Source organism: Vibrio sp. KUL78, from assembly GCF_059725505.1.
Window position 1 is genome coordinate 115,343 of record NZ_AP045838.1, and the last position, 115,343, is coordinate 230,685.

At 44.7% G+C, this 115,343-nt stretch carries 95 protein-coding genes and 10 pseudogenes (2 of these 105 running past the window's edge); 68 read left to right on the forward strand and 37 right to left on the reverse strand.

Annotated features, from left to right (window positions below; all coding sequences use genetic code 11):
• The 5 genes from AC6I8Y_RS17125 to AC6I8Y_RS17145 all read left to right on the forward strand — a co-directional run.
• Nucleotides 1-1,000 carry the 3' portion of a linear amide C-N hydrolase gene (locus AC6I8Y_RS17125; protein ID WP_394150515.1) on the forward strand. Its footprint begins 62 nt before the window's first position, so 1,000 of the gene's 1,062 nt are visible here — the last part of the coding sequence; its start codon lies off the left edge, out of view; the stop codon is at nucleotides 998-1,000.
• A gap of 156 nt (nucleotides 1,001-1,156) precedes the next feature.
• On the forward strand, nucleotides 1,157-1,933 hold the full coding sequence (locus AC6I8Y_RS17130) for a hypothetical protein (RefSeq protein ID WP_394150418.1): 777 nt from the start codon (nucleotides 1,157-1,159) through the stop codon (nucleotides 1,931-1,933).
• A gap of 411 nt (nucleotides 1,934-2,344) precedes the next feature.
• Entirely contained in the window at nucleotides 2,345-2,695 is a 351-nt protein-coding gene (locus tag AC6I8Y_RS17135) for a MaoP family protein (RefSeq protein ID WP_498022351.1), read from the forward strand.
• Nucleotides 2,695-3,735, forward strand: coding sequence for a glutathione synthase (gshB, locus tag AC6I8Y_RS17140; RefSeq protein WP_394150420.1), 1,041 nt, complete (start codon nucleotides 2,695-2,697; stop codon nucleotides 3,733-3,735). Before AC6I8Y_RS17135 ends, gshB begins: the two co-directional genes overlap by 1 nt.
• 2 nt (nucleotides 3,736-3,737) lie before the next feature.
• On the forward strand, nucleotides 3,738-5,723 hold the full coding sequence (locus AC6I8Y_RS17145) for a flavohemoglobin expression-modulating QEGLA motif protein (RefSeq protein WP_498022353.1): 1,986 nt from the start codon (nucleotides 3,738-3,740) through the stop codon (nucleotides 5,721-5,723).
• 98 nt (nucleotides 5,724-5,821) lie between these two features.
• Here the strand turns inward: AC6I8Y_RS17145 and AC6I8Y_RS17150 are convergent, their stop codons facing one another.
• Nucleotides 5,822-7,099, reverse strand: a complete 1,278-nt coding sequence (locus AC6I8Y_RS17150) for an NAD(P)/FAD-dependent oxidoreductase (RefSeq protein WP_042471283.1) — start codon at nucleotides 7,097-7,099, stop codon at nucleotides 5,822-5,824.
• 14 nt (nucleotides 7,100-7,113) lie between these two features.
• Nucleotides 7,114-8,463, reverse strand: coding sequence for a glutamine synthetase family protein (locus tag AC6I8Y_RS17155; protein ID WP_498023042.1), 1,350 nt, complete (start codon nucleotides 8,461-8,463; stop codon nucleotides 7,114-7,116).
• Between the two features lie 298 nt (nucleotides 8,464-8,761).
• On the opposite strand from AC6I8Y_RS17155, the gene AC6I8Y_RS17160 reads away from it, so the two are divergent.
• The 12 genes and pseudogenes from AC6I8Y_RS17160 (at nucleotide 8,762) to AC6I8Y_RS17215 (ending at nucleotide 20,586) form a co-directional block, all read left to right on the forward strand.
• On the forward strand, nucleotides 8,762-10,093 hold the full coding sequence (locus tag AC6I8Y_RS17160; protein ID WP_112462557.1) for a type I glutamate--ammonia ligase: 1,332 nt from the start codon (nucleotides 8,762-8,764) through the stop codon (nucleotides 10,091-10,093).
• A 58-nt stretch (nucleotides 10,094-10,151) separates the two neighbouring features.
• Nucleotides 10,152-11,517, forward strand: a pseudogene (locus AC6I8Y_RS17165) (aspartate aminotransferase family protein).
• Nucleotides 11,518-11,585: 68 nt separating this feature from the next.
• Nucleotides 11,586-12,700 (forward strand): annotated as a pseudogene (locus AC6I8Y_RS17170) (extracellular solute-binding protein).
• Nucleotides 12,701-12,753: 53 nt separating this feature from the next.
• Nucleotides 12,754-13,896, forward strand: a complete 1,143-nt coding sequence (gene potG / locus AC6I8Y_RS17175; RefSeq protein ID WP_042471286.1) for a putrescine ABC transporter ATP-binding subunit PotG — start codon at nucleotides 12,754-12,756, stop codon at nucleotides 13,894-13,896.
• On the forward strand, nucleotides 13,893-14,810 hold the full coding sequence (gene potH / locus AC6I8Y_RS17180; RefSeq protein ID WP_498023043.1) for a putrescine ABC transporter permease PotH: 918 nt from the start codon (nucleotides 13,893-13,895) through the stop codon (nucleotides 14,808-14,810). The genes potG and potH overlap by 4 nt, the downstream gene beginning before the upstream one ends.
• A pseudogene (locus AC6I8Y_RS17185) lies at nucleotides 14,807-15,650 on the forward strand (ABC transporter permease subunit). The gene potH and the pseudogene AC6I8Y_RS17185 overlap by 4 nt, the downstream one beginning before the upstream one ends.
• A gap of 46 nt (nucleotides 15,651-15,696) precedes the next feature.
• The gene (locus AC6I8Y_RS17190; RefSeq protein ID WP_042471294.1) at nucleotides 15,697-16,239 is read left to right on the forward strand and encodes a cupin domain-containing protein; all 543 of its coding nucleotides are present in this window, start codon (nucleotides 15,697-15,699) and stop codon (nucleotides 16,237-16,239) included.
• A gap of 302 nt (nucleotides 16,240-16,541) precedes the next feature.
• The gene (locus AC6I8Y_RS17195) at nucleotides 16,542-17,357 is read left to right on the forward strand and encodes a hypothetical protein (RefSeq protein ID WP_498022356.1); all 816 of its coding nucleotides are present in this window, start codon (nucleotides 16,542-16,544) and stop codon (nucleotides 17,355-17,357) included.
• A 153-nt stretch (nucleotides 17,358-17,510) separates the two neighbouring features.
• The gene (locus AC6I8Y_RS17200) at nucleotides 17,511-18,410 is read left to right on the forward strand and encodes a hypothetical protein (protein WP_498022357.1); all 900 of its coding nucleotides are present in this window, start codon (nucleotides 17,511-17,513) and stop codon (nucleotides 18,408-18,410) included.
• Nucleotides 18,411-18,535: 125 nt separating this feature from the next.
• Entirely contained in the window at nucleotides 18,536-18,910 is a 375-nt protein-coding gene (locus AC6I8Y_RS17205) for a hypothetical protein (protein WP_498022359.1), read from the forward strand.
• A gap of 333 nt (nucleotides 18,911-19,243) precedes the next feature.
• A complete protein-coding gene (locus tag AC6I8Y_RS17210; protein WP_498022360.1) occupies nucleotides 19,244-19,954 on the forward strand; it encodes an HAD family hydrolase in 711 nt (236 codons plus the stop codon).
• A 212-nt stretch (nucleotides 19,955-20,166) separates the two neighbouring features.
• Nucleotides 20,167-20,586, forward strand: a complete 420-nt coding sequence (locus AC6I8Y_RS17215) for a hypothetical protein (RefSeq protein WP_498022361.1) — start codon at nucleotides 20,167-20,169, stop codon at nucleotides 20,584-20,586.
• A 52-nt stretch (nucleotides 20,587-20,638) separates the two neighbouring features.
• Here the strand turns inward: AC6I8Y_RS17215 and AC6I8Y_RS17220 are convergent, their stop codons facing one another.
• On the reverse strand, nucleotides 20,639-20,830 hold the full coding sequence (locus tag AC6I8Y_RS17220) for a hypothetical protein (RefSeq protein ID WP_498022363.1): 192 nt from the start codon (nucleotides 20,828-20,830) through the stop codon (nucleotides 20,639-20,641).
• Entirely contained in the window at nucleotides 20,797-21,081 is a 285-nt protein-coding gene (locus tag AC6I8Y_RS17225; protein WP_498022365.1) for a hypothetical protein, read from the reverse strand. Before AC6I8Y_RS17225 ends, AC6I8Y_RS17220 begins: the two co-directional genes overlap by 34 nt.
• A gap of 219 nt (nucleotides 21,082-21,300) precedes the next feature.
• Here AC6I8Y_RS17225 and AC6I8Y_RS17230 point away from each other — a divergent pair, with 219 nt between their 5' ends.
• Entirely contained in the window at nucleotides 21,301-21,726 is a 426-nt protein-coding gene (locus AC6I8Y_RS17230; protein WP_394150943.1) for a bifunctional diaminohydroxyphosphoribosylaminopyrimidine deaminase/5-amino-6-(5-phosphoribosylamino)uracil reductase RibD, read from the forward strand.
• 350 nt (nucleotides 21,727-22,076) lie between these two features.
• Here AC6I8Y_RS17230 and AC6I8Y_RS17235 read toward each other — a convergent pair whose 3' ends face one another.
• The gene (locus AC6I8Y_RS17235) at nucleotides 22,077-23,150 is read right to left on the reverse strand and encodes a beta/alpha barrel domain-containing protein (protein ID WP_498022367.1); all 1,074 of its coding nucleotides are present in this window, start codon (nucleotides 23,148-23,150) and stop codon (nucleotides 22,077-22,079) included.
• Between the two features lie 314 nt (nucleotides 23,151-23,464).
• Between AC6I8Y_RS17235 and AC6I8Y_RS17240 the strand changes: the two genes are divergently transcribed.
• Nucleotides 23,465-24,676, forward strand: a complete 1,212-nt coding sequence (locus tag AC6I8Y_RS17240; RefSeq protein WP_042471307.1) for a phosphoribosyltransferase family protein — start codon at nucleotides 23,465-23,467, stop codon at nucleotides 24,674-24,676.
• 85 nt (nucleotides 24,677-24,761) lie between these two features.
• On the opposite strand, the gene phnD is transcribed toward AC6I8Y_RS17240, so the two are convergent.
• The 3 genes and pseudogenes from phnD to AC6I8Y_RS17255 all read right to left on the reverse strand — a co-directional run bounded on the left by phnD (nucleotide 24,762) and on the right by AC6I8Y_RS17255 (nucleotide 29,124).
• Entirely contained in the window at nucleotides 24,762-25,685 is a 924-nt protein-coding gene (gene phnD, locus AC6I8Y_RS17245; protein WP_498022369.1) for a phosphonate ABC transporter substrate-binding protein, read from the reverse strand.
• 143 nt (nucleotides 25,686-25,828) lie between these two features.
• Nucleotides 25,829-26,762, reverse strand: a pseudogene (locus AC6I8Y_RS17250) (DUF808 domain-containing protein).
• Between the two features lie 307 nt (nucleotides 26,763-27,069).
• On the reverse strand, nucleotides 27,070-29,124 hold the full coding sequence (locus AC6I8Y_RS17255) for an alpha-amylase (protein WP_498022371.1): 2,055 nt from the start codon (nucleotides 29,122-29,124) through the stop codon (nucleotides 27,070-27,072).
• 206 nt (nucleotides 29,125-29,330) lie between these two features.
• Between AC6I8Y_RS17255 and AC6I8Y_RS17260 the strand changes: the two genes are divergently transcribed.
• The 3 genes from AC6I8Y_RS17260 to AC6I8Y_RS17270 all read left to right on the forward strand — a co-directional run bounded on the left by AC6I8Y_RS17260 (nucleotide 29,331) and on the right by AC6I8Y_RS17270 (nucleotide 31,848).
• A complete protein-coding gene (locus tag AC6I8Y_RS17260) occupies nucleotides 29,331-29,897 on the forward strand; it encodes a hypothetical protein (protein WP_252016989.1) in 567 nt (188 codons plus the stop codon).
• Nucleotides 29,898-30,419: 522 nt separating this feature from the next.
• On the forward strand, nucleotides 30,420-31,373 hold the full coding sequence (locus AC6I8Y_RS17265; protein ID WP_394150953.1) for a TerC/Alx family metal homeostasis membrane protein: 954 nt from the start codon (nucleotides 30,420-30,422) through the stop codon (nucleotides 31,371-31,373).
• 283 nt (nucleotides 31,374-31,656) lie between these two features.
• Complete coding sequence (locus tag AC6I8Y_RS17270; protein ID WP_042471324.1) at nucleotides 31,657-31,848, forward strand: hypothetical protein; 192 nt, start codon at nucleotides 31,657-31,659, stop codon at nucleotides 31,846-31,848.
• 48 nt (nucleotides 31,849-31,896) lie between these two features.
• Here AC6I8Y_RS17270 and AC6I8Y_RS17275 read toward each other — a convergent pair whose 3' ends face one another.
• Nucleotides 31,897-32,070 carry a hypothetical protein gene (locus tag AC6I8Y_RS17275; protein WP_394150954.1) on the reverse strand — a complete coding sequence of 58 codons (174 nt, stop codon included), beginning with the start codon at nucleotides 32,068-32,070 and terminating at the stop codon, nucleotides 31,897-31,899.
• A 220-nt stretch (nucleotides 32,071-32,290) separates the two neighbouring features.
• On the opposite strand from AC6I8Y_RS17275, the gene pepT reads away from it, so the two are divergent.
• From pepT to AC6I8Y_RS17335, 12 genes and pseudogenes are all read left to right on the forward strand, one after another.
• Nucleotides 32,291-33,514 carry a peptidase T gene (pepT, locus tag AC6I8Y_RS17280; protein WP_498022372.1) on the forward strand — a complete coding sequence of 408 codons (1,224 nt, stop codon included), beginning with the start codon at nucleotides 32,291-32,293 and terminating at the stop codon, nucleotides 33,512-33,514.
• Between the two features lie 30 nt (nucleotides 33,515-33,544).
• Nucleotides 33,545-34,399: a mechanosensitive ion channel family protein gene (locus tag AC6I8Y_RS17285; RefSeq protein ID WP_498022374.1), complete on the forward strand. Its 855-nt coding sequence runs from the start codon at nucleotides 33,545-33,547 to the stop codon at nucleotides 34,397-34,399.
• A gap of 127 nt (nucleotides 34,400-34,526) precedes the next feature.
• Nucleotides 34,527-35,660: an efflux RND transporter periplasmic adaptor subunit gene (locus AC6I8Y_RS17290; RefSeq protein WP_498022376.1), complete on the forward strand. Its 1,134-nt coding sequence runs from the start codon at nucleotides 34,527-34,529 to the stop codon at nucleotides 35,658-35,660.
• A 3-nt stretch (nucleotides 35,661-35,663) separates the two neighbouring features.
• Complete coding sequence (locus AC6I8Y_RS17295; RefSeq protein ID WP_234496903.1) at nucleotides 35,664-38,819, forward strand: efflux RND transporter permease subunit; 3,156 nt, start codon at nucleotides 35,664-35,666, stop codon at nucleotides 38,817-38,819.
• Nucleotides 38,820-39,135: 316 nt separating this feature from the next.
• The gene (locus tag AC6I8Y_RS17300; RefSeq protein WP_234496902.1) at nucleotides 39,136-39,840 is read left to right on the forward strand and encodes a response regulator; all 705 of its coding nucleotides are present in this window, start codon (nucleotides 39,136-39,138) and stop codon (nucleotides 39,838-39,840) included.
• Nucleotides 39,841-39,851: 11 nt separating this feature from the next.
• Nucleotides 39,852-41,144: an ATP-binding protein gene (locus tag AC6I8Y_RS17305; protein WP_498022379.1), complete on the forward strand. Its 1,293-nt coding sequence runs from the start codon at nucleotides 39,852-39,854 to the stop codon at nucleotides 41,142-41,144.
• Nucleotides 41,145-41,265: 121 nt separating this feature from the next.
• A complete protein-coding gene (locus tag AC6I8Y_RS17310) occupies nucleotides 41,266-42,414 on the forward strand; it encodes an exonuclease SbcCD subunit D (RefSeq protein WP_498022381.1) in 1,149 nt (382 codons plus the stop codon).
• Nucleotides 42,415-42,419: 5 nt separating this feature from the next.
• Nucleotides 42,420-43,238: pseudogene (locus AC6I8Y_RS17315) on the forward strand (AAA family ATPase); the annotation flags it as partial.
• Between the two features lie 415 nt (nucleotides 43,239-43,653).
• Nucleotides 43,654-44,553 (forward strand): hypothetical protein, encoded by a 900-nt coding sequence (locus AC6I8Y_RS17320; protein WP_498022383.1) that lies wholly within the window; start codon nucleotides 43,654-43,656, stop codon nucleotides 44,551-44,553.
• Nucleotides 44,554-44,893: 340 nt separating this feature from the next.
• Nucleotides 44,894-45,466 (forward strand): annotated as a pseudogene (locus AC6I8Y_RS17325) (SbcC/MukB-like Walker B domain-containing protein); the annotation flags it as partial.
• A gap of 13 nt (nucleotides 45,467-45,479) precedes the next feature.
• On the forward strand, nucleotides 45,480-45,791 hold the full coding sequence (gene yqfB, locus AC6I8Y_RS17330; RefSeq protein WP_498022385.1) for a N(4)-acetylcytidine aminohydrolase: 312 nt from the start codon (nucleotides 45,480-45,482) through the stop codon (nucleotides 45,789-45,791).
• Between the two features lie 4 nt (nucleotides 45,792-45,795).
• Nucleotides 45,796-46,278: a 2-thiouracil desulfurase family protein gene (locus AC6I8Y_RS17335; protein ID WP_394150963.1), complete on the forward strand. Its 483-nt coding sequence runs from the start codon at nucleotides 45,796-45,798 to the stop codon at nucleotides 46,276-46,278.
• Between the two features lie 51 nt (nucleotides 46,279-46,329).
• On the opposite strand, the gene AC6I8Y_RS17340 is transcribed toward AC6I8Y_RS17335, so the two are convergent.
• Nucleotides 46,330-47,280 (reverse strand): ADP-ribosylglycohydrolase family protein, encoded by a 951-nt coding sequence (locus tag AC6I8Y_RS17340; RefSeq protein WP_498022387.1) that lies wholly within the window; start codon nucleotides 47,278-47,280, stop codon nucleotides 46,330-46,332.
• A gap of 149 nt (nucleotides 47,281-47,429) precedes the next feature.
• Between AC6I8Y_RS17340 and AC6I8Y_RS17345 the strand changes: the two genes are divergently transcribed.
• On the forward strand, nucleotides 47,430-48,698 hold the full coding sequence (locus AC6I8Y_RS17345; RefSeq protein WP_252017007.1) for an O-acetylhomoserine aminocarboxypropyltransferase/cysteine synthase family protein: 1,269 nt from the start codon (nucleotides 47,430-47,432) through the stop codon (nucleotides 48,696-48,698).
• A gap of 57 nt (nucleotides 48,699-48,755) precedes the next feature.
• Here the strand turns inward: AC6I8Y_RS17345 and AC6I8Y_RS17350 are convergent, their stop codons facing one another.
• The 3 genes from AC6I8Y_RS17350 to AC6I8Y_RS17360 all read right to left on the reverse strand — a co-directional run bounded on the left by AC6I8Y_RS17350 (nucleotide 48,756) and on the right by AC6I8Y_RS17360 (nucleotide 51,249).
• Nucleotides 48,756-49,775, reverse strand: coding sequence for an OmpA family protein (locus AC6I8Y_RS17350; RefSeq protein ID WP_498022389.1), 1,020 nt, complete (start codon nucleotides 49,773-49,775; stop codon nucleotides 48,756-48,758).
• 144 nt (nucleotides 49,776-49,919) lie between these two features.
• Nucleotides 49,920-50,750, reverse strand: coding sequence for a LysR family transcriptional regulator (locus AC6I8Y_RS17355; protein WP_394150966.1), 831 nt, complete (start codon nucleotides 50,748-50,750; stop codon nucleotides 49,920-49,922).
• A 106-nt stretch (nucleotides 50,751-50,856) separates the two neighbouring features.
• Nucleotides 50,857-51,249, reverse strand: coding sequence for a glycine zipper family protein (locus AC6I8Y_RS17360; protein ID WP_234496892.1), 393 nt, complete (start codon nucleotides 51,247-51,249; stop codon nucleotides 50,857-50,859).
• 505 nt (nucleotides 51,250-51,754) lie between these two features.
• On the opposite strand from AC6I8Y_RS17360, the gene AC6I8Y_RS17365 reads away from it, so the two are divergent.
• The 6 genes from AC6I8Y_RS17365 (at nucleotide 51,755) to AC6I8Y_RS17390 (ending at nucleotide 58,259) form a co-directional block, all read left to right on the forward strand.
• Complete coding sequence (locus AC6I8Y_RS17365) at nucleotides 51,755-52,741, forward strand: cytochrome-c peroxidase (protein WP_498022392.1); 987 nt, start codon at nucleotides 51,755-51,757, stop codon at nucleotides 52,739-52,741.
• A 202-nt stretch (nucleotides 52,742-52,943) separates the two neighbouring features.
• On the forward strand, nucleotides 52,944-53,825 hold the full coding sequence (locus AC6I8Y_RS17370) for a 6-pyruvoyl trahydropterin synthase family protein (protein ID WP_498022394.1): 882 nt from the start codon (nucleotides 52,944-52,946) through the stop codon (nucleotides 53,823-53,825).
• 137 nt (nucleotides 53,826-53,962) lie between these two features.
• Nucleotides 53,963-54,871: a DUF6279 family lipoprotein gene (locus tag AC6I8Y_RS17375; RefSeq protein WP_394150969.1), complete on the forward strand. Its 909-nt coding sequence runs from the start codon at nucleotides 53,963-53,965 to the stop codon at nucleotides 54,869-54,871.
• Nucleotides 54,872-54,889: 18 nt separating this feature from the next.
• Nucleotides 54,890-55,135, forward strand: a complete 246-nt coding sequence (locus AC6I8Y_RS17380; RefSeq protein WP_042471859.1) for a hypothetical protein — start codon at nucleotides 54,890-54,892, stop codon at nucleotides 55,133-55,135.
• A 104-nt stretch (nucleotides 55,136-55,239) separates the two neighbouring features.
• Nucleotides 55,240-56,757, forward strand: coding sequence for an NAD(P)H-hydrate dehydratase (locus AC6I8Y_RS17385; RefSeq protein ID WP_498022395.1), 1,518 nt, complete (start codon nucleotides 55,240-55,242; stop codon nucleotides 56,755-56,757).
• 458 nt (nucleotides 56,758-57,215) lie between these two features.
• On the forward strand, nucleotides 57,216-58,259 hold the full coding sequence (locus AC6I8Y_RS17390; RefSeq protein WP_042471368.1) for a GMP reductase: 1,044 nt from the start codon (nucleotides 57,216-57,218) through the stop codon (nucleotides 58,257-58,259).
• 81 nt (nucleotides 58,260-58,340) lie between these two features.
• Here the strand turns inward: AC6I8Y_RS17390 and AC6I8Y_RS17395 are convergent.
• Nucleotides 58,341-58,741, reverse strand: a pseudogene (locus tag AC6I8Y_RS17395) (hypothetical protein).
• 393 nt (nucleotides 58,742-59,134) lie between these two features.
• Here AC6I8Y_RS17395 and AC6I8Y_RS17400 point away from each other — a divergent pair.
• Nucleotides 59,135-59,782, forward strand: a complete 648-nt coding sequence (locus AC6I8Y_RS17400; RefSeq protein ID WP_498022397.1) for a glutathione S-transferase family protein — start codon at nucleotides 59,135-59,137, stop codon at nucleotides 59,780-59,782.
• Between the two features lie 54 nt (nucleotides 59,783-59,836).
• Here AC6I8Y_RS17400 and AC6I8Y_RS17405 read toward each other — a convergent pair whose 3' ends face one another.
• Nucleotides 59,837-60,067: a PAS factor family protein gene (locus AC6I8Y_RS17405; RefSeq protein WP_042471375.1), complete on the reverse strand. Its 231-nt coding sequence runs from the start codon at nucleotides 60,065-60,067 to the stop codon at nucleotides 59,837-59,839.
• 235 nt (nucleotides 60,068-60,302) lie between these two features.
• On the opposite strand from AC6I8Y_RS17405, the gene AC6I8Y_RS17410 reads away from it, so the two are divergent.
• Nucleotides 60,303-60,683, forward strand: coding sequence for a SpoIIAA family protein (locus AC6I8Y_RS17410; protein WP_498022399.1), 381 nt, complete (start codon nucleotides 60,303-60,305; stop codon nucleotides 60,681-60,683).
• Between the two features lie 43 nt (nucleotides 60,684-60,726).
• Here the strand turns inward: AC6I8Y_RS17410 and AC6I8Y_RS17415 are convergent, their stop codons facing one another.
• Nucleotides 60,727-61,287, reverse strand: coding sequence for a phosphohydrolase (locus AC6I8Y_RS17415; RefSeq protein WP_498022401.1), 561 nt, complete (start codon nucleotides 61,285-61,287; stop codon nucleotides 60,727-60,729).
• A gap of 114 nt (nucleotides 61,288-61,401) precedes the next feature.
• Nucleotides 61,402-61,848 (reverse strand): exoribonuclease R, encoded by a 447-nt coding sequence (locus AC6I8Y_RS17420; RefSeq protein WP_498022403.1) that lies wholly within the window; start codon nucleotides 61,846-61,848, stop codon nucleotides 61,402-61,404.
• 189 nt (nucleotides 61,849-62,037) lie between these two features.
• On the opposite strand from AC6I8Y_RS17420, the gene AC6I8Y_RS17425 reads away from it, so the two are divergent.
• Entirely contained in the window at nucleotides 62,038-62,478 is a 441-nt protein-coding gene (locus AC6I8Y_RS17425; RefSeq protein WP_498022404.1) for an HIT family protein, read from the forward strand.
• Nucleotides 62,479-62,772: 294 nt separating this feature from the next.
• Here the strand turns inward: AC6I8Y_RS17425 and AC6I8Y_RS17430 are convergent, their stop codons facing one another.
• On the reverse strand, nucleotides 62,773-63,984 hold the full coding sequence (locus AC6I8Y_RS17430) for a porin (RefSeq protein ID WP_498022406.1): 1,212 nt from the start codon (nucleotides 63,982-63,984) through the stop codon (nucleotides 62,773-62,775).
• A 348-nt stretch (nucleotides 63,985-64,332) separates the two neighbouring features.
• Nucleotides 64,333-64,728 (reverse strand): helix-turn-helix domain-containing protein, encoded by a 396-nt coding sequence (locus tag AC6I8Y_RS17435; protein WP_394150979.1) that lies wholly within the window; start codon nucleotides 64,726-64,728, stop codon nucleotides 64,333-64,335.
• Between the two features lie 96 nt (nucleotides 64,729-64,824).
• Between AC6I8Y_RS17435 and AC6I8Y_RS17440 the strand changes: the two genes are divergently transcribed.
• The 5 genes from AC6I8Y_RS17440 to AC6I8Y_RS17460 all read left to right on the forward strand — a co-directional run bounded on the left by AC6I8Y_RS17440 (nucleotide 64,825) and on the right by AC6I8Y_RS17460 (nucleotide 68,965).
• Nucleotides 64,825-65,733, forward strand: coding sequence for an aldo/keto reductase (locus tag AC6I8Y_RS17440; protein WP_394150980.1), 909 nt, complete (start codon nucleotides 64,825-64,827; stop codon nucleotides 65,731-65,733).
• 197 nt (nucleotides 65,734-65,930) lie between these two features.
• Nucleotides 65,931-67,214, forward strand: a complete 1,284-nt coding sequence (locus AC6I8Y_RS17445) for a peptidoglycan DD-metalloendopeptidase family protein (protein WP_498022409.1) — start codon at nucleotides 65,931-65,933, stop codon at nucleotides 67,212-67,214.
• Nucleotides 67,215-67,352: 138 nt separating this feature from the next.
• Complete coding sequence (locus AC6I8Y_RS17450; protein WP_394150982.1) at nucleotides 67,353-68,192, forward strand: histidinol-phosphatase; 840 nt, start codon at nucleotides 67,353-67,355, stop codon at nucleotides 68,190-68,192.
• Nucleotides 68,193-68,335: 143 nt separating this feature from the next.
• Nucleotides 68,336-68,575, forward strand: a complete 240-nt coding sequence (locus AC6I8Y_RS17455; RefSeq protein ID WP_498022411.1) for a hypothetical protein — start codon at nucleotides 68,336-68,338, stop codon at nucleotides 68,573-68,575.
• Nucleotides 68,576-68,719: 144 nt separating this feature from the next.
• Nucleotides 68,720-68,965: a DUF3297 family protein gene (locus AC6I8Y_RS17460; RefSeq protein ID WP_234496870.1), complete on the forward strand. Its 246-nt coding sequence runs from the start codon at nucleotides 68,720-68,722 to the stop codon at nucleotides 68,963-68,965.
• 64 nt (nucleotides 68,966-69,029) lie between these two features.
• Here the strand turns inward: AC6I8Y_RS17460 and AC6I8Y_RS17465 are convergent, their stop codons facing one another.
• Nucleotides 69,030-70,595, reverse strand: coding sequence for an arylsulfatase (locus tag AC6I8Y_RS17465; protein ID WP_394150984.1), 1,566 nt, complete (start codon nucleotides 70,593-70,595; stop codon nucleotides 69,030-69,032).
• Nucleotides 70,596-70,927: 332 nt separating this feature from the next.
• Here AC6I8Y_RS17465 and AC6I8Y_RS17470 point away from each other — a divergent pair, with 332 nt between their 5' ends.
• The 3 genes from AC6I8Y_RS17470 to AC6I8Y_RS17480 all read left to right on the forward strand — a co-directional run bounded on the left by AC6I8Y_RS17470 (nucleotide 70,928) and on the right by AC6I8Y_RS17480 (nucleotide 75,540).
• Nucleotides 70,928-72,475, forward strand: a complete 1,548-nt coding sequence (locus AC6I8Y_RS17470; RefSeq protein ID WP_394150985.1) for an arylsulfatase — start codon at nucleotides 70,928-70,930, stop codon at nucleotides 72,473-72,475.
• 143 nt (nucleotides 72,476-72,618) lie between these two features.
• The gene (helD, locus tag AC6I8Y_RS17475; protein WP_498022413.1) at nucleotides 72,619-74,679 is read left to right on the forward strand and encodes a DNA helicase IV; all 2,061 of its coding nucleotides are present in this window, start codon (nucleotides 72,619-72,621) and stop codon (nucleotides 74,677-74,679) included.
• Between the two features lie 306 nt (nucleotides 74,680-74,985).
• Nucleotides 74,986-75,540: an HAD-IA family hydrolase gene (locus AC6I8Y_RS17480; RefSeq protein WP_498023045.1), complete on the forward strand. Its 555-nt coding sequence runs from the start codon at nucleotides 74,986-74,988 to the stop codon at nucleotides 75,538-75,540.
• 42 nt (nucleotides 75,541-75,582) lie between these two features.
• Here AC6I8Y_RS17480 and bamJ read toward each other — a convergent pair whose 3' ends face one another.
• A complete protein-coding gene (bamJ, locus tag AC6I8Y_RS17485) occupies nucleotides 75,583-76,056 on the reverse strand; it encodes a BamJ family beta-barrel-assembly machinery protein (protein ID WP_042471405.1) in 474 nt (157 codons plus the stop codon).
• Between the two features lie 10 nt (nucleotides 76,057-76,066).
• On the reverse strand, nucleotides 76,067-76,690 hold the full coding sequence (locus AC6I8Y_RS17490; RefSeq protein ID WP_394151332.1) for a thiol:disulfide interchange protein DsbA/DsbL: 624 nt from the start codon (nucleotides 76,688-76,690) through the stop codon (nucleotides 76,067-76,069).
• 145 nt (nucleotides 76,691-76,835) lie between these two features.
• Between AC6I8Y_RS17490 and AC6I8Y_RS17495 the strand changes: the two genes are divergently transcribed.
• Nucleotides 76,836-77,462 (forward strand): OmpA family protein, encoded by a 627-nt coding sequence (locus tag AC6I8Y_RS17495; protein ID WP_156110942.1) that lies wholly within the window; start codon nucleotides 76,836-76,838, stop codon nucleotides 77,460-77,462.
• Between the two features lie 69 nt (nucleotides 77,463-77,531).
• Here AC6I8Y_RS17495 and AC6I8Y_RS17500 read toward each other — a convergent pair.
• Nucleotides 77,532-79,281 (reverse strand): annotated as a pseudogene (locus AC6I8Y_RS17500) (formate--tetrahydrofolate ligase).
• A gap of 168 nt (nucleotides 79,282-79,449) precedes the next feature.
• Complete coding sequence (locus AC6I8Y_RS17505) at nucleotides 79,450-80,757, reverse strand: inosine/guanosine kinase (protein WP_394151333.1); 1,308 nt, start codon at nucleotides 80,755-80,757, stop codon at nucleotides 79,450-79,452.
• 210 nt (nucleotides 80,758-80,967) lie between these two features.
• Between AC6I8Y_RS17505 and AC6I8Y_RS17510 the strand changes: the two genes are divergently transcribed.
• Nucleotides 80,968-81,924 carry a sensor domain-containing diguanylate cyclase gene (locus AC6I8Y_RS17510; RefSeq protein WP_498022415.1) on the forward strand — a complete coding sequence of 319 codons (957 nt, stop codon included), beginning with the start codon at nucleotides 80,968-80,970 and terminating at the stop codon, nucleotides 81,922-81,924.
• 32 nt (nucleotides 81,925-81,956) lie between these two features.
• Here AC6I8Y_RS17510 and AC6I8Y_RS17515 read toward each other — a convergent pair whose 3' ends face one another.
• Nucleotides 81,957-82,436 carry a CreA family protein gene (locus AC6I8Y_RS17515; protein WP_234496862.1) on the reverse strand — a complete coding sequence of 160 codons (480 nt, stop codon included), beginning with the start codon at nucleotides 82,434-82,436 and terminating at the stop codon, nucleotides 81,957-81,959.
• 72 nt (nucleotides 82,437-82,508) lie between these two features.
• On the opposite strand from AC6I8Y_RS17515, the gene AC6I8Y_RS17520 reads away from it, so the two are divergent.
• Together AC6I8Y_RS17520 and AC6I8Y_RS17525 are read left to right on the forward strand one after the other, a co-directional pair.
• A complete protein-coding gene (locus AC6I8Y_RS17520; protein WP_498022418.1) occupies nucleotides 82,509-82,880 on the forward strand; it encodes a hypothetical protein in 372 nt (123 codons plus the stop codon).
• Between the two features lie 254 nt (nucleotides 82,881-83,134).
• A complete protein-coding gene (locus tag AC6I8Y_RS17525; RefSeq protein WP_042471422.1) occupies nucleotides 83,135-83,785 on the forward strand; it encodes an HAD-IA family hydrolase in 651 nt (216 codons plus the stop codon).
• A gap of 553 nt (nucleotides 83,786-84,338) precedes the next feature.
• On the opposite strand, the gene AC6I8Y_RS17530 is transcribed toward AC6I8Y_RS17525, so the two are convergent.
• The gene (locus tag AC6I8Y_RS17530; protein ID WP_394150991.1) at nucleotides 84,339-85,775 is read right to left on the reverse strand and encodes a methyl-accepting chemotaxis protein; all 1,437 of its coding nucleotides are present in this window, start codon (nucleotides 85,773-85,775) and stop codon (nucleotides 84,339-84,341) included.
• A 138-nt stretch (nucleotides 85,776-85,913) separates the two neighbouring features.
• Nucleotides 85,914-87,170 (reverse strand): aromatic amino acid transport family protein, encoded by a 1,257-nt coding sequence (locus AC6I8Y_RS17535; protein ID WP_498022420.1) that lies wholly within the window; start codon nucleotides 87,168-87,170, stop codon nucleotides 85,914-85,916.
• Nucleotides 87,171-87,674: 504 nt separating this feature from the next.
• Between AC6I8Y_RS17535 and AC6I8Y_RS17540 the strand changes: the two genes are divergently transcribed.
• On the forward strand, nucleotides 87,675-88,616 hold the full coding sequence (locus AC6I8Y_RS17540; RefSeq protein WP_498022422.1) for an endonuclease/exonuclease/phosphatase family protein: 942 nt from the start codon (nucleotides 87,675-87,677) through the stop codon (nucleotides 88,614-88,616).
• 84 nt (nucleotides 88,617-88,700) lie between these two features.
• Here AC6I8Y_RS17540 and AC6I8Y_RS17545 read toward each other — a convergent pair whose 3' ends face one another.
• From AC6I8Y_RS17545 to AC6I8Y_RS17560, 4 genes are all read right to left on the reverse strand, one after another.
• On the reverse strand, nucleotides 88,701-89,267 hold the full coding sequence (locus tag AC6I8Y_RS17545; protein WP_234496856.1) for a PhnA domain-containing protein: 567 nt from the start codon (nucleotides 89,265-89,267) through the stop codon (nucleotides 88,701-88,703).
• A gap of 175 nt (nucleotides 89,268-89,442) precedes the next feature.
• Nucleotides 89,443-91,863 carry a VolA/Pla-1 family phospholipase gene (locus tag AC6I8Y_RS17550; protein WP_498022423.1) on the reverse strand — a complete coding sequence of 807 codons (2,421 nt, stop codon included), beginning with the start codon at nucleotides 91,861-91,863 and terminating at the stop codon, nucleotides 89,443-89,445.
• Between the two features lie 22 nt (nucleotides 91,864-91,885).
• On the reverse strand, nucleotides 91,886-93,136 hold the full coding sequence (locus AC6I8Y_RS17555) for an outer membrane protein transport protein (protein ID WP_498022424.1): 1,251 nt from the start codon (nucleotides 93,134-93,136) through the stop codon (nucleotides 91,886-91,888).
• Between the two features lie 239 nt (nucleotides 93,137-93,375).
• A complete protein-coding gene (locus AC6I8Y_RS17560) occupies nucleotides 93,376-94,164 on the reverse strand; it encodes a M48 family metallopeptidase (RefSeq protein ID WP_234496853.1) in 789 nt (262 codons plus the stop codon).
• A 97-nt stretch (nucleotides 94,165-94,261) separates the two neighbouring features.
• On the opposite strand from AC6I8Y_RS17560, the pseudogene AC6I8Y_RS17565 reads away from it, so the two are divergent.
• The 5 genes and pseudogenes from AC6I8Y_RS17565 to cutA form a co-directional block, all read left to right on the forward strand.
• A pseudogene (locus AC6I8Y_RS17565) lies at nucleotides 94,262-94,684 on the forward strand (hotdog fold thioesterase); the annotation flags it as partial.
• A 9-nt stretch (nucleotides 94,685-94,693) separates the two neighbouring features.
• Entirely contained in the window at nucleotides 94,694-94,927 is a 234-nt protein-coding gene (locus AC6I8Y_RS17570; RefSeq protein ID WP_498023046.1) for a DUF3389 domain-containing protein, read from the forward strand.
• 63 nt (nucleotides 94,928-94,990) lie between these two features.
• Entirely contained in the window at nucleotides 94,991-96,709 is a 1,719-nt protein-coding gene (locus tag AC6I8Y_RS17575; RefSeq protein ID WP_498022425.1) for an SgrR family transcriptional regulator, read from the forward strand.
• A 2-nt stretch (nucleotides 96,710-96,711) separates the two neighbouring features.
• On the forward strand, nucleotides 96,712-96,963 hold the full coding sequence (locus tag AC6I8Y_RS17580) for a hypothetical protein (protein WP_042471442.1): 252 nt from the start codon (nucleotides 96,712-96,714) through the stop codon (nucleotides 96,961-96,963).
• Nucleotides 96,964-96,985: 22 nt separating this feature from the next.
• Nucleotides 96,986-97,309 carry a divalent-cation tolerance protein CutA gene (gene cutA / locus AC6I8Y_RS17585; protein WP_042471445.1) on the forward strand — a complete coding sequence of 108 codons (324 nt, stop codon included), beginning with the start codon at nucleotides 96,986-96,988 and terminating at the stop codon, nucleotides 97,307-97,309.
• On the opposite strand, the gene AC6I8Y_RS17590 is transcribed toward cutA, so the two are convergent.
• Nucleotides 97,296-97,904, reverse strand: coding sequence for a DUF2238 domain-containing protein (locus AC6I8Y_RS17590; protein ID WP_498022426.1), 609 nt, complete (start codon nucleotides 97,902-97,904; stop codon nucleotides 97,296-97,298). The two genes, cutA and AC6I8Y_RS17590, sit on opposite strands and share 14 nt — an antisense overlap.
• A 200-nt stretch (nucleotides 97,905-98,104) precedes the next feature.
• Between AC6I8Y_RS17590 and AC6I8Y_RS17595 the strand changes: the two genes are divergently transcribed.
• Nucleotides 98,105-98,944 (forward strand): isopenicillin N synthase family dioxygenase, encoded by an 840-nt coding sequence (locus AC6I8Y_RS17595; RefSeq protein WP_498022427.1) that lies wholly within the window; start codon nucleotides 98,105-98,107, stop codon nucleotides 98,942-98,944.
• 103 nt (nucleotides 98,945-99,047) lie between these two features.
• On the opposite strand, the gene AC6I8Y_RS17600 is transcribed toward AC6I8Y_RS17595, so the two are convergent.
• The 4 genes from AC6I8Y_RS17600 to AC6I8Y_RS17615 all read right to left on the reverse strand — a co-directional run bounded on the left by AC6I8Y_RS17600 (nucleotide 99,048) and on the right by AC6I8Y_RS17615 (nucleotide 107,222).
• On the reverse strand, nucleotides 99,048-100,652 hold the full coding sequence (locus AC6I8Y_RS17600) for a response regulator (RefSeq protein WP_498022428.1): 1,605 nt from the start codon (nucleotides 100,650-100,652) through the stop codon (nucleotides 99,048-99,050).
• A 4-nt stretch (nucleotides 100,653-100,656) separates the two neighbouring features.
• Nucleotides 100,657-101,835, reverse strand: coding sequence for an EAL domain-containing response regulator (locus AC6I8Y_RS17605; RefSeq protein ID WP_498022429.1), 1,179 nt, complete (start codon nucleotides 101,833-101,835; stop codon nucleotides 100,657-100,659).
• Nucleotides 101,822-105,400 (reverse strand): ATP-binding protein, encoded by a 3,579-nt coding sequence (locus tag AC6I8Y_RS17610; protein ID WP_498022430.1) that lies wholly within the window; start codon nucleotides 105,398-105,400, stop codon nucleotides 101,822-101,824. The genes AC6I8Y_RS17605 and AC6I8Y_RS17610 overlap by 14 nt, the downstream gene beginning before the upstream one ends.
• Before the next feature lie 712 nt (nucleotides 105,401-106,112).
• Entirely contained in the window at nucleotides 106,113-107,222 is a 1,110-nt protein-coding gene (locus AC6I8Y_RS17615) for a mechanosensitive ion channel family protein (RefSeq protein WP_498022431.1), read from the reverse strand.
• A gap of 188 nt (nucleotides 107,223-107,410) precedes the next feature.
• On the opposite strand from AC6I8Y_RS17615, the pseudogene AC6I8Y_RS17620 reads away from it, so the two are divergent.
• A pseudogene (locus AC6I8Y_RS17620) lies at nucleotides 107,411-108,072 on the forward strand (potassium channel family protein).
• A 56-nt stretch (nucleotides 108,073-108,128) separates the two neighbouring features.
• A complete protein-coding gene (locus tag AC6I8Y_RS17625; RefSeq protein ID WP_498023047.1) occupies nucleotides 108,129-109,436 on the forward strand; it encodes a TrkH family potassium uptake protein in 1,308 nt (435 codons plus the stop codon).
• 122 nt (nucleotides 109,437-109,558) lie between these two features.
• On the opposite strand, the gene msrB is transcribed toward AC6I8Y_RS17625, so the two are convergent.
• Nucleotides 109,559-110,686 carry a peptide-methionine (R)-S-oxide reductase MsrB gene (gene msrB, locus AC6I8Y_RS17630; RefSeq protein WP_498022432.1) on the reverse strand — a complete coding sequence of 376 codons (1,128 nt, stop codon included), beginning with the start codon at nucleotides 110,684-110,686 and terminating at the stop codon, nucleotides 109,559-109,561.
• A 127-nt stretch (nucleotides 110,687-110,813) separates the two neighbouring features.
• Between msrB and AC6I8Y_RS17635 the strand changes: the two genes are divergently transcribed.
• The 3 genes from AC6I8Y_RS17635 to AC6I8Y_RS17645 form a co-directional block, all read left to right on the forward strand.
• A complete protein-coding gene (locus AC6I8Y_RS17635) occupies nucleotides 110,814-111,212 on the forward strand; it encodes an OsmC family protein (RefSeq protein ID WP_252017139.1) in 399 nt (132 codons plus the stop codon).
• Nucleotides 111,213-111,221: 9 nt separating this feature from the next.
• A complete protein-coding gene (locus AC6I8Y_RS17640) occupies nucleotides 111,222-112,097 on the forward strand; it encodes a YdcF family protein (protein ID WP_498022433.1) in 876 nt (291 codons plus the stop codon).
• Nucleotides 112,098-112,218: 121 nt separating this feature from the next.
• On the forward strand, nucleotides 112,219-115,343 hold the 5' portion of the coding sequence (locus AC6I8Y_RS17645) for a response regulator (RefSeq protein ID WP_498022434.1). 55 nt of this gene lie beyond the right edge of the window; 3,125 of the gene's 3,180 nt are visible here — the first part of the coding sequence; the start codon lies at nucleotides 112,219-112,221; its stop codon lies off the right edge, out of view.

Consider the following 115,343-nt stretch of genomic DNA (forward strand, 5'->3'; position numbering starts at 1 on the left):
CAGTGCAACGGCGGAAGCATGCTCTCGCATCCTATGGGAAACGGAAGATCACGGTGTATTTGTTAGTCGCACCATGGATTGGATGGAAGAGAACCAGCCAACAATCGAAGTTCGTCATGCAGGTCAAAGCTACAAAGGTCATAACTCGGAAAATGGTAAAACGTGGACATCTAAATACGCATCTATCGGAATGACGTTATATGGCATTGGTCTTGTAGATGGTTTTAATGAGGCTGGCTTCTCGGCCAATGGTCTGTTCTTAGATGAAGAATCAACTGGCAACATAGAAAGCGGTGCTGACCAGATCTCTAATGCCATATTTGTAGCTTATTTACTCGATAACTACTCGACAGTAGAGGAAGCGCTGCAAAACATTCACGATATAGAGATCCAACGTTTTGAGCACAACGGCCATTCAATGCGTGGGCACTATTCAGTTCAGGATCAAAGCGGCGATTCTGCCGTGCTCGAGTTTCTTGATGGCGGTTGGAAAATCTATCGCGGTAAACAATATGACGTGATGACGAATAGCCCAACATTTAAAGAGCACCTTGCCAACTGGGAACAAGCCAAGCCGACAACGACAGATGTGATTGATGGTGAATACCCAATCCCTGGAAACATCAACTCAGCTCAGCGATTTATCTGGAACAAGTACATGAAATCGCAACTAAAAGAGCCGACAAGTTATGTAAATGGCCTAGCAAAACTTGATAGTGTTACTTACAAAATTCCGTTGGATGCGGCAAATCGTCCAGATGCCGAAGGTGTGATGCGCGGCTACGCCACCATCTATTCGGTGGGTTACAACCTAGACCAGAAAGTAATGCAGGTTCGCTATCAATATGGCGACGCATACACCCATTTCATGGTTGACTTCGACAAGCTGAACAATGGCAAAAACTACAGCATCAAGGCGGACAGGGCTGACCTATTTGGTGATGTCACAGGCCAAGTTTCAGAACGTATTGGTGTCATGTCTCACTACCTGATCAACTAATCCCATCGAGTTCGGTTTCAAGCCGGATTCATCATTAAGCACCAAGCGATCGCAACGTTCGCATGCCGATGGTGAACAAGCAAACTCTGACATCGGCCTTCTGACAAGCAAGCAAAACTCTAGGAGGCGTTTTCGCCTCCTAATCCGGATATTTCAATGATTAAAAAACTCTTTATTCTATTAGCAGTCACTCCCTTTATCTCATTTAACACTTTTGCCGAAACCAGCGGTGAAGACATTGACCCTTCTGATCTGACCAACGTATATACTCAAGCCGCGATTATGGTGAGCGGCAACAGCAACGTAATGCCTGTTGCTATGGCCTCTGGGGGCTATGACAATGGTCATCAGTTCGCGTTTATGGCCGAAGCTAAATTCGGAAACACTGGCGATAACGGTGACAATGAATTTGGGCTTGAATATGGCTCTTCACGATTTCAGTATTTCCAAGTAGCGGATACTGGCGTCAACTTTATGCCAAGGGCTGGTCTTTCCGTAGATTACATCAACATCCGCGCTTCAGGGCTTAAATCTGATCTACTAGCCCTTGGCGGCGTTGGTGCGATCAACCACGAGTACACGCCAGGCTTTATGCTATTTCCAATCGCGAGCTATGTTTATGGCCAATTTGATGTAGGTGGCTTAAAAGATGACGTCGATGGTGTCAATGTATCTCTTGCTGCATCTATTCCATTGGGTAGCAGCGGTGCATTTATGATGATCTGGCCTGAGTACCGAAAGCTAGGTGGTAGCAGTGTTGAGACTGAGAACCTTTCGACAAAACTCATCGTCAACGCGCCGCTGACTAGTGACCGTAAATGGTGGATAAATACTAGGTTGGAGCTTGATCATTCTGACTTAAGTGTTTCAGGTATTGAGCTACAGAATCAGTGGAACTCTGATGTTTATATGGGTATTCGATACTTTTTCTAAATTGGTCGTTGGGTCGCTCTGCTGGTGTAGAGCGACCAGATTCAAGGTTGAGTATCTCTTAGTCTGTTCTACGAACCTTAAATAAAGTCATGCTAATTGTTCAATAGGTTGCTTATGAAATGGTTCTGTCACTAATAAATAACATACCCCTCATCCCTTTCTGCGGTAATTGCTCTCTGTTATCTCCATCAAATAAATGATCGAAACTTGGTCATTCAATATCCGTGCTAAATAGAGTATTTGTTTAATCGAACGCCAAAATGCAGGCATATTGGGCGGAAACGCAAGTTCAACCACTTCTATAAAAATTATTTATCTTCACGACAAAGAAAATTTCCTTTTAATTTTTCTGTAAAGAATTACCTTTCGATTCATCAAGTTTTCTCACCCATTGGTAAATTCGAGGTATCTATGACACCAACTTCAATACGCCAAGGCGCAACAAGATTCTATGACAATCTCAAATTCCCTCGCGGCTTCGCTAAATCTGGTGATTTCACTCTAGCTGAAGAAGAAATTTTGACGTTTTATGGAAAGACACTATTGAGTCTAGAAAATGGCGAACTTCAAGCAACAAATGAAGAAGAAAAACGTCTTGTGAAAGTCGCTCACTTTGAGGTGGAACCAGAATCGAAGATAGAAAAAACATGGTTTAAATATATTAACTTAGCTCGTGGTAGAAAGAAGTTTCACACCCTCAACGGGCGCAATAAGCCCGAAGCATCAGAAGACGACATAGTTGAAACACTTGAGGACGATTAATGAACATTTGCTTTCTAATGTACCCTTGGGAACGAGTATGCCCCGAGACAGATACCACTCTGCGTTTAGTTCACGAGTGCGCGTTGCGCGGCCATACGGTCGCGATTACAACAACGAGTGGTCTGACGATAAGAGATAGTACGGTATTTGGTTTCTGTCAGGTTTTAAAGAAAGGTAAAGTATCCGATAAAATTCCTACTTTCTATCGTAATGCGGACTTTCGCAAAGCTCGCCTGCCTATGGCTGGTTTCGACGTCATCTTTATGCGAGCTAACCCTCCACTGGATAACCTAGCACTAAACTTTTTAGACTCAATAAAAGATGACACGTTAATCATCAATGATCTCGAAGGTCTGCGCCTAGCGAATAACAAGCTTTACACTGCGAGTATGGGTGGCACTGCGAGCGAGTTTATCCCTGCGACACACGTCTCGAAGAACCGCGACTATTTGCAACGCGTATTGGAAGAAAGTACCAGCGAGAAAATGATACTTAAACCGCTCAATGGATATGGTGGTCATGGTGTCATCGTCATAGAGAAAAATGCCCAGCAGAACTTTAGATCTTTGCTCGACTTTTACATTGGTGAAGGTGAGACGAGTAACTACGTGATCCTGCAAGACTACATCGAAGGCGCCGAAGACGGCGACAAGCGTATCTTGATGTTAAACGGAGAGCCTATTGGCGCGATGAGGAGAGTACCTGCTTCAGGTGAAATTCGCTCAAATATTCATGCTGGTGGTACGGTAGTGAAACACACGCTCACTAAAGAAGAAAAGCGTCTATGTGCGGCGATCGGCCCCAAGTTGGTTCGCGATGGACTCTACTTCACAGGGCTCGATGTAATTGGAAGCAAGCTTGTCGAAGTTAACGTGCTGAGTCCCGGCGGCATTATGCGCATCAATAAGCTAAATCGAGTGCGTTTGCAGAGGCAAGTTATTGACTTTGTTGAGAACATTGTACATTCCAAAGATCTTCTTCAGCAGAGAAAGAGTGCATTTAGGCTTGCGGTTCAAAACGCGCACCAAATCGAGTCTTAACTATGGAAAAACTCTCTGTATCTGACGTTCTTCAGCGTATTCAAAATACCACGACTTTTCATGCTGAGGTGGAAGAGACCGGTTGTGTTTTGAAAATAGACGAGTACTTACCAGTGGTGTGTACCGCCATTCACGCAGGCGAACGTCTGCGTGAAGATTTGATAAAACATTGCCTACTGACTAAAGAGCAACGGTATTTTGAAGAAGACCCATTTACCGATGAGATGATTTCCTCTCAGCCCATTACTCTAGCTGGATTAGACTCGAGATTTGAGTACGACTTAAATCGTGCGATGTCATTGAGTACGTATTACCGCAGTGCCTGGGAGCAAAAGGTTTGGGATAAGCCTTTACCTCCAAAGCAGCGTATGAATAGCCAAGCCAAACACGCGGCGTTTTATCAGATATATTCTGCACTGATACAGAAGCTTGAGTCGATGTTTGGTCTCGTCATTGTTTTCGACATGCATTCATACAATTACAAACGCATAGAGAAGAATACTCCTGTTTTTAACGTCGGAACGTCTCAGGTTGATGGTGAGAGATGGGGTAAGACAGTCACTCGTTTCTTGCAAGAGCTGCGTAAAATCGAACTGCCAAACATACAAGTAACGGCTGAGGAAAACTCAGTGTTTGAAGGTCGTGGCTACCTTATTGCGCACACCAACGCAAATTTTGACCGTACTTTGGTACTTCCTACAGAAGTTAAAAAAGTATTCATGGAAGAAGAGAGTGGCACTCCATACCCACTCGTACTAGAAGCGTTACAATCTGGGCTTAAAGAAGCGTTTAGCCAGACCAGTGCTTACTTTCAGCGCATTTACAATAGAAAGCCCAAAGTGAGCAAGACAGACATGTTAAGCTCAGTCATCGATCCAGCGGTTTTGTCTGTTGATCGTGCTCTATACAGATTGGCTCACAAAGTAGAGACGCTAAAATATGTGACACCAACCAATATCCCAAGTGAGAAGAAGCGGTTTTTTGCCAACGTGGCTCGCTATCAACCTAACTACCGCTATCGACAGCTTCCAATCAATGCGAATGAGTTTAAGTTTCAGCTCTATAGACTTCCAATAGAGAATATTGCTGATCCTGACATGCGTCAGCTTTATGGCGACATGATTGACAAACTGAGCGAGAAAGTTGATCTACTCACGAGTGTTGGTCAAGAAAATTTTCTGTACAACAGCTTGGCTTATCATGGACGTCCCGATGAGGTCGCAGTAGCCAATGCGAAGTTTTTGATGTATGCAAAGGATATTTCATCGGCGCCGAGTGAAATGTATTCAGCATCAGAAGCGGCAGAGCAAATGAAAGTTGCGGCTACAAACTGGGGGATGAAGTGCAAAATAACGCTAACCAGCTCACTTGCAGCACGAGCGATGGTGAGTTCCGTGCCTCCGACGTTGTTTGTGAACAAGGGCGCTACGTTTACCCATGAGGAAGTACAGCGACTCATACAGCATGAGTTAGGTGTACACATGGCGACGACATACAACGCTAAGCAACAGGCCTTGAAGATCTTTCAGTTGGGCTTACCAGGCTCTACCTTTACCCAAGAGGGTATGGCTATTATGGCGGAGTATAAGGCAGGGTACATGTCTTTGGACAGGCTAAAAGACCTTTCGACTCGCGTGTTGGCTGTCGATTCGATGCTGAAGGAGCATAACTTCTACAATACTTATGCTTACCTAGTCGAGGAGCTTGGCATTCAAAAAGACGCTGCATTTATGACCACGACACGCGTTTATCGAGGAGGGGGCTTTACCAAAGATTACCTTTATCTCACAGGCTTCTTAAGTATGTTGAGGGCAGAGGAGGATAGTAACTTAAATAATCTACTGATTGGTAAATGCAGTATTAAGTATCTTGACTTGATAAGTGAAATGGTGGAAAGAGACTGGTTGACCCCTCCAAAGTATCGATTCGATGATAAAGGTGGGACGCTAGAACCGACACTAAAGTATCTTATTAACTCATTGCGCTAGAGTCAGTTTGCGCTGGAATTCAGCAGAGCTAATAACGGAAAAGTGAAAAGGGGTAAAGGTACTAGGCACCTTTGCCCCTTATTGCCTTAGGATGTTCTTTACAGAATATCTCTCACGCGATAGTAAGACATCGCCAACACCAATGCTGGTGTCTTAAATAGCCTTCCCCCAGGGAACGGCATATGCGGGATCTTATCAAAAATCGCAAAGCGTTCTGCGGTGGTTGCGACGCACTCAGCCATGAGCGTGCCTGCCATCCCCGTCGCAGCAATGCCGTGGCCGGAAAAGCCTTGGGCAAAGTAGACATTGGGTTTGAGTCGGCCAAAGTGTGGCGCGCGGTTCATGGTAATAGCGACATTACCACCCCATGCATAATCGATTTTTGCATCGGATAGTTGAGGGAATATATCTACCATGCGTCCACGCATCGCTTTTTCGAGATTAAACGGCGCCACGCCAGAATAGCTGACTCGTCCGCCAAATAGCATTCTGTGATCGCCAGAGCAGCGGAAGTAATCTAACACAAAGTTGATGTCACAAGCGGCGATGTGATCTTTCATTAGAGCACCGGTAACGTCTTCACCCAGAGGCTCGGTAGCACAAATATAGGTGCCGACGGGCATCACTTTGTTCTCTAACTTGGTCTCTAAACCGTCCATATAGGCATTACAGGCGAGGATAACGTGGTTAGCTTTTACGGTGCCGTTTTTAGTGAACAGAGTAGCCGGATCACCATGCTCGATTTTGGTCACTGCGCTGTCTTCATAAAACTCTGCGCCAGCCTGTTTGGCAGCGTTTACCAATCCAAGCGTGTAATTGAGTGGATGAAGATGGCCGCTGTTGCTATCGAACATACCAGATGTGTATTTTTGGCTTGCGATGTGGTGACGCGTCTTTTCTTGATCCCACATTTCTAGCGACTCATAGCCGTAGTTTTCGGTGAGGTCGTCATACCAAGCTTTAAGCTCTTTGTCGTGGCGAGGCTTTACGCCGACATGCACCATGCCATCTCGCCAATCACAATCAATGTTGTACTTGTTGATGTTGGATTTTGTCAGCGCTAACGCTTCAACTGAAATATCCCAGAGCTTTCTTGCATCGGATTTTCCAACTAACTTTTCCAGCGTGTCTTGCTCAGATGCCCAGCCAAAGATCGCTTGACCACCGCTTCTTCCGGATGCGCCCCAGCCAACACGATTAGCTTCTAAGACAATTACTTTAAAGCCTTTGTTGGCAAGTTCGAGTGCGGCGGTGGCTCCGGTGATGCCGGAGCCAATAACACAGACGTCGGCAATTTGATCTCCCATTAGTTTAGGAAAATCGAATTGCTGATTTCGCGATGCCGCGTAATAAGAGTCTGTGTGCTTCACTTTCATTTTGTATCCTTACTTTACTTGTACCACTGATATTCTAATGGCGAGACTTGCGCCGAGAAGCGAGCTTGCTCATGTTTTTTGTTTGCAAGATAAACCTTACAGAACTCCTCACCAAAGCTGTGTTTCATAAACTGACTGTTGGCAAACTCATGCAGTGACATATCCCAAGAGATAGGCAGCATAGGAAGCTCGAGCAATGTTGCATCGCCTTCAATTGGCTCTGGTGGAGTGAGTTTGTTCTCAATACCATCGAGTATCGATGCGAGTAATACTGCGACGGTGAGGTAGGGGTTAACATCGGCGCCAGAGAGGCGGTGCTCGATGCGTTTGTCTGATTGACCACTTGCAGGTACTCGCACTGCAACGGTTCGATTATCCCAGCCCCAAGTCGCGTGCAGCGGCACGAACATATTAGGCTGTAGCCTTCGATAAGAGTTAGCGTTAGGCGCGAAGATCGCCATGCTATCTTCAAGGTGTGCAAGTACGCCCGCAATCGCATTGAGAAGAACGCTCTCATCTTCACCAAAGACATTGGTTCCGGTTTCATCTCGCAGGCTGATATGCACGTGACAGCCGTTGCCTGCGTATTCGGTGTAGGGTTTGGCCATAAAGTTGGCGTAGAAGCCGTGTTTTTTGGCGACCGCTCGAACCACGCGCTTTAACAGCATGGCTTGGTCACAAGCGAGTAGGACATCATCAGTATGTTTTAGGTTGACCTCAAACTGCCCAGGGGCGTACTCGGCTGTGATGTTTTCAGCTGGGATATTCTGCTCTTCACAGGCGCTGATGATCTCATCGAGGAAGGCTTTGAACTCGTCGAGCTCTTCTAGGGAATAGACTTGAGTTTGTGTCATGCGTTCACCACTGATTGGCATCAGGGGTGGTTGTGGGTTGCCTGCTTCGTCGGGTTCAAGATCTTGGAGATAGAACTCAAGCTCAACTGCGATGCAAGGTTTGAGTCCTTTGTCAGCGAATTTTTCTAGCTGAACTTCGAGTACGTGTCTTGGGTCGGCAAAGAACGGTTGGTTTGAGGTTGGCTCAAACATGGTCACAATCGCTTGCGCACTGTTCTCTTGCCACGGCGTGGTTGTGAGTGAGCTTGCCACCATTCGGCAGATCCTATCACCGTCGCCTTTTTCAAAACCAAGCCCAGTCTCTTCTACCGTCTCTCCACAAATATCCAGAGCGAATACCGAAGCGGGTAGACAAATACCTTGTTCCAAAACTTTGTTGAGTTGGGTGATGGGGACACGCTTGCCACGAACGACACCGTTCATATCAAACAGGATCAAATCCAGGCTGGTGACGTCTGGGTGCTGTTCAATAAATCGTTCAATTGTAAGCTTTTCGTGACCAAGTTGAATTGGTTCGATGTTGTCTGCGCTACTCGCAAGTTGACTCGTTCCCACTGTGGCTCCTCCACTTTTCCCAACGATTCCTTATATATCAAGCCCTAAATTGGGCTCAACCGTGTTGGTTGCTTTTTTAACCATAGACACAATGTTCAGTAAAACACAACACTATTGTATCTAAAATGTTAATCATCATCTCAAAAGTTGCAAAATAATTAACATCTTTGTTTGACATTTATACAGGTCGGTGCCAATGCTAAATGGGAGCTTATTGATAAATTCGTTGAGCGAGTAACGAAAAGAAGGATTTATGGAAACGATTAGGAAATGGATAGAAGAGAACCGTATTACTGAAGTTGAGTGTTTGATCCCGGATATCACGGGCAACGCTCGAGGCAAAATCATGCCAGCGAAAAAATTCCTTCGAGAAGGGGGCATGCGTCTTCCCGAAGTGGTTTTTTTCCAGACCGTGACCGGTGATTGGCCAGACGATGAAAGTATGATCGACCTGACCGAGAAGGACATGACTCTGGAGCCCGACCAAAACACAATTCGTTTTGTACCTTGGACCAAAGAGCCCACGGCGCAAGTGATCCACGACTGCTACACCGTAGAGGGTAACCCAGTCGATATCTCACCACGTGCTGTGTTACGCCGTGTGTTGAGTCTCTACGAAAAAGAAGGCTGGCACCCAGTTGTCGCGCCAGAGCTGGAGTTTTTCCTAGTTCAGAAAAACCTTGATTGGGACTACCCACTTGAGCCACCAATTGGTCGCAATGGTCGCCCAGAAACAGCAAGACAGTCATTCAGTATCGATGCGGTTAACGAGTTCGATCCTATTTTCGAAGACATGTACGACTACTGCGAAGCGCAGGGTTTGGATGTAGATACCTTGGTCCATGAGTCTGGCGCAGCGCAGATGGAGCTTAACTTTGACCACGGCGAGCCACTAGACCGAGCAGACCAAGTTTTCCTATTCAAACGCACGGTACGCGAGGCGGCGCTCAGACACGATGTGTACGCCACCTTTATGGCAAAACCGATGGAAGATGAGCCCGGCAGTGCCATGCACATTCACCAAAGCCTAGTTGATGACAAAGGTAAAAACCTATTCGCTAACGAAGATGGTTCAAACAGCGAACTGTTCATGAACTACATCGGTGGCATGCAGAAATACACGCCAGCAGCGATTGCGTTCTTTGCTCCAAACGTAAACTCGTACCGCCGTTTAGTATTTGGTGATTCAGCGCCAACCAATGTGGCGTGGGGGGAAGACAACCGTACTGTTGGTCTTCGTGTCCCAGTATCAGATCGAGATTCAAGACGTTTAGAAAACCGCTATGCGGGGGCAGATGCTAACCCATATCTGGCGATGGCGCTTACCTTAGCGTGTGGTTACCTTGGCATGAAAGAGAAACTCACGCCAACGGCGAAAAGCACTGGTGACATGACAACCGAACCATACTCGCTTCCTCACAACCTAGAGGATGCACTGGTTCTGCTAGAGAACAGCGATGAATTACGAGAAATCCTAGGCGATCGATTTGTATCGGCTTATGTGGCAATCAAACGCAAGGAGTACAAAACCTTCTTCCAAGTGATCAGTTCTTGGGAGAGAGAATTCTTACTTTTAAACGTGTAACTAAGGCAACGCTATCGAAAAGAGCATCAATTAAACAGCAGGAAATGGAAATTAATTTATGTCAGTACAAAACGGATCAAAATGGACAGAGCAAGACAGCGCACACTGTCTCCATCCATTTACTAACTTCAAAGCACTAAACGATAAAGGTTCACGAGTGATTACTCGTGCAGAAGGCATCTACATCTATGATGAGCATGACAACAAAATCCTAGATGGCATGGCGGGTCTTTGGTGCGTAAATATGGGCTACAACTGTGAGCCCCTTATTGAAGCGGCGACTAACCAGCTAAAGGAGTTGCCTTACTACAATCTGTTTTTCCAGACTACTCATCCACCTGCTGTTGAGCTTTCGACGCTGCTTGCTGAAGTCGCGCCAGAGGGCATGAATCATGTGTTCTTTACTGGGTCGGGCTCTGAGTGTAACGACACTGTGGTTCGCATGGTTCGTCATTACTGGACAAGCCTTGGCAAACCAAACAAACAAACCATCATCAGCCGTAAGAATGCCTACCACGGCAGTACTATGGCGGGCGCAAGCCTTGGCGGTATGGCATTTATGCATGCGCAAGGCGGTTTGCCATTGCCAAACATTACTCATATCGACCAACCATATCACTTCGGTGAAGGGCAGGGTATGGATGCGAATGAGTTTGGCTTGGAACGCGCACGTCAGCTTGAAGCGAAGATCCTTGAACTTGGTGAAGAGAATGTCGCTGCGTTTATCGCTGAGCCTATCCAAGGTGCTGGTGGCGTAATTATCCCGCCAGACAGTTACTGGCCAGAAATTCAACGCATCTGTGATAAGTATGAAATCCTTTTGATTGCTGATGAAGTGATCTGTGGTTTCGGACGAACAGGTGAATGGTTTGCTAGCCAAACTTACAACATCAAACCAGACCTGATGTGTATGGCAAAAGGCATTACCTCGGGCTATTTGCCACTTGGTGGTGTGATGGTTCGCGACCACGTTGCTAAGGTGCTGACAGATGCAGACACTGAGTTCGCGCACGGGTTTACCTACTCAGGTCACCCAGCGGCCTGTGCAGTTGCCATCGCCAATATCAAGGAGATGCAGAACCGCAATATCATCAACCAAGTTCGAGAAGATACTGCCCCTTACTTTGCTTCACGTTGGAGTGAGCTTTTAGAGCATCCAATGGTCGGTGAAGCAAGAACCAAAGGTCTAGTTGGTGCGATTGAACTGGTCAAAGACAAACAGACTAATGAGCGATACCACAAAGACCTCGATGTAGGTACGCGTTGTCGCGAGCATTGCTTTAACTCCAGGTGTCGTTCTTCGAGCGGTAGGGGACACCATGATTTGTTCGCCACCGCTCATCATCACCCGAGACGAGATCGATGAGTTCATCGAAAAAGCAAAACTCGCACTCGATAAAACACTCGCCGACGTTTCGCAGTAGCCGACGAGACACCCAATACCAGAAAAACACAACAAAGGTATTAACCAAAGAGCAAACAGGAAACGGAGATCCAAATGGAGAAAGCAAAAGCATACTTTGGTGTAGCGTTAGGGATGACAATGGGGCTTACCTCAATGACATCTTTTGCTGCTGAGGAAAAAGTGCTCAACATTTACAATTGGTCAGACTACATCGCGGAAGACACCATTGCGAAGTTTGAAGCGGAAACCGGCATCAAAGTCGTGTATGACGTATTCGATTCAAACGAAGTGTTAGAGGCGAAGATCTTATCGGGCAATACAGGCTTTGACCTAGTTGTACCGAGTAACGACTTCTTAGGTCGTCAGGCGAAAGCGGGGCTTTCCAAAAGCTCGATAAGTCTAAGCTAACCAACTACAAGAACCTTGACCCAAAATTGATGGGTATTCTTGCTGACACTGTCGATCCCGGTAACGACTACTCAGTCCCTTACCTATGGGGTACGACGGGGATTGGTTACAACGTTGAGAAAGTGAAAGCAGTACTTGGTGAAGATGCACCTGTCGACAGCTGGGATCTCGTGTTCAAACCAGAGAACATGGAAAAACTTAACAAGTGTGGCGTGGGCTTCTTGAATGCACCAACCGAAATCATGGCGGCTGCGCTCAACTATATCGGTAAAGATCCAAACAGTACCAATCCAAACGACTACAAGAAAGATGCACTAGCGCTACTAAAAGAAGTCCGCCCATACGTGACTTACTTCCATTCATCGCAGTACATCAATGACCTAGCAAACGGTGATATCTGTGTTGCGATCGGTTGGTCTGGTGATGTCCTTCAAGCGGCTGATCGCGCTGCTGAAGCAGACAATGGTGTTGAAGTGGCGTACTCAATTCCGAAAGAGGGTGCGCTGGCTTGGTTCGACCTAATGGCGATTCCAAAAGAAGCGAAGCACCCAGAAAATGCTCACTTGTTTATCAACTATCTACTTCGTCCAGAAGTGATTGCTGAGATCAGTAACTATGTTTGGTATGCGAACCCGAACCCACCATCACGTGAGTTTATCGACGCAGAGATTCTAGAAGATCCAGGGATCTACCCAACAGAAGAAGCGCAAGCGAAGCTATACAGCTCGAAGATGTTGCCACACAAAACATCTCGTGCCATGACTCGCGCTTGGACCGACTTCCTTAAAAACTGATTAGTACTATTTGGCGACCCAACTTGGGTCGCCGCGTTTGCTTGGAGACTACCATGACAGTGATGTCACTCGATACAGAGCTCAACCATCAACACGTTGCCCCAGTGCCACCGAAACCACTTCTAGAAATTCGAGGTCTGACTAAGGATTTCGATGGTCACGTAGCGGTGGACAACATTGATCTCACCATCAATCAAGGCGAGCTATTCGCGCTGCTAGGCGCTTCTGGCTGCGGTAAATCAACACTACTGCGCATGCTTGCAGGTTTCGAACAACCAACTGCAGGTCAAATCATTCTTGATGGCGAAGATTTGGCAGACATTCCGCCTTACAAACGACCTGTGAACATGATGTTCCAGTCGTACGCGTTGTTCCCACACATGACGGTGGAGAAGAACATCGCCTTTGGTTTGAAACAAGACGGTATGCCAAGCAAAGAGATCGACGCAACGGTTAAGCACATGCTCGAGCTGGTACGAATGACCGATTTCGCCAAGCGTAAACCGCATCAACTATCTGGCGGACAAAGACAGCGTGTCGCGCTGGCGAGAAGCTTAGCTAAAAAACCAAAACTGCTGCTGCTTGATGAGCCAATGGGTGCGCTAGATAAAAACCTTAGAGAAAAGATGCAACTCGAGGTGGTCGATATTTTAGAAAGCGTCGGCGTGACTTGTGTGATGGTTACCCACGACCAAGAAGAAGCCATGACCATGGCTACTCGCATCGCCATTATGAATAAAGGGCAGTTTGTACAGATTGGCTCGCCAGAGTCGATTTATGAGCACCCGAACTCCAAATTTGCGGCCAAGTTTATTGGCTCGGTCAACATCTTTGAAGGTGTGCTTGAAACCAATGAGGCCGACCATTCAACCGTTCGCACTCCAGATATGAGCAATCCTATCTCTATCAGCCACGGTATCTCTGGTGCGCCAGGTATTCCGGTGTCGATTGCTGTGAGACCGGAGAAAATTACGCTGTGCGATCATATGAATCCGTCGCCGAATCATTGTAGTGGACTCGTCGAAGACATCGCCTACATGGGTAATCAGTCGATCTATCACGTAAGACTCGACTCAGGAAAACTGGTGACCGCAACGCTGCAAAACACCAGTCGTGTTAGGAAAGGAATGCCTACATGGGAGCAAAGAGTCAATCTTTGCTGGGACAAGGAAAGTTGTGTGGTACTCAAGATATGAAGAAACTAGCCAAACTTAATATTTGGAGCGTTGTACCGACACCTAAGTGTCTGCTACTCGCCGTGCCGTACGGTTGGCTCCTACTGTTCTTCTTACTGCCTTTTCTTATCGTATTTAAGATCAGTTTTGCAGAAGCTCAGATTTCGATTCCACCGTATTCAGAGCTGTTGAGTTACGCTGAGCAACAGTTGCAACTGCTGCTCAATGTCGGCAACTACCAGTACCTGATTGAAGATGACCTTTACGCCTCGTCTTACATTCAATCGATTCGTATCGCCTTTATCTCGACGGTACTTTGCCTGATTATCGGTTTCCCGATTGCATGGGCGATTGTTCACTCTTCGCCAAGTACTCGAAACGTCCTTTTGATGTTGATTATCCTGCCATCGTGGACCAGTTTCTTGATTCGAGTCTATGCGTGGATCGGTATCTTAAAAAATAACGGACTGCTCAATAACGTTTTGATGATGTCTGGCATCATTGACGAGCCATTACAAATCCTGCACACAGATACTGCAGTCTATATTGGCATTATCTACACCTACTTGCCGTTTATGGTGCTACCGCTATATACCGCTCTTATGCGAGTGGATTATTCATTGCTTGAAGCCGCGAGCGACCTAGGTGCTAAGCCAATGACGACACTGTTTACGGTTCTAGTACCGCTTACACGAGCAGGTATCATTGCAGGCTCAATGTTAGTGTTCATACCGGCCGTGGGTGAGTTTGTTATCCCAGAACTATTGGGCGGCCCCGATACGGTTCTAATCGGTAAGGTGTTGTGGCAGGAGTTCTTCAACAACCGAGACTGGCCTGTGGCATCCGCCGTTGCCATAGTGATGCTGCTGATTCTGATGCTGCCAATTCTATGGTTCCACCGCTATCAAAAACGTGAATTGGAGGCTCAAGGATGAACGACATCCCAGTTTACAACAGCAAACTTAAATGGGTGATATTGGGCGCGGGCTTTGCGTTCCTTTATCTGCCGATTCTCATTCTGATCATCTACTCGTTTAACGAAAATCGCTTGGTAACGGTTTGGTCAGGTTTCTCATTCAAGTGGTACTCTGAGCTACTACAAGATGACTTGCTAATGGGCGGCGTAAAACTCAGCTTAATTATCGGGTTCTTATCAGCAAGTGCCGCAGTGGTTCTTGGCATTATCGCCGCCTTCGTCCTTAACCGATTCGGTAAGTTCAAAGGCGAGACGGGCTTTGCCTTTATGATTACTGCGCCATTGGTTATGCCAGAAGTGATTACCGGCTTGTCACTGTTACTGCTGTTTATTGCGATGGGGCAGGTATTCGATATCTTCAGCCAACGTGGCATGATGACCATCTGGATAGCCCACGTGACGTTTTGTACGGCTTATGTCACTGTGGTGGTTAGTTCTAGGCTTCAAGAAGTCGACCGCTCAATCGAAGAAGCAGCAATGGATTTAGGTGCGCCGCCTTGGAAGGTGTTCTTCCAAATCACGCTGCCATCTATTGCACCAGCGATTCTAGCGGGTTGGCTACTGGCGTTTACCCTGTCGCTCGATGACTTGGTGATTGCGAGCTTTGTGTCAGGGCCTAGTGCGACAACCTTACCAATGGTGGTGTTCTCCAGTGTAAGGCTAGGGGGTGAGTCCGAAGATAAACGCACTGGCGACACTCACGATACTCGCCGTCTCCTGTGCCACATTTATCGCGTGGTGGTTGATGGCAAAGGCAGAAAAGCGTAGGCTTCTAGAGATGAAGATGAGTCAGCAGTAAATGGAAATAACTTGCTGAGATCACAGCTTAATTTAGGGAGAAAGACATGGATGTAGGGAAACAACTAAAAACGATTCGCACAATGCGCGGCTTGTCGCAACGAGAGCTCGCCAAGCGAAGCGGCGTCACCAACTCCATGATCTCTCAAATAGAGCAAAACTTGGTGAACCCATCCGTGGGTTCACTCAAGAAAATCCTTGATGCTATTCCAATCTCAATGGGCGAGTTTTTCACCCTAGACGTCGAACCTAAAGACGACATCTTCTTCACTGCTGAACAGATGGCAGATTTAGGCGACGGTAAAATCAAAATGCTCCTCGTCGGCGCAAAACGCGAAGGCCGACAACTCGCCATCCTCCGCGAAATCTACCCACCAGGCTCCGACACAGGTACAGACTTCATCGAACACGACGGTGAAGAGGGCGGTGTCGTCATCCGTGGCGAAATAGAAATCACCGTAGGCAGCCAAACTCGCGTGCTCAAAGCAGGCGATTCATACTACTTCGAAACCAGAAAGCCTCACCGCTTCCGCAACAAGGGTAAAGTAGAATGTGAACTAATCAGCGCCGCCACCCCACCAACTTTCTAGCTGATAAAGTACTTCTACGAGTCCAAAACTCCCAGTTCACGTCATTCCTGCGCAGGCAGGAATCTACTCACCACGGGCTCCAAACTTATGCTCGCCACTCCGCATAACCCTGATTTTCAGGAAAATCACGGAATTTATCCGTATTTTCTTCCCTCAACTAAGGGATAGTCACATAACTGTTTGATAGTATTTGAGTTTCATATAGACTCAGTGCAAAATGTAAGGACTTATACGGAAATAGTCCGTCTAATAAGCGTTAGGGCTCAATGCGTAAACTTATATAATTAATAGGAGTATAAAAATTGTTGCAAAGTGTTTTCGATTTTTTCAATCAAGGTTGGGTTGGTTCGCTAATCGGTGTTGTAGGAATCGTATTAGGTATTATCGGTATATTTTCTTTCAAGGTAGCTAAGAGCTGTGCGAAGCCTGTATATCAGAAGTCTTCTCTAAAATTACTGGGACGTGAAGAAGACAACCTTCCTCCTGAAGTTTGCGTTACCTATAAAGGCCGGGAAGTTGAGAGATTAACCAAAGTTAGTATTGTTATTTGGAATAAAGGGACTGAAGTTCTAGATGGGGATTGTATTGTGGATACAGACCCAATAACGTTAAACTTCCCTAAAGAAGACCGAATTTTAAGCTATAAACTGATAAAGTACTCAAAGGACACTAATGGTTTTGAAGTAGAGCAGAGCGACAATAACTGTTTGAAAATTAACTTCAAATACTTAGACCCCAACGATGGGGCAACGATTGAAATTTTACATGATAGTGAACAGCGTTACCCTGAATTTTTGGGAACTATGAAAGGAATACCCAAAGGAATTGAAGATCTTGGTCGGGTTTACACAGCACGAAAATCCAATTACAAATTCCCTCTTAACATTTTGCTAAACAGCCCCAAGCTAATATTTAGCACTGCTGCAGCAGTTGGCTTAGCGATGGTTGCTGGGAGCTTTGTCCCTTCTTTAGCGATGTTTTCAAAAGATGAAACTCAAACAGTCGATTGGGTAATGCTCATATTGGGAATAATATATGCGACGATGCCGATTTTAATGTTGTTACATGGCCGGAGTAAATATCCTAAAGCCCTAGAATTTCATGAAATAGAGCCCTAACAAACTGCTCAAGAGGGATTCGCAACACGTGGCATTTTTACTGTGCGTTGAATTTAGTGATTAAGGTGGTTTGCGGCGGCTTCGGTATTGCGTTGCTCACCCCTTAGCAGGGCGTTATATGCCTATTTCATTGATGTTATTAAGGATATTGTATTGAGTAGCAACTATATCGAACCTGATTGTGAAAAGTTTATTCACGATAGTAAGCAAGTAGAAGAAGCGTATACTGAAGCATGTGAATGGATTAGCAGCTTTGGAGTACCCTACCAAAAGACTCGATTTGGTACGTATGAAAAAGACCTTGAAGAATTTTTAAAGGGGGCTGGACCAAAGGATGCAAAAGAAAGCGTTACTGTTTTCATGAATGCACACAAAGAAGCCAATGAGCTTGTTCGTATTATGAATGTTTACAAGTCCTTTGATGCCGAAGAAATCTTAGAACCAATCAAAAAAATGACTTCAGGGCAGAGATTCAGAAATGCTACCACTAAAGACCAATCTAGAGATTTTGCATTTGAGCTTGGAGTTGCTTCTCGCTTTATTAAGGCAGGGTACGCTGTCGACTTGAGGGGTATATCTGATCTTGTCGTAGACATAGACGGCACTCGACTTTATGTAGAATGCAAACGCATGAAGTCATTTAAGCAACTAGGTAAGCGAGTACAAGAAGCTAATAAGCAAATTAAAACACGCTTATCGACTGATCGCTCTTCGAAAAGTCGGGGGATGATAGCTCTCAATGTGACAGATATTGTAATGGAAGATGACACTCCTATCATTGTTCCAAAAATCGAAGATTACCAACAAGCTTCAGCTCAAACCTTAAAAAGTTTTGTTATGGCAAACAAGGAAACCTTGGCAAACAAACGAGTGAATAAGTGTCTTGGAGTTTTAACCGAATTTACTACCCAGGGAATCATCTTTGAATCAGATACTAAGGAAATGACGTTTGCGAATATTCGCGAGGGAAATGTATACCAATATCCTTTGTCTAAAACGGAACATGAGTTCTTGAACTCATTTTGGAAAAAGCTCGGTAACCAGAATATTTAGATGTCTTGAGGCGGCATATAACAAAGCAATTAAGTCGGATTCATGAACGCGTGCCGACTCGCTTACGCTCAAACATAGCACGCGTTCATTCACCGCTTATTGCGGCGTTAAGTTACAGGACTTATATGACACCAGATATATTCAGCTTATTCGAAGCTGACTCGAAAAAAGAAATTAAGCAGATATGTTCCAAGTTAACTGTTACCGGTAAGGATCTCGAGTATCTTGTTAGCCTTTCTGCGGCTAACGTAATTGAATTCCCGTACCTACATGCTTGCAAGTTCATTGAAGAAGTACCTGAAAATGTGCATCTTTCAGCTAAGAATTTGCATGCGATACAAAGTAATGGAATTGGCCCTTTGAGTACTGATGCGCAGAAAGCAATAAAAAAGTTGTTTCAAGCGCCATTGCAAGTGAAAAGAACTACAGCTCACTTGTTTTATCGGCATGATCATAGATACTGGCATCTATTTTCTTTGACCTCAATGACAGGGCTGTAGTTGATAATCATTGGGACTGCGGTAGTCACATACACTACATAAGTTGGTTGTGGCCTAACTTACAATGTCAAAGCCTGTGGCGAGAGTTTTGTAAAAATGGCAAAAAAGCAATCGGTGGGCACGAGCATATCCGTTTTAAAAAGTAACTTAACAAATCGCTTAACAGGGACTCCTAACGCTTGGCCACTTCCATGCAAATCGGCTTCAGTGTTTAGGGCACAAAACTTAAGTTGGGTGGTATAGCGTTATCGCCCGTTAGCTAGGCGTTATGCGAATTCGCCATTTTGAAGTAAATTGTACGTTCAGATTTGGTGTTTCAGTGTAGAGGTAAAAATGAAACTAGATGCAGTATTGTGGGACTATGATGGGACTCTTGTAAACTCAGTCCCTAAGAATATTGATATTACAAAAGCTATCTTATCCGTTGTCGCACCACATTTAACTGGAGAGTTTTTACCTAAGTATTTACGCGACGAAGAGTCGTATCATGAAGCCAACCATAGTGCTAAAAATTGGCAAGAACTTTACGTTGACTATTACGGGTTAACACATGAGGAAATGTTGATTGCTGGAGGTATGTGGGCGGAACATCAAGAAAAAAACACAACGGAAGTAGTGTTGTTTGAAGGCATCAAAGACGTAGTCACTAAGTTCTCTCATCTTCCTCACGGTATTTGCTCTCAGAACTCGCAAAACAATATTCGCCGCTTACTGGAGAACAATTCGATAGCCGCACCTTTCAAGGCAATAGTAGGTTATAACGATGTTTCCAATGGGAACCAAAAGCCTGACGCACTTGGTGGTCTCAAATGCATTGATTCAATTTTCGGTCATACGAACACTCAGTGTTTTATGTATATAGGAGACCATGAAGCAGACGTAAAATTTGCGCGTAACCTACAAACTGCAATTGGCGGAGAATCTCGTGTGATTGCAGTGGCGGCAGCGTACAGTCGCTCAGTACCAGAGTCTTGGGGGTGTAAACCTGATTACATAGCACGTACAGTCGATGATCTTTTTGAGATCATCGGAAAATACGCATAGCAATGCGTTATGGACGAATTAGCATCGTAGCACCAAACAAATTGCTTAAGAGTGACAGCTAAACCTTTGGCATTTTTAGCTCAATTGGCTTCAGTGTTTACGTGGCCTTGCTTGGGTTCAGTAGTCGGTTCGCTGCACCTAGCTTAGCGTTAGGCAGTTTCACAATCATCTAGCGTGCTAAGCTTAAAATTATTGAGCTTAGGTCCATGCGAATGAACAAGCAAAAGCTACTTAAAGAAAACGGTCTAAACGTTGCGTTTGCAGCTTTAGTTGTGGCGATTGCGCTAAAAACAGCCAGCTATGGTTGGGGGACAGTGTTGCTCTTCTATCGATTTTTCCCAGTTTGGCTAGCTCTTGCAATATTCCACCTTGTCACTCATTACTGGATTGACTATCGAGAAAGGGAATTAAATTCTTATATTGGGGGGCTTTCGAACGCTTTATTGATACTGTTCCCAATATTTTTCACAGACTCAGGCGAGCTTGGTCCAACGTATTCTTTGATTTCAATTCCTGGTCTAACACACCAAAGTCACAACATGCTGGCTCTTACAGGTCTAGTTTTAGTTGTTGTTTTGGACATTTTCTTGTGGCTGAGAACCAGAGAGAAACGAAGAAATTGGAAAGGGTAAACAATTTGCATTGAATTACCCTGAAATCGTAATTGACACTTACTGGCTAAGTTTACTCCCAAAACTTCCACCATTTCTTACTGTTCTCTTCTCGCTTTTCTTGCCCTTGCTCTGAGCCTTTGTCTACTTCATTTTGAGCTTGGTCCGCTTTCTTTTCTTTCTGCTTTTCGAATCCAGACTTTTTGTCTTTAACTTTTTCTTTTAGCTCTTCTACTTCTTCTTGCTCATCTTCAAGTTCTTCCAACTCGCGTTCCAAAGCTTTCTTGTCTTTTTTACTTTTAGCTTTCTTTGCCTTTTCTTTTTTTCTTCGATTAGTTTTTCAAGTTCATCTTCACGTTCTTCAATTTGAGTTTCAGCTTTATTCAAATCGGAAAGCGATTTTACGTCTTCTAGGTTTGGTTTCCCTTTTCCCGCCCATTCCGGTTTTTCCGCCAAAGCTGATGGTGCCATAAACGTAACAAGGCTTGCCAACGCAATAACATTTGTCCTTTTCATGATAATACTCCTTTAAATCATGCCATTAACATATACACTACAACGAATGGTATCAAACGGCTTAACAACATTAGCGAGGGGTGTGAAGCTAACAAACGACTATAGCGATAATAGCTTTGTATTTGTGTCTCAGCCAATCTTCTGTTCTAAGCTTCTATCGTTTGCCTTGTAGCAATTATGTCAGCGACTGCACAACAACTTTTTTATACGGATACCCCAATGCCCAAATCCCACATGCTCAAAGCCCTAACACTCTCAAAATCCGCCCTCCCAAACTGTAAACCCAACCCACCAGTCGGTTGCGTCCTCGTCGACGACAATCAAATCGTCTCCGAAGGCTTCACACAACCCATCGGCTACAATCACGCTGAAGTAGAAGCTCTAAACAAATACTCAGGTCCGATGGACAACATCACAGCCTACGTGACGCTTGAGCCATGCTCATTCGTAGGCCGAACACCAGCTTGCGCAGAGACACTCGTTAAGTCCGGGATCAAGAAGGTGGTCGTAGCCATGTTAGACCCCGATCCCCGCAATAGCGGTAAAGGCATAGCAATTCTAAGGGAAGCAGGAGTAGAGGTGGAGGTTGGTTTGTGCAGTGAGCAAGTTAGCGAGTTTCTGACACCCTACCTGGGTAAATCGTAAAGGCATTTTATGTTTAGCTGTATAACCAACACAGAACTCGTTAATTCTATTCTCTTTATTGCTATTGTTATCTACGTCGGCAAAAGTCTTGTTCCAGCGTTTTACACTCGGACCCTCAACAATATTTACTATGAGAACAAGTGGCTTCTGTTTTTCTTCTTAATTCTTTCCGAGTTAGTGCTCGGTGGGGCAGCTATCTATATTGGCTGGCGCATGATTGAAAAATGTGTGATTTCATAAGGAACGCACGGATTTAGAATACGCGTGCTGATAGGGGGACAAAAGCTATTGGCACCATTTCTAGCACCAATAGCCTTCTTTACTCAACTAGCTAAACCTAGCCCAGTCGCTTACTTGTACTCATGGAATTTCTGAGCCAAGTAAGGGTCCCACATTGCAGCAGTCGCACTCATCACCATGTCTGCGCCCATATCTAGACGGCGGTGTAGGTCTTCAGCATTCATCATGCCGCCTACAGAACAGATAACGAAATCATCTTTCCATTTAGTGCGAAGATCGATCAGGTTTTGTGTGACTTCTTCTGCCAAGTTACCAATCGCGTAACCACACGTACCGCTTTGCAGACGACCTTCACCTGGCAGTGCAGCAACGCCTTCTGGAGTGACTACTTGGCGAGGGATGGTGTTGATTGCAGCGAAACCATCAACGAATGGGCGGTTTGCTTCGATAACTTTTTCTAGCTGTTCTGCTGGCATCCAACCTAGTTTGATAAGAAGTGGTGTGTCACCGATAGATTCACGGATTTTCTTAGACACTAGAGCAGAGTTTTCTGGATCAGAGAACAGCGCGCCTTCTTTACTTCCGCCTAGGTTAGGGCAAGAGTAGTTCACTTCGACAACTTTAGCGCCAGCTTCTTTCGCCATTGATGAAACGTAGCCGTAGTCTTCAACAAGGTCGCGCTCTGCAAGACCTGGAGTGCCGTTTACCGAAACAATCATGAGTTGGTTTTTGCCCATCTTACGGTTGCCTTCTTCGATGTCTTTCATCCACACCGATGGCGCTAGAGAAGGTACGCCGAACGAGTTAGTGATAGTGATTTTTTCATCGAGTGATGGGCGAGCACCTGGGTGGATCTCTGTGTTGATGTCGCGGTTGTTGAACTGTTCGTTGGTATCGAGGAAGACACAGTTTGGTGCTGGGTGACAGGTGCGCTCAACACTTCTTACTGTTTTGTATACCGGAATATCGAAACCTAGCTTCGCATAAACATCACACCAGTGGCTGTTTAGTAGAGGACCCGCAGGAACACCAAGCCGAGAGTTAACCTCAAAGTCGAAGATTTTATGAGTCTGTGTTACCGCTGGACGAGTCGGGTATTTGGCATCAAAGAATGGACCATTTTGGTAGTTGTCCTCATAGGTTTTGAGGATGTCATAAAGTTCAAACTGAGTTGGAGTAGTCATCAGAAGCTGTTTCCTGTTTTGCCAAATAAAATTTGGAGGGGATTCTAGCGTTTGCTTTGCTGGCTGAATATAGGGGAGGGGCGATAGATGACGGTATCGCTGCGTAAGATCAATTACTTGACGAAAAAATGACGAAATTAGCGCCTTCGACTAAATGAAATGGTGAAAATAGACGCAATTTTCAGTTGGAAAACGTTTGCTTGATGCTGTTCTCCACCTAATTACGCATAAACTTGCTATTTCCGATGCCATTTTGTGTGGTTTACCACTAGAATACCCGCAACCCACTTCGCTTCTTCTTGATAAGGAATACCATGAGCACTCTGAACGAACAATCTAGTGACGTAGTGATTGTTAGCAACTCATCTGATAACCCATTTGCAATCGATGTCGCCTATGCGATGGGGCAGCATGAAGATATCTCCGATGTCATCAGCATGAAGCACTTTATGAATACCGAGTTTTGCCCACGTTTTATCTCTGATGAGAACGACATGGACAACATTGGTAATAGCCTAGCTGGCAAAACCGTAGTGATTGTCAGCACGGGCAATCTGGTCACTAGCCGTCAAGAGCTTGCAATGCACAACTTGATCATTGCACGTGCGGCGAAAGAAAATGGCGCTAGCCGTGTGACTTTAGTTGAACCTGACCTGTTTTTCTCTGCTCAAGACCGTGGTGCTCGTCCTGAGTTGGGTGATAAGTCGGCGGAGCGTGACGTTGCTGATATCAAGAAGTTTGATGGTCAACCATTCACGGCGATGCTTTATGCACAAATGCTTAAGCTTGCTGGTGTCGATGACGTTATTACAGTACATAACCACTCGGTTTCCGTGCAGAAGATGTTTACTGAAGTGTTCAAAGGGCGTTTCTACAACCTGATTCCTTATGAGATTTACGCGCACTACCTATTGAACTCAAACATTCTAAGCTACGGTCCAGAAGGCGAAGGTCTGGTTCTATGTGCTCCAGACAAAGGCGCTCGTGATTTCGTTAAAGAGATCTACAAGAAGCTGGGCTTAAACAAAGCGAAGTTCATCATGCTGGACAAAGAGCGTACGGCCGAGCGCAAAGTTGAAATCACGCTGCATAAAGAGAGCGAAGATACATTTGAGGGTCTAGAGAACCCAAGTATCGTTCTGTTTGATGATATGGTCCGCACTGGCTCGACAGTAGTTCAATCTTGTCAGTTCCTCCAGCAGCTAAAGCCTGAGCGTATGGTATTTACTGTGTCGCACTTCTACGCGAGCACAGAAGGGCGTGAGCGTATGTCTCACCCTGCACTTGGTGAGATTCTGACGCTGAACACCATGCCAACGATCCTAAACCGTGATGAGCAGGGTCGCCTGCGTAAGAAGATGGTTGTGTTGAAGATTGAGAAGTTCTTGGCGCAAGAGCTTTGTAAAATCCTAAACGTGCCTCAGCGTGCGCTTGAGAAGAACCCATATAAAATCGATATGTCATCTAAGAACCCACGTTTTCAACGCAAAATCTGGTTCTCAGACCAATTGTCAGAGCTGTCATAGACACTCTTAGCAATTCAGATTGAAAAGTAGGCTCAGTAATGAGCCTACTTTTTTTGTGCTTTAGTTAGCTCTGTGCAAGCTTGGTTTAGCGCTGCACAAACTTCGTCGCATACACCAAATCGATGATCGACTGATACTCTTCTATGCTCGTATCGGCAAGGTGTCTTAATCCGCCAGCGGCTTTCGAGAAGCACTCGTTATCTTCTTTATCCAACTTTTTCACGGCAGCAACCAGCTTTTCTTTAAACGCTGGGTCTAAATCATTGCTAACAATCGTAGAACCATTAGCGATAAGTGGAGATTGCCAAATGACGCGGATCTTATCCATGACCTCTGGGTCGTGTTTTGCGTAGCGATGGAGAGCGCCTGCTGAATACCCTATCGATTCATCACCAACCATGCTTGACGCAGAGACTGCTGCATCAAACTGACCATTGATCACGCCAACGATGTTTTGCTCGTGCCCGCCCGAAAAACTGATTGTGTCGAAGAAACCGTTAAAACGGTTGTCCATCGTGCCGCCAATCTGCTGCTGAAGTTGGTTGTTTGGTATCAAGTAGCCGGAGGTAGAGTTTGGGTCTGCAAAAGAGAATACCTTGCCACGTAAATCGTCGATGCTTTGATAAGGGCTGTCAGCTTTTACGATAACAACCGAGTGGTAGCCTCGAGAGTTATCCGTGTTATCGGCAATCAAACCGATGATGTCCACTGCTTCTGGATCATTAAGATGGACTTCGGCAAACGCTTTAGGCGACATGTTGATGACCAAATCGATTTTCTTACCCAGTAAACCTTGTATGACTGAGTTGTAGTCACTTGAGTTTCGGATGTTGGTTTTCACACCAAGTTCCGCTTGCATAAACTCAACCACACATTGGTTGTTGCCAATCTGGGCTTCAGAGTTCTCACCACCTAAAATACCTAGATTGATTGACGCTGGCGCAGATGCGTTTGCACCAAATGCGACCAAACTCGAGATCATCAACCCACCGACCCATTCACTTTTCATTTCAACTTCCTTAATGCCTATCTAGGCTTATTGTTGTTTGAATTGGTATTAAATCAGTTGTGGCTTGTGGTTATCTTACGGGGTCGTGAATAGGTCATTAAGTTTGTATCTAGACGAGTTATACGCCAGTGACATTACGTTGGTCAGGCTGAACCTTTTATCTTGGTGTAAACGTGGTGCAACCCAAAGCAAACAGCACCGAGAACAGCACCGCTAAACAGGTGAATCATGCTAGCACCAATGCTTTCCCAGAATAGGTCAAGGCTTGGAATATGATTGAAGGTATCTGCCTGCGCAGCACTTAAGTGCTCAAGCCAAGGAATCGCGTGGCTAATAATACCGCCACCAACCAAGAACATAGCGATCGTGCCAACGACTGCAAGAGCTTTCATTAACCAAGGTGCAAAGCTTAGAAGGCCGAGCCCTAGTTTCTGCTTTAAGACGCTTTTAGAAGTATTGTTATTGATAAGCCAGAGTCCAGCGTCATCGAGCTTTACGATGATAGCGACTAAGCCGTATACGCCAGCGGTGACTAGTACAGCAACGATACTTAAACTGACAGCCTGCATGGTCAGTGATTGAGCCATCATAGTGCCGAGAGCAATCACCACAATTTCAGCAGAAAGAATAAAATCGGTGCGGATTGCGCCTTTGATTTTTTGTTGTTCGAGTTCGGCAAACTCTTCAGCCGTCATTGATACCGCAGCTTCATTTTTTTACATCAGATGCTTTTTGCCCTCGATGGGTCCACCAATGGTGGATTTTTTCAAACCCTTCAAAGCAAAGAAAAGCACCACCAAGGGTAAGTAGCGGTGTGATGAGCCATGGAATGAATAAACTTATGAGCAAGGCGGCGGGGACCAATATTACCTTGTTGAGGAGAGAGCCTTTAGCGACTGCCCAGACCACGGGAAGCTCTCTTTCGGTTGAAACACCGCTGACTTGCTCAGCATTTACGGCAAGATCATCACCAAGTACACCGGCCGTTTTTTTAACCGCAACCTTCGACATAACGGCGACATCGTCCATGAGTACCGAGATGTCATCAATGAGGGTGAGTAAGCTTGCACCTGCCATAATCATGTTCCTTTTTTGATCGTTACCTATTTAACTAGAACAAATTTGTAAATATCACCACGCTTTACCGCCTGAATATTTTCCTTAGAAGAAAAGGTTTTGCTAGGTTTAGGGACTTAAAACGGAGTACATGTTGTAGTTTGGGATTATGGGGAATAGGTTGCTGTTGAAATCAGTTATAAGTTGACGTGCTCTACGTCGAGAAAGAACGACAAAGTAGGGTACTCATTGAGTGTTTTAGCAAACAAAAAGGCTCCAAGGATGTACCCCGAGGAGCCTTTTTTAATGCTTCTACGTTTCTTTTTCTCTACTTACCAAAGTAAGCAACGATGACTTTATCTTGGTCTAGCTCTCTAGAGAAAACATAGGCGTTATCGTTATCGATGACCTTGTGCTCACCCGCCCCAACTGCTGGGTGACGGTCACGGAACTGACCAAGAGTCTGCCAGTGTTTTAACAGTGCTTGCTTGTCTTTGTTAAGCTCCCAGACCATATCTGAGCGAGTGCCTTGGTGGAAGTCATCGGCGTAGGGTCCTATGTTTCGACCCACTTCATCACCATAGTAGACTTGAACGGCACCAGGACTAAGCAGTAGCGCGTTCGCGGCGTTTTGCTGCATGGTGTAATCTTTGAATCGACTGAAGAACAGCTCGGTATCGTGCGATGACATGTAGCTTACTGGGTTGAAGTCTTTTGATTCTTGAATCGAGTTGGCATAGTTCTGATATGTCTCTGCCATTTGGCTAAAACACGCGGCGCCTTTATCTAGTTTCTTCTGCATATCAAAGTTGATCAATGCGTCAAAACCATCATCAAAATAAGGCGTGCGGTGAGCACTATGTCCCCATACTTCGCCCATCATCCAAAATGGTTGGCCTTGCTTGCCGTTTTCTTCGCGCCACTGTTCAAGGCTGGTCGTCGCTTCTGCTTTTAAGCGTTGCCAAACATCACCTTCAACGTGTTTAACGGTATCAACGCGATAGCCATCGATACCAAAGCGCTTGACCCAATCGGTCTGCCATTCAATAAGATAATCAGCAACGGTCTGATTCTCTCTCGCTTTTACGCGCGTACCAGGGTTTTCTAGAAGCCATTTAGGCGGCGTCACCGCCTTGGTGGATTCGGTTCTAAAATCAGGTAGCCCAGCAAGTGAAAGCGTAATAGCACTTGAACCCGGTTGTTCATAGCCAGGTAAGCCTGTGCGCACCCAATCTGGTCCCCACCAGTGCGTCCATTCATCACTTTGATAGTCGATATTAGAATGGTAGCTATGCCAGTTTTCTGATGATTTGGGTTGCCAAGCGGCGATGTTTTCTGGCAGCTGGTGCTCTGGCTTAAGTACGTTTAGTTCATCAAATTTAATGTCTGCAAGCGTGGAGTAGCCAGGGTGGTTAACCACGGCATCTAGCAGGACCTTAATGCCGCGCTTGTGTGCCTCATCCACTAAACGCTTTAGATCCTCATCGTTACCGAAGCTTTCATCAATTTTGGTAAAGTCGCGTGTCCAGTAGCCGTGGTAGCCGTAAAATGGGAAAGAGCCGCTATCACCGCCGCCAACAAAACCATGAACCTGTTCAACAATTGGCGAGAGCCAGATGACATTGGTCCCTAGTGCTTTAATGTAATCGAGCTTCTCAGTGATACCATTGAGATCCCCACCATGGAACGTACCGATGTTATCCTTGCCATCAGATTGGCGACCATACGGTTGCGGCGCACCAGGATTCGAGTTGTTGAACCTATCAACCATGACAAAATAGATGTTGGCATTGCGATAGTTAAGCGCATTTGATTTTGGAGTGGCTTCAACGGGTTCTAGCAAAGTTAAGCCACCAGATGCTTGGTTAGGTTTCACCGTAACCTTGCCTGACTTAACGGTCACAATGTCATTGGTAAATACATCGCGCAATTGCGTGCCATCAGGGTAACTGTCTCCAACCGCAATAACTTGAGGCTCGCTTGGAAGAGTTTCACACTGAACATTTGGAATTGGTCGCTTGAACTCTTTTTTAGCGACTTTTTTAGGTTGTCGTTTAAAAACTAAAGAATGATCTTCTGCACTGTAGGTAAACGAGTAATCTCCGGTAAAACGTATATTTAGTGGCAACACAGAGTCGCTACCACAGAGCAGCGGAATAGGGGTGTTAAACTTCACTTTGTTCGGTAACTCATTAGTACAGTCACCGTCAATGCCAGAGATTTTAAGCTGGTATTTGTCTTTAGTCAGAGGAATAACTAGTGGTTCGTCGGCAACAATAGGATAGTCACGGCTTGTCGTCGACGTTGAAACCGTAAGATACGGTGATGCGAATAGTGCTGGCGAAGCAAATAGCATGCAGGCAAGTAGGGTCTTTTGTCTCATGTTCATTCCATTTATTTTAGTTTTCCAACGCTAATATAAATTGAGTGAATCATCGCCACATCCTTCCGAATGACTACGCCTCATAATTTGCAGTTGCTCACAAAATCGCCTCAGGGGATGAGAGTGAGGGGAGGAGGGGAGTTGTTAGATAAATTGATAGGCTGTCTTTGACCGTTTTTCTTCGTCATGTTATTTGAGAGAGTGCAATGAATAGAACGCTGCTTCTTTTGCTTTTGTTGTATGGCAATGCCTCGCTTGCGAGCGAGCAATGGGTGACCCAGTTTGTCTCCGGTGTTCTCGATATCAGCACAAAACAGCAAGTACAAGCCCTGTCGGAGACCTACGACTGTGGTGAAACCGAGGGCGTCGAATACTGCAGCTTCGAACAGGTTTACCGTGGTATCCAACTTGATGTGGTTATTTACGTAGAGCCCGACGACTTAGTGAGCAAAATTACCTACACATTTCCATTCAATGTACATAACTACACGCATGTACAAACGTCGCTTCGCAAAGACAGTTATCATCTCATTAAAGCCAGTGTTGGCGGGGAAAGCGTGACTGTTGAAGAATTGCTCAATCAGGGCACAGCTCAAACTGCGGATAAGAAACTGATTGAATTTTTGAACTTATATCCCATTTCCACGTCCAAATTATTTACCTGGGTCAGGAAAAATGAGATTCAGAATACGTTAGCAACAGAAACGCTATTGATGACCAGCGACACAGAGAGCATTCAACTTATTTGGAATCGTGAGTCGAACGCCAACTAGAGGCAAACAACGACTTCCTTCACTGTGTCACACAATGGTCTTACGGTTGTCATTTCACTGTTACATTCGATGAGTAACGTGGATTGCGTAAAGTTTAGAAGGAGTTAACCATGAAAAAAATGAGACGTGCCCAACTTCATCGTTGTCGTATTCAGTACTGGAAAGAAACAAACCAGAAAACAACGACTAAAGTTAAAGCATAATCAATACTTTACATACCAAGACGTGAAGCCAGCATCCTACATTATGCTGGTTTTTTCGTTTTTGGGATCTTTTTAATAGACACCACTAATTTATAGTCATAGAATTCACCCGTTTTGGGGAGTAGTCACCCGTTTATTTGTCGTCATCTCGTTAAGTTATTGCTCTATATAGCAAGCAACTTATCCGGCAAATAAGAGCGCTCTAACGTGCTTTGACGAGACCAACGCAATCATAGAATCAGTGTATCTAGTGCACTGGTATTTTATTGGTTTGCGGAAGGTCGACCCAAGATCCCTCGTCCTTCCGTCTGGAGGACTTATGAGCCCATCAATCTATCTTGGTTTCCTGTTATTGACGCTTACGTTGGTGGCACTGGATATTTATCAAACTCGCGGCGGACAAATCACGATTCGAAAAGCAGCTATTTGGAGCGGTTTTTGGTTTGTGTTGGCATTTGTTTTTGCAGCGACTATCTATTTCTTTTGGGACTTTTATGCGCCGGACAGTGATTACACGGCTAAAAAGGCGACCGTATCCTTCTTAACTGGTTACCTATTAGAAAAGTCGCTGAGTGTCGACAATCTATTTGTGTTTGCAATTATCTTCCATCAGTACACAGTACCTCAGCATTTGCGCCCACGTGCGTTGCTTTGGGGTGTAATTGGCGCGCTAGTGTTAAGAGCAATCATGATCAGTGTAGGGGCTCAGCTGTTGTCTCAGTTCCACTGGGTGATGTATCTGTTTGCGGCGTTTTTGATTTGGACCGGTATTCAATTAGCTCGTGATCATGGTGAGGATGAAATTAATCCATTGCCAGAGCGTTTAATTAGACGTTTATTGCCAGTGACGGAGTCATACCATGGCAACAAACTATCGATTATTGAAAACGGCAAGCGCGTGTTTACGCCGATGTTGGTCGTCATTGGTGTCATCGCGTTTATGGATATCTTGTTTGCGTTAGACTCAATTCCGGCGATATTTGCGGTGACCAGAGAGCCTTTCTTAGTATTGGCAGCTAACGTATTCGCGTTATTGGGGCTAAGGTCGCTCTACTTTGTGTTAGAGGGAATGATGAATCGCTTCGTGTACCTTAAGCCAGCTCTGTCGTTCATCATGATATTCATTGGTATCAAGATGGCGTTGGTTGGATCGGCTTGGGAAATCCCAACTTGGATCTCTCTGTGCGTCATTATGACGACGATGACAGTAGCGACACTCGCTTCTATCTATAAAGAAAAACAGCTTCCTGAAGTCGTCAATAAGAATAGCTAACGCTAATTGCGAAAAACCTCTCATTTAACGGGAGGTTTTTCTTTATCATTCTGGTAACAATTTGTGCGACTTAATAAGGCCAATGCGTAATAATTCGGCAGTATTGATTTTTTATGAATAAATAGTCGCCATGTTCGCATATGTCATACAAGTGTTTGTTAATAATCTGTTTTATTAGAATAACTAATCCGAATATCCAAAATTTGTCATTTTTTAAACAACGTTTTTTTGCCTAATATTGCCATCAACAACAACGAGTTACCCAGTTTTAAGAGAGGCAATCATGGCACAAGCAATGAACATCGAAACCATCGCTATCGCACCCTCTATGGATAAGAAAACCTACGCGGTTAACTTCAAAGGATTGATTGCACACTTCCTAGATATTTTGTTCGGTAAAGGTGATGTAGAACCAACTTACCACGCAAATGAGCTATCTAGCCATATGCAGCGTGATATCGGTCTTTATCGATAATATCGCGAGAGAAAAAGCACCGTAGGGTGCTTTTTTTGTATCTGTAGCCTAACGACAAGGCGTATGAGCGCCTAAGCCGCCTTGCTTTTGCATCTGTTTAACCAGTGCGATTCGCTCTAGCTCTTTTGGACAAGCTTTACTCTGACGTTTTGTTTGCGTTTGTCGCGCAATTGGTGTCGATAGAAAATGTGGATGGTTCATCGTATCTGCTCTCATCGTCATAGAACTGTCACTTATTATTCCAGTTAGATATATAACTCACATCCCCCCTCTAACGCTGAACCTAGGGCGTAGGTCGTTAGGCGTATATTTGTTTGTAAATGAGTATATTAAGTTAAGAAAATTACCTTCAAATCAGATAAACCTGATTCATCGCAATTTCCCTCGGGGCTTAATCCGTATGATGAGTTTAGAGATTCCCCCCAAAGCTATAGGTGAAAATATGACAAGTCTTCTCGACAGGTTTCTTCAATATGTCACGTTTGACACGCAATCCAACCCGTCGCAAGAGTGCTGCCCGAGTACTCCAGGACAGATAGATTTTGCTCGTTTTCTTGAGCAAGAGTTGAACTCACTGGGATTATCAAACGTTTCTTTAGATGCTAATGGCTATCTGATGGCAACCCTTCCATCGAATATCCAAGAGCAAGTGCCTGCGATCGGCTTTATTGCCCACATGGACACGGCACCTGATGCGTCAGGCAAAAACGTGAAACCACAGCTGGTTGAAAACTACCAAGGTGGTGACATTGCGCTTGGCAAAGGTGATGAAGTCTTATCACCTATTCAATACCCAGACCTTCACGATTTGCACGGTCACGACATCATTACGACAGACGGTACAACTCTACTTGGTGCTGACAACAAAGCTGGTATTGCAGAGATCATCTCAGCGGTCGAGTATCTGCTTCAGCATCCTGAGATCCCTCACGGAGACATTAAAATTGGCTTTACACCCGACGAAGAAATTGGTCGCGGTGCCGATCTATTTGACGTAGCGAAATTCGGCGCAGAGTGGGCGTATACGGTAGACGGTGGTCCTGTAGGCGAGCTTGAATATGAAAACTTTAATGCCGCAGCCGCTGTGGTTGAGTTTCTTGGCGTGAGCGTTCATCCAGGCACCGCAAAGGGTAAAATGGTTAATGCGATGACGGCAGCGTCAAGATTCCATGCTGATATGCCGGCAGCAGAAACGCCAGAGTGCACATCTGGTTATGAAGGCTTCTATCATTTAAGCAATGCAGAGATGTCTGTCACTAAGTCGACGTTGAATTACATTATTCGTGATATTGATAGTGAAGAGCTAGAAAGACGTAAAGCCTACCTAGAAGATAAGGTAGCAGCGTTTAATGCTCATGGTGACAAAGTGTCGCTAACGATCACTGACAACTACTCGAACATGCGTGAGAAGGTGGAGCCTCACCCACATATTATCGAGATTGCTAAGTCTGCAATGGAAGCGTGTGAGGTTAAACCAAACATCAAACCAATTCGCGGTGGCACGGACGGGGCTCGACTTTCGTTTATGGGTTTACCATGTCCAAATGTGTTCACTGGTGGCTACAATTTCCATGGCATTCATGAGTTTATTACTGTTCAAGGGATGGAATTGGCTGTGAATGTGATAGTGCAAATTGCGAAAGACACAGCGATTCGTTATCGTTAGGAGACATTCATAATGCAGTAGTAGGCGACCATGGAAGACGTTCAGAAAATCATTACATTTTTGGCAGAAAACAAACTGCTGTTGAGCGTCTTGGTTGTCACTCTCATACTCGTCATACGCCGCATAACCCTGTCAGGAATACGGGGAGATGTGGCGTTTTTGTCTGAGGACCAACGTAAATGGATGTCGCGCACTAAAAATGGCTCGTTTGCCATTATCGTAGTGACCTTGTTCTTGGTCTGGAAGTCAGAAATTAGTGAGTTTGCGCTCTCAGTGACGGCGATTGCTGTGGCTATTGTGGTGGCTTCCAAAGAAATTATCCTGTGTTTCACGGGATCGATTCAACGTGCCAGTTCTCGGTCATTTCGTATCGGCGACTGGATTGAAGTTGGCAAGACGAGTGGGGAAGTCATCGAACACAATCTGATGGCAACCGTGATTCAAGAGATCGATCTTTATCATGGTCAATACCATTTCACAGGAAAAACCATAACTCTACCTAACAGCATGTTTTTTACCTATCCGGTAAAGAATCTTAACTTTATGAAGCGCTATGTCTACCATGGCTTTTCTATCATTGTTCCTGGATTTAAAAACCTATTCCCATTGCTCCCTGAACTGACGGCTAAAATAGAGCACCATAGCGAGAGCTTTATCGATGTTGCTAGGCGTTATAACGGCGTCATAGAAAAACATGCAGGTGTAGACCTACCGGGCTCTGAGCCACATATTCATATCTCAAGTGGCGCGACGGGCGAGCAAATCGTCCATGTCATGATTTTTTGCCCAACAGAACTCGCCACGCACCTAGAACAAAAAATTCGTTCTGATTTTATGACATTACATGATCTCGCATTCCCACAGGAAAGTGAAAAAGCGTTGTAAAAACAGATTGTTGTATTTTGAAACACTTTTATGGTAACTATTAATACTTCTCGGACATTCATCGGACTTGTGATTTGTTAGTCTGCCAAAGCTTGTTCCAATTTCAGAAGATAAATAGGGTGTTTCAATGCCTAGAAAAATACTAGTTGCTAGTGTTATCTCTGCACTGTTCTTAGCAGGTTGCGGTGAATCAACAACAGCGACGCAAAACGCGCCAGCACCTCTTGTGCAGACTACTGCCGTAGAGGTCGTCCCACATCAACAAAGCAAGTCTTACATTGGACGTATGGACGCGGTAGAAGATACTGCCATTACCGCTCAGGTAACGGGCTACTTGATGGAACGTCATTTCCAAGAAGGTCAAATTGTCGAAAAAGGTCAAGAGTTATATACCATTGAACCTTCTTCTTTCGAAGCTCAGGTAGCTAGCGCGAAAGCGATGTTCTCCGAAGCTGAGGCAGCTCTTAAAAAAGCAGAGCTTGATTTTGAGCGTGGCAAAAACCTCGTTAAATCCAACAATATTTCTCAAGCTGAGTTCGATGCATTAACGGCAACGTTAATGAGTGCTCGAGCGCAACTTGAAGCCGGTAAAGCTCAGCTAAAAGTGGCTGAAGTGAACCTTTCTTATACCACCATTCGTGCACCGTTCACGGGTCGTATTTCCGACAGTAAAGTCAGTACTGGTGATCTGCTTTCTCCTTCATCAGGCGTGTTGACGACGCTGGTGAGTATGGATCCTATCTATGCCTCATTCAGTATCAGTGAGCGTGAGCGTCTAGCGCTGGGTATGGATGCCATCGAAGGTGACGGCTCTGACGAGTCTAACGGTGTTGCGGTGAATATTATCCTAGAAGATGGTCGTGTGTTTGATCAGCAAGGCAAGATCGACTTCTTGGGTAACCGTATCAACCTAAACACGGGTACATTGGCGATGCGTGCCATTGTTGAAAACCCAGAGCAGCGCCTACTTCCGGGTCAGCACGTTCGTGTTGAATTGATGGAAAAAGAAGCGATTGATGTAGTAACAGTACCACGCCGTGCGGTTCAGACCGACCTTGAAGGCGATTTCGTTATGGTTGTAACGGAAGGTAACGTTGCTGAGCGTCGCAATGTTGTACTTGGTACTCAAGTTGAAACTGGCATCATCATCCAATCAGGACTGAAACCGACTGATGTTGTCATCACTCAAGGCTTACAGCGTGTAAGGAATGGCGTGCCTGTTCGAATCGATGAATCGAAGCCAGCAGATCAAGGTGCGTAATAGATGCTAAGTCGTTTCTTTATTCAAAGGCCAAAGTTTGCTTTGGTCATTTCAATCATACTCACGCTAGCAGGTGCCATCTCTTTGATGGTGTTGCCTGTTGCTGAGTATCCAAAAATCAGTCCGCCATCGGTCAGTGTCACAGCATTCTACACAGGTGCAAGTGCAGAGGTAGTAGAGGAGGCGATAGCCGATCCGATAGAAACCTCGGTGAACGGTGTTGAAGATATGATTTACATGTCTTCAAAGAGTGCAAACGATGGTTCCTATAACCTCAATGTGACGTTTGACATCGGTACCGACCCTGATATGGCTCAGGTTAACGTACAGAACCGAGTGTCGCAGATTGAATCGAAACTGCCTCAAGAAGTTCGTATGGTTGGTGTCACGGTGAAAAAACGTTCTCCTGACCTACTGATGGTATTGAACTTCTACTCGCCAGACGGTCGTTATGATGACAAGTTCCTGATTAACTACATCAACCTGAACGTTAAGGACCAGCTTGCACGCGTTAAGGGCATCAGTGAAGTTAACGTAATCGGTGGTGGTGAGTATGCAATGCGTGTTTGGCTAGACCCAGACAAGCTTGCCAACCTAAAGATGACTACCTCTGACGTTTATGCAGCGCTGGCTGAACAAAACGTGCAGGTCGCAGCAGGTCGAGTGGGTGCAGCGCCTTACGCTAACCCGCAAGAAGTGCAGTTCAACCTAGTAACTAAAGGTCGTCTAGAGTCGATTGGTGAATTTGAGAACGTCGTTCTGCGTGCAAACCCAGATGGCTCAACGGTTTACCTGAAAGACGTCGCTCGTGTGGAACTTGGTAAGAAGTTCTACGATGGTAGTGGTCAGTTCCGCGGTGAAGACGCTTCTATCGTGGCGCTAAACCTTCAATCGGATGCAAACGCACTAGAAAGTGGCAAGGCGGTGATGGACCTTCTTGAGCGCTTGAGTGTGAACTTCCCTGAGGGTATGGCTTATGAGACCAGTTACGATACGACCGTGTTTGTTGCTGAGTCCATCAAAGGGGTAGTTAAGACTCTAATCGAAGCGATCATTCTGGTTATTGCGGTAACCTACCTGTTCCTTGGTAGTGCGCGTGCAACACTTATTCCAGTTGTTGCGATTCCAGTATCGCTTATCGGTACCTTTGCTGTGATGAACATGACCGGCTTTACTGTAAACACGGTGACGCTGTTTGGTATCATCCTAGCAATTGGTATCGTGGTGGATGATGCGATTCTTGTTATCGAGAACGTTGATACCATCATGAAACGCAATCCAGATATGTCACCTAGAAAAGCGACTCTGATCGCGATGAAAGAGGTGACGGGGCCAATCATTACCTCGACGTTGGTACTACTTGCGGTATTCATTCCGGTAACGCTGTTGCCAGGTATTACCGGCATTATGTATCGTCAGTTTGCCCTGACTATCTGTATTTCGGTAGTTATCTCTTCGATCAACGCTCTAACGCTGTCGCCAGCACTCTGTTCGTTGGTACTGAAGAAGGGTGGTGGCAATACGGCTCGCTGGTTCCAAACGTTTAACCGCGCACTAGAGCGTATTACATTGCGTTACGGTCAAGTTGCTGGTTTCCTAGTGAAGAAGGCAGTATTGCTGGTTACCTTCTTTATTATTGCGGTTGGCGCAGTAACCTTCCTTGCGAAAAACACTTCCACGGCGTTTGTACCGCAGGAAGATAAAGGTATCTTGTTGGTTAACGTTCAGCTACCAGATTCAGCCTCTTTGTCTCGTACTACCGAAACAACCGATAAGTTGGTTAACTTGGTTGAGCAAGAGCCTGGTATCGATGGTATCACTGTGGCGAACGGCTATGCGTTTATGACTGGCGCGGCAGCATCGAATGGTGCATCGCTGTTCATCAAATTGAAAGACTGGGATACCCGTAATGGTTTTGAAGGGGATCACTCTTCGAACGCTATTGCAGCGCGTATTAACGGTATGGCTGCTCAGCAAATTCCGGGTGCGGTTGTGTTTGCAATGGGTCCTCCTGCAGTTCCTGGTATGGGTGCGGCGTCTGGTTTTGAATTTGTGTTGGAAGATACACTGGGTCGAAGCCGAACGGATCTCGCGATGGTAATGCAGGATGTGATTCAAACTGCGAACCAACAACCAGAGATCGCTTATACCTTTAGTACTTTCCGTGCCAATGTTCCGCACTATTATGTGGACATTGACCGTGAGAAAGCACAGCAACTGGGTATCCCATTATCGTCGATATTCCAAACGCTACAGGGTAACTTAGGTTCGTTGTACGTGAATGACTTCACCATGTTTGGTAAGAACTTCCGCGTGACGATGCAAGCCGATGCTGAATACCGTAGTGGTATGGACGATCTTCAGCTGTTCCACGTTCGCTCATCTAAAGGTGAGATGATCCCGCTAAGCACGCTAGTGTCTTACGAGCAGGTCTTTGAACCAGATGTAGCGTGGCGTTACAACATGTACCGCAGTGCGGTAATCCAAGGTCAACCAGCACCGGGTTACTCAAGTGGTGATGCGATCGCGGCAATGGAACGCGTTGCTGCAGAAGTACTGCCAATGGGTTACCAGTACGAATGGACAGGTATGGCTTATCAAGAAATCCTAGCAGGTAACCAAGCAATCTATGCGTTTGCGCTTGCTCTGATCTTTATCTACCTATTCATGGTTGCTCAGTATGAGAGTTGGGGTATCCCACTTGCCATCATACTTGTGGTACCGGTGGCGACACTTGGCTCGTTCATAGCATTGAACCTAGCGGGCATTCCGTTGAACTTATACGCTCAGATAGGTCTGGTCCTACTCATAGCGATGGCGGCGAAGAACGCGATTCTTATCGTGGAGTTCGCCAAAATTGAACGTGAAGAGAAAGATGTTCCAGTTGATGATGCGGCAGTGCGCGGTGGTATGTTGCGTTTCCGTGCGGTAAACATGACCTCTTGGTCGTTTATCCTAGGCATGATTCCACTGATCTTTGCATCGGGTGCAGGTCACATCAGTCAAAACTCACTAGGTATCTCCCTAGTTGGTGGTCTATTGTGTGTGCTATTGGCAGGTACGTTCCTTATCCCTGGCTTCTATGCGCTTATCCAGCATCGCCGTGAAAAGATCCATGGTGGAAACACTAAACTGGTGCCACTAGAAGACGATGAGTAATTAACATAGAACTCATTAAAAAGCCCCTCCTTTGAGGGGCTTTTTGTTTTGTAATCGACTGTCAAGGTATCCTGACAATTCTCTACATTATCAACAGAATCAGTTAATCAAGCCTTTTTAACCATCATCGTTGATTGAACGATTAATAGCCAGTTTTTAAGTGACTGTAAAATAAAGCTAATCTCTTGTTTGTTAGTGATTTGTAACGGGATTCTCAATAAGAATACACCTACAAAACTAGAATAACTGAGGTTTGTAGTATTCTGTAAATTTATGTATCTTTGCGGCAAATTCGATAGATGTAGTGGATTGAACGATGGTAAATCAAAAACTGTTAATCGTAGAAGATGATGAAAAGCTAAACGCGATGCTTGGTGACTACTTTAAAACGCAAGGTTTTGAAGTAAAAACAGTTCATGAAGGAAACGAGTCAGTGGAACTGATTGAATCGTTTCAACCAGACGTAACAATCCTCGATTTAATGCTCCCAGGCCAAGACGGTCTATCGATCTGCCGCGAAGTGCGTGACAGCTACAACGGTAAAATCTTGATGCTTACCGCGAGCGATGACGATTTTGACCACGTTGCCGCATTGGAGACCGGGGCAGATGATTTTGTCTCTAAACCTATTAAACCACGAGTATTGCTCGCTAGAGTAAGAAACTTACTTCGTCGCCCAACGGACGAAGGCCTAGCCGCTGAGTCGAATACGATTCAAATCGGTCGCTTAAAGATTTGCCAAAGTAGCCGCAGTTGTCATCTCGCGGAGAGCGCAGTCTCGCTTACGGATAGTGAGTTTGATTTGCTGTGGCTATTGGCCAAATCTGCTGGAGACGTGCTATCGCGTGATTACCTTACACGCCAGCTGCGCGGTATCGACTACGATGGCATCGACCGTACTATTGATAACCGTATTGTGACGCTCCGTAAAAAGTTATTTGACGACGCGACCAACCCGAAAGGCATTATTACAGTGCGTGGCAAAGGCTATTTGTTCGTTGCTGACGGCTGGAAAGCGTAAGGTTAGTTACTGTGTGGCGCCTGTTTCTTGAGTCACTCATTGGTCTTATCTTGCTGTTCGCAGCGAGTATTTTTGGCTATGAGTACGTTATTTACGGTAAAACTGACGTTGATCTGGTGGATGCTAACTTAAGAGTTGAAGCGTTCCGAGACATCATGAATCATGTCTCAACCAATGAGAGCGACGAAAAAGCGATTGAACTGCTCACTTCTTTTGCTGAAAAGACCCACCGACTTCTCGATGCCCATTCTGTAGAGCAACTTCCTGAAGAAGTTGCAGAGCACTTTAATCAAAATCCAGGCGTACATTTCCTGCTCGATGACGATGACCATCTATGGCTCAAGTTTGATAACAATCCAAACTACTTCCATATGTCTGATGATCCAGACTCAGAGCTATTAAAAGCCATCGAGTTTGCTAATGATTCTGTGTGGTTATTCTTCCTTGCGGGATTCGTGGCATTTAGCTTTGTGCTTATCTGGTTTTTAAGCCGTCGATTGCGGGTTTTAGAGAAGACTGCCATCGAATTTGCGAGTGGAAACTTTGAGGCTAGAGCATCGGAAAAGCAGTGGGTGAGGCTAGGTCGACTTAATCGAACCTTTAATCGTATGGCGACAAAAATCGCTAATCTCATGGTGAGTAACAAGGCGCTAACGAATGCCGTTGCTCATGAGCTGCGCACACCGATTTTTCGAATTCAGTGGCAAAGCGAGGTGTTGATGGAGCAAATCACCGACCCTGATGCGAAAAAACAACTCGCAAGTATCATTGAAGATACGGAAGAGATGGAACATCTGGTTGATGAGCTCTTGTACTATGCACGAGTAGAGCGACCAGACGCAGCTTTGGATGTCGAAAGTATCGATATTGCCGCTTGGTTACTTGAGCATCAAGACAAATGGCAAAATCAACTTGGTCAGAGTTTTGAGTTACAGGTCGATGCGCAAGACATCATAGTCGATATGGACAGATTCCTCGTCTGTCGCGCGTTGGTGAATCTGATTAGTAATGCTAAGCGTTACAAACAGAACAAGATCCTTGTAAAACTCACTGAAGATGATGATCAAGTCGCGATTGAAGTGCATGATGACGGCATTGGTGTTGACCCAGAGCACTGGGAGCGTTTGTTTGACCCATTCTATCGCGTCGACAAAGCACGAGATCGCGCTTCAGGTGGTTATGGGCTTGGCCTTGCTATCGTTAAGCATATTATGCTTCGTCACAGTGGCGATGTAGAAGTCAGCCACAGTGAGTTAGGCGGTGCTTGCTTCACACTAGTTCTGCCTAAAGAGGCATCGAACTAGGCGCATAGTTTGCGCTCTCATTCACCTCAATGTTTGACCAACCTCTAGCATGTTTGCAGACGTCACCACGCGTCCAGTGATATACTGCATGCTAAGGTTGGACCATAACAAATTGAACTGAATGAAATTTATCCACACTTCCGATTGGCACCTCGGTCGTCAGTTTCACAACGTGTCTCTACTCGACGACCAGAAACACGTCCTCGAACAAATTAAACACTACTTGGCTACGAATGATATTGATGCACTGCTTATTGCAGGGGATGTCTACGATCGCTCTGTACCGCCAACGTCTGCCATTGAAGTTTTGGATGAGTTTTTGAATCACGTGGTTCAAGAGCTTGCTATCCCTGTCATCATGATCTCTGGAAATCACGACGGGGCCAAAAGACTCGGGTTCGGTTCAAGACAGTTTGGCCAAGCGGGTCTGCATATCATTAGCTCATTAGAACAAATCACGACCCCGATAGAAATCACCGACAAGCAGGGCCATACGGTGTTCTTTTATGGGTTGCCTTATGCCGATCCTGAGCAAGTACGCCATCACTACAAAGTCTCGGTCAGTAATCACGATGAAGCCCACCAATATATGGCTGAACAGTTAAATGCAGTGGTGGATTATTCAAAGCAAAATGTCCTACTGAGCCACTGCTTTATAGATGGAGCGCAGACGTGTGAATCAGAGCGTACACTTTCAATTGGTGGTGCTGATCGAGTCAGTTATGAGCACTTTAAGCAGTTCGATTATGTCGCTCTGGGTCATTTGCATCAGGCGCAAAAGCGTGGAGCAGAGCACATACGATATTCCGGCTCGATAATGAAGTATTCCTTCTCTGAGCAGTTTCACAACAAAGGTATGACCTTGGTTGAGCTTTCTCCTGGTCAAACTGAGCCTGTGATATCAACCGTACCTCTTACTGCACCTCACGATATGCGTATTATCGAAGGTGACCTCCTCGACCTTATTGAGCAGGGTAAGCAAGACCCAAATGCAGATGACTATCTGTTAGTCAGGCTGACGGACAAACATGCGATCCTAGACCCAATGGCGAAGCTTCGTGAGGTATATCCTAACGTACTTCATTTAGAGAAGCCTGGCATGCTGATTGGCGTAGAGACCGAAATGGGGCAAGCGAGGCTAGGGCGCTCAGAGATTGATATGTTCCAAGACTTCTTCCTTGAGGTTCAGGGTGATGCAATGACAGAAGACCAAACCGACATGGTCTCGGATGTATTACAGTCACTGCGTAAACAGACAGAGGATCAGTAAGTAGAATGAAACCGATTAAACTGACTCTGCAAGCCTTTGGCCCATTTTCTGGTGTCGAACAGATAGACTTTCGTTCTTTGGGTGAGTCGCCGCTATTTCTCATCAACGGTCCGACGGGCTCAGGAAAGAGCTCGATTCTAGATGCCATTTGTTACGCCCTGTATGGCGAAACGACGGGTAGTGAGCGCACCGGTGACCAGATGCGCTGTGATTACGCAGATGCTAAGCTATTGACGACGATTACCTTTGAGTTTGAACTCGCTAACGTGCGCTACCAAATCACTCGTAGTCCAGACCAAGAAGTGCCAAAACAGCGCGGTGAGGGCATGACCAAGAAGTCTCACTCTGCCGAGCTGATTAACCTCGATACCGACACACTGATTGCCAGTAGGCCTAAACAGGTCGCTACAGAAGTCCAAACCCTTATTGGGCTAGATGTTAAGCAGTTCCGTCAAGTAATGGTGATTCCACAAGGCAAATTTCGAGAATTGTTAACCGCTAGCTCTAAAGAGCGCGAGTCTATTTTTGGTCAGCTATTTCAAACCCAGATCTATACCACCATAGAGCGTGTTTTGTTTGAACGTGCTGCGGGCATTCGCAAAGCTAAAGAAGAGTTTGATAATCAGATCAAAGGTGCTTTAGATGTGGCCTCGATTGAGTCAGAACAGCACCTGATTCAGGTTTTAGCAGATCTGACGCCGATTATTGAAAAGTCCGAAGTAGAGCTTAAACAAGCAGAAGCCGCGAGAGCTAACGCCCAACAAACCTTAGACGCTGCTCTGCAGATCGAGCAAAAGTTCACGGCTAAGGCCGAGCTAGAGCAGGCTCAAACTAGGCATAACCAAAGGTTGGATGAGATTCAGCAAGCGACACTTCAGCTCAATGCACATAAATCTGCTTTGGCAATTCAGAGCAGCTACGATAGCAGCGTGCGACTTGGCAAAGAGGTGTCGGTACTATCTGATCGTATCAAGAATGGCCTTACTAAGATTTCAGAAGCTAAAGCTGAGAAAACGAAGGCGACTGCGACTTTTGAACACGCTCACCAAGCAAATGAAGGGATGAAAGCTTCACACCAAGAGCTGTTTGAGCTTAAAGCCCTAATCGGTCGATTGAAAGAACTCGATGAGAAAAAAATCGAGCTCACTAATGCGAGTCAACAAGTCCAATCCTTGACGGCAAATCAAGCTGCTCTGAGCGATCAATTAAAGCTGATTACTCAGCAAGAAGAGGAGCTGAATGGCTCTCTTACTCGTGCTCAAAAAAGAAAAAGCTCAGTTAAATGAACTAACCCTTGCACTCGATCTTGAAACCAAGAAGCAGCAGTCGCTACTCAGCCTTTCAAGTATCGAAGCCTCTCTGCAGGAAGGTCTAAAACAGAAAGCAATACTCATGTCATCGCTCTCTGCGCAGGAGACCGAGGTTAAACAAGCGCAACAAACGAGGACAGAAGCGGAAATACAGTGGCATACAGGTCAGGCAGCTTTACTTGCTGCGAGCTTAGAAACCGGCTCGCCTTGCCCCGTGTGTGGTAGTTTGGACCATCCTAAAGTTGCGGAGTCAGTCGAAAAGGCTGTGACGCTTGATCAAGTCAATGCGTTAAGAGACCAAGAAGCTCGCTCGAGCCAAGCGCTCACCGTATACAAGCAAAAGCAGACAGAGCTAGAAAGTCAACTAGCTTCGTTATCGGAAAGAAAACAGGACACACTGCGCTCACTTGGTATTGAGTCCACCGAGTTGCCACGCTTTGCTGAAACCGTGAATAGAAATATTGCTGAGCTTACGAGCCAAATAGCGAAACTCCAAGCTATCGACCTCGATAGCCTGGAGCGTCAGTTGAAGCAATCCTCAGATAAACGTGTGCAGCTACAGGCTAAATTTGAACAACAGGCCATATTAATTACCGATGCTACTAACGTGATGCAACACTTACAAGGTGTCGTAAGTTCGCTAACGCAAAGTAATAACACGGGCTTTGATAACGCCCAAGCCGTGGTGGCGCGTCAGCAAGTGTTAGAGTCAGATATTGCTCAAAAAGCTAAGGCACTTGAACAATCCCAAGAGTCTTTGAAACAAGCGAGCGAAATGCTAGCTAAGTTCGAATCACATCTTGAGACCTTACAAAAAAGACCTCGATGAACGCGAAAAAGAACGAATTAACGCTCAAAGCCATTGGCAATTGCAATTATCCAGCAGTCCATTTACTGATGAGAACGCGTTCCTGAACGCGAAGTTAGTTGATGCTCAGGCTGAAGAGCTTAGCCAACGTATAGAGCAATATCAGCACGACGGCATTCGTATCAAAGAGCAGTTAAATCTTATCTCTGCTCAGATAGGCGAGCAGACTCTGCCCGATGTAGAGCAGTTAAAGCTTGTTAAGTCGCAAATGGAGGAGACGTATCAGTCTGCACTCAAGCAGTTCCAAATGCACCAGTCTCAGTTCAATAACCTTACTCAAGTGCGCAAGCGTATTGATGCGCTACGTGAGCAAAATGAAGAGCTCGATAAACAATATCAAGTAGTAGGGACACTGAGCGATGTAGCGAATGGTCGCACGGGCAACAAAATCAGTCTTCACCGCTTCGTACTCGGCGTATTGCTTGATGATGTGCTGATTCAGGCGTCACAGCGTTTAAGACTGATGAGTAAAGGTCGCTACGATTTAAAACGCAAAGAAGCCCGAACGAAAGGTAACGCAGGCTCAGGTCTCGATCTCATTGTCGAGGATGCCTACACGGGTAAATGGCGCGACGTAGCGACGCTATCGGGTGGTGAGTCGTTTATGGCTGCGTTGTCCTTGGCATTGGGCCTCTCTGATGTCGTTCAGTCATATAGCGGCGGCATTCGCCTCGATACGCTATTTATCGATGAAGGTTTTGGTAGTTTAGACCCGGAATCTTTAGATCTTGCAGTTCAAACACTCGTCGAGCTACAACAATCAGGCCGCACGATAGGGATTATTTCTCACGTGTCGGAGCTGAAAGAACAAATGTCGCTTCGCTTGGATGTCCATGCATCTCGAGTAGGCAGCACCGTTAGTTTGGTCAATTAGGAGACAGAACACAATGCGTGACCAAATCACTTTTTTCGAACGCTTTGAAGCCGATATCATGTCGGGTAAAAAGACAATCACTATCCGCGATAAGTCAGAAATCGACTTTGAGCTTAACCGCACTATAACTGTTGCCACGTTTGAGGATGGTAGGGTGTTCGGCAACCTGAATATCCTGACGATTACACCAATGTCGTTTGACGATATTAACGAAACGCATGCTCTCCAAGAAAATATGACGCTTCCTCAGCTTCGAGAGGTGATACGTGAAATTTATCCAGAAGAAGATGAGTTGTACGTGATTGAGTTTGTTGTTGCGGAGTAAATCGTTGGAAAAGGTACTTGTCAGCGCCTGCTTGTTAGGAAACAAAGTAAGATACAATGGCAGTTGTTTATCAATCTCTGAGCCTGATCTTAAGTGGTTGAACTCCAACTTCGAACTAGTCGCTATCTGTCCTGAAGTTTCGTCAGGTTTAACAACGCCAAGGGCCCCTGCAGAGATCATCGGGGGAGAAGGGGTCAATGTAATTGGAGGCTCAGCGAGCGTTGTTGGAGATGATGGTATTGACGTTACATCTCAATTTTTAGTCGGTGCAAGGAATGCACTGGAAATCTGCCAGCAACAGAATATCAAGTACGCGATTCTCGCTGAAGCGAGTCCGTCCTGTGGTAGCTCAAAGATTTATGATGGGAGCTTTCAAGGGATCAAAGTTGATGGCGCTGGCGTAACAGCCGCTTTGTTAGAAGCCAACGAGATCAGAGTCTTCAGCCAGCATTCAATTTCTATGTTGCGCACGACCTTAGATAAATAACCAAGCTCAGGGGAGCTCAACCCCCTGAGTGATTTCGTAGAGCTAAAGATACTAGATAAACAGCAGTCTTTGGCATGCTAGCAACGATTTTGGTAACGATACTTTCAATTCCCAGTCACGCGGAATGTCTTCGTCTGTTCCCTGATAGCATGCAGCTAGCACCGCACCGAGTAAAATCGCACGGCCGCAACTATCTCCACCACACAGTATGTTCTCCCGAATCGATGCTTCGTAGCTGGTGGCATTAAGAAGAAGATGAGCGGTCACCGCTAATGAGGCTTCAAGCCCACAGTGCATCCCTAGTTCCTGTGCCACTTCATTTGATGGTTTCAGAATTCGCTCTTCGGCTGCTTGTATCGCCTTATCTGAGACTTTAGAAATCCCTTTAGCGCTTTTCACGCACTCAGCGGGCGTTTTCCCTGCTATCGCTTGCATTATCATCATTGCAGAAGCTAGAGCATAATCGACGGCATTGTCATTGTTGTTAGTGACTCTAACAGCGGATTCGACAAGGTCATTAAGTGTTTCGTCGCTGTGATGAATTGCCAAAAGTGCGGGTAGCTTTGATAGGGCAGGGTTTTGCGTATCATCAGCGCCCACTTGATTAAGTGGTTCTTCTTGAGCTTCTAGGGCATGAATATTGAGTATGGTGAGTTTAGTGGGCTTATCTATATAGCCACACCATTTTCCACCAAGATCAAACCAATCACGAAATGCTCGAATATAACTAGCTTCTTCGTATTTGCCATGCACTGCTAGAGCATCCAACATTGCGATCAGTTGGGCGCCGTACTGAGAGTAATCCCCAGGTTTTTTGCCATGATGTGCATAGTAGCCTTTGTCTATATAGTCCTTCTCGTTAGCAGCATGAAACTCTGGAGTGCCGTTGGATAAGGTCTTGATGGCGACTTGGTCATAAAGCCAATGAAAGCCCATTGACGCGGCATCGGCAACCAACGCACCGATAACGGAATTTAAAGCTCGATTGTTTTCGCTATTCATCTCGTGTCCATACATCACATTAGTGGTCCTAGTCTCTGTTATTGTAGGCGGTTTGGGGTAGACTTTTTTGGGGCTAACGCAAAAATTTGCTTTGTGCTTGAAGTGGCTTGCGCCTAAACCATTTGGACTACTACGTGAAAGGAATAACGATGAAAGACGAGACTCTATCAATACATCACGGTTACGAAACGGATCCAACAACCAAGTCGGTAGCAACTCCTATCTACCAAACGGTCGCTTATGAGTTCGATAGTGCCCAGCACGGTGCGGACCTTTTCAATCTAGAAGTACCTGGCAACATCTACACTCGAATCATGAATCCAACCAACGATGTGCTTGAGCAGAGAATGGCGGCGCTAGAAGGTGGAATTGCTGGTTTAGTGGTAAGCGCAGGTAGTGCCGCGATTAACTATGCGATTTTGACGTTGGCGGAAGCGGGCGACAACATTGTTTCCACACCACAGCTTTACGGTGGCACATATACCTTGTTTGCGCACATGCTGCCGAAGCAGGGCATTCAGGTAAAGTTTGCTAAAGATGATAGCCCTGAGTCTATTGCTGAGCTAATCGATGAAAACACGAAAGCTGTGTACTGTGAGTCTATTGGTAACCCTGCGGGTAATATTGTTGATATCGAGGGCATTTCAACACTCGCTCACCAAGCAGGTGTGCCAGTCATTGTAGACAACACAGTCGCGACTCCTGTGCTATGTAAACCCATCGAGTTTGGTGCGGACATTGTAGTCCACTCGCTTACGAAATACGTTGGCGGTCATGGTACATCGCTCGGGGGCGTTATTATCGATTCTGGTAAATTCCCTTGGGATCAACACAAAGATCGTTTCCCAGTCTTTAACCAGCCAGAGCCTTCTTATCACGGTGTTGTCTACACCGAAGCATTTGGTCCTGCAGCGTTTATTGGTCGTGCTCGAACCGTGCCACTGCGTAACACAGGCTCTGCGTTATCACCAATGAACTCTTTCATGCTGTTACAAGGCTTAGAAACTTTGTCACTGCGAATGGAGCGTCATACTGAAAACGCCATTAAAGTTGCTGAATTCTTGCAAAATCATGAGAAGGTAAGCTGGGTGTCTTACGCTGGACTTGAAAGCTCTAAGTACTATGAGCTAGCAGGTAAGTATATGAAGGGTAAGCCTTCTGCAATTCTCTCATTTGGTCTTAAAGATGGATACGAAGCAGGTGTCAGGTTCTACGATGCGCTACAGATATTCAAACGCTTGGTAAACATTGGGGATGCCAAATCACTGGCTTGCCACCCAGCATCGACAACTCACCGTCAGATGAGTGAAAGCGAACAGTTAGAAGCCGGTGTGAGACCTGAGATGATCCGTCTGTCTGTCGGGATTGAACATATTGATGATATTTTGGCTGACCTAGAACAGGCACTCAAAGCCTAGTCTATTCAAATAAAAAAGCGGGTCCAAATGGACCCGCTTTTAGATGATTACTGGAAACTATTGAGTTTTTTCCATCATCTCTTCTACTGTGTACTCAAACTCCGGAACTGTAATTTCTACACGACGGTTTTGAGCTCGGCCTTCAGACGTAGAGTTGTCTGCTACCGGGTTAGATTCACCCATACCGCTCACAGACATTCTTGAACGATCAATGCCTTGAGACTCTAGGTACGAAGCGATTGATTCGGCACGCTCTTCAGAAATACGTTGGTTTACTTCTTCAGGACCAGATGAATCTGTGTAACCGACAATAGTCACTGTCGCTTCTGGATGCTCTTTCATTAGTGCGATGAGAGGATCAAAATCAGCTTTCTTCTCTTCGTCTAGCTCTGTGCTATTAAATGCGAAGGTCTCTTGACCAGACACTTGCTCAAATGTTTTGGTCATAACCACAGCTTCTACTACTGGTGGCTCTTCAGCCGGTGCTTGAGTTACTGCAGCAGCGGTCGCTGCGGCAGCAGCTGCAGCTGCATTACCAAATGAGTAAGATACGCCTAACCAGAATGTATCAACGTCTGTATTGAGCCAGCCATCTTTAAAGTCATTAATACGTTGGTACTCAAGTCTACCAGACCAAGCAGTAGCAAAATCGTATTCAAGACCAACACCACCCATCAGAGCGGTCGCGTTTCTATCACCATAAGTGGTGTACGCTGCCCCGACTTTAGCGAATACAGACCAGTCGTCGGTAAACGGATAAGCAAATTTTGGTGCGAGAGTTAGCGCGCTCATGTTCACGTCTTGGCGATAACCAGTACTCCCCTCGATAAACGAAGTTTTATAGCTACCTAGCCAATCGTAAGCGAACTCGAGCGCGATATAATCATTCCAATCATAACCAGCGAAGAAACCTGCACTGAAGCCACTATCAGTACATTCTGCGCCAGAGATATTACAGGCATCGGAGAGCTGTGAGCCCCCTAAACGACCACCTAAGTAGAATCCTTCATCGGCCAAGACGGGTGCTGCTGCCGTCATGGCACCTATTATTGATGCTGCTACCACTGTTTTTCTCATAATGACGTCCTTTTTATCGTTAACGATGCGATTTGATACATCAATGATAAAAATAGGTTAGCTTTTCGCCATTTTCAAAAATAAACAAAGAAGTTTCATATACTTTGCAGCTTTTTTGATGGTTGGTGAACATTTTGTCGTTGGTTAGTTGTCAGAAATTGCTGATAGTCGTTCGTAGGAAAGTGGCCTATATCGTTTTAGAATTGGATCGATTATTGATATTAGCCATTGGATCTTGTGTTCATTCTTGCGAGTTGCTTTGGCTAGTATTGCTAAGTCTAATTGTACAGGAGCACTTTCCGGATCTTCAGACATGTGGTAACGAAGTGTGTAGCAGTCATCGAGAAGCTGCGTCATCAAGGCATGGTTATCGACAAACAGGGTAGCTTCTGCGTCGCTTTTGAGAAGTTTGTATAGATTGAGATTTTCGTTTAAGTCAGCGACTAAGTACTTTACGAATTCGCCTTGCTTGTTGCCGTATAGTTCACCGGTACCGGTATGCACGTATTTTTGAAAAATGGATTGCGGCCTGTCTGTCAGCGCATGTACGCCAATGTCAATTTGCTCGGTGAGAAGCAATGATTCAGACACTTTACTCCATTGCCTTATTTCTATGGGGGCTTTTGTGTGCCGGCGTATGGTTTGGATTATCTCTTTGCCACATGAAATTAAGTAAGGCTCGATTAAATGTATTGTTACTTTATCGACAGCGCTAGGGGCGAATGTATCGGGCTTAAGAGCGTCTGTAATTTGGTTGATAGCATGCTTTAGCTTTGGCTCCAGTCCAATCGCATAACTTGTTGGAGTGAGTCCGCTTGCATCTCTTACGAATAAAGGGTCATCGAGCTCTTCGCGCAGCTGGGCAAGCACTTTGGAGATATACGACTGCGATCTACCCAAAGCGACACCGGCTTTAGAGGTAGAGCCAGTCTCCATTAAAGTGAGAAATACGCGAAGGGCATTGAGATCGTTCATATATGTCGATATCCATTAAGTGAATGAAATTACTATAAACGTATATGAAGATTCAGGGTATCTCAATGCCTTGTATAGAATAGAAATGTAACTTTACTAGAACGAGTTAGTTTAATACGACATATCCACGATTGGTCATACAGTTTTTTACAACAGTTTGCTGGTCTTGCTTATATTGCTCTGCGTTATCTCTGTTCGCACGCCCGCGACCGAGTACACCCGCAGCAAGCCCTACGGCAGCGCCTTTCTTCGCACCCTCAGTCCCAGAACCGCCAGCAATAGCCACGCCAGCTGAACCAAGAGCTGCGCCTTTGGCTGCACCACTGATCGCACCACCGGAAGCTTGTTGCTTCTGCACTTGACCGGCCATCTCTTCACATTTGTGTAAGTCATAGACGTAGTCTTTCTCGTCAACACCTTCCATATCGACAATCACATTCGCAAAACTAGAGAATGAGGTGAGGCAGGTAAGTGCAACGGCGTAGACAGTTTTTTTCATAATCACGACTCCAATTGGTTTGCCACTATGGTAATCCAACGTAAAAAACCTTTTGGAATATCAATTATTACCAGAGGAATAACGGATGACCATTTTGTTGATAGGTGGGAGCTTGAAACCTCGTAAAACTGGGCATTTACAGTGTTAATTGACAAGAAAGAGCTGAGTTTGGTTATACTGCGAAGTGCCGTACGCTAATGCCTAACAAATTGATTTGAATCAATCGAATGCGTAAAGAATGTGTGAATGAATTGTAATAACAAAATCATTACTAACGACGTAGTCATTTTATATTCAAGGGCTGCAGGCTTGAATAGGTTTTAACATTCCTTTTTTCTATAAATCCAATCGAGTTTTTGCATTATATTTGCGACGCTCTGTTAATTATTATTTCCACACCAAATGGATGGATTAAGTCGAATATTAAATTCGGCGTCAATATAACGATAAATTTCTATTAAAACTTGCATGCCAAATTGTTGTTGAATACACAAAAGGAAGTAGCATGAACAAAAATATTATTATATCAATGATGGTGGTTGTGTCTTGCAGTGCCTACGCTTCTCGCGAAAGCAGTGAGCCTATTAAAGTTATCGAGCCTGCTACAGGCTTAGATAGCGCAAAGGTTGAGCTCGGTAAGACGCTATGGTTTGAACCTCGGCTTTCGGCTTCAAATACTATTTCATGTAATTCATGCCACAATGTGGCAAAGGGTGGGGTGGATAATTTACCTAGCTCAATTGGCCATAAATGGGCAGTAGGTGGAATTAACTCCCCAACGGTACTTAATTCCGATTTGAATTTTGTACAGTTTTGGAATGGACGCGCAAAAGATTTGCAAGAACAAGCTGCCGGACCAATAGAAAACCCAATTGAAATGGCTTTTTCTCATGATTTAGCTATTGGCACTTTAAAATCTATTCCGCAATATCGAGAATGGTTTAAAGAAGCATATGGAAAAGAAGACTTTACTATTACCGAAGTCACCGATGCCATTGCGACGTTTGAAAAAACGCTTCGCACTCCCAATTCTGCTTTCGACCAATGGCTTAAGGGCGACGACAGCGCACTTAACACAGAGCAAGTTGAAGGCTACGCGCTCTTCAAGCAGAAGGGCTGTACCTCTTGTCACAGTGGCCCATTGGCTGGTGGGCAGATGTATCAGAAGATGGGTTTGGTAAAGGCTTTTGAAACCGACAATACAGATATTGGTAGAGCCGCTATAACAGGTAATGACTTTGACAAGTATGTGTTCAAGGTGCCGACGCTGCGTAATATCGAACTAACCTATCCGTACTTCCATGATGGTTCTGTGTGGGATCTACAAGAAGCGGTAGAGGTGATGGCGGATATCCAATTGGGCATTCCAGTAACAAAACAAGAGGCGAAGAAAATCACCGCGTTTCTTCATTCTCTTACCGGAGAGCAGCCTGTAATCACATTGCCTCATTTGCCACCGTCGACTAATGAGACAGCAAGACCACAGATTTAAAGTGATAAACTGAAAAGTCAAAAGCTCCCATAGGGAGCTTTTGTTCGTTTTGAGACCAATAAACGCTCATAGACTAGACTTGATGTGTCTCAAGATATTAAAAATCAGAAATTTTCTTTACGCATAGCATGCTTCTTTTTGTGACATAGGTATAATGCGCAGTCCGAGCGTAATGACAACTACTATCAATAAGGAACCCAGTTTGAATCTATTTGTCAGAGATCTTACCGTTATCGACTCTTCTTACCTTTGCGAAACACGAGGCATGGTGGGAGAAAGTTGGATCGTGGACGTCATTTTGTCCGGTGAGCTCAACGAGATGAGCATGGTGCTAGACTTTGGCAAAGTTAAGAAGCAGATCAAACGTCTTATCGATGAGTATGTCGATCACCGCCTACTAGTACCAATGAAAAGCAGTGCTGTTCACCACGCTGCCACTATGGCTGGCTATTCGACACTCGATTTCATGCGCGGTGATAAGAGTATCCATCTACACAGTCCCGATGAAGCGTTTTGTTTGATCGATTCCGATGAAATTACCATTGAGGCAGTGACGCAATACATCTACCAGATCCTAAACGGTAATTTGCCGGAAAACGTTGAGGGTCTTGAAATTACGCTTCGCCATGAAAACATTAATGGCGCGTTTTATCACTACACTCACGGCTTGAAAAAACACGATGGTAACTGCCAACGCATCGCTCATGGACACCGTTCACCGATTGAGCTTATCGTCGATGGTCAGCGAGATGAAGAAAAAGAGTCAGCGTTCGCAAAGCGTTGGCAAGACATTTATTTAGGGTCTAAAGAAGACCAAGTCGATATTTCTACATTAAGTCTTAGCGAACAAGCGAAAGGAATCGATGACTCAACCCATTTTGGTTTCCGTTATCAGGCGCCGCAAGGGGAATTTGAGCTCGCGATTTCAAAGCAAGAGACTGAGATTCTTGATACAGATACAACCGTTGAGTTACTTGCAAACTTTATAGCCGATGAAGTGAAGGCTTCCATGCCCGTTGAGCAGTCATTGCAGGTTGTCGCTTATGAAGGTGTGGGTAAGGGAGCAATGGCCTTTCGCTCATAATCCCCACAGAACCTTTAGCTCAAAAATAAAGTACTAGAAGCGCCCTTTGATGGGCGCTTTTTGCATTTTCAATCTAATCTTGTTGTAGAAAGCGTATAAGCGTTTGTCGGGTTTTCAGAATTGAAATGGAGAGCAAAGTGTTCAAGAAATCAAGGCTATGGGCGGTTGGCTTGCTGTTTGTCATTACGGGTTGTACGACTAAGTTTCTCTATAGCAACCTAGATTGGTTGTTGGTGGAATATATTGACGACTATGTGACGCTCAACGATGGTCAGGAGGACATTCTTAGTGAACGGATTCTTGTGCTTGGGCAATGGCATAAAGAAAATGAGCTACCACAGTACGTCAAACAGCTCGATGCTATTAGTAATAAAGACCCTAAGCAAGTAGATAGCGACTATGTGTTAGCACAAATGGATGAGGTCAAAACACACACCAAGCGCCTGGTAGAACAGATCACTCCTGACTTGTACGCTTTGACTCAGCAAATGAGTGATGAGCAAGTAAAAGAACTCATTGAGAACTTCGAAGAAAAAAATCGAGACTTCGTAAAGAAATATGAAGGTATGAATGACGATGAGGTTCGGGAGATTTATCACGAGCGCATAGAGGAAAACTTCGAGCGTTGGTTCGGCTCTGTCAATGATACGCAAAAGCTGTTAGCCAAAGAGTGGGCAAGCAGTATGAAAGTCACGGTATTTGACTGGCAGGAACACCGTAAGCAGATGAATTACTACATGCGTCAGCTTCTCAACCGCCGTGCAGACCTTGCCTATTACCAGCCTGAGTTCCAGCGTTTTTTGAATGATTCAGAAAGCTATTACACTCCAGAGCTTGCCGCTAAGATCGCGCACAACCGCGCGTTGGCGGCTAAGTACATTGCGCTTGCAGTTAACAGTATTAATGCCAAGCAGCAATCTCATTTGGCGTCAGAAATTGATGAGTGGAAAACCATTGCAGAAGATCTAATGACGTCGATGTCATTAGACCATAGTCCAAGAGAATTTTTAGTCTTTAAGTCTTACACTGAACAGGTACTAATTTAAGGAGCGAGTACCTGTATGATGGAACTAGGGTTATTTTGGACTGAGAAGGCACTATTGGTAGTCGGCGTTCTCTTTATACTCACGGGTATTGTGCAATATGGACGCCGCAGTCATGACTGGAAGGGTGTTGTGACCATGTTCTACAAGCGAGTACCAATGAACGTAGGCGAGTACAAGCGTTATCGTCTTGGCGTTGCCTTTGTTATTTTCGCAGTTGTACTTAGGTTTGCTCTGCACGTTCTGTGGCCGCAATATACCTTGTAAGCCAACGCTTTTCTGATTCGTCTATTCTTCTCACATTCGTAGCGCAGTACGTTTGTTATGCTAATACCAACTAGTCATTGGTGACGACAACAACGGAATGCGCTATGAATACCAATCATCACTTCACCACACTTCCTGAAGCGCTCTATACCTCTCTTCAAGTCAGAGAAGGTGAAAGGGCTGCAGCTAAGGCTTGTGATATCGATATGTACACTTTGATGTTACGCGCTGGGCAATCGGTATTTGAATGTCTTATAAGTCAATTTGAGAATGTATCTCGTATCTTGGTCTGCTGTGGTAAGGGTAACAACGGTGGTGATGGCTATGTGGTTGGTAAGCTCGCCTTAGAGCACAACATTGACGTCGAACTCTGGCAGCTAGGGTCTTCAAACGCACTAGTTGGAGATGCGGCGAGGGCTCGCGATGATTTTTTAGCTGCGGGTGGCTCTATTTCATCGCCTAAGAATGTCGTCCCAGAGAATACCGATGTCATTGTAGACGCCTTGCTGGGAACGGGTATTAGCGGCGATGTCCGCGATTTTTACTCGCATGTTATTGACCGTATCAACCAATCTAAAGCCTCTGTGATTGCTGTCGACACCCCATCTGGATTGAATACCGACACGGGTTCTATAGCGGGTAATGCCGTGCTCGCTGACGCAACCGTTACGTTCATTGGAACAAAACAAGGGCTAGTGACGGCAAGAGCTCGAGAGTATACAGGTCAGTTGTACTTCGCCGGTCTTGGGGTTGATTCTGTTTTCGCACAGCAGAATGCACCGAGTGCTTTACTCACCAATCATTCATGGCTAAATCTTATAAAGAAAAGGCCGCGAGATGCTCACAAAGGGACTCAAGGAAGCGTTTTGGTGGTCGGTGGTAACAATGGCATGGGCGGCGCGGCGTATCTTGCTTCATGCTCGGCGCTTCGTGCAGGAGCAGGATTAGTTGCAACCTTATGCCAGGCTGAAAGTTTGCATTCAATACGTTCATTGCTACCAGAGGCTATGGTCACCGAAGCGGATTCGCAGGAACTAGAACGACGCACCGCGTGGAGCAAGGCACTATGTATTGGTCCTGGTTTAGGTCGAGATGAGTGGGGCAAAAACGTGTTCTCCCATGTATTCAATCAAGCTCGCTTACATGGGAAGCCATTGGTTATTGATGCTGATGGACTTTATTGGTTAGCTGCTACAGAAAAAGCGGAAGCATACTCAAACTACGTACTTACCCCTCATCCCGGAGAGGCTGCGCGCCTTTTAAATTGTGCGACAACTGACATCGAAGCTGACCGTTTCAATTCGATTAAACGGCTTCAAGCACAGTATGGCGGTGTGGTTGTACTAAAAGGTGCAGGGACATTAATTAGTGATGGAAAGACCGTAGTTGTTTGCCATGCAGGCAATGAAGGCATGGCGACGGGTGGTATGGGAGATGTTCTAGCAGGTGTAATTGCCTCCATACTCGCTCAGGGCTATCCAATGTTCAAGGCTGCTGTAATTGGTACATTAGTTCACAGCCTTGCTGCTGATAAAAATGTGACTCGATACGGAAAGGCAGGGTTAATGGCTTCTGACTTGCTTGATGAGATTCGACTTTGTATCAACGGCCTTGAAACGTAAGAAATGTGCAGCATGGATCAAAAAAGTTTGTTTTTTCTTGATGAGGTGCTCGCTAATTGACCGCAAATTTTAGGTCAAAAAGCCGCAATTTGATGCGTTTGGTGACAAAATCAACAGGAGAAAAACGTTTGCTTAGGCGTTTTTTCGTTGCGAGTAGTTAGTGGGTTTTTATTTAAGTTGTTGAAATATATGTGTATATGTTCGAAAGATAAGAGAGTTTTGGAAGTTTGCTGGAGGCGAATTTGTAGCTTTTCGGAATGGTATCACAAAAAAAATTGAAATATCAGTCTTGCGAGAAAGTTTTCGCGACCTATAATGCTGAAAACCGGAGCGTCTGCCAACGCTCCGGTTTTTTTGTGTCCGAAGAAAGGTAAACCGTCTGCCAACGGTAAGCCAACGCATCATGTTTAGACATATGCCCACTGGAACATGTACTAATAAATCGAGGAATTTTTACAATGCGTATCGAACAAGAACTTAAGTTAGGCTTTAAAGATGTACTGTTTCGCCCTAAGCGTTCAACACTAAAAAGTCGTTCTCAAGTAAATTTAACGCGCGATTTTACATTCAAGCACAGTGGTCGTCAATGGTCTGGTACACCAGTAATCGCTGCAAATATGGATTCAGTGGGTAGTTTTGAAATGGCAACGGCTCTTGCGCAGCACGGCGTAATGACTGCAATGCACAAACACTACACAGTTGAGCAGTGGGCAGAGTTCGTAAAAGGCGCATCTAAAGAGACGCTAAACAAAGTATTCGTATCAACAGGTACGTCTGAGCGTGATTTCGAGAAAACTAAAGAGATCCTAGCGCTTAGCGAAGACCTAGAGTTCATCTGTATCGACATCGCGAACGGCTACTCAGAGCACCTAGTTGAGTACGTACAAAAAGTACGTGCTGAGTTCCCTAACAAGACTATCTCTGCAGGTAACGTTGTCACTGGCGATATGTGTGAGGAGCTAATCCTTGCTGGTGCAGACATCGTTAAAGTAGGTATCGGCCCTGGTTCTGTATGTACTACACGTGTTAAAACAGGTGTTGGTTACCCACAGCTTTCTGCAATCATTGAATGTGCTGACGCAGCACACGGCCTTGGCGGCATGATCATCGGTGACGGCGGCTGTGCATGTGCGGGTGACGTAGCTAAAGCATTCGGTGGCGGTGCAGACTTCGTAATGCTTGGCGGTATGCTAGCAGGTCACGAGCAGTCTGGCGGTGAAGTTATCGAAAAAGATGGCGAGAAATTTATGAAGTTCTACGGCATGTCTTCTCAGTCTGCAATGGACAAGCACTCTGGTGGCGTTGCAAACTACCGCGCAGCAGAAGGTAAAACCGTTCTTCTTCCTTACCGTGGTGACGTAAACAACACTATCCAAGACATCCTTGGTGGCGTTCGCTCTACTTGTACTTACGTAGGTGCAGCTAAGCTTAAAGAGCTAACTAAGCGTACTACATTCATCCGTGTACAAGAGCAAGAAAACAACGTGTTTGGTAAAGAGTAAATCTGAGCCTTGAGTTTTCGAAGAGCCGCTAATTAGCGGCTCTTTTTTTATCATCTGTATCTACGATTTTGTTATAGCCAGTCAGTTCGACAGGAATTTGAAGTCATGGATTAGCGTTGGTTTCTTAGAAAAAAAATATTTTGCTGAACAGTGATTTATACTCCCAACCCAAACGCTTTAGGCGAGCAGCTAACCCTGCATTTTCAATAATCGCGACCTCTACACCACGGTAGTGGTAGGGGTGGTTCTCAATATACTCGATAAACTTAGTCAGTACGCCTTGGCTTCTTGCTGAAGGACAAAAGTTAATCGACACGATACTAAAGCGTTGGCTGCCGGCCATACTACGCACCAAGCAGTGCCCGTATTCGCTTTTAAAGGTCTCTGCGAAAACGGGGAAGGGCTCAGACTGATACTTTTTTTGATAGCTGATCATATTGAGAGCATAGATGTTTCAGAAGTTGTTGAGCTTTGTAATTCATGGCATACCACCTTTCAGTCTATCTAAGAATGTGATGATTGGGTGTACGACTATTTTAAAGTTAAATGCGGTATCTTAAGAGGTGCGTGTTTCTGAACTTAAGTACCGTATTAGGAGCTAGTTAGCCGTAGTGTGGGAGATGATGAACAAAATCAGCGCAATTTTCCCAAAATAGGGAAGGGCCTTATGAGGCTATATCGCCCTATATTGGAAAAGGTATTGGTTCGACGATGGAACCATTTATTGTGTAGGAAGATTATATAAAATCACTAAGCGACTTTTGATTTCGTAAATTCGTATGCAACTAACGTTTTTAAACACAAATCAAAGGTTGTGACGGTTTGCTAAGGCAGGCATGATAAAAAGCTGAGTGCACACGACATGGAGTCATACTTTGTTCCAACTTTACTATTATCCAAATAACGCAAGCTTAGCTCCTCACTTCCTACTGCATCACGTTGGTGCTGACTATGAGTTGATTCTGGTTGATAAGGCATCTAACTCTCAAAAGTCGCCAGACTATTTGCGATTGAACCCAGCAGGTCGCATTCCAACGTTGGTTGTCAATGACCAGCCGATATTTGAAAGTGCGGCAATATGCATCCATATCAGTGAGCTTTACCCTGAATCTGGCCTCATGCCACAAGTCGGTGACCCAAAGCGCCCATTGTTTTTCCAATGGCTCGCGTTTTTGACTAATACGCTCCAAGCCGAGTTGATGGTGAAGTATTATCCGCATAGACATACTGATGACGAGTCAACCATACCCAACATTCTCGCCGCGCAAGATGACCGCATTGCTGAAGCACTCGCTATTATTGATGCGCAGCTCGCTCGAAACGATTTTTTACTCGGTGACAAACTGTCGGCCTGTGACTATTTCTTGTTTATGCTTGCTGAATGGTCATTGCCTGTACCAAAGTCACCGATGACATTCAAGCATTTAGCCCGCTACCTGAGGAGAATGTGTGATAATCCAACCATACAAGCAGTATGTGGAATTGAAGAGATGGATTTGTCCGAGATGACTTTCGAAAAGTGAAGAGGGTGCTCTTAAAGAGAAACAGCCCAGGGGGAATGGGCTGTTTTTAGGGGCTTAACGCTCTGGTGTCTCTAACAAGCGAATCGCGCTTTCTACTGCGCTGTTCATCGCTTGCTCGCTATCGAGTTTTCCTGAACTCGCTGGTCCTAATGCTGCAGCGTAGAGATCCAACTGCTTGTCGAATGGCAAATCTAATTGCTCATACAAACTTTGTCGAATTCTAGAATGTTGCTCCGGGGTTTGGTTTGATAGGCTGACAAGCGTTTCATAAATAAGGTCTTTCATCGTGGTCCATTTTATTATCTTTTCGGGGGAGCTAGATTGTAGCGATCTTGTTAGAGATTTTCTTATGCAACTATCACATATCCAACATCTCACCTAACCATGTGTCTTCGTTATCCTGTTCGAATTAGCACTTTAATTTTCCATTTATCAAACACTACAAATGCCAGTTCCCTCGCATTAGTGAGCTCTTATATATCCTAAGCTATGGAATGAAAGTACAGAAAAGGGGATTGGTATGAATACAGAACGTCACGGTATCACGATAGGTATTGAGCGACTTAATTCGGAATCCGTTCTGGTGCTCAAAGCTTCAGGTAAGCTAACACATAGTGATTATGAAACCATTGTTCCCGTATTGGAGTCGAGCTTATCTGGTTTATCTTCTGGGAGTTTTAAGATGCTGGTAGATATCACAGAGCTAACAGGTTGGGAACTGAGAGCTGCATGGGATGATTTCAAATTTGGTCTAAAGGTAGGCACCAACATAGACAAAATTGCAATCTACGGTGATAAAAATTGGCAAGAGCTTGCGGCTAAAGTAGGGAGTTGGTTTATATCTGGGGACATGGAATCATTTGGTGATTATCAATCTGCCGTGGACTGGCTAACATATTAAATATTGGAGACAAAGGTCGGCATGTCCCGACCTTTTTTGAACTCTACCACTTAACAATGCCTTTGGTAACCTTAATACCGCCAACGAGCGTTGAACCACCATAGTCTTTAGCTAAGCGAAGCAAGGTGTCATGAAATCCATGGTTGGGAAAGGCTGCCTCTACTTTGGCAATGGATTCCTTGCTCAGTCCTTTGCGCACCATCCCTTTGGAAGCATCGATCCAGTCCGCTTTTCTGCATGCTTCAATCACCTTGGCGTGTGGACCTGTGTATGGCGTGATCTTATGGTGCCAATGGATGGCGCCCCTAAGCAATTCAGGGTCTAGCCCCCATTCATATTGTTCGTTGTCCGCTAGGGCTGTGGCTTCTGAAGGCTCAAGGTAGGCAAGCTCATTATCTGTCCATAAGCCAATATCGTGGTACACAAATGCGGTCTCAACAATTTGCTCGTACTCTTCGGCGTTGTTCAGAAAGTGCATAGCGTAAGTAATGGTGCGATAGACATGGTTTCTATATCCCATATAGTCATTACCAATGAATTCTTGGTATCGACTAAAGAGCATTTCAACTCTTGGGCGTTCAAGCTGTATAGCGATCTCTGACATATTCACTCCCCCTTTGCTCAAAAGCTAACGAAGATTTTAGTCTCATAAGCATAGACTACCCAAGGTCACTGAAATGTGTTGGTTGGGAGTGATATTACCGGCAGCGAATGCTAATTACTTGCCTTCGTTGATTCCCGCGTAAGTATGTAGTAGGTCATTGAGTACTTTGACCCAGCCTAAAACATCCTGTGGTCTGTTACCCAGTAGAGCTTCTACATGATTACAATGTGTTTGCAATGGAATGGCTTTCTCTAGGTTGAAAGAGACTGCGTAGAAGTGCCAAAGTACTAAGCGCGTCATTCGTTCACTGTTTTGCTTGACGTTTTCTGAATCGTCAAAGGCTTGTTGAATCTCGCTAAGCGCGATTGCCGTCATTCGTAGAATCGCGTCTAGCTGACTCGCCATCATACGCTCTTCATTATCGACTTCCTCTTGGTCGAATGTGAAAAGCTCATTCATGACGTCTTCAGGTACCATGCGGCTAATCATGCGTGCTGAAAACTCTTCCAACTCTTCACGTGGCATGGTGTTAAGGGTGTCGAACGTATAATCGGGGATCATTGGTGGTATACTCTAGCTAGCATTTTAAGCGTGCATTGTAAGCTGTTGAGTGAATATTTCCAGACTGAATACTGATCGCAATTCATTTAAGAAGGTGTTCAATAGGAGGCTGTGGGGGGCGGCTCGAGAGAACACGCGCTCAACACCAAGGAGTTCCAATACTACAACTAGGGAAAAGGCTAAAATCCGATGAAACCATGCATCTTCTGCGATATCAATGACGACAAGTTGGAGCATCTGTTAATCGCTCAGAAAGGTCCACTAAAAGCAGTCCTTGACCGCTATCCCATTACCGAAGGTCACATACTGATTATTAGCCAAACTCATGAGTCACATTTAGAACACTTAGCTGATGATGAGTATCATGCAATGTTTGTATTTGCCCGTGAGCTTGGGAGGCGACTTCCTACTTGCATGGAAGGGGTTGAAGATTACAACTTGCTAGTGAACAACGGAAAGTGTTCAGGACAGCACATTCCACATATGCACTTGCATCTAATACCAAGACGACGTGGTGATACGTTTGGCTTCTACTGGAGATTGTTGACTCGATTTATCAATCCTTTTAGTTCTCTTGGTTCGGATAAGAACTTACGTAATGTTCAACGTAAGTGGCAGCGTAGCCGTTAGCTACCTTACACATCAGTTGTCATAGTGATTATTCGTATTCGGTTAGCTGTTAGGTTAAGGTGGTTAACGTATACTAATAGTGTGTCTAATTAAGAACTGGTTAACAAGTTCTTCTTTATTATTACAGGGGTTGTGTGATTTAGAAACTAATTTATTAAAGTTAAAATTAAATAAACAAGTGTCAGTATCTTATAGTCTGATGGAATTCTTTGTGACTGACGAAGTTATAAAAAGCTCTTTATATAGGAACAAAGAGCTTTTCAAATAGTCAATAAATGGCTTTATTATCAAGCTTTAGAAGAATACAGCTGCACCTAAGAATACGTGTGTGCCTTTTGATGAGCCTCCCAGACCGATGACGTCTCCTGCGGAATTAAATGTATAGCTTTCATTAAGCTTAACGTCATCGTTATAACCTTCCAAGTAAACTTCACCCCAAGGTACTGGAGCCCAAGCAGCACCGAGGTTAAATTGCTTAAACTCGGACTTAACTTGGCCGGAGGTTTGGTTTTTTTCTTCTGCCATTTCATAGCCGCCATAAATGCGAACACTATCAGACAGGTACATATTTGCACCGAATCCAAACGAGGAGGTCTTAGTATCAAACGCGTTAGCGCCATCTTTAGCTTCGAACTGCTCGTATCTTGCAGATAAAGATAGACCGCCCTCTAGTAGATGCTGTTCAATAGCGAAGGCATATTGCTTGATCTCAGCATCCGTTGCTGTTGTTTCGGTAAGATCACCAAGTATGTCTGTGAATTTACCATTTATATCATTCGATTGGTTATATGCTGCCACTAAATAGGTATTTGTACTTTCTACCGTATATGCAATAGCACCACCAAAGCCGCCATCAATTTTGACTGGATCATCTGCATTTACTTCTAGAAGGCCACCAAAGTTCAGTCCGTTGCCCCCAAAGAAAATAAAATCATTCGCTTGGCGAGCTGCTTGATATTGAAGGCCAACATAAAGATTATCAAAATCATTTTGCCAAACTACTGTATTAGCGGTTCTTCTACTTCCTAACTCATCGGATTGCATCATGTTAAGTCCGCCAACCCAATACGCATAATAACCTTTATCTGCCTTCATATATGGGCTCTCTTGGCGGCCAATAGTGACAGAGCCAAAATCATCGTGTCCGAACCCTGCATAGGTTTGACGCGCAGTTAATGCTCGTCGGTCATCTAGGTCTGATGCTGTTGAAAAGTCTACATCCCATTCAATTTTCGCTATTCCGTAAACTTTACCCATCTGGTGTTTGATATCAAAACCAAACCAAGAGCCTGGGTCTTCTACAAGCGTTTGGTCACTGTTATAACCTAAGCCTGCAGCATTACCAAGGATAGAGCTCTTATCATAATCATAGGCACTGACATGCGCCGCTATAGCACCATACATATTGGCGCTTGTACCTTCACTATTATACAATTCAACAGCAGCAACTTGCGACGCAGCAAATACACTCACCGCCAATGTAGAAAGTTTGAATAGAGTCTTCATATGTGTTCCTTTTTATATTTATTCCGTTGCTTCGGATATAAGAACCCCTTCAAAAATATTTCTATTTTTGAATACCACTATTGGGGGACATTATTGGAGAGGAGGTTATATTCAAGAAAGGGAATATTTCCAGCGCTCTTAATAAATCTATTTGTTGATATTAGTGTAAAGTATTTTATTCAAACGTGTGTTTAATCTCGGTCACATTTATTTAAGCGGCGAATGATGATCTATTTTGATTTCGAATGGAATGAGTGGGCTATTACGTGCTTCTCAAATGGGTGTTAACAAAATGATCGAGATTGTTTTGTTAGTGTAAATGCTCTGAAAGTCATATTGAAAGATATATTAGTTATCAACGGTGGCGAGAAGCCTTTTCATACCATGTGCATCTAGATGACCGTCGTTTTTCTTGGTGGCTCTTAAGTACTGATAAGCCGTAATGAGCTTACGGTGGGTAAGAATCTCCTCTGGTGCTAGGGTAGTACCCAAAACCGTCTCATGGGCGAGTTGATAGGCGGGCATGTCGACTACTTCTGCTTGTCTATATAGGTAGCCGCAACCTGTTGCTAACCACTCTAACGAGCAGTTGGCTTTCATAGCGATTTGGTTTGCTTTTGCTAAGCTTGGTTCACTACCTTTGAGGTATTTGCGAATGAGAGCTTCAGACAGATCGACGCGACGTGCAAATCCGCTGACGCTTTCTTGTCCAATCAATTCTTTAAGTCTTTCAGCAAAGCTCACAACTTCGTACTCCAGTTCGTTTTTTCGAATTTTAGCCGTTGTGGGCACCTGTAAACAAGCTTAGGATGTGGGCAGAGTTAAATAAGGAGATAACCCATGGTTTCTAAAGTAACGATGGCGCCAAGTGGACCTGACTTTTCGGAGTTGGTTCAGGGGTATTGGCGTTTGGCTGACTGGGGAATGACACCACAAGAACGTCTAACCTTCCTTAAGCAGCATATCGAGTTAGGTGTGACGACTGTTGATCACGCGGATATATACGGTAACTATGAGTGTGAAACACTGTTTGGTGAGGCGCTAGCGCTTGACCCAGCGGTTCGCAAAGAAATCCAAATCGTATCGAAGTGCGACATCAAACTTTGTAGTGACAAGTTTCCGGATCGCAAGATCAACCACTACGATACGAGTGCAAAACACATCTACGAATCAGTAGATAACTCATTGCAAAGACTGGGTGTGAATGAGTTGGATGTACTTCTCATCCACCGTCCAGATGTGTTGATGAATGCTGACGAAGTTGCAGATGCATTCAATGAACTATACAAGATTGGTAAGGTTAAGCACTTTGGTGTGTCAAACTTTACTCCTCGCCAGTTCGAGCTTTTACAGTCACGCCTAAGTAAGCCGCTTGTTACTAACCAAGTCGAGATTAATCCACTTAATTTCGAGGTCGCCCACGACGGTACTCTTGATCAACTTCAGCAACTGCGTGTTCTTCCTATGGCTTGGTCTACGCTGGCTGGTGGTGAGATCTTCAATGGTCAATCTGAGCAAGCAAAACGAGTTCGCAGTGAGCTAGAGGCAATTCGTGCAGAAGTTGGTGCATCAAGTATTGATCAAGTTATCTATGCTTGGGTCAAGCAGTTACCATCGAACCCACTGCCAATTATTGGCTCTGGTAAAATCGATCGCGTTAAAGCTGCAATCGCGGCGCTTGATATCGAGTTAACGCGTGAACAATGGTACCGAGTATGGGTTGCATCTAAAGGACATGGTGTGCCATAGAGCGCTACGATACTTTGAACCAATAAACGCCATAAAATTGAAACATTTTATGGCGTTTTTCTTTTTTGATCCGGTTTCGTAGTACGATAAGGCGTAACGCTAATTATGGCTTGATACAAAGTTTGACAATCGGTGTGTTTTCTTTAGTTGATAATAATGTTATAACATAACAATTAGTCGTTTTCCGTATCATCGTTATGAAGCTTGTTCGTCCTATTCTGTTGACTACCGCAGTCATCGCTCTCTCTTCCGCTTCTTTCATCAGTTTTTTGCCCGAGCCTGCACCAGAGCCTATTGCGATAAAGGTGACCCCTTATCAAGGCGAGGTCGCTTTAGACTCTTCTTCAAATCTTGAGCAAACAAAAAGCCATCCAACTCGTGTTCACTACTTTGTTAAAGTAGGGGATACCTTAAGTACCATTTTCTCATCATGGAACCTTGGGTACTCAACGCTTCAACACATTCTCGAAGCGGATTTGAACGTTCTAAAGCTTGATACGATCAAACCTGGTGATCACCTCGAGCTCATTATCGATTCAGAAACTAATCAGTTAGATTCGATGATCTTCCACGAAAGTTTGGTCGAGCGCGCGATCTACACTAAAGAATCGGATGGTTCGTTCGAGTATCGTTTTGAAGAAGAGCAGGGTGAATGGAAAGAAACGCTGTATTCCGGTGAGGTTCACGGAAGTTTTTCAACGTCTGCACACCGAGCGGGTCTATCAACGAGACAGATTGCTAACATTACTCAAGTACTGAGGGATAAAGTTAACTTTGCTAGGGAACTGCGTGCCGGCGATCGTTTCGAGATTTTAGTTAACCACCAGTACTTGGGTAATCACCCAACGGGTAACGCTGAAATTCAAGGGATTTCTATTAAATTAGGCAACCGAGAGGTCGCAGCGTTTTTGGCCGAGGATGGGCGCTTCTATGACCGCGATGGAAACAGCTTAGAACAAGCGTTTGATCGTTATCCTATAGATAAGGTATATCGCCGCGTAACATCCCACTTCAACCCGAAACGTAAGCACCCGGTGACAGGACGAATATCTCCCCATAACGGTACCGACTTCGCAACGCCAGTGGGTGCGCCAATCTACTCAACAGGTGATGGTGTTGTAACGGCTATCCGCAATCACCCTTATGCTGGTAAATATGTGGTCATTCAGCACAACAGTGTTTACACCACACGTTACTTACATTTGTCTAAGTTTTTGGTGAGACAAGGGCAGCATGTAAAACGCGGTCAGAAGATTGCGCTATCTGGTGCAACAGGGCGATTGACTGGGCCACATCTTCACTTTGAAGTGTTGGTACGAAACAGAGCTGTAAACCCACTCACGGTCGACCTTCCTTTGGCTACCTCTATTTCAAAAGAAGAGAAACAACAATTCTTAGCTCGCATTTCTGATTTTGACCGTCGAGTCGCCAATAAACGCATGGCAAATCAAGAGAGCTCACCAAAAGATAGTGGTGTGTAGGATCTGTTTTTACACGATCAGCGCTTAGTCTCCACAAGCAATAAACGCTTAAGATTAAGCGCTTAATTTTCTTTCTAACATGAATCAAGCTCGTTACTATTAATCTTAATTTGGTCGAGTAGGTTGATGGTAGAAGTGATGTTACTAAGCAATTTCCACATGCATTGTCACTATTGTGACGGAAAAGGGTCTCCTCAGGAGATGTTTGAAAAAGCAAACCGTCTTGGGTTTGTTTCTGTTGGCTTTAGCTCTCATGCGCCGCTCCCCTTTGATAATGATTTCTGCATGCACGCTGACAAGCTAGATGCGTATATTGAAGAAATTAGCGCACTGAAAGGCCATGCCGAAACGCAGGTCTACCTTGGCTTGGAACTCGACTTTATTCCTGCGGTTACGACACCCAGCCACCAGCGATGGGAAGGACTTCCACTCGATTACAAAATTGGCTCAGTACACACCTTAGAAGCGCCGAATGACCGATACCCAATGCTCAGTGTGGATGGTCCCCATGACGAGTTTTTAGTTCTTCTGAATGAAGTTCATGGTGGCAGTGCCCGTTCGATGATCACGAAATACTATCAAAGAGTCACTGAGCTGTGTGAGCTTGGGGGATTCGATATCTTGGGCCACTTCGACCTTATTAAAAAACACAACAAGGCTTTGGGTTTTTTCGATGAGTCAGAGGATTGGTACAAAGGGCTTGCACTTGATGCCTTGGATGCGGTTGCACAATCCGGTGTGATACTCGAGGTAAACTATGGGGGTATGCTGAGAGGGGCAACCGATGATGTTTATCCATCACCTTGGTTGTTAGAAGAAGCCAAACAACGCAATATTCCCATCCAAATAAACGCGGATGCGCATGCTCCCCACCATCTAGGTGTACACCATGAACATTGCCAAGCACTTTTAAAACGCCTTGGTTATGACACGCAAAGAATTCTCATGAACGGTGTTTGGACTGATGTCGCGCTTTAGTGCACGTTTAACTGTCTTCTGTCGCGTTGTTTGATATTTAGCCAATAACTCTGCTTAAATATGCTACCTGGTTAACATAGTTTGCGACTTGGTTGCTTTACAATCGAGCCCAAATCAACGACTTGGTTATCAGGAGCGCCATCATGCAAAGGATTGAAAACTGCGTATGCAGTGTATGTTGTGCGGAAACGAAACACATTGTGGTACTTGTAGAAAAACCTGCGCTAGCGGACGGGGCACATTCACAGGATAGTAGTGCGTTTGTCGCAAACTTGCTCAAAGGCTGGGTATTTGGTGGTTTGATGACTTCAACACACGCTTACTCTTGCCATCGCGTATGCGAAGTATGTGGGACAAAAACCGTCGAGGACTATCTCGATTGATTTCTCTTAGCCAACCCTGTGCATTTTTTAAGTTAGATTAGCTTAGAGGGTGAAAATATCGACACATGCGCAGAGACTTGTTGAGGCGATAGAGTCTATTGACTACAATAAGCCACTTTTCACTAACTCATTCAGGTTATCACCATGAGCGACAACGCAAAGCCAGAATTACCAGATCATCTATCAGGCAACCCACGTAGCCCACACCACGTGGCTGAGTGTTTTGAACACCAAATCGGCATTCGCCTAAATGGTAAAGAGCGCACAGACGTTGAAGAATACTGCATCAGCGAAGGTTGGGTAAAAATCCCTTCTCCAAAGGCAAAAGACCGTTGGGGTCAACCAATGTTGATCAAGCTTAAAGGCACGGTTGAAGCGTTTTACGTTTAATCCGCCAGAAAAACAAAAAGACCAGCCAACAGGCTGGTCTTTTTTTATCTTTCATTCAACTCGATTACTTCATCTGTTGAACTTGTTGTTGAAGCTGCTCAAGTTGCTTCATCTTGCCTTGCAGACCAAGAGATTGGTAGCTGATTGCGGCAGGGTTCATCATTTGACCTTGCTGCATTGGGTAGTCAGGCAATGTCTTGAAGAAGTCACCCAGTACATCTTGAATTGGTACGAACAACCACATGTTGTCTGCCATCCAGCGCAGGTACATACCTGATTCGTGTGGTGCTTTCTCGAATGGGTCAGCACGAAGGTGAATGATCTTCGGCCAGTTTGGAGAGAAGCGAACCGCGTCAGTGATGTTACCTTCTAGTGTCGCGAAGTGCAGTTTCCAATCATTCCAACGAACTGCGTTTAGCTCACCATTTGCTGTGAAGTAAAGTAGTGATTCACGAGGTGCTTCGTCCGTTTTACCTTCAAAGAACGGTCTAAAGTTGTAGCCATCAATGTGTACGCGCCAATCTTTACCGTTAGCTTTATAACCTTCAGCGAGTTTTTCTTTCACATCAGGAACACCAGCGGCATCAAGCAGAGTTGGCAACCAGTCTTGGTGAGCCATCATTTCATTGATGCGAGTACCTGGTTCAATAACACCTGGCCAGCGAACTAATTGAGGAACGCGCATACCGCCTTCCCAAGTTGTGCCTTTCTCTCCATGGAATGGTGTCGCGCCGCCATCAGGCCAGCTTACTGTCTCTGCGCCATTGTCGGTAGAGTAGATAACGATAGTGTTGTCAGCAATTTTTAGCTCATCCAGTTTGTCTAGCAAGATACCAACGTGGTCGTCGTGCTCCAACATGCCGTCAGCGTAGATTGAGATACCAGATTTACCCTGGTATTTCTCTTGTAGACGTGTCCAAACGTGCATACGTGTGGTGTTGTGCCAGATGAAGAAAGGTTTGTCAGCTTTTACGGCTTTTTCCATGAACGCCAAAGAGGTTTCTAAGAACTCTTCGTCTGCATGCTCCATACGCTTACGAGTCATAGGACCGGTATCTTCAATCTTGCCATCAGCGTAAGATTTGATTACACCGCGTGGGCCATAGTTCTTACGGAACTCTGGGTCTTTCGGGTAGTAGTAAGTCTCTGGCTCTTCTTCCGCGTTTAGGTGGTAAAGGTTGCCGAAGAACTCGTCAAAACCGTGTTTAGTAGGAAGGTGTTGATCTTGGTCACCTAGGTGATTTTTACCAAACTGAGCGGTCATGTAGCCTTGCTCTTTCAACAAGTCTGCAATAGTAGGAGCCCAGTCAGGGATACCGTGTGTAGAACCAGGCATACCGATGGTCAGAAGACCAGTACGGAATGGTTCTTGACCAGTGATGAATGCCGCACGCCCTGCGGTACATGATTGCTGTCCATAGTGATCCGTAAATAGTGCACCTTCATTAGCAATACGGTCAATATTTGGGGTTTCGTAGCCCATCATGCCTTGGTTGTACGCGCTAATATTCCAGTAACCAACATCATCACCAAAAATCGCTAGGATGTTTGGTTGGTCTGCTGCGACTGCTGCCGAAGATGTAGCAACTAGGCCTACGCCCATTGCAATCTTACTTAAGTGGTTCGCCATTCTAGACTCCATCGTCTTTTAACTTATTGGATTTGAACGAGACACCTGACGGTATCTGTATGCTCGGCACTTTAGGTCAGGCTAGGGGCAAAGTCGTCTTATAGAGACTATAAAAGAAAGTTATATTGGTATTGCATGGTTAATAAAATCAGTGGCTTATATAGAGGAGAAACGCCGTTTATGTCATTTGAGAGAGTGTGAGAATATTCTCAATTACAGCCTATGGAAGTGTGAGGTTGGATCTAAGAAACGGGCTTTGTTTAGTGGAGGTTATGCATGATTGCGACTATACGTTAATGGGCAGGACGCAACCAACTAACTTAGAGGTATACATGACAACGACGACAAGGTTTAAGCGGAGCTTAGCTGTATTGGCTACCGCGTTAATTGGTGTTTCAGCAAGCAGTTATGCTGAGGATAAGCCCAATATCCTCGTCATTTGGGGTGACGACATCGGACAATCAAACGTCAGTGCTTATACATTTGGCTTAATGGGCTATAAAACGCCGAATATCGACTCCATCGCAAAAGATGGCATGATGTTTACAGATTATTATGGGGAACAATCCTGTACAGCAGGACGCTCAACATTTATTACCGGACAAAGTGTACTTCGTACTGGGTTGAGTAAAGTTGGTCTTCCAGGCGCTGACCTTGGATTACAAGCAGAAGACGCGACTATCGCTGAGCTTTTGAAACCGCATGGCTACATGACAGGTCAATTTGGTAAAAACCACTTAGGTGATAAGGATGAGTTCTTACCAAGCAATCACGGCTTTGATGAGTTCTTTGGTAACCTTTACCACTTGAATGCTGAGGAAGAACCTGAAAACATCGACTATCCAAAAGATCCTGAGTTCCGCAAGCAGTTTGGTCCTAGGGGCGTTATTAAGTCTTACGCGGACGGTAAGATTGAAGATACCGGTCCACTTACTCGTAAACGTATGGAAACCGTGGATGAAGAGACGCTATCTGCTGCGCTCGATTTTATGGATCGCGCAGTCGAGGCGAAGAAGCCATTCTTCGTTTGGTGGAACGCGACCCGAATGCACTTCCGTACCCATGTTAAAGAGGGCAACCTAGGTAAATCGGGGATCAGCTTCTATGCTGATGGTATGATTGAGCATGATAACCATGTTGGTGAGCTCCTCAAAAAGGTCGACGAGCTCGGTATTGAGGATAACACCATAGTGTTCTACTCAACTGATAATGGTCCCCATATGAACACTTGGCCAGATGCAGGTCTGACGCCATTCCGTGGTGAAAAGAACACTAACTGGGAAGGCGCGTACCGAGTTCCAGCCATGGTTAAGTGGCCAGGGAAAATTGAAGCGGGCTCAGTGTCTAACAACATCATGCACCATATGGACTGGCTACCAACTTTCTTGGCAGCGGCGGGTGAGCCTGACGTGAAAGAGAAGCTCCTCAAAGGTCACCAAGCGGGCGATAAGAACTTTAAGGTTCACCTTGATGGCTACAACTTCCTTCCATACTTAACTGGTGAATCAGAAGAGTCTCCACGAGCAGAGATTTTCTATTTCTCTGATGATGGTGACCTTACCGCGCTTCGCTACAATAACTGGAAAGTGGTCTTTATGGAGCAGCGCGTAGAGGGCACACTTCGTATCTGGGCAGAACCGTTTGTGACTTTGCGAGTTCCTAAGATCTTTAACTTGAGAATGGACCCATATGAAGTCGCAGACGTCACCTCGAACACATACTATGACTGGATGCTGGACAGGGTTTACCTGTTAGTACCAGCGCAGGTGTATGTAGGTAAGTTCTTAGAGACCTTCAAAGAGTTCCCGCCAAGGCAAAAAGCAGCCAGCTTCAACTTAGATGAAGTGATGGATAAGCTTCAGACTCCAACCAACAAGTAATCAACAATGACAAACGCTCCCACAAACAGGGAGCGTTTTTATTTGGATTCTTTTTCACACTTATTACATAAACTTGGATGGATTTAGCCTTGCGATACAGTAGACTACAAACATAAAACACAACAACGCTATTCAGATTTATCATGCTGCTAACCGCTACTCCCACTGCTGAAATGTTCACTCAACACGAGTTTCGCACTATCGAACTGCAACAACATTGTTTGGTGCTTCACTCTGTGAGGGCAGAAGTGCGGATCCCATTTTGCGAATGGAGTGGCAAGCTCGGTGTGAAAAGAGGACTGATATGGTCTTCTATTACGGTTCACGCCCATGAATCTGACAACAAACAAGTTCAATGGGTTGTGCAAGGCTTACCGTGGCAAGAAGCACAACGCTTTGCCAAGCATGCGGTATCTGTATATCAAAGCTGGCATCAAGAGCAATGTGCGCTTCTGAAAACCTACCTACCTAAATGGGAGCAGGAGCTCAATCGCCTACGAACATTACCGCAGTTTCTTCCTCAATCGATGATGAACAATTGGGTTGCTGAAGTAGACAGCCAGTTTCTTGAGATGAATATGTCGATTGCGGAAGCAATGCGCACTATGCCGAACCGAATTCAAAAACTGCTTCCTTGGATTGAGGATGCTCCCAATGCTTTGCAAGAGAGAAATGTAAATTGGTTAGAAGAGGAGCGGGAGAACTGGCAGGTGCTGTTTTCACAATCTGAATCCTCGCCAATGAACTATTCACAACAGTTGGCAGTTCTGCACAACAACGATCAAAACCTTATTTTAGCTGGTGCGGGGTCGGGCAAGACAAGCGTATTGATGGCGAGAGTATCTTATCTTTTGCAGAGTCATCTCGCGCAACCCGATCAGATTTTGCTGGTGGCATTTGGACGCGAAGCCGCGCAAGAAATGCGTGATCGTCTTGAGCGAAAACTGGGTAAGACCGCGGATGAGATTTCCGTGCTGACCTTTCACCAGCTTGGTCTCCAAATCCTCAAAGAAACGGAGATCCAGCCTCCGAAGCTTTCGCCATTGGCAACGGAATCGTCACAGAAAACAGGTTGGTGTATTGAGTGGCTCAAAAAGCATTGGATGACACCGACAAACTTTAAACGTTGGCAAAAGCATTTGTCTAAGTGGCCTATTGCGTATTTGAAGGGCGATGAAGAGCTAGGTAGTCAAAGCGAGAACCCTAAACTCATCGCGTGGCTGGAGCAGCAACTTGATCAGCTTATCGCCACCGGTTTAAACAAAAAGGCCATTCAGGAAAAAATCATCGATGAGGCAGATTACACTCGCCTAAATAGTGAGCTTGCGCTCTGTTGGCCATGCTATCAAGCATGGCAAAAAATGCTCAAAGACAACGATCAAATTGATTTTACCTCGATGATTACTAACGCCACGAAACGTGTTTCGTCTCGTAAATTTTCATCGCCGTGGAAGTTTATTATGGTCGATGAGTATCAAGATATCTCGCCGGATAGGCTTGCTCTTGTACAATCGCTGTGTGAACAGAAGGGTAATACGGCATCATTGTTTGCTGTGGGGGATGATTGGCAGTCGATATACCAGTTCACGGGGTCTGATGTGGATCTGACCACAGAATTTGGTCAGCGCTTTCCCGATTCTTCAATCCATTTACTCGACACGACATATCGATTTAGTGACAAGCTGCTTGAGGTCTCCTCAGACTTCATTCAGGCCAATCCAACGCAGCTAACCAAAGAGATCAAGAGCCATAAGTCGGTTAAACAAAAGGCGGTGGTAGTAGAGCACGGTAACCGTGTTGAAAAGATCCTAGATGACCTTAGTAGCAAAGCAAAGGTGACGAAATCAGTGCTGTTGTTGGGTCGCAACCATTACCACAAACCTGAGCTTTTCGACGATTGGTGCAAGCGATTCTCAAATCTATCGCTCGACTACATGACTTGCCATGCCAGTAAAGGTAAAGAAGCTGACTTTGTCATTATTGTTAATGCTGATGAGGGGCAGTTCCCAGCGAAGCGTAAGTTTGTTCACCTCAACGATGCGCTGATTTCTGGCACCGATACATACCCTCATGCCGAAGAGAGACGTTTGTTTTATGTCGCAATGACTCGAGCCAAAGTGAAGGTTTGGGTGACTTACCAATCCTCACCCTCGCCGTTTGTTCGAGAACTCATGGAGCATGAGCAGGTTATCGTGAAAAAGTAAGGCGCTCGTCGCCCTAGCAATCCTAACTGCTGTGACAATCCGAGCTGCTTGTACGTTGTGACAAGGAGAGTAAAGGTGCCGCGATAGCTGGCAAGCTATTGATTTCTAGTCTCTGTTAGCAGCGCTACAAACAAAAAAATGGAATCGACCGCATGTTAAATGCACGAATATGTTTCCATATTGATATAAATATCGGTAATAGAACGCCGTTCTTTAGTGATTTTTCCCGATTTTCGAATATGAACCCACCGCGAAGGAGTTAACGTCTTGTTACAGCTGGAAAAGTATGACGCAATTATTTTTGATATGGATGGCACTCTGTTAGACACCATGCCTAATCATGACAAAGCATGGGAGATTACGGCTGAGAATTTCCAGTTTCCGTATGATCAAGCGTGGTTACATTCATTGGGTGGAATGCCGAGCTATAAAATTACTGGCGAGGTCAATAAGCGTTACCAACTTAATTTAGACCAAGGTGAAGTGTCGAGATTTAAGATGATGACCTTCACAACGCTTCCTTTTGAGGGACAAATCATTGAGCATACGTTCGAAGTCTACAAACAACATATAGATGTTAAACCCATGGCGATCGGTACGGGAAGCCAGAGAGACTCGGCAATTCGACTTTTGACAGAAGCGGGCGTACTTGATGATTTTGAGTGCGTAGTTACAGCAACAGAGGTGGAAAACCACAAGCCAAACCCAGATACATTTGTGATAGCGGCAGAAAAAATGGGTAAGACGCCCGAGAACTGTGTGGTATTTGAAGATACCCAACTGGGACTTCAAGCCGCTCATGCTGCAGGAATGGATTGCTACTTGGTGACAGAATCAGGATTTGAGTTTTATCCGGTGTAAACAAAAAACGCCCCGTTTAAATAACGGGGCGTTTTTTAGAGATTATTGAATTTCAAGTAACTCAACATCGAAAATCAATACCGCAGAAGGTGGGATTGGACCGGTACCGCTTTTGCCATAGCCTAACGTGCTAGGGATGTATAAGCGGAACTTATCGCCCTCTGACATGTACTGCAAACCTTCCGTCCAGCCTTTAATGACTTGGTTCAGACCAAAGCTGATTGGTGTACCGCGATCGACTGAGCTATCGAATACAGTACCGTCGATGAGTGTACCGTGATAGTGCACTTTTACTTTACTCGTTGCTGTTGGCTTTTCCGTGCCTTCACCTTTTTGAAGCACTTCATACTGCAGTCCACTTTCTGTAGTGATCACGCCTTCTTTTTTGCCATTTTCAAGTAGGAATGCTTGTCCTTGCTGAAAATTCTCTTCAGCGGCTTTGCTGTTACCCCAAGTACGGTAAATCATAAATGCTGCCAGAAGCAGAACAATAATAGGAATTAGAATTTTAGACACGAGTGTTCCTTTATTTTGTTTTTAGATAGTTGATAGTTTCAGCAATCTCATCGATTCCCTGATGGCCAGAAATCATGACTTCATACTTGCCGTTAACGATGAAGGTAGGTACCGCGTTAATTTGCGCTTCCATAGACACCGCTTCGGCTTGCTCTAGATAGGTGAACAACTGCTCTTGCTGCGCTTCATCAAGTGCGTACGGGCTAACCATGTTGCGAGACTCGAAAATACGGTCCAGCTCGGCTTTCTTTGCTGCTCCATCAAGTTCACGGTCTTGTACAAGTGCAAACAAGCTGTCTTTCATATCCGCAGGGACCTTGCCGCCTTCAGATTGCATGACCGCTGTGTAGAAAATCATGGCAGCAATTTTCGCACTATCATTGAACATGACATGCATTTTGCCCAATTTGGAATCAATTTTAGACTCTAGTTCAGGCAGCATTGGCTCGAGGTTACGGCAGTGGCCACAGCCTAGAGAAAACACTTCTGTTACTTGAGGTAGTCGGTAAGTCGATAGATTGGTATCTAGGGTACGGTACTGTTTGCCTTCAGTTGGCGTAGAAGAATCGCTACAAGCAGCTACAGATGCAACGAGTGCGAGAATGGCAAGAGACTTAGAAAATGTTTTTAACATCATAATGCTTCTAAATGGATTGGATGCAGAGAGTTTAACGTTGAATGAGTAGACCGCACAAGAGGGGAATAAGCGAAAGATTTTTTGTAAAGGTTTCGCTGCTTTGGTCGATATAAACAGCATGATTGAGATTTAGGAGTTGGCGATGTTAATGCTAAAGCGAGTGGTGTGGTTAACCTCTGCGATTGTACTCGCAGGATGCAGTTCAGTGTCCGAGACAACGAGTAAGATGTTTCCAGAAATGTTAGAAACAGCGCCCCGCAGTGAGCACGACGTCATGCACCCAGAGTGGGCGGATGCTCCTATCATGTCGACTGCTAAGGTTGGTGGGCCAAATGGTCAATATCGAAGTCACTCTTGGGATGAGTTGGAAACCTATCTTGTGAATCAAGGGCTGGATTATGAACTCATTCCTGGTGACTACGTCATGATTCGCCTAAAACAAAAAATCCATTTCAATACAGGTTCTGCGAATGTTGCTGATGGTTCGGCAATGTGGTTGGAGCAACTGGCGAATTTCTTGTCTCGTCAACAAGGTGTAGACGTGGTGATTGGTGGGCACACGGATAACACGGGTACCGTTCGCTTGAATGATTCGCTGTCTGACAAAAGAGCTGAGTCAGTGAAACGCACCTTGATTGGAAAGAACGTACCAAGACAGATGATTTATACCAGAGGGTATGGTGAGTACGTTCCTGCGTGTACTAATACGACTCAATTTGGTAAAGCATGCAATCGTCGTGTAGAGCTGACCTTGATTGTTGCCCAGTGATGTAAAACTCTTAATCTTAGAAATAAGAAAAGCGACGGAGAACCGTCGCTTTTTTAGTATTTCGGCTAATTAGCTAAGACCAACGATGTTGCCTTCGTCGTCGAGATCTAGGCTCATAAATGCTGGTTTGTCTGGAAGGCCCGGCATAGTCATTACATTGCCACAAAGTGCATAGATGAAACCGGCACCCGCACATAAGCGTAACTCACGGATAACGACATCAAAGCCAGTCGGTGCACCTTTTACACTGCCATCAGTAGTGATGGAAAGTGGTGTTTTAGCAAGACAAACTGCTAGGTTATTGAATCCATGTTTCTTATAGATTTCTAGCTGCTGCTGAGCCTGGTAAGACAAGGTTACACGAGCTGCGCCGTAGCCCACCTCACACACAGTCATTAGCTTTTCTTCGATAGATTGCTCTGCCGTGTATAGCGGTTTAAAGTTCGCGTCAGTTGCGCATGCTTCAATGACTTTTTCAGCAAGTGCTACTGTACCTTCACCACCTTTCGCAAAACCTTCACTTAGAGCGACTCGGCAGTTGCTGTCTAGTGCTTCGACCCACTCTTGTAGTAGCGCAAGCTCTTGCTCACTATCTTGCGGGAAGCGGTTGATCGCCACGACAGCAGGAACGCCGTATTTTGCCACATTGTTGATGTGCCATTTCAGGTTTTTCAAAGCCAGCTTCTAATGCCGCAGTATCTTCGCCGTAGATGCTGTCTGGGATGGGAGTGCCAGGCTTAAGATCGTATAGACCAGAGTTTGCTTTCAGACCTCGAAGCGTTGCTACAATCACTGCGCAATCAGGTTTCTTGTCCGTCGCAGAAGCTTTGATGTTACAAGCCTTCTCAAAGCCCATATCAGAACCAAAACCACCTTCTGTCACCGTAAAGTCACTCAGTTTTGTGGCGATGCTATCCGCGATAATCGATGAATTACCGTGAGCGATGTTTGCAAAAGGACCTGCGTGGATAAGTGTCGGTACGCCCTCTAGCGTTTGCATAAGCGTTGGTTCAATCGCTTCTTTCATGCTAACCGCCATTGCACCCGCTACTTGTAGGTCTTCGGTGGTCACAGGTGTGCCGTCAATAGAGTAGGCAACAACAATCTTACCAATGCGGGTACGAAGATCTTTTAAATCTTTCGATAGGGCAAGGATCGCCATTAACTCTGATGCTGCAGAGATATCAAAGCCATCTTGGCGCTCGTAGCCATTGATCGTTTTGTTTACTTCGTTTTGACCGACGGTGACCATTCGTAGGGCTCGGTCGTTGTGGTCGACAACGCGTTTCCATACCACGTTTTTACTATCAATCTTAAGCGCTTTAAGACCAGTGCGAGATTCAAATGCTTCAAAGCCTTGACGCTGTTCATGGTAAATACGCGCGTCAATCGCCGCGGCCGCCAGGTTGTGAGCAGCAGTCACGGCGTGGATATCGCCTGTTAGGTGTAAGTTTAGCTCTTCCATGGGTGCAACTTGAGAATAGCCGCCGCCTGCTGCACCGCCTTTAACACCAAAAATAGGGCCCATAGATGGCTGACGGATACATGCCATTACGGACTTGTTTAGCTTCTTTAGGCCTTGAGATAAACCAATGGTGGTGACGGTTTTGCCTTCGCCCAACGGGGTAGGAGTGATTGCGGTAACGACAATCAACTTACCATCACGGTTGTCTTTTAGGCGCGAGACCGCATCCAGTGTCACTTTCGCTTTGTGAAATCCTTGCGGGTGATACTCGTGGTCAAGAAGACCAGCTTGTTTTGCAATGTCAGAAATAGCAGAGAGTGACGTCGTACGACAGATATCGATATCAGATAGCATTAACGGTCCTTAAAAAGCCACAAAATTAATGAGGAAAACGTTTGCGTCGAGATAATACTGGTTAAAAATGCTTTGTAAAGTTAAATATTCAGAGGGCTGTTCTAAAAGTAATCAGCCTTCTGTTATTTGTATGTTTTAAAAACAAAAAAGGGCCGAAGCCCTTTTTTATTAACGATCCCAGTACGCTTCTTCTAAGCTGTCTTCTCTCTCAGGAAGAGCACGGGTGAGTCTAGGAGAGTGTTGGGTTAACACTTCGTAGCTAACTCGGTTTGCGTACTTACAAATTTGAGAGAGTGACGAATAAGTCAAACATGGTGCAACATGCTTGTCTGAGTCTGGTACATTTTTGCTATGGAATGAGTTTGCAGTCATGTCATGCAGTAATGCTGACAGTGCACCATCTCCTGCACCATTGGTGTTCTTGATCTTTAGTGGACCGCCTAAGTAAGGACCAATGTGAGAGTAGACTTTTTGCGGATCAGAACACTCGTCCTTTTTCATCGCTCGGCTAAACTCAAACTTGTTGAAGTCTACAAACTCGTCAGCAGAGATAAGTTCGTGTGTTGTCTCTCTTAGTGTGACGTTGTCACAGTAGCCTGCCATATAGAGGCCTTCCGGACCCGCAGTACACAATACTAGATCAACCCAATCAAGTGCTTTGTCAGCAGCTTTTAGAGGATCGGCGAAACCGGTCAACGCTTCACCTTCTTCTTCGTTCATCGCAACAATGGTGACGTTTTCTTTGATGTAGTCTTGCCAGAACTTCTCATTGCCTTCGATAACCCATTTAGTACCCAGAGTAAGAACGACTGGTACAGATTTCTGCTTTGCAATTTCAACGGCACGAGCGACAGCTTGAGGCATCGGATCTTCAGGTTTACCACGCATAAGGTAAGAAGAAACAACAAGTGCAGAAGCCTTGTCAAACACTGACTCAGGTACACTCTCTGGTCGAAGCTGGTTCATCTCACCTTCGTTGATAGCGAAGGTGCGTTCGCCATCATCAGTGATAAGCGTATAGCAGCGCCCAATAGGACCATCAACCGTCTGTAGATGGTTTAGGTTCATTCTCGACGATGTGCGGCACAGGTAACGATATCCATATGACCCAACTTGAATGTTTTTAGACATTACGCCGAGTAGGACAGATTTGCTGTCCGCGAGGACTGAGTAGTTGTGAAGGGTATTACCAATAGTGTCGCCAGGGAATTGATGTGTAATCAGCTCCTTTTCGACAAGTTCGGCATACAGAGCATCCGCTTTGCTCTCTTCGAGTACGAGTGAGTGTCCTTTACTTAAATCGTATTTAGCTAGGAAGTCATCATCAACACGTGCTTCAATGTCGACGATTGTTTGCCCGACACCAACAATTGTCGGGCGGTATAGTTTTGGCGCTGATTGCGCTTGACTCACAGAAAGATCTTTCTTACTGGTCGGGAAATAGTGTTTTGACTTGCGTTGTCCAGGGAATTTCATAGTAAAGGCTAGCGGATCAAAATTTGCGGGCATAATATCACAATGCTGTAATTTTTGTTTCATCAATTTACATTGATTTTGTGATTTATAGCTGTGTATGAGTGTGAAAAATAGCTAGTTCCATGTCGTAAAGTGCAATGTGTATCCACTTTGTTGAAAAGGTTATATGCGATACTAATATGTAACTGAGTTTATAATGAGGTGGGTCGTATGAATATTGATAATCTCAGCATTGCAGAAATACGAGCGGTTCTGAGTCGCCTCGACTGTTATTTTTTTGTGAAAGACCAAGACCTCAAGTACACCTATGTCAACGACGCAGTGGCGCGTCTTTTTGAAAAGTCAGCAGAGGAAATTGTCGGGCGTGACGACTCTCAGTTTTTCGACTTGACGGTATGCCATGAGCTGGTGCTGCATGATAGAAAAGTCCTCGCGGGAGAGTCCATCTCTCAGGTTGAAAAGAATACCGATCACAATGGAAATGTTCGTCATTTTCAGAACCTAAAAACACCAATTTATGACGATAAAGGTCGAGTAGTCGGGGTGTTCGGCCTTGCTATTGATATTTCAGACTCGATAGCGAAACATGACAAACTCGAATACCTAGCGATTCGAGATGTTCTAACGGGCGTATTCAATCGCCGTTATCTTGAGTTGCAAATGAAAAAAGAGATCGCCTCGCATGTAAGGCATAGTAAACCTTTGTCGTTTGTCATGTTTGATATAGATAATTTTAAAACTATCAACAATGAGTATGGCCATAGCATCGGCGATTATGTACTGCAAAAAGTCGGTAAGGTCATGGTGACCTCGGTAAGAGAAGAGGATGGGTGTTTTCGCTTTGGTGGTGATGAGTTTGCGCTGTTGTTGCCACATACTTCATTAGCTTGTGCGTTTCAACTAGCAGAACGTCTGCGTAAGTCGATAGCAAAACTCACTTTTTTCTCGGAAGATGGTGAAGAATTCACGATAAACATTAGCTTAGGCGTTTCTCAGCTTTCAGAGAGCAATCAAGGATTGTTTATGGCTAAGGCTGACGGGGCACTAATGGCGGTGAAACGCAATCATGAACAGAAAAATGCAACGCTGGTACATTGCGAAACGCATTCTCAGATTGCCAGTTGCTCTCGGTGCCAAGATTTTGAAGCGTGCTTGAGTAAAGAATAGAGCCAACGATGTGTGTCGTTGGCTCTATTCGTTTATTGCTGTTCTAGCTCAACTGGCTTGGTTGTGTATGCCTCGGTACCCCAAAGAGGAACGGTCGATAGGCTGTGCTTAAAGCTTCCCGACGTCTCTTTTGTTGAGTAAGAAAGATACATCAGAGTTTGGTTATCAGCATCGTATATCCTGCGAACTTTCATACTTTTGAAAAAGATACTTTTAGACTTCTTAAAGACAATCTCGCCTGATTTTGACTTATCGATCTCAGCAATCATCTCTGGCGTTATTTCACCTGTTTGACGGCAAGAGATAGAGCTGTCACTTGGGTCGGAAAGGCTGAGATCCGCTTCAATACTCGCCACATGGCAGGTTACGCCAGTGACGATAGGGTCGTTAAGAGTGTTGAGTTTAATATCTTTTAATGTGAACATACCCAACGACACATCGCCCACTTCCTTATCACCACAGCCATAGAGGGCTAGGGTGGCAAGTGGGACCAGCATAAGCTTTTTAAGCATAAAGGTTTCCTTTTTAAATTAGGCTTTTATATACCATAACTAAGGTTACCAAAAAAATCGAATAGGATTGATATGAAAGATATAGCCACGCGTCTACAAAATAATAAAAACCAGTGGCTGGCGAGCCAAGTCGAGGGTGGTTATCCAACAAAAGAAAGCTTAAAAGGACGTGGTCTTTATCTAGAGGCGCAGTCAAGCTGTCATCTAGAGCCTTTAGGAGCAGGCCATGAAAGCGCCTCTGACATCGAATGGCATTTGGTTGATTTTCATCGATTAACTATTATGTTTTCGATTCTCCAATCCAAACGATGGGCAAACGAAAAGCATCAGCAGCTGATTGTCGAGTTTTTAACTCAGATCATTGTTGAACCTGCTCACTCCCTTTATCTCGGCTTCTTAAAAAGGGAATCCAATTGCCGCAGCCATGCTATGCCAAGAAGGTGAAACAACACTTATCTCAGACATAACGTGTGACAATGAAACTTGTTTAATCGATAGTGATTCGCTTGCAGCTTCTCTAATACAAAGTGTTGGGATTGCAACAAATTCGCAGATTTGGTTAGAAAAACGGTGATCAATGGCTGAGTTTCGCGGATTTGTCGTTTGAAAGCGTCAAACTTTCGATTCCATCTACGTTTGGGGCAGCAAACCATATTAATATTTGACGAGAATTAAGTATAAAAGGTCGTGGAAACGTCATGTCAGGTATTAAATGTGTGTTGTTTGATTGTGATGGAACTCTAGTCGATAGTGAGCGACTTTGCTGTGAAGCGATAGTAGAGACTTTCAAGCAAGTCGGCGTTACTCTTCGATTAGAGGCGGTGTTAGATAATTTCTCTGGTGGCAAAATCGCAGATGTGCTTTCTTCTGCTCAATCTTTAGCAGGCAGTCATGTCTCTTTGGATTTACTCGAGCCAATCTACCGTGAACAAACCGAACAGCTTTTTGAAAAGAAACTCAAACCCATGGATGGCGCGGTAGAGCTTCTGGATTATTTAGATAGTTCCGGGATTGAGTACTGTGTTGTCACTAATAGTCCGACCCATAAAGCTCAGAAAATGCTGGCAACAGTTGGTTTAGAAGAGCGTTTTAAGAATGGGATTATTTCTGCTTTCGATGCGAACAGTTGGAAGCCAGAACCTGACCTTTTGCAGTATGCGGTCACTATGATGGGTTTCCTACCTGATCAGTGCTTATACATCGATGATACTTCGAAAGGTGTCAACATGGGCGTTGCTGCGGGCATACAGACCATTCATTTTGCTCTGTCTTGTGATTACAAACAGAGCGCCTCGACCTGTTTAACATCCATGAGTGACGTCATTAAACATATAGAATCTATCGATTGATTTTCTATTCTCGTAGGGTCAATTCGGTGTAAGAGCCGGCATTGATCCCTGTGATGCTTGAAACAAACATTCGCAGCTCTAGTGGATCAACTGGACATGTTTGATACTTGGGATGTGTTTTTGAGCAGTCGTTTCTTGGTAAACGAGTAAACTATGATATGAGAATTGTTGGGTATAGTAGCCACAGTCTGCGCATATAAAGGTTTCACTGTCTTCCGACAATAGTCCCTCATCTGAGCCACACACAGGGCAAAGACCAAGTGGTTGGTGGGACGATTTTGATTTTGTCATAAAACCCCTTTAGTAAGCAGGACGAGTCTTGTTCTTAAATTGTAATACTATTCAGCGCATCTCTCTTGAATAACTCAATATTTTGCCAATGTAATGCGACAAATATCACTTATGGTAGCGTTAGGTTTTGCACGTTAAATAAAACCCGAATGTTATACGGGTGGTTTTATAAATTCCTCGGTGAAAAATGATGAAAGAATCGAGGGTATGTAAAAAAATAGACCAGCAAGGCTGGTCTATTCCGGAAAGAAATCAGAGTTGTTTACGTTCTATAACGAGATAAGACTTCGCTCAGTGTTTTTGTTGCCTTCGATAGGTTTGCAACACCAATCTCACTGTTTTCCGCTACCTCACGAATCGTTGCGGATTGAGTTCGAATGTCACTGAGTTCGGCTGCGATTTCTGAAGCAACAGCGCTTTGCTCTGCCGCTGATGTTGAAATCTGAGTACTCATATCCATGACGGCGCGAGAAGAGTCAGCAATTGAGTTTACATCACTTCCAATTTCACCGATTAAACTACTGCTCGACTCTGCTTGCTCAACGGTTTGTTGTGTGATTTCAGCAATGTTTTGGCTCTCTGATTGAAGTTTCTCAATCATCGCTTGAATTTCAACTGTAGCGGCTTGAGTGCGGCTTGCTAGTGTGCGAACTTCATCTGCTACAACAGCGAAACCTCGACCTTGTTCACCGGCACGCGCAGCTTCAATAGCAGCGTTAAGCGCTAGTAGGTTGGTTTGCTCCGAGATGGCATTGATCGTCGTGATGACTTCGTTGATCTGAGTTGTATTGTCGTTTAGCGCCGCTACCGAATGTGATGCCTCTTCGATGTAGGCTGACAACTGATTGATATCTTGAATCGCCTGTTGAACACGCTGATAGCTCATCTCAACTTGTTTGGTGTCTTCTTCCGCTTGCTGGTTGGATTGAGAAGAGATATTTGAGACTTCCTGTGCTGACGCTGTCATCTCTTCCATAGCTGTTGCTACAGAGTCTAAAGACGCATACTGATTGTTGATTTGACCATTGCTGCGAGCCATCTCTTCGTGGAAAGACGAGGCGGTCTCTTCTAAGCTAGTTGCAGATGTTTTTACTGTAGTAACAAGCTCAGTCAGTGTGTCCATTGCTTGGTCCAAAGCTACACCGATAGTGCCAAATTCATCACGACCAGCTACAAAGTTTAAGCGAGAGGTCAGATCGCCGTCCGCGATTTTGTTAACTGTGGTGTAAAGCGTGTATAACGCACCACCGAGGAAGGTGGCTAGCCAATAACTGAAGATACCAAACGGAACCAACCACAGATAAGTCAATGCCAAGCTAACTAAGGCATCAGATTTTGCTTCAGCCATATTTTCGCTAGATGGCACACTCATAGAGTAGTGTTGGCCGCTGTTAGCACGAACATTTGCTGTGACCACGCCGTTATTTATGCTAGACGGTTGCGCGTATCCTTCCGACACACCCATTTTACTCAATAGAGTCATATCGCCCATGGATTCTGCAGACTTAATATAAGCGGTTAGGCTTGATTCAACGTTAGATATTGCCTTAGCTTCCATTTGTGAAATGGTGTCTTGATATCGAGCGACAGACGAGTAGGTGAGTGCAGCAAAAAAGAGTGCAAAAGCGATCCATAACTTGTCGTTGATCGACATTTTAATAAAGAGCGCATCGATTTTTCTGAATTGTACTTCTCTCATGGGGACTCCGTGAGTGATTTTGTTATTTTGAATAGACATAAAAAAGCCCCTACAGGGGCTTTAGTAGTGTGTATGATATCGACTTTTTATGTAATTTCTTTATGCCCATTCATATTAATTGTGATCAGGTTCACTAAATCATCCCAGACTAGGCAAAACTCCAAAGGTAACAAGCAGTTGAGCGGTAACGATCACTAGACCCGTTAACATGGCACCGTAAAGTGCAACCTGACCACCACCAGTTTGATAATGCACTGTGCCTTGCTCGGTTTTTACTGAACCTTGGTTAGCATTGACTGCGACTTTACGAGTTTTAGCGATCATCACTGTAGGTAAGAAGATTGCGAGAATCGCTAGCGCTATTGCCGCATATCCAAGTGCCATAATGAACCCTTGAGGGTAGAAAAGCGCGAAACAAAGCGGTGGTAAAAACGTCACTAGAGCCGCTATCGCACGTTTAGAGAAGGTGTTATCTGAACTTTTCTCACTTACCTTGCTGCTACCTAAGTCACGCAGGTATTCAAACAGTCCAAGACTTACGCCCAAGAATGACGTGATAAGCGCTAAATCAGCAAACACACCAATGATAGTCGCTAACTTCTCGACATGTACTGCACTCGAAAGCAGAGTAATCAGGTTGGATAGTCCCGAATTTTCGACGAGCGTCTCCTGCTGCACCACGCCCAGCGTTACCAATTGCCAAAATACGTAGATTACGAGCGGAAGGCTTGAGCCAATGACGATGGCTTTGCGAAGCGCTTTGGTGTCGCCCTCTAGATAGTTAACAATAGCTGGAATACTTCCGTGAAAACCAAATGAGGTAAAGACAACGGGAATTGCTGCAACAATAAGTCCTTGCTGCATAGGTAGGCTTGTTAGGTAACCCTGAGTAACGTTTGGAGCTAGCAGAAATAGAACGCTTCCCATAGCAATTAGCTTAAGGGTGAAAAGTACGCGGTTTAACTTGTCTACCGCATGTGTACCTATGGTCACAGTCAGCGCTACGATCAAGGTGAAGATCAAAGTAGCTAGAGTCGGGGAGAGTGACACCCCAAAAACCATTTCCAGGCGATCTGCAAACTGACCACCGCCGCCAGCAATATAGGCCGCGCAAAGCGCATAAAACAGAAACAGCATAGCAAAACTTGCGATGTATTTGCCCTTATCGCCGAGGATCTGTTTCGCGAGGGTATGAAGCGTTGCTGAGTGGTCGGCGTATTGGTGCAGCTCAATCATCAACAGAGCGGTATACGCCATCAGCGCCCATAACCCGAACATCAATAGAATTGATGTTCCAAAGCCTATGCCGGCTGAAGCGATAGGTAGCGCAAGCATACCTGCACCAATTGTTGTGCCTGCAATAATGAGGGTGCTTCCGAGTACTTTTGATTTCATTGTATATATATCTTTACGATTTGGGATTGTTCAGCATTTGATGGGCATGTTTAAGACAAAATTCAGATGCATGAACTAATAATGCAGCGATTATGCAGTGATATAAACTAGCGATCAAGTGCTTTGTATCATTTTATTTATAGTGGTGTAAATATTTATTTACGGTGGGTGGGGTGTGCTCGTAGCAAACGATTAACAATGATGTTGCTCAAGGAATTAACGAGAGATTCTTGGGTTTCTCAGAGATGTCATATAGCGTGGCTAATCTGTCTCTATCTTGAGATGTATCAGGAGCAAAGCTATGGAAAGAGAAAACAATGAACAAGAATTAGAGTGGCTAGACGCAATGGAAATTGGTTTGGTGCTCGCCGAATTGGAAACAACTGAGTTGGATGAAGATATCTAAGCTCTGTTGGTAGTTCAGTCGAACAATAGGCGGACAAGAGTACAGTTTTCGTCTATCCTAATGAATTAGAAGGATTTGTTTGACGTTAAGGAAGTAATTTGCTGAAAACACTAATGCTGTTGGCTGCAGTACTTCCTCTTACGCTTGCGGTATACATTCGATTCTTTGAAGTGTCATGGCAACTAGAAAATTTAGCGGCCTTCCTTTCTGTACTTCCAATATATTATGCTTCCCTCGGAATAGTATCCCTAATCGCTCGTAAAGGACTGCTTACGGTAGTGATGATTCTCACTTCGTTAAGTACTTTAGTCGGGATAAATGGGCAGAGATTCCTACAGTCAGAAGTTTGTGAGTCGAAGACTCTATCGGTGCTTCAGTACAATGTCTTTTATGAGAACACTTCGCTGGATACGCTTATCACTTATGTGCGTGAAGCTAAACCTGACCTAGTTGTACTCCAAGAAGTCACGCCAAAACATGGCGAGCAGCTAACCTTACTCAATAACCTCTATCCATATAGGTTTGGCGGACAGAGAAGGATAGGGTATCCCAATGGACTCATGATCATGAGCCGCACGCCTTTGTATGGTATGAATGTCAGGACTTCGGCAGCCGGGCATTCGATAGTCAATGTTATATGGCAAACTCGGTATCTAAGAGATGTCTTTGTTGTCGCCGCACATCCTCCGTCACCGAGAAGTGAGGTCTTATGGCTTGAGCGCAATGCGTTGATTCAAGATATAGGATCTTTCGTTGAACGCTCTCCATTGACGTTTAACTTAGTGTTAGGGGATTTTAATTTAGCGAGTACTACCCGTAGGTTTGACCAAACGCTCTCAGATTATTCCACCCAACCTGTAGGTAGTTGGCCTTTGTTTGTGAAAAGGTGGGGGATGAAGAGCTACCCTGTCGCAGCCATTGACCACCTTTGGGTAAAGAATGAAGATGTTCAACATTCACCGATTTGCTCGCGAGAGCGAGTAAAGGAGATACAGGGATCAGACCACGCTGCGATTTTGACGGTGCTGAACGTTGAATAGAGCACTATTAGATGTGTTTTTGTGTACGTTAGAAAGTAAAAAAGTGACCGTAAAGGTCACTTTTTTATATCCGTATGGTAGCGGTTATTTCTTACGGCAGTATTCCGCAATAACATACATTGCTTGACCGTTGGCGCGACCTTGAACGTGCTTCGGATCGTCAGGGTTTACGCTGATACCACGAATAACAGTACCTTGCTTGATAACTTGTGAAGAACCTTTGATCGGAAGGTCTTTGATAACAGTTACGTCGTCACCTTTCTTAAGTTCTACACCGTTTACATCACGAGGTTTTTCGATATTTTCGTCTAGACCAAGCTCTGCCCATTTCGCCACTTCTTCGTCCATATACATCATATCGACGAGATCTTGAGCCCAACCCTCAGCAGATAGGCGCTTAAGTTGACGCCAAGCCATCACTTGAACAGGCGCTACTTGACTCCACATGCTGTCGTTTAGGCAACGCCAGTGGTTTACATCCATTGTCTCTGGGTTTTCGATTTGGCTTGTGCATGTGTCGCAAAGCATGATCGCATGATCAACCGTGATTTGTGTATGAGGGGCAACAGCGAATGGCGTGAGAGCAGTTTCAGCAGCACAAAGTTCACATTTATTTTCGCAGCGTTCAAGCATGGTTGCTTCAATAGACATACAGATACCTTATTTTGATATGACCAGCAGTTTTTTAACTGATGGTTAAGATGATGTGGTACTTAATTTTAGTATCACTGGATTGATAGCCGCGCATTATACATGGTTTTAAGAAAAAGTGTGATCGTGGGCATAAAAAAGCACGGCCGAAGCCGTGCTGGTTTAATGGAGCTAGCTACTCCAACGTGCTGATATCAATTGTTCCGACATCTGCAGCATTGTTCTTGACGAACGTTTTCACTTGCTCTTGCATTTCAGCATGATGGGCAACATCCGCGGTACCTTGCGCGACCACAAATGTAGAGTGTTGACCAACATCGTCAAAGCGAACGAACGGAGTTGTTTTTGCACCAGCTCCGCTAGAGGCTGTGATGTCATCAAGCCCTAGTTTTGCTGCTAATGGTTCTGTTCCCGCGAGTGGTGATGGCAAGACATACTTGCTAACTGTAGTGCCAGGCATAGGACCAGGTACGTTGTTTGGCACCGTAGCATCGCTCAGGACTTGTCCCATATATACAGGTGTCGCCAGGTCTTTCAATACGGTGGCGTTTGTGTAAGGGTCAGCTGTGTCCAAAACGGTTTGTGCGGCAAAACCAAATTGAGCATTGGTTGATAGAAGCTTCGAGTAGTTGTTTGGATCGTCAGCTTCAAATGCTTCCAAGCAGTTTTTCTCGTAGTCTGTTTCACCAGGAGTTCCACAGCCTGCGACAAAACTGTCATACCCAATACCTGCCGCTAGCGCGACATTGTGGGTTACCACAGGTCCAAACGACTCGGAGCCCAACAATAGGTTCGAGATCTGGCCGCCCGCATTCACAAAAGAAGCATTCTTAAATGAGAACAGTGCATCTGCCGTCGAATTGAGCGTTCTATTTGCTTGCGCGACAGTGGGTACGCCTAGGATCCCTCCTAGTGAGTGCCCAATGAAGCTAGGTGGCGTGGTTGCCATTGAAGGTAACACTGACAATGGGGTAGTCGTTAGGCCGCCCGCAGCTTGAGTAGTCCCTAACGCCATGCGAAGTGTAATCAGGTCCAACATAGACTGACGAATATTATCTCGAGCTACCGGGAGTACAGATAAATTCATGTATGCCAGCACGTTGGTATTTGCAGAGCGCTGGTCATCAAGACTACGTTCACCGTGAATAGGAGCATCAATAGCGATGACCGCGTAGTTATTGGCGACCAGGTTGTCGGCGAAGAAGTAGCTGTTCTCTTTCGCTGAGGTGATGCCATGTTGATAAATCACAAGACCATCAAGTGCGCCCGTCGGATTCGTCGGTGTATACAGTAGGAAGTTGACTGCCTCGACCGATTTCACGACAGGGACTGGTGAGTACTGTGTGATAATCCTTTCCGTGTCATATCGGGAACCGTCGACCTTGGTGAAGGTACGCCCTAAAATATCCTGAAGCTTAGAAGCGGGGTCGGCGAAAAACTCGTTCGGGTCAATATTATAGCTAACGAGCTGCTCAGCAAAGTGAGTTTGCTCCGCCTCGTTGTCAGTAATAGTGTTGGTCACAATCGCCAAGCTCGTTGAGCCAGACTCAAAAGGCTGGGTTGACCAATCAGCGCCTGTTTCTAGATAGTAAGGTAAATTAACTGTACCTTTGGTTACCGTTACTGTACCAGGTGTGTATTGAGAGATAACAAAACTTCGTACGGTTTCGTTTGAAATGTACTTAGTAAAGTTATCATCGGCGGCGAGTATAACGGCGAAATCATCAGTGTCGCCAAAGGTCATTTGACCTATGGTATCTACGGCAGCGTTATTCGGGTTTGCACCTTCTTTCCAAATCGTGCTGTAGGTATATTCGTCGCTCTGTGCCTGAGCTAACATCGCTTTCGTTGCATACAGCGTTTCACCCACAGACTGGGTGGTAAACCATGCAGAGTAGACGATGTTCTGTGCTGGTACAGCTCCGCCAGTTCCTGCTTGAATAAGCGCTTCAACCCCTTGTACAAGTTGTTGAGCTGATGCCAAACTTCCAGATTCATGAATACGTGATGAGGATTTCAAAGAAGCGTAGCTTTGCGACATTCCAACTGGCTCTGATTTACTGTCTTTTAGGCTATTGGTAACAGCGATGATGTACTCAGATGATGCCTCAAAGTCTACAAGTGGCGTGATGATAAGGTTGCCACCTGAAGTGCTGGCGACATAATCCACGCCGTGCTGAAGTGTCTGCACGGGAAGGGGCGTTCCCGTCAGTTTGTCGCTAAGTTTGATGATTGTAACTGCATTGGGCGCTGTCGTCGCATCGAGCACACCATCAAATGGTATAGTTAGGTTAGCCGTTGTTGACCAGCCGTCCATTTGTCCCATGGCTGCGAGTGGATTAGATAGTGCATCATCTCCGCCTGTTGGAATTTCAAGCGTTCCATCTAATGTGTTGATCAGCAGATTATTGGGAACTGGAACAGTCGCGTTTGCGCCCTGTAAAACGAATTGAAGTTTGGTTGGCTGAGCGAGTGACTCAGTAATGTAGCTTTCGTAAGTTGGAAGGGTCGCTTCGCCACTTTGTTCGGCATCTCCACCACAGCCTGCTAGTAGCAGTACGCCAGATAGAGCAGTCGCAAGGTAAGTCTTTTTCATTGTTGAATCCTTTCTCTGGCTATTAGTCGAATACATAGTTCACTTGAAGAGCACCGATGGCAGCGGAAGATTTAGCGTCAAACGTCAACACTTCTCCAGCGGCATTTTCTTCAGTAAATGAGCCTGGTTTACCATGGATATAGGTAATACCCGCATCAAACGACAGCTTTGGATTCCACTGATAAGTGAAACCTGCCGAGTACCAATAACGGTCTGTATCAGGGATGCTGAGTGTAGTTTTGCCCGCTTTCTTATCAAGAGCAAAGCCTGCACGTATGGTCCAGTCTTGGCTTAGGTAGTGGGTAAAGCCAACTGAGTAGCGGTCATTATCGCTATAGTCTTCTTTCTTGAAGAAACACTGACCGGCGGTGCCATCATTACAATCAGGCGAGGTCGCTTTTAGCTCGGTAAAGCTGCTCCACTCTGTTCTAAACCAGCTGTAGTGAAGCGCCCATTTCTCTGCGAACTTGTGGTAGCCAGACAGCTCCCAAATAGAAGGAAGAGTAACGTCAAGACGACCGTCGACGGTTGGAGCATTCGCAATGCCCGAGTCATAGCTAGAGAATTCACCATCTTTGAACTCAAGATCAACCGATGAACGGTAGGTGAGTGCCAAACGGTTATTATCATTGATTTCGTACAAAGCGCCGATATTCCAACCATAGCCAAAGGTGTCTCCCTTAAGGCCAATGAGGTTCTCTGAAGGATTGCTACTGCCAAACGCGGGTGCTAAGCCACCTTTATGTCGAGTTAGCTCTGCCTCAGCGTGCGTTAGGTTGACCCCAGCACCAATTGAGAAAGAATCATTAATTCGATAGGCAATGTTTGGATTGAGGCTTACTGTGATAAGCGACGTATCACCGGCTAAGTCACCGGCATAGATGCCGTCAGGGTAATCTGTCGCTACACCGTAGTTAGTAAATAGCCCAATGCCCCATGCCCATTGATCATTGATTGGGCTAATGTAATACGCACCGGGAACCAACTGAGTTGGTGCAACGTCTTTAGACGTTTGATTTACTGGAGATGTTTGCGTGATATCGACTTGTGGGTCAACGACAGAAATGGCGCCAGAAAATTGTGCCTTATCGAACAAAGTCATCGCAGCAGGGTTGCGCGCAAGTACACTAGCATTGTCGGCAACAGCACCTTCACCAGAGAAAGCGCGTCCAAGACCTGAGGCTGAATGTTCGTTTGCCTGAAATCCTGCGGCAAACAAGGAGGGGGAAGCAACAGCAAGCGCTATTGGCGTCAACAGCATTCTTCTTTTCATTTAGTCATCCTTTAATAAATGGAGGGGTTCTAAACTGCCGTATCTTTAATAGCGTAGGGTACGACTTGTCAGACCTGTTGTTAAATATATGTAAAGAATACGTAAAATCAAAGAGAAAAAGGTCAAAAATGCTACAACTCGCATATTATGCGTTGTCACAAATAGGGATAACTAGATAAGGGCAGCTTTTGGCTGCCCTTATGATTTGAGATGCATGCTTATATGAAGTAGATGGAAGTCTAGGCTTTCTTGCACGTAGGGTGGTTAATATCGTAGGCAGGCAATTGGTCTGCTTTAGCCTTTAAATCGTTGATGCGAGTGTCGTGTGACGGGTGGGTAGAGAGTAGTTCTGGTGGCTGGTTTCCACCTGAGGCTTTAGCCATGTTTTTCCAGAGCTCAACACTTTGATAGGGGTCGAATCCGCTTTTGGCCATCAGTTCTAAACCAACGATGTCTGCTTCTGATTCTTGCGTTCTCCCGTAGGGCAGGATAACACCATATTGAACACCTACCCCTAGTGCGGCCATGGTCACGTCTTTATACTGAGAGCCACCTAATGCAACGCTGGTAACTTGCAGCCCTGTATTTGCCAATTGTGCTTGTGACAGGCGCTCGTTACTGTGATCGGCAAGCACGTGTGCAACCTCGTGACCGATGACAGTTGCTAGCTGATCTTGATTGACGGCAACATCAAGCAACCCTGTATAAACACCGATTTTTCCGCCGGGCAAAGCAAAGGCGTTTACTTGTTCTGAATCGAATACTACCACTTCCCATTCTGCAAACTCTGGCTGAGGTGGCACGTGATCGGTTATCGCTTTTGCAACGCACTGAACGTACTCATTTATACGTTTATTGGTGCTAACTTTTTGCTCTTGTTTCATCTGTTCAAATGACTGCGCACCGAGTTGACTCATTTGTGCATCAGAGAACAAAATAATTTGGCCACGTCCAGTTGGAGACGACGAACAAGCCGCTAAAGCCGCGGTAACCGCAGCGGCGCAACACACCTTTGTCCAACGTTTCATTGTAGAGACTCCCTTGTCCTTTAGTGAGATGTTTGCCATTCGCAAAAACTACAGGCATCATTCTTATCATTCAATCACTTAAGTATAGGATTTATCGATGAGTATTTGGAAGAAGATTATGTCATTAGAGTCGCTTAATCGCACTTCTAAGAACACGCTGATGGAACATCTTCAAATCGAATACACCGATTTTACCGACGACACCTTATCGGCAACGATGCCTGTGTGCAGCTTTACCCATCAGCCACTTGGGATGTTGCATGGCGGGGCTTCAGTCGTGTTAGCGGAGACTCTTGGTTCGCTAGCAGCAAACTACTGTGTGGATGAAAACCACTACTGCGTTGGACTCGATATCAACGCAAACCATATTCGAGCGATGCGCTCTGGTCATGTGATCGGCACGGCTCGCCCCGTGCACCTAGGGGTGTCGACGCAGGTTTGGCAGATTGACATTACGGATGAAAAGCAGCGACTTGTTTGCACAAGCCGACTCACGATTGCCGTGAAAAAGCAAAAAGAAGGCAAAACAATGATCGTCGATTTTTCCCAAGGTAAAGTGATTGCGACGCCTCACGAGATTGTCGTTCGTTTAACGCAAGGTCAAGTCACGCTTCAAGCTCAAGTGGATGCTCTGCAACTGATATTGCCAGCTTGTGTGTTGTCCGCAAATGGAGCGGAATGTAAATGGTCAGTAAAGCTCGATACAGTAGAACAAATAGAGGCCATTTCTTCTGAGTGCGGGATCGAGATATTGCGCTTGTAACTTGCTAATTTTGCCGATAAAGAGGAAACTAAATTCCAACAGCAATAATGGATTTTCCTCTTTATGAGCAGCCCTCGTCTTCGAAAGCAATTCGAAATATTATTTGAACACTTCTCTGGTCAAGATGCAGACACGCAACTCGATGATGTGACCGGAATTTTGTTTTGTACCCGCCGCAACGCTCGAATTGTATTGAATAAACTGGAAGAAGAGGGATGGATAGAATGGCACCCAGCTGCGGGGCGCGGTAAGCTTTCGAAGCTCATCTTCAAGCAAAATCGTAACGATGTAAGCGAGACTTTAGCAAGACGTTATCTTGAAGAAGGGCGTATCGGTCATGCGCTAAATGTGCTCGATAAAGATGCCAATAGACTTTCAAGTGTTATCCAAAGTTATTTAGGCGTGTCTCAATCTGATGGTAAACAGGTGATTCGTCTGCCTTACTATCGTCCTCTTTCGATGCTAAATCCGGCAAAGCCGATGCGTCGCTCCGAAATACACATTGCACGCCAAGTATTTAGTGGGTTGACTAAGTTCGATGAAAATGACGAACTACAGCCAGATCTTGCCCATCACTGGCAACAAGTCAGCGATACTCAATGGCGCTTTTATATCCGCCCGGGTGTTCGTTTTCACAATGGCGAACTACTAAAACTTGAGCATGTTGTTTTTAGTATCGAATCACTCAAAACTAAGAATTTATTTCGTCACCTAGAGCGAGTCGACACCCCATCTCCATGGGTGATTGATGTTTATTTCGCTCAGCCTGATCACCGTGCACCTCAACTTTTTGCGGAGAACGCAGCTAAAGTTTTGCCTCCAGAATCTATGCGTGGCGAAGACTTTGATCGTTATCCAATTGGCACGGGTCCGTATAGTGTCACCACCAACAATGATAAACGACTGATTTTGACAGCATTCGATGGCTATTTTGGCTATCGACCACTGCTTGATACCGTTGAGGTGTGGGTAGTCGATGAAGTCCATTCATCATTGGTTTTCCCAAGTCTTGCAGACCCTATTGCGGGCGCGCGCTCCGATATTCAAGATGGTATCGACCTTGATCCGGGTTGTACCTACCTGCTTCTAAACCGCGTTTCGGGAATCGCCCAGCATGATGCTTGGGCTCGTTACTTGTCCAGAAGACTTAACTCACTGGATATTTTCCGGATGTTAAAGGAGACGACGATTAAAGAATTAGGGATAGTGCCTGCCCATGGCATCAAACCTGGCTGGTATCATCAGCCACTATCCTCTGATGAGTCGGCGGAAAACAAAGCAGAGCATGAGTTGGATAGAGAGATCCGTATCGCTTATTACTCAGAGCACCCGACGTTCCCAGAGATATCACAGGCGATTGATACGCTGTTAAAACAAGATGGGATTCGAGCCAAGTTTATTCGATATGGAGTAGAGTCTCCAAGTCACGAAGAGGTGGATATCTGGATTCGACCTATGGGAATAGCCAGTAACCGAGAAGATGCCTTAGCAGGATGGTTGTTGGATTACAGCGATATTGAGAAAATGGCGAGGGGCGATGACTTCAGTGCCTGGTCTGATTTAGTCACAGCATGGCGCAGCCAAGCTCACGTTAAGTTTCCTGCACAAGAGATTGGCAAGCAACTGGTGCAAGGTTATCAGGTGATACCTCTATTCCATTGCTGGCTAGGTATCAGTAAAGATCATTGCGGTAGCTTGCAAAACGCGAAATGCAACGCGCTAGGTTGGTTTGATTTTAGTAAAGTATGGGTCAAGCCTGATAACTTAGAGGTCTCTGAGTAATCATGGCAAAACCAAATAAAAAGGCACCCTCTAAAGCCGTTAATATCTTTTGTGCTAAGTGTGGGTGTAAGTTGTATCGCTATCGCAAAGGTGGAAAAGGGGCGCTTGTTAAGTGTTTTAAAGAGCGTATAACGGAAGACTACACCAGTGCGCTGGGTGTGTGTCCTGATTGCGAGAGTGTATTTGGTAGAGACACCCTGATAAGGGGAGCGCCAGCTATCAAGATGATAGGTGGCAAGGTTCGGATGAAATAGGGCATCAAAAGGAAAGGGTTCGATGAAATCAAACGCAATCACAGTATTGACGACCGTAGCAACAGACGAGCAAGCCAACAAATTGATAGAAGTCCTGCTGGAATCAAGACTCGCCGCATGTATCCAAACTCAAAACATTGGAAGTCATTACGTCTGGGATGGAAAAATCTGCCACGACGAAGAGGTCATGCTTATCATCAAATCCACCAATGAAGCCTACTCAAGACTTGAGCGAACCATTATTGCCAATCACGACTATGAGGTGCCTCAAATAGTGGCATTGCCAATTGAAGCGGGCTATCGACCGTATCTCAATTGGCTAAAACAACATGTTAATCCTTACTAGAGGTCTTTAGCCCAAATAGAATCAAAGCGGTTACGGCACCCAAAGTGTCGCATAGCATGTCTTTTTGCGCATCCCAGATATCGCCTTGAGACCCTAAAAACGCAATCCCTTCATCGCCGCCCGCCAGCGCAGCGTACCACCATTCAATGATCTCATAAGCTGCCGCTAAACTCATAATTGCAAACAGAGCAAACATCATTGCCGGGAGTTTGTTCATCACCTGTTTGCGATAAACGTACTCTGCAATTGGGAAGGCGTATAAACCTATAGAGAAGTGGGCTACTCTATCAAAGTTATTTCTCTCTGAACCAATGATCTGATTGAACCAATCGAACGGCACTTCGGCGAAGGTGTATTTTGCGCCAATGGTGTGTAAACAGAGCCAAATGAACATGAGTATGTATGCAGTCTTTGAGAACTGAAACTTACGAGAGACCGCCCAAATAAGTACAAGTATACCGACGGCGGGAATAATCTCGGCCACCCATACTGCTCGTGAGCTTGGGGCGATCGCAGAAAAGGCAAACACCAGACAGTAAAAGCCAGTGAGGAAAGTGAGTATAGGGCAGTAACGTCGCGAAGTTGGGTAGTTCATAGTTAGCATTCAGCCAAAGAATGTGTGATAAAGCATAGTATAAGAATAATAAAACACTGTTCAATTACTAAATATGTTTAATTGGCGATCAAGTGCACAAAAGAGTGACTTTATTACAAAGCTCTACACCAGTTTCTTTGAAAAACCGCCAACTTTTTTCTAACATCTGCACCAAATCATAACGACAAGAAAGTAAAGTCATGAAATTAGAAACTGTTGATTATCAGGCACCCGATGCAGCCGAGCAATTTGTCACTTCGTTACGCGAAACAGGCTTTGGTGTTCTTAAAAATCACCCAATCCCTCAAGAACTCGTCGAATCGATTTATGAGAACTGGTATCAGTTCTTTATGTCACAAGATAAAGATGCCTATCAATTTAATGTTGAGACTCAAGACGGTTACTTTCCACCGAGCGTATCGGAAGTAGCGAAAGGTCATAACGTGAAGGACATTAAAGAGTACTTTCATGTCTACCCATGGGGACAGATTCCTCCAGAGTTGAAAGAGCAAATTCTGGATTACTACGATAAAGCAAATAGCTTTGCTCAGGAGTTGCTAGGCTGGGTGGAAGCTCATGCCCCAGCAGAGGTTCAAGAGAAGTTTTCCATTGCTTTATCGGAAATGATCAATGGTAGCGAAAAGACGCTCCTCCGTGTACTTCATTACCCACCAATGACCGGTGAAGAAGAACCTGGTGCTATTCGTGCAGCAGCGCATGAAGACATCAACCTACTGACCGTGTTACCGGCAGCGAACGAGCCCGGGTTGCAAGTTTTGAGCAAAGAAGGTGACTGGCTAGATGTACCTTGTGACTTTGGCAACTTAATCATCAACATCGGTGACATGCTACAAGAAGCTAGCGGCGGATATTTCCCGTCAACAACTCACCGAGTCATCAATCCAACCGGAGCAAAGCAAGAGACATCTCGCATTTCTCTACCTCTGTTTCTACACCCAAATCCAGAAGTTGTTCTATCAGAAAAGTACACAGCGGATAGTTACTTGATGGAGCGTCTGCGCGAGTTGGGCGTGATTTAACTTTTGTTCAAAATTGCTGCTAACTAAAGGGCTCTTACGAGCCCATTTTTAACAAGCAATATATCTTTATTGAATGTTTTGAACCGAGGATGTGGCCAATGAATTATGGATTGGTTTGGCAGTCTAGTTTGATTTTTCTAATTAAAGAGTCAAGTTCTAATGCTATAAGCTCTTCGTTTGAATAAGATTCCCTACAAATCCTAGCACATAGCTTTACCGCTTTTAGCACTTGAGAAGAGCCATAACCAGTTGGCCAAATGATTGCCAATAGCTGAATTACTTTTAAGGCGGGCTCTTTAACGTAAGGAAGCTGTGTCACGATATCTAGGTAACCTTCTAGTTTGTCTTTATTGCTTTTGCCTGCCGCCTTGGCAAGTATGCCATTCACCCACTCTTGTTGTTTTGTTTGTGCTAGATTGAGCGCACCGACTAATTCATTTTGGGTGATACTTACTAGAGAAACTTTTTGAGTCCTTAAATGATCTTCTATTACCTGTTTGGCGAGAACATACTCACTACACATGTGCAGATTATGTAGCAACCACAAGTACTCTAATTGTCCTTCGAAGCTTAGCTCGTCTTGTTTGACATGGCTAAGGTGATATTTCGCACGTCTGAGTTCAAATCTCAGAAAGGCGATATGCGCGTTGATTATTTGAATTTCACTTTCGACGCTATCATTGATCGTTCGCAGCAATTTTTCATATTCACTTTCAATTGAAGCAAGCTTATGCGTATCAACTGTGCGGTTTGATAAACAGTAAAGCGCTAAGCGGGTATACTGAAGCCGATCCGCTGTCGAGCAACGCATACTTCCTCTGAGAGCGTTAATTAGTTGACCAAAAACATTGAATGCTTCGTTATGATTGCCGTCCAGCCGGCTTAAATTTATTAAACAGATTTCTCGCTGAATATTTAGTGTAGATACCCGGTTAGCTAGCATTAGGTGGTGGAGTGCGGAAATCTTATCACCTAGTAACAATGCATACTTCGCCGCCTCATCTAAAAGTAATGAGCTTTTTGGCATCTCCGCCAGTTTCTCTGCAATGATTGGTTTGGCTGCTTCAGCGCCTTCTAAAAAGAATATTGATGATGCTAGTCCACTCACTGCCCAGTCGTGATTAGCTAACGTAAGCCTTTCTTCAAAAACGCTTTTCGCTTGTTGAAATTGGCCAACTTCAAGAAGGGCCTCTCCCTTTAAACGTGATAATAGTGTCGAATAGGAAGTGTAAAAAGGTGCTAGTTCATCACATAGTTCGATAATACGAGGCGAATCGCCATCAGACAACGCTTGATATAAGGGGCTTAGCGCTAGCTTCCTTTTTAATGCCTTGTTAAGTCTTTCTTGTAGCTGGACTTTGTTGAATGGTTTTAACAGATACTCATCCGGGCGAAGCTCCAAAATCGACATGACTGATGATGCGGCGTTCTCGCCTGTGACGAGAACAAATACCGCCGCCATAGGGAGTAGTTTATGTAATTGAACCTGTTCGAACAGCTGTTTACCATTCATACCAAAACCAAGATTATAGTCGCAGATGACGACGTCAAACTTGTTCTCATTCAATGAGATTAGCGCTTCTCTAGCAGACTTGACGGTATGTATTTTACCGTCAACATAACCCATTTTGAGCAGCATGCTTCTTACCGTTGCCAGCACGACTGGCGCATCATCTACAATCAATACGGAGAGTTCTTTAATTTCCATTTCGTTAATGTCTCTCAAGAAATGCGGCTAATTCATTGAACGGCAAAGGACGTGAAAAAAAGTAGCCTTGGTATCGATCAATGCCTAATGTATGTAGCTCATTAAGAACATCATTATCTTCGATACCCTCAGCAATTACTGTCAGCCCCATCAATCTGGCTAACGCCACTGAGTTATTAACCACAAAGCTAGACGGTTTATGATTTAAGTAAGAATCAATAAAGCTTCGGTCAATTTTAAGCTCAGTGAAAGGGTACATAGTTAGTTTCAAATACGATGAGTATCCAGTACCAAAGTCTTCTAATGCTAATCCAATATTGTGCATCCTTAGCCTTGCTAGATTTTCTAAGCAACTCGGTGTCATACTCAAAGTTTCAGATTCAGTTAGCTCTAGTATTAGTCTTTCGGGGGCAAAATTATAAAACTCACAAAGTGCAATGATACGGCGACTGACATCATGTTCTAGTGAGCTTTGCTCAATATTGATTGATAAGGTGAGGCCGCTCATGACTTCACTTGAGGCAAAGTCTTTTAATGATTGCTCAAGACTTAAATCAAATAATCGGCTGAAACCCTCATTGTCTTTTAATAGAGGTAAAAAACTCTCCGGACTGACAATCCCTCTATTTGGGTGGTTCAGCCTAGTTAGTACCTCAACACCTGAAACAGTATTGCCTGCATCAGCACTGATTTGTGGCTGATAATAGTTCTCGAACCATTTATTATCGAAGGCAAGAGCGATCTCTTCCTTAGAAAGTAAGGAAGTCGTAATCTCTCTGGGTTGAGGATTTTCACTGCTGTTTTGTATTTCGCTCTGTAGCATAACGCTACAAACATCCTCATTTCTTATTGGTTTCGATAGAACCTGAACGGAGTTATAGCCTAAAAGCGAACACATTTTGCGAGATAAGTCGATCACATCTAAAGCCATCTTACTGATGATGACGACGTGGCTTATCGTTTCAACCGCTATTGATGTCCGCAAAAATGCTAGGCTATCCTCTCCTTGTAGCTGTAAATCGACAAAAGCAATATGGTAACTATTTGCTGATATTAACCGGAGTGCGCATTTTGAGCTCTCTGCGATATCAACATTTGTTATTCCACTGCGCTTTAGCTGCATTTTCAAGCTTGTTGATTGAACAATACAGTCCTCGACAATTAGAGCTTTAATTGTTTTCATCTGGAGATTCCACTAACCATTGTTTAACCACATCTATCTCTTTGTCTAATTCATTTATGATGTTTAGTACATGCATGTTCTTATCTTTTAGATCCGATGACTCATATAGCTTGGCATGCGAAACTAGTGCTTGGAGACCAAGTAAACTCGCCGAACCTTTAATTCTATGTACTACTCGCCCATGGTCACCACTATTGTCGCTTAACAATTTGCGCTCTTTGGTAAATGATTCCACCACGACACTTGCCATGTGGGAAAGCTCATCTTCTTCATAGTTGTTCATCCACTGAAGTAAGTCTTTATCAGACCGAATTTGTATTTCAAAATACGGTTTAAGAACATTTGCCAGATCGTCTAATGAGTATGGCTTATAAATTATTGCCTCCATTTGACATTCGTTGCAGCGTTCGACTACGCGCTTAGAGTCTTCGGCAGTACAGCCAATGACTGGCAAGTGACCATATAGTTCCGAATTTCGAATACGTTTAGCGAGTTCAAAGCCGTCTATATTTGGCATATGATAGTCAGTGATTACCACGTTGATACTTTGGTAACTATGCTCAAGGTAGTCCAGTGCTTCTTGTCCATCGCACACTAAAATAGGATTCAGCCCTAGTTTCAATAACTGCTTGCGGAATAATAGGCGGTTAATTTCATCATCATCCGCTATTAGTACCTGCCCAGCGATGCCCAGCTCTTTGTCGCCTTCTTTGCCCAACAACTCGTTAATACCCATTAGCTTTTGCTGTAAGATATCAGGATAAATATTACCGTCGGCAATGCTTATCCAATAGGTCGAAGCGGGAATCTGATGATGACCTGGCTGGTCCCAAATGCTTAACCATTGTGCGACTTTTTCATTGTTTGTTTTGACTTCTTTGACATCAATGACAAGTTCGCTAGAAGCCTGAATAGGTAGCGCCACTTCAACACGAGTTCCTATACCTAATCGACTTTCGATCGATAAAGAGCCCGCCATCATGTCGACCAAACTGTTGACAATAGTAATACCAAGTCCTGTACCACCGTAGTTTTTCGCGATGCTTCTATCTGCTTGAGAGAATGGAATAAATGCCTGCTCAAGCTGATGATCATCCATACCACACCCTGTATCGGTGATGATGATATTTAATGTCGATTCGGTCGCTTCAATTTGTACTTTTACATGTCCGTAGCTTGTGAACTTTAACGCGTTACTCAACAAATTTTGTAAGATTTGAGTGACCCGTAACCAGTCTACCTTGACGATGTTGAATCGAGACGGCGTCCAATCTAATACGAAGGCTAAGTCTTTTTGTGTAGCGTTGGTTTCAAAGGTTCTTAACAAAGGGCTAAGCTCGTCATAAACGTTGCCTGGCTGAGCATAAATACGCAGTTGGTCTGCTTCAATTTTTGATAGATCGAGTATGTCATTCACCAACAGTTTTAAGCGATTTGCGGAAAGCATTGCGTTAGACAATAATTCGATGTTTTCTGAGTTCTCGATTTTTGAACTAAGCAATTCCATCAAACCTATCATTGCAGCAATTGGGGTGCGTAACTCATGGCTGACTGTGGCAAGAAATCGGTCTCTTGCTTTTATAGCATCAAGTGCTTTTTGATTTGATAGTTCAAGCTCTTCATTTTGCCTGTTCCAATCCGTCATATCATCTAATATGGTGACAACTAGTTTCTCTTCACCATTGTGATCAAAAATCTCTTCACATCGCATTCGAAAATACGAGGTTTCTGAACCACATTGGCATGAGAAGTTATTCCAAGTCCCATAGCAATCGGGCGATAGGGGGATTGAACACTGATCTTTATCGTCCTTAAATGTGCAGCTAGTACAAAGTTCGTCGAACGCGCGGTTTGATAACAAGCGGGTACCGAACTCGTCATGAATTACGATCTTACTCGGTAGCAAGTCAATCAATGACTTGAACCACACAATTTGCGCTACATTGTGCTGCTCCGAAAGTCTGAATATATTGAGCGAGTGTTTTAGCTTTCTTACTCTCAAAAGGTAAAATAACAAACCGAGCAGCAACACACAGAAGATGCTTAACATAATAATGGTTACTTGGTCTTTGTTGTATCCATACTGATTGACGATAGTATGATACTTACCGCGAATCATTTTAATCTCATCTTGCTTTAAATTAGAAAGTTGGTAGTTGAGGTAATCTCGCAAAAATATCGCATTAGAGTTGAACTTAAATATAACTTGAAAGTTAATATCTTGCTCGGGAACTCGTTCTACATAAGCCAATATCTCATCATGATGGTTAATTACGTATTGCTCAAACGTGACGCGAGGCAAAAGACCGCGAGATATCGTACCCTTTGCAAGGTTGTCGATTAACCTATTGATATCAGTATAAGGTTGAATGTTTGGGAATTTAGTCTTAATTGCCTTATCATAAAAAGAATGATCCCTTAACTTTAGGATAGCTTGATTAAATTCTGACGGAGGGATTTTACTTTGAATAACTACCCAAGTAAGGTCTAAGACAGGTTCTGTATAGATATATTTCGCCATTTGCTTGGAAAATATATCCCCTACACTAGGGATAAAGTCGACTTCACCTTCCTCCAATAGAGTTGTTAGTTTTCTATCTTTGGGATCTACATATAAAAACTCAACACCGCTCTTTCGAGCTATCAACGCAATAATATCGTGGATATAGCCAGTAACTTGGCCTGTTGATGCGTCACGGTATGACATTGGATAGATATCATCTCCTATCGTGTAGCGTATATGTTGACGGTTATGTCTAAGCTCAAGAGTTTTTTCTACCTCAGATTTATGATATCTATCAGCACTGAACTTAATTCCACTCACGCTTGAATCATCTAGCGCTCGCTGCGTTTTCGCCAAGATTTGTGCTAGGATAGGGTCGCGTCGACTCGACATAATCTGCACAGGAAAGGTAAATCCATTGGATAACAGTGTGTAGTCACCTAGCCATTCTCCTGGTGTTATTGTGGAGTAATATGCTTGGGTCGAATTAAAATCGATAATCGTTGCGTCTACGGCTCCCTTTGATAAAGCAAGATACAAATCATAATAGTCTTCAAAAAGTCTTACGTTGGTACCTCCAAAGTCTTCAATTTGAGAGCAGAAATAGCCACCTTCTACACACCCCCATTTTAATGAATTTGGAGCTTGGCCATTATACCTATTGCTTGAGTACCAAACGACGTTTTGAACCTCGTAAACAGGTTGTGTAAACTGAAGTTTAATCTTCCGTTCAAAGGTTTCGGCATAACCTACTGCAAAATGCACATCACCAATGGCTACAGCTTCCAAAACGTCACTTGCTGTGTCATAGCTTTTAAAGCGAATTTTTACATTCAAAAGCTTAGCAACTGAAGTAGCAAGTTTCTCGTATGCGGCTCCAGAACTATATATATCCTTCGGGAATTGATTATGTTCAACTTGAGGGGTAGTAAAAGTTAGCTCATTAATTTGTGATAAGTACTTTCTTTCTTCAAGACTTAGTTCAACACTGGCTAAACTTTCAGAAGCAGAGATGGTAAGTAATATAATAAGAATGACGTTGTAGATTTTAATACAGTTCATATCACTAGTATCTATATAAATAGTTTGGGTTTTTAGTTAAGAGTATGATTCAGTTAAAATGCTCAGTGTATTAGACTGAAGAGGGTATAGCTAATCAATGTTTTTATGGTTTCGACAAAAATTTTGTATTGACCGAACTATAGAGTTGAATAACTTTTTATCTTTAAAACAAGCTGATAGGCGTAGTGAAACTATATCAACTTAGGTACTTAGCATAAGTAAGAAGAGCCTAAATCTTGTTAACCGCACTGTGATTTATTATGTTGATGAATTGAACGTAAGTTATCCTTCTGCCACATGTAAAAACACTGCCCATGCAGGAACATCAACTGCGATCGGTAGTTCAGTTTCGGTTGGTATTTGAATACTGATTATGGCTGTGTCTTACTCAGTAGCCAATTGCAAAGCTAAGGGTTTATAGACTTTCTAACTAGAACTGGTAAGCGTTTTTTGTGGCGCTCATGCATATAATTACAGATACGGTTGCTGATGACATTTCAGGCTTGCTTATTAATGAGAATACATAAGATTGCATATCTATTACTGTCAGTTTATTTGCATATAACGGTAACATCAAATTAGACGATAATCCCTTGAGCGCAAATTCAATTTATCGATAAAGATAAAAAGGTAAAAGCCAAGTTATACAGGCTCTATTTGTTTTAAAGAAATACTAAAAGGGCTTATACGAGCCCTTATAGTATAAAATAGCCTATGACTGAATAATATTCTTGGATTGAACGGCATTATTTTCAATAACGGAAGGATCTATTTTAAGCGTTTGTGTTGGGTAGGCTATATCGGCGCCATGACTCCTTATTATCCCCATAATTTGCAATAGCACATCTTGCTTTACTTCATGATAACGCGCCCAGTTGACGGTTTTGGTAAAGGTATAAACAAAGAAATTAAGGGAAGATGGACCGAATGCATCGAAGTTCACCATCAGTGTTTGAGTTGCGTCGATATCCTTGTGTTGCTCCAACATCGCTTTCACTTCATCAACAATCCCATCTATTTTATCTCCGTCGTCGTAGCGTAGTCCGATGGTTTCGTAAATTCTGCGGTTTAACATACGTGATGGGTTTTCTACCACGATGTTACTAAACACGGAATTTGGTACATACAGGGGGCGCTTATCGAAGGTCCGAATAATGGTCATTCGCCAGCCAATTCGCTCAACGGTACCTTCAATAGAGCGATCAGGAGAGCGAATCCAATCACCGACCTTAAAAGGTCTATCGAAGTAGATCATCATTCCGCCAAAGAAGTTGGAGAGCAGGTCTTTTGCCGCCAAACCAACAATCAAACCACCGACACCACCAAAAGTCAGTAGACCCGAGAGGCTTAACCCCAGCGCCTGCATGATGGTAAGAATGCCGATAGTGACAAAAAACAGACGTGCGACTTTCGCTATGGCCTGAACGGTTGTCTCATCTCGCTTTTTTTGGTCAAGCACGTGAGCTTCAACATTGGAAATCAGGCGAAGGGATATCCAGATAAATGTAGAGATAACTAAAATTAAATCGATCTTGCCTAACCATACAACATCGTCATTTGAATGAGTGGCGAGCACTAACCCAACTGAAACAGTAGCGGGCCAGACCCAAATGAGCATACTGATTGGCGCCTTGACGGCTTTAATTACCAGGTCGTCCCAAGCCAATTGGGTACGATCTGCTAGTGCCTCAAGACGCCCATAGATCACTTTCCAGATCACCCACAGGAAAAAACTACCGGTAGTAATGAGTAGCACATTGCTTAGCCAGTCATAACCGAAAGATTGAATATAGTTTTGGAGCAAATCCATCGAACTATTCATAGTTGAAGAGCACCTTTTGTTGAGCGGTTTTATCTCTACTGTTCAAGTTTAGAACTCAAATGAGATTATGTAATTATCAGATATTACTGAATTTTTGGGCAAGATTACATTTCCATACCATATTTAATAGGAAAGAGCGCGATGATAAGCCCTCAATCGCCACATCAAAACAGGCATTAGGTACAGGTATGAAAGCAGTGACGAAGCAATACGCAGTGATTGGTTTAGGTCGATTTGGGATGACAATTTGCAGGGAGCTTTCTGAGGCAGGAGCGCAGGTTCTCGCAATAGACATCAATGAAGATCGGGTGAAAGAAGTGTCTGGCTATGTAGCGCAAGCCATTATCGCAAATTGTACCATTGAAGATACGGTGGCAGAGCTTCGATTAAACGAATATGACATGGTGATGGTTTCCATTGGTAATGACGTTAACGCGAGTATTCTCACAACGCTTGTTTTGAAAGAAGCTAAGGTCAAAAAGTCTGGGTCAAGGCAAACGATAAGTTCCAGTTTAAGATTCTCCAGAAAATAGGCGCCGATAAGATCATTATGCCGGAACGTGACATGGGTGTTCGTGTCGCTCAGAGAATGCTGGACAATCGGGTGTTTGCGTTCAACGAGCTTGGCAGTGGTATGGCACTTACAGAGATTGTGGTCGGCAGTAAGTTAATGGGGCAGACGTTGGGCGAGGTTAATCTGTGTCGCTCGGACACCATAAAAGTACTTGGGTTTAAACGAGGACCAGATATCGACCCGAGTCCTTCATGTGATCAAGTATTAGAAATGGGCGACATGATCATTGTTGCCGGACCCGAGAAAGAACTTTACCAGAAGATAAGAGAATCATGAGCCGACGCTTTCAGAGAGGAGTGCTGTATCCTCTGAAACGAAACAGCCGATTCCCAATGCCATCAGAGCCTTATTTAATCGTTGCTAGCTTTCTTGCCGTGCTAATTCCGTCTGCTTTGTTGTTAACTTTTCCGGTCTTTTCGGTGACTGGACTCAGTTTTACTGACGCTTTTTTTACAGCGACCTCTGCGATTAGTGTGACTGGTTTGGGAGTCGTGGACACAGGCCAGCACTTTACCTTGTCCGGCAAAATCTTGCTCATGCTTTTGATGCAGATTGGCGGGCTGGGCCAAATGACCCTATCAGCGGTCTTATTGTATATGTTTGGCGTTCGATTGAGCTTGAAACAGCAGGCTTTAGCGCAAGAAGCGCTGGGTCAGGATAGAAAAGTAAACATAAAAGGCTTGGTTAAGAAAATCATTATCCTTGCATTGGTTGCAGAAGCAGTCGGCGTAGCGATTCTTGCGTTTAGGTGGGTACCTGAGATGGGTTGGAATCAGGGGCTGTTCTACGCCGTTTTCCATTCTATCTCCGCGTTTAATAACGCAGGCTTTTCGCTATTTTCAGACAGTATGATGAGCTTCGCTTCGGATCCGGTTGTTCTACTGGTTTTATCGAGCCTGTTTATTTTCGGTGGTTTGGGTTTTACCGTGGTTAGTGATGTTGCACAGAATGGACATAAAGGTTTCGCTCGCTTGGGACTACACACAAAGGTCATGTTAACTGCGACACCGATATTGCTGTTTGGCGGAACTTTAATGTTCTTTTTACTTGAGCGAAGCAATGCAGAAACGTTAGGCGCTTTGACACTAGATGGTCAATGGCTTTCTGCATTCTTTCAATCGGCAAGTGCCAGAACCGCGGGTTTCAACAGCGTTGACCTAGAAAAATTTGGGCAGCCAGCGCTGCTAGTGATGATCATTTTGATGTTAATTGGCGCCGGTTCCACATCGACTGGCGGGGGTATAAAGGTGTCGACTTTTGCCGTTGCGTTTTATGCTACATGGGCATTTTTAAGACAAAAGCAATATGTTGAGATGTTCAACCGCACTGTGAGTTGGCAGACGGTGACACGATCTTTGGCCATCATTGTTGTGAGTGGTGCAATACTGACGCTTGCGATGTTTCTTCTTATGGTTACGCAAAACGCCGCATTCGATAGAGTGGTATTTGAAACCATTTCTGCGTTTGCCACCGTAGGCTTAACAGCGGGACTAACCGCAGATCTGACTGATCACGGTAAGTGGATCATGATCGTTGTGATGGTCATTGGACGTATAGGGCCACTCACGTTAGCTTATATGTTAGCTCGTCCAAAGCCTACCTTACTAAAATACCCAGAAGATAATGTGCTAACGGGTTAACTGAGAATGAATACGTTGGCGCTGTAAAAGAAAACGCGACACCCGGAAGGATCGTTAGGTGTCGCGTGCGTTCAAGTTTTTTGTCAGCGCCACGCTTGCAGCATAGGTACGTGTTGCCGAACTTACTTGTCGAACAAAGGTAGGAACTCTTCGTAGCCTTGCTGCGCGAGAAGATTTTTAGGGACGAATCGCATCGCGGCAGAGTTCATACAGTAGCGCAGGCCCGTTGGCTCAGGGCCATCTTTAAACACGTGACCGAGGTGTGAATCACCAAATCGACTTCTTACTTCGGTACGTGGATAAATCAGTTTATAGTCCGTTGTGGTGACAATGTAATGTTCATCGATAGGCTTGGTGAAGCTCGGCCATCCGGTTCCCGATTTGTATTTGTCTGTTGATGAAAACAGCGGCTCGCCAGTGACGACATCGACATAAATACCATCTTGCTTGTTATCCCAATATTTGTTGTCGAACGGCCTCTCAGTACCATCTTCTTGTGTCACATAGAACTGGAGCTCAGTGAGCGTCGCTTTTATTTCTTTGTCCGTTGGTCGCGTGTAGCTTTTGGTGTTCGCTTGACGGTCAATCATCTGACGGAGTGTGACAGGGTTATCCTTGCGGTCATCTCCGAAGATATCATCCAAGTACTGGTCTCGGCCTGAGTTGTATCTGTAGTACTTGTACTTCAAGCTGCTCTTTTTGTAATAATCTTGATGGTAATCCTCTGCAGGCCAGAAGGTGTCGTACTTTATAAGCTCTGTTGCCAGCGGCTTTTTGAAGACGCCTAATTTGTCTATTTCAGCCATAAACGTTGCGGCCACCTGCTTTTGCTCATCATTATGGTAAAAGACTGCCGGTCTGTACTGTGGTCCCCTGTCAACGAATGAACCTTTGTCGTCAGTAGGGTCGATGTGTCTGAAGAAGTGGTCAAGCAACTCCTCGTAACTGACAACAGCTGCATCAAAGGTTACTTGGATCACTTCAATATGAGCCGTTTGTCCACTTGCCACTTGTCTGTAGGTTGGCTCTTCGAGTTGTCCACCTGCATAACCTGATACCACGTCTACGACGCCTTTCAACTGCTCGAGGTCAGACTCAGTACACCAGAAACAGCCTCCTGCGAGCGTTGCCACTTGAGGTTGTGCTGGTTGCGTTTTGTTATCGTCAGCCATTCCAGATTGGCTGGTCAACCCGAAAATAACGGGAACGGCGATCAGTAACGACAATATGAGTTTGGCTAAGTTGGTCATAGTTACTCCTGAGACTTGATTGTCTAATTTCCTAATAAGACACAACAAACGCGCTAAAAATTTCAAATTCGCTACTTGTCGGGTTACTATCCTTATCAATATTCTCATCTGCCACTTAGAGGTTTATATGCAAGCGGAAGTGAAATGGATCGAAGGATTCAAGTTTTTAGGTCAATCTCAGTCGGGTCATTCTATTGTTATGGATGGCAATGGGGGCGAGACAGCGCCAAGTCCTATGGAAATGGTACTAATGGCTGCTGGTGGTTGTAGCTCTGTTGATGTTGTTGATGGTCTCAAATCTGCGAATCAAGATGTCACTGATTGCACAGCCAAGTTAACAACGGAAAGACGTGAAACAGCACCTCGAATCTTTACTGAAGTTAACATCCATTTTGTTGTTTCAGGCAATAACTTGGATGAGGCATTGGTTGCTAAGGTTACTAAGGACTCGCTCGAAAAATACTGCTCAGTTTGCTTGATGCTGGGTGAGGGTGTGAAGATGACGCACTCTTGGGAAATCGCATAAGGAAACAATGTGGACGAAAGGGATTTCGAACATCTCATCGTGGTATTAGGTAAGCGCCTGAACAACGATGCTCTGACGCCAGAGGGTGAATCTCGCGTTCAAGCTCTGGTCGACAGGGCAATGACACAGGATCTTTCTAATACCATAGTGGCGTTTTGTGGTGGTGTAACCAACGGGCAATCGCTATCTGAAGCGGAGGCAATGCATCGACGCTTTCGCGAGTTGGTTCCATTAGTGAAACAAGAGTCAATTGGTACGCTAATCATTGAAGATGAGTCGACAAACACGGTAGAGAACATTCGGAACTTAGCGGAAAAGCTTATAGATAGTGGCTTGGCTAGCAATAATAAACCGCTGACTGTTACTTTGCTCTCGAGTGATTACCATTTGAAGCGAGTCTTTACCATTCAAAATCTGCTTGATGAGCAAGGGCTTCTGAAACACCTCAAGCACTGTTGTGGTGAAGTGGGACTGACTATTAACCTGTCTTACGAGACTCAAGACCACATTCTTGTCCCATATCCCCATAATTGCCTCTCAGGGCAACTATTTGTCCTCATCGATCAATTAACCATATATAGGGTATTCTTAGAAGGGCAAATGAACAATGTGTTTACGAAACCGATTGAAGAACTCATCTCTAAACCTTATGAGATCGCAATAACTGCACTTGATGGAATAGATTTTATATTAGATATCAATAATAAAGAGTACCTATTATTGATGGAGCAAATGCCCATTGTTAGAGCACTCGTTGATAACTCCGCAAATATACAGTCAGCAACTTGTGTATACGAGCACCTTCCGTTGTTGGATACTCTTCTTACCTTCTTCAATCGCTATGTTGATCCTGAGCAAGATCAGTCAGTTAAGTGGTGGAAGTGAGACCTATCTCTATTTGTTCTACTCATTTATAAATTATTCACTCAATAAGTTCGACTAAAACAATAGTTTTCCTAGACTTACTATATCTAAACTTTTGTCGTAATGGATATCGGGCAACGGAATGAACAAACTCGAGTTATGGAACAACTTGTCAGTAAAACACAAAATGTTGTTGCTGGTTTTACTGCCACTAGCATTGATTGTTTTCCTCGCATCTCGCCAAATCACGTCCCTCAATAACCAACTTGCTGATTTAGAGAAAGTAGAGCGTTTGGTCAGATACTCAGAAGTGCTTTCTGATGTCCAATCTAAGGCAAATGACGCAAGACCAACATCAGATGTAGTCGATATCACAAGCTCACTAGAGTCGTTGAAAGTATTGGGCGCTGAGATATTTCCATCAGATGAAGCGGTTAGGCTTTCAGGGTTGTTGGACGACTATCAAGAGAGTGTGGCTTCCGTCGCTGAAGCGGCAGACAATGTCGAAAAGCAAGAACTTGTAGAATGGCAGGTTGATACCTATAAACAGATATTAATGATTATTGAAAAGTCGCCAGCGAAAGCCGTTCTTCCGGTCGTGGATGGTCATATGGTGGCATTTTCACAGCTGGAGTGGTTGGTTTTTTGGGCCGATGAAGAAATCTGGCAAACGAGCGCATTGATTCAAAGTTATCAATCTGGAGAAGCGACAGACGAGTTGAGTAAGCAAGAGATCGCCAATCTGGTACAAAACCAACAGTTATTCGTTGAGCGCTTCGTCGCCATTAACGCCGATCCTATGCAGGTCAACCTTCTGCTTGATTCATTTTCAAATCCTGCTTTCGAAGAGAGCAGTATGTTCAGAAACGTATTGCTTAGTAGCGAAGGTGTCGCATCTCTAAGTAGTGCTGAGATTAAAGCGGGCATTGATGCATTAAACCTTCGCTCTAATCTGATTCAAGGCGTTTCACTGTCTATTGAAGAACAACTTCGTCAGGAAATCCGCACTCTAGTCGCCGGCTTTGAACAGCAACGTATGGGGTTCTTGACAGTAGTATCGCTACTCACCGTAATGTTGATTGTCATTGGTGTGAATCTAGCTCTTCGTGTCACGAGAAACCTAGGGTTGGTGCTCAAATTTTTAGAGCAAGAAGATGACAGTCAGGCTATCTCATTAACGAGTAAAATTGGCGGTAAAGATGAATTAAGCCGATTTGCTAAAGAGGTAGAGCGCTTGACGCATGAGCGTATAGAGGGAGAGAAGCGACTTCTTGTGGCGAAGGAAGATGCCGAGCAAGCTAAGGAAAACGCAATTCAAGCAAGTAAAGCGAAGAGTAGTTTCTTGGCTAACATGTCGCATGAGATTCGAACACCGCTCAACGGTGTCATTGGTATATCAGAAGTGCTATCGGATACCGACCTCACTGCGACCCAAAAAGACTATGTCGACACGATAGAAACGTCTTCACATCTTCTGCTCAGCTTGATTAATGACATTCTGGATTTTTCTAAAATTGAATCTGGCATGCTACAGATCAACCCACATTCAACGTCTATTCGTGAAACCATTTATGACATTGCGTCTATCGTAGCACCTAAAGTGAAAGAGAAGGGGATAGAACTCAACGTTGATATTGACTCTAAAGTTCCTTTCAGAGTCCTGGCAGACGATCACCGAATGCGCCAAGTCTTGATGAACTTCATGTCCAATGCAGTAAAGTTCACTGAAGAAGGTACCGTAACCATTGGTGTTCAGTACCGGGGCGAGTCTGAGAATATGGCGAACTTACTGTTTGAGGTTAAGGATTCTGGTATTGGTATCGACAAGGCGAGACAGTCAAAAATCTTTGAAGCATTTGCTCAAGAAGATGACTCCACTACAAGACAGTTTGGTGGCACCGGCTTAGGTCTGGCAATCAGTACGCAATTAATCGAATTGATGGGCGGTAAGATCCAGCTTGATTCAGTCAAAGGTGTAGGTAGCCGCTTCTACTTTACACTGTCTTTGGCTATCGATGAGCATGACTATCAACACAGAAATCCTCTCATTTACGACGAGTTGGTGATGGTGTGCAACTCGAGTGTCTACGAAGAGCGAATCAAACGAGATTTGCAGTTCTATGGATTGACCGTAGATCGTGTCTCTCAATCTTTAAATGAGTTGAGCCTCACTGATGCAAATACAAAGACATTGCTCATCTATGTTGATGGCGGTGGTGTGGACTCAGAAGAGGACAGTAAACGTTTTGCAGAGATTAATGGGCAAGGTACCGCTATTTGCCTTATCAGGCAATTTGATAGTGCTAATAAAGACTTTGGTCGAAACATCTGCGCGCTGATTACCTATCCTTTGCTCGGTAATCGACTACTGAAATCTCTAGAGGCTTGCTGTAAGTCATTGGCGCAAGGCGCGGTCTATGCCTCTGTGGGAAGCAAAGAGATAGATAATCGAATTCGAGTACTACTCGTTGAAGATAATCTGGTAAACCAGAAAGTTGCCACGCTGCATTTGAAGAAGATTGGTTGTGAGTTCGATGTTGCTAACCATGGGCAGGAAGCGGTTGAACTGTATGAAAAAAAACAAAATTATACGTTTGTCTTGATGGATTGCATGATGCCAGTGATGGATGGATTCGAGGCGACTGAAAAAATTAGACAGCTTGAAACCAAGTTGAGGATTGCGCGCACACCTATCATTGCGTTGACAGCCAGTGTGGTTGATGACGATATTCAAAAATGTTTCGACAGCGGGATGGACGATTATGTGCCTAAGCCATTTAAGGCTGAAATCCTCAAAGAGAAAATCGTCTCTGCTATTGAAATGAAGCAACAAGAACTGTCAGGTGGCGTTCTAGAGCAAACGCCAGATATTCAAGAAATTGTCGTTCCGAAAGAAACCATCGTAGAGGCGGGTGGTGATTCGAGCAAACCAAGTGCTGCAGTGAGTAATGGGTCGCGAATTCTGTTAGTTGAGGATAACTTGGTGAATCAAAAAGTGGCCTCACTGCACTTAGCGAAGGCTGGTTTTGAGTACGATATTGCAGGTAATGGTCAAGAAGCGCTGGATCTATACCAGAGCAACGTTAACTACGACGTGATTTTGATGGACTGTATGATGCCGGTAAAAGACGGTTTTGAAGCGACTCAAGATATTCGAGAGTATGAAAAACAGCAGGGTATGACTCCGACGCCGATTATTGCTCTGACGGCGAGTGTGGTCGATGATGACATTCAAAAGTGCTTTGATGCGGGAATGGATGCTTACGT

Excerpts from the sequence above, each read along its gene's own strand:
- AC6I8Y_RS17130 (WP_394150418.1), top strand. The coding sequence starts at position 1,157 with ATGATTAAAAAACTCTTTATTCTATTAGCAGTCACTCCCTTTATCTCA.
- AC6I8Y_RS17135 (WP_498022351.1), top strand. The coding sequence starts at position 2,345 with ATGACACCAACTTCAATACGCCAAGGCGCAACAAGATTCTATGACAAT.
- gshB (WP_394150420.1), top strand. The coding sequence starts at position 2,695 with ATGAACATTTGCTTTCTAATGTACCCTTGGGAACGAGTATGCCCCGAG.
- AC6I8Y_RS17145 (WP_498022353.1), top strand. The coding sequence starts at position 3,738 with ATGGAAAAACTCTCTGTATCTGACGTTCTTCAGCGTATTCAAAATACC.
- AC6I8Y_RS17150 (WP_042471283.1), bottom strand. The coding sequence starts at position 7,099 with ATGAAAGTGAAGCACACAGACTCTTATTACGCGGCATCGCGAAATCAG.
- AC6I8Y_RS17160 (WP_112462557.1), top strand. The coding sequence starts at position 8,762 with ATGGAAACGATTAGGAAATGGATAGAAGAGAACCGTATTACTGAAGTT.
- potG (WP_042471286.1), top strand. The coding sequence starts at position 12,754 with ATGACAGTGATGTCACTCGATACAGAGCTCAACCATCAACACGTTGCC.
- potH (WP_498023043.1), top strand. The coding sequence starts at position 13,893 with ATGAAGAAACTAGCCAAACTTAATATTTGGAGCGTTGTACCGACACCT.
- AC6I8Y_RS17190 (WP_042471294.1), top strand. The coding sequence starts at position 15,697 with ATGGATGTAGGGAAACAACTAAAAACGATTCGCACAATGCGCGGCTTG.
- AC6I8Y_RS17205 (WP_498022359.1), top strand. The coding sequence starts at position 18,536 with ATGACACCAGATATATTCAGCTTATTCGAAGCTGACTCGAAAAAAGAA.
- AC6I8Y_RS17210 (WP_498022360.1), top strand. The coding sequence starts at position 19,244 with ATGAAACTAGATGCAGTATTGTGGGACTATGATGGGACTCTTGTAAAC.
- AC6I8Y_RS17215 (WP_498022361.1), top strand. The coding sequence starts at position 20,167 with ATGAACAAGCAAAAGCTACTTAAAGAAAACGGTCTAAACGTTGCGTTT.
- AC6I8Y_RS17225 (WP_498022365.1), bottom strand. The coding sequence starts at position 21,081 with ATGAAAAGGACAAATGTTATTGCGTTGGCAAGCCTTGTTACGTTTATG.
- AC6I8Y_RS17230 (WP_394150943.1), top strand. The coding sequence starts at position 21,301 with ATGCCCAAATCCCACATGCTCAAAGCCCTAACACTCTCAAAATCCGCC.
- AC6I8Y_RS17235 (WP_498022367.1), bottom strand. The coding sequence starts at position 23,150 with ATGACTACTCCAACTCAGTTTGAACTTTATGACATCCTCAAAACCTAT.
- AC6I8Y_RS17240 (WP_042471307.1), top strand. The coding sequence starts at position 23,465 with ATGAGCACTCTGAACGAACAATCTAGTGACGTAGTGATTGTTAGCAAC.
- phnD (WP_498022369.1), bottom strand. The coding sequence starts at position 25,685 with ATGAAAAGTGAATGGGTCGGTGGGTTGATGATCTCGAGTTTGGTCGCA.
- AC6I8Y_RS17255 (WP_498022371.1), bottom strand. The coding sequence starts at position 29,124 with ATGAGACAAAAGACCCTACTTGCCTGCATGCTATTTGCTTCGCCAGCA.
- AC6I8Y_RS17260 (WP_252016989.1), top strand. The coding sequence starts at position 29,331 with ATGAATAGAACGCTGCTTCTTTTGCTTTTGTTGTATGGCAATGCCTCG.
- AC6I8Y_RS17265 (WP_394150953.1), top strand. The coding sequence starts at position 30,420 with ATGAGCCCATCAATCTATCTTGGTTTCCTGTTATTGACGCTTACGTTG.
- AC6I8Y_RS17270 (WP_042471324.1), top strand. The coding sequence starts at position 31,657 with ATGGCACAAGCAATGAACATCGAAACCATCGCTATCGCACCCTCTATG.
- AC6I8Y_RS17275 (WP_394150954.1), bottom strand. The coding sequence starts at position 32,070 with ATGACGATGAGAGCAGATACGATGAACCATCCACATTTTCTATCGACA.
- pepT (WP_498022372.1), top strand. The coding sequence starts at position 32,291 with ATGACAAGTCTTCTCGACAGGTTTCTTCAATATGTCACGTTTGACACG.
- AC6I8Y_RS17285 (WP_498022374.1), top strand. The coding sequence starts at position 33,545 with ATGGAAGACGTTCAGAAAATCATTACATTTTTGGCAGAAAACAAACTG.
- AC6I8Y_RS17290 (WP_498022376.1), top strand. The coding sequence starts at position 34,527 with ATGCCTAGAAAAATACTAGTTGCTAGTGTTATCTCTGCACTGTTCTTA.
- AC6I8Y_RS17295 (WP_234496903.1), top strand. The coding sequence starts at position 35,664 with ATGCTAAGTCGTTTCTTTATTCAAAGGCCAAAGTTTGCTTTGGTCATT.
- AC6I8Y_RS17300 (WP_234496902.1), top strand. The coding sequence starts at position 39,136 with ATGGTAAATCAAAAACTGTTAATCGTAGAAGATGATGAAAAGCTAAAC.
- AC6I8Y_RS17310 (WP_498022381.1), top strand. The coding sequence starts at position 41,266 with ATGAAATTTATCCACACTTCCGATTGGCACCTCGGTCGTCAGTTTCAC.
- AC6I8Y_RS17320 (WP_498022383.1), top strand. The coding sequence starts at position 43,654 with ATGGCTCTCTTACTCGTGCTCAAAAAAGAAAAAGCTCAGTTAAATGAA.
- yqfB (WP_498022385.1), top strand. The coding sequence starts at position 45,480 with ATGCGTGACCAAATCACTTTTTTCGAACGCTTTGAAGCCGATATCATG.
- AC6I8Y_RS17340 (WP_498022387.1), bottom strand. The coding sequence starts at position 47,280 with ATGAATAGCGAAAACAATCGAGCTTTAAATTCCGTTATCGGTGCGTTG.
- AC6I8Y_RS17345 (WP_252017007.1), top strand. The coding sequence starts at position 47,430 with ATGAAAGACGAGACTCTATCAATACATCACGGTTACGAAACGGATCCA.
- AC6I8Y_RS17350 (WP_498022389.1), bottom strand. The coding sequence starts at position 49,775 with ATGAGAAAAACAGTGGTAGCAGCATCAATAATAGGTGCCATGACGGCA.
- AC6I8Y_RS17355 (WP_394150966.1), bottom strand. The coding sequence starts at position 50,750 with ATGAACGATCTCAATGCCCTTCGCGTATTTCTCACTTTAATGGAGACT.
- AC6I8Y_RS17360 (WP_234496892.1), bottom strand. The coding sequence starts at position 51,249 with ATGAAAAAAACTGTCTACGCCGTTGCACTTACCTGCCTCACCTCATTC.
- AC6I8Y_RS17365 (WP_498022392.1), top strand. The coding sequence starts at position 51,755 with ATGAACAAAAATATTATTATATCAATGATGGTGGTTGTGTCTTGCAGT.
- AC6I8Y_RS17380 (WP_042471859.1), top strand. The coding sequence starts at position 54,890 with ATGGAACTAGGGTTATTTTGGACTGAGAAGGCACTATTGGTAGTCGGC.
- AC6I8Y_RS17385 (WP_498022395.1), top strand. The coding sequence starts at position 55,240 with ATGAATACCAATCATCACTTCACCACACTTCCTGAAGCGCTCTATACC.
- AC6I8Y_RS17390 (WP_042471368.1), top strand. The coding sequence starts at position 57,216 with ATGCGTATCGAACAAGAACTTAAGTTAGGCTTTAAAGATGTACTGTTT.
- AC6I8Y_RS17405 (WP_042471375.1), bottom strand. The coding sequence starts at position 60,067 with ATGAAAGACCTTATTTATGAAACGCTTGTCAGCCTATCAAACCAAACC.
- AC6I8Y_RS17410 (WP_498022399.1), top strand. The coding sequence starts at position 60,303 with ATGAATACAGAACGTCACGGTATCACGATAGGTATTGAGCGACTTAAT.
- AC6I8Y_RS17415 (WP_498022401.1), bottom strand. The coding sequence starts at position 61,287 with ATGTCAGAGATCGCTATACAGCTTGAACGCCCAAGAGTTGAAATGCTC.
- AC6I8Y_RS17420 (WP_498022403.1), bottom strand. The coding sequence starts at position 61,848 with ATGATCCCCGATTATACGTTCGACACCCTTAACACCATGCCACGTGAA.
- AC6I8Y_RS17425 (WP_498022404.1), top strand. The coding sequence starts at position 62,038 with ATGAAACCATGCATCTTCTGCGATATCAATGACGACAAGTTGGAGCAT.
- AC6I8Y_RS17430 (WP_498022406.1), bottom strand. The coding sequence starts at position 63,984 with ATGAAGACTCTATTCAAACTTTCTACATTGGCGGTGAGTGTATTTGCT.
- AC6I8Y_RS17440 (WP_394150980.1), top strand. The coding sequence starts at position 64,825 with ATGGTTTCTAAAGTAACGATGGCGCCAAGTGGACCTGACTTTTCGGAG.
- AC6I8Y_RS17445 (WP_498022409.1), top strand. The coding sequence starts at position 65,931 with ATGAAGCTTGTTCGTCCTATTCTGTTGACTACCGCAGTCATCGCTCTC.
- AC6I8Y_RS17450 (WP_394150982.1), top strand. The coding sequence starts at position 67,353 with ATGTTACTAAGCAATTTCCACATGCATTGTCACTATTGTGACGGAAAA.
- AC6I8Y_RS17455 (WP_498022411.1), top strand. The coding sequence starts at position 68,336 with ATGCAAAGGATTGAAAACTGCGTATGCAGTGTATGTTGTGCGGAAACG.
- AC6I8Y_RS17460 (WP_234496870.1), top strand. The coding sequence starts at position 68,720 with ATGAGCGACAACGCAAAGCCAGAATTACCAGATCATCTATCAGGCAAC.
- AC6I8Y_RS17465 (WP_394150984.1), bottom strand. The coding sequence starts at position 70,595 with ATGGCGAACCACTTAAGTAAGATTGCAATGGGCGTAGGCCTAGTTGCT.
- AC6I8Y_RS17470 (WP_394150985.1), top strand. The coding sequence starts at position 70,928 with ATGACAACGACGACAAGGTTTAAGCGGAGCTTAGCTGTATTGGCTACC.
- helD (WP_498022413.1), top strand. The coding sequence starts at position 72,619 with ATGCTGCTAACCGCTACTCCCACTGCTGAAATGTTCACTCAACACGAG.
- AC6I8Y_RS17480 (WP_498023045.1), top strand. The coding sequence starts at position 74,986 with ATGGATGGCACTCTGTTAGACACCATGCCTAATCATGACAAAGCATGG.
- AC6I8Y_RS17490 (WP_394151332.1), bottom strand. The coding sequence starts at position 76,690 with ATGTTAAAAACATTTTCTAAGTCTCTTGCCATTCTCGCACTCGTTGCA.
- AC6I8Y_RS17495 (WP_156110942.1), top strand. The coding sequence starts at position 76,836 with ATGTTAATGCTAAAGCGAGTGGTGTGGTTAACCTCTGCGATTGTACTC.
- AC6I8Y_RS17505 (WP_394151333.1), bottom strand. The coding sequence starts at position 80,757 with ATGAAATTCCCTGGACAACGCAAGTCAAAACACTATTTCCCGACCAGT.
- AC6I8Y_RS17510 (WP_498022415.1), top strand. The coding sequence starts at position 80,968 with ATGAATATTGATAATCTCAGCATTGCAGAAATACGAGCGGTTCTGAGT.
- AC6I8Y_RS17515 (WP_234496862.1), bottom strand. The coding sequence starts at position 82,436 with ATGCTTAAAAAGCTTATGCTGGTCCCACTTGCCACCCTAGCCCTCTAT.
- AC6I8Y_RS17520 (WP_498022418.1), top strand. The coding sequence starts at position 82,509 with ATGAAAGATATAGCCACGCGTCTACAAAATAATAAAAACCAGTGGCTG.
- AC6I8Y_RS17525 (WP_042471422.1), top strand. The coding sequence starts at position 83,135 with ATGTCAGGTATTAAATGTGTGTTGTTTGATTGTGATGGAACTCTAGTC.
- AC6I8Y_RS17530 (WP_394150991.1), bottom strand. The coding sequence starts at position 85,775 with ATGAGAGAAGTACAATTCAGAAAAATCGATGCGCTCTTTATTAAAATG.
- AC6I8Y_RS17535 (WP_498022420.1), bottom strand. The coding sequence starts at position 87,170 with ATGAAATCAAAAGTACTCGGAAGCACCCTCATTATTGCAGGCACAACA.
- AC6I8Y_RS17545 (WP_234496856.1), bottom strand. The coding sequence starts at position 89,267 with ATGTCTATTGAAGCAACCATGCTTGAACGCTGCGAAAATAAATGTGAA.
- AC6I8Y_RS17550 (WP_498022423.1), bottom strand. The coding sequence starts at position 91,863 with ATGAAAAAGACTTACCTTGCGACTGCTCTATCTGGCGTACTGCTACTA.
- AC6I8Y_RS17555 (WP_498022424.1), bottom strand. The coding sequence starts at position 93,136 with ATGAAAAGAAGAATGCTGTTGACGCCAATAGCGCTTGCTGTTGCTTCC.
- AC6I8Y_RS17560 (WP_234496853.1), bottom strand. The coding sequence starts at position 94,164 with ATGAAACGTTGGACAAAGGTGTGTTGCGCCGCTGCGGTTACCGCGGCT.
- AC6I8Y_RS17570 (WP_498023046.1), top strand. The coding sequence starts at position 94,694 with ATGATCGTCGATTTTTCCCAAGGTAAAGTGATTGCGACGCCTCACGAG.
- AC6I8Y_RS17575 (WP_498022425.1), top strand. The coding sequence starts at position 94,991 with ATGAGCAGCCCTCGTCTTCGAAAGCAATTCGAAATATTATTTGAACAC.
- AC6I8Y_RS17580 (WP_042471442.1), top strand. The coding sequence starts at position 96,712 with ATGGCAAAACCAAATAAAAAGGCACCCTCTAAAGCCGTTAATATCTTT.
- cutA (WP_042471445.1), top strand. The coding sequence starts at position 96,986 with ATGAAATCAAACGCAATCACAGTATTGACGACCGTAGCAACAGACGAG.
- AC6I8Y_RS17590 (WP_498022426.1), bottom strand. The coding sequence starts at position 97,904 with ATGAACTACCCAACTTCGCGACGTTACTGCCCTATACTCACTTTCCTC.
- AC6I8Y_RS17595 (WP_498022427.1), top strand. The coding sequence starts at position 98,105 with ATGAAATTAGAAACTGTTGATTATCAGGCACCCGATGCAGCCGAGCAA.
- AC6I8Y_RS17600 (WP_498022428.1), bottom strand. The coding sequence starts at position 100,652 with ATGGAAATTAAAGAACTCTCCGTATTGATTGTAGATGATGCGCCAGTC.
- AC6I8Y_RS17605 (WP_498022429.1), bottom strand. The coding sequence starts at position 101,835 with ATGAAAACAATTAAAGCTCTAATTGTCGAGGACTGTATTGTTCAATCA.
- AC6I8Y_RS17610 (WP_498022430.1), bottom strand. The coding sequence starts at position 105,400 with ATGAACTGTATTAAAATCTACAACGTCATTCTTATTATATTACTTACC.
- AC6I8Y_RS17615 (WP_498022431.1), bottom strand. The coding sequence starts at position 107,222 with ATGAATAGTTCGATGGATTTGCTCCAAAACTATATTCAATCTTTCGGT.
- AC6I8Y_RS17625 (WP_498023047.1), top strand. The coding sequence starts at position 108,129 with ATGCCATCAGAGCCTTATTTAATCGTTGCTAGCTTTCTTGCCGTGCTA.
- msrB (WP_498022432.1), bottom strand. The coding sequence starts at position 110,686 with ATGACCAACTTAGCCAAACTCATATTGTCGTTACTGATCGCCGTTCCC.
- AC6I8Y_RS17635 (WP_252017139.1), top strand. The coding sequence starts at position 110,814 with ATGCAAGCGGAAGTGAAATGGATCGAAGGATTCAAGTTTTTAGGTCAA.